The organism is Nocardia rhizosphaerae (assembly GCF_042650365.1).
In the GTDB taxonomy this organism is placed as follows: domain Bacteria; phylum Actinomycetota; class Actinomycetes; order Mycobacteriales; family Mycobacteriaceae; genus Nocardia; species Nocardia rhizosphaerae.
Map to the genome: position 1 here is coordinate 874,925 of NZ_JBHSBA010000015.1, position 113,661 is coordinate 988,585.

The 113,661-nt window shown below is 69.9% G+C and carries 108 protein-coding genes, 1 tRNA gene and 2 pseudogenes (1 of these 111 running past the window's edge); 58 read left to right on the forward strand and 53 right to left on the reverse strand.

The features are described from left to right. Positions 1-7 precede the first annotated feature (7 nt). Positions 8-910: a universal stress protein gene (locus ACFOW8_RS26260; RefSeq protein ID WP_378554199.1), complete on the reverse strand. Its 903-nt coding sequence runs from the start codon at positions 908-910 to the stop codon at positions 8-10. A 214-nt stretch (positions 911-1,124) separates the two neighbouring features. On the opposite strand from ACFOW8_RS26260, the gene ACFOW8_RS26265 reads away from it, so the two are divergent. The 4 genes from ACFOW8_RS26265 to ACFOW8_RS26280 all read left to right on the forward strand — a co-directional run bounded on the left by ACFOW8_RS26265 (position 1,125) and on the right by ACFOW8_RS26280 (position 4,574). Continuing rightward, entirely contained in the window at positions 1,125-1,538 is a 414-nt protein-coding gene (locus tag ACFOW8_RS26265) for a hypothetical protein (protein ID WP_378554200.1), read from the forward strand. Positions 1,539-1,550: 12 nt separating this feature from the next. Beyond that, a complete protein-coding gene (locus ACFOW8_RS26270; RefSeq protein ID WP_378554201.1) occupies positions 1,551-2,069 on the forward strand; it encodes a flavodoxin family protein in 519 nt (172 codons plus the stop codon). 83 nt (positions 2,070-2,152) lie between these two features. Continuing rightward, on the forward strand, positions 2,153-2,797 hold the full coding sequence (locus tag ACFOW8_RS26275; RefSeq protein ID WP_378554202.1) for a response regulator: 645 nt from the start codon (positions 2,153-2,155) through the stop codon (positions 2,795-2,797). 40 nt (positions 2,798-2,837) lie between these two features. Continuing rightward, complete coding sequence (locus tag ACFOW8_RS26280) at positions 2,838-4,574, forward strand: GAF domain-containing sensor histidine kinase (protein WP_378554203.1); 1,737 nt, start codon at positions 2,838-2,840, stop codon at positions 4,572-4,574. A 4-nt stretch (positions 4,575-4,578) separates the two neighbouring features. Here ACFOW8_RS26280 and ACFOW8_RS26285 read toward each other — a convergent pair whose 3' ends face one another. After that, entirely contained in the window at positions 4,579-5,520 is a 942-nt protein-coding gene (locus ACFOW8_RS26285; protein WP_378554205.1) for a CHAD domain-containing protein, read from the reverse strand. Positions 5,521-5,725: 205 nt separating this feature from the next. Between ACFOW8_RS26285 and ACFOW8_RS26290 the strand changes: the two genes are divergently transcribed. After that, positions 5,726-6,586, forward strand: coding sequence for a universal stress protein (locus tag ACFOW8_RS26290; RefSeq protein ID WP_378554206.1), 861 nt, complete (start codon positions 5,726-5,728; stop codon positions 6,584-6,586). A gap of 22 nt (positions 6,587-6,608) precedes the next feature. Here the strand turns inward: ACFOW8_RS26290 and ACFOW8_RS26295 are convergent, their stop codons facing one another. Further along, positions 6,609-6,908 carry a hypothetical protein gene (locus ACFOW8_RS26295; RefSeq protein WP_378554207.1) on the reverse strand — a complete coding sequence of 100 codons (300 nt, stop codon included), beginning with the start codon at positions 6,906-6,908 and terminating at the stop codon, positions 6,609-6,611. A gap of 68 nt (positions 6,909-6,976) precedes the next feature. Here ACFOW8_RS26295 and ACFOW8_RS26300 point away from each other — a divergent pair, with 68 nt between their 5' ends. From ACFOW8_RS26300 to ACFOW8_RS26315, 4 genes are all read left to right on the forward strand, one after another. Then, positions 6,977-7,834 carry a universal stress protein gene (locus ACFOW8_RS26300; RefSeq protein WP_378554208.1) on the forward strand — a complete coding sequence of 286 codons (858 nt, stop codon included), beginning with the start codon at positions 6,977-6,979 and terminating at the stop codon, positions 7,832-7,834. 148 nt (positions 7,835-7,982) lie between these two features. Then, positions 7,983-8,645 (forward strand): ArsR/SmtB family transcription factor, encoded by a 663-nt coding sequence (locus ACFOW8_RS26305; RefSeq protein WP_378554209.1) that lies wholly within the window; start codon positions 7,983-7,985, stop codon positions 8,643-8,645. After that, a complete protein-coding gene (locus tag ACFOW8_RS26310; protein WP_378554211.1) occupies positions 8,632-9,900 on the forward strand; it encodes an MFS transporter in 1,269 nt (422 codons plus the stop codon). The genes ACFOW8_RS26305 and ACFOW8_RS26310 overlap by 14 nt, the downstream gene beginning before the upstream one ends. Positions 9,901-10,010: 110 nt before the next feature. After that, the gene (locus ACFOW8_RS26315; RefSeq protein ID WP_378554212.1) at positions 10,011-10,787 is read left to right on the forward strand and encodes a response regulator; all 777 of its coding nucleotides are present in this window, start codon (positions 10,011-10,013) and stop codon (positions 10,785-10,787) included. A gap of 7 nt (positions 10,788-10,794) precedes the next feature. On the opposite strand, the gene ACFOW8_RS26320 is transcribed toward ACFOW8_RS26315, so the two are convergent. The 3 genes from ACFOW8_RS26320 to ACFOW8_RS26330 all read right to left on the reverse strand — a co-directional run bounded on the left by ACFOW8_RS26320 (position 10,795) and on the right by ACFOW8_RS26330 (position 14,401). Next, the gene (locus tag ACFOW8_RS26320) at positions 10,795-11,418 is read right to left on the reverse strand and encodes a hypothetical protein (RefSeq protein ID WP_378554213.1); all 624 of its coding nucleotides are present in this window, start codon (positions 11,416-11,418) and stop codon (positions 10,795-10,797) included. Then, complete coding sequence (locus tag ACFOW8_RS26325; protein ID WP_378554215.1) at positions 11,405-12,190, reverse strand: alpha/beta hydrolase; 786 nt, start codon at positions 12,188-12,190, stop codon at positions 11,405-11,407. The genes ACFOW8_RS26320 and ACFOW8_RS26325 overlap by 14 nt, the downstream gene beginning before the upstream one ends. 111 nt (positions 12,191-12,301) lie before the next feature. Beyond that, positions 12,302-14,401: an acyltransferase family protein gene (locus ACFOW8_RS26330; protein WP_378554217.1), complete on the reverse strand. Its 2,100-nt coding sequence runs from the start codon at positions 14,399-14,401 to the stop codon at positions 12,302-12,304. A gap of 174 nt (positions 14,402-14,575) precedes the next feature. Between ACFOW8_RS26330 and ACFOW8_RS26335 the strand changes: the two genes are divergently transcribed. After that, positions 14,576-15,232 carry a cyclase family protein gene (locus ACFOW8_RS26335; RefSeq protein ID WP_378554218.1) on the forward strand — a complete coding sequence of 219 codons (657 nt, stop codon included), beginning with the start codon at positions 14,576-14,578 and terminating at the stop codon, positions 15,230-15,232. A gap of 93 nt (positions 15,233-15,325) precedes the next feature. On the opposite strand, the gene ACFOW8_RS26340 is transcribed toward ACFOW8_RS26335, so the two are convergent. Beyond that, complete coding sequence (locus tag ACFOW8_RS26340; RefSeq protein ID WP_378554219.1) at positions 15,326-16,087, reverse strand: 3-hydroxyacyl-CoA dehydrogenase; 762 nt, start codon at positions 16,085-16,087, stop codon at positions 15,326-15,328. 73 nt (positions 16,088-16,160) lie between these two features. Here ACFOW8_RS26340 and ACFOW8_RS26345 point away from each other — a divergent pair, with 73 nt between their 5' ends. Both ACFOW8_RS26345 and ACFOW8_RS26350 read left to right on the forward strand, forming a co-directional pair. Next, positions 16,161-16,751 carry a TetR/AcrR family transcriptional regulator gene (locus tag ACFOW8_RS26345; protein WP_378554220.1) on the forward strand — a complete coding sequence of 197 codons (591 nt, stop codon included), beginning with the start codon at positions 16,161-16,163 and terminating at the stop codon, positions 16,749-16,751. 113 nt (positions 16,752-16,864) lie between these two features. After that, entirely contained in the window at positions 16,865-18,349 is a 1,485-nt protein-coding gene (locus ACFOW8_RS26350) for a hypothetical protein (protein ID WP_378554221.1), read from the forward strand. 56 nt (positions 18,350-18,405) lie between these two features. On the opposite strand, the gene ACFOW8_RS26355 is transcribed toward ACFOW8_RS26350, so the two are convergent. Then, positions 18,406-19,737 carry a DoxX family protein gene (locus ACFOW8_RS26355; protein WP_378554222.1) on the reverse strand — a complete coding sequence of 444 codons (1,332 nt, stop codon included), beginning with the start codon at positions 19,735-19,737 and terminating at the stop codon, positions 18,406-18,408. Then, positions 19,734-20,321, reverse strand: coding sequence for a M15 family metallopeptidase (locus ACFOW8_RS26360; RefSeq protein WP_378554223.1), 588 nt, complete (start codon positions 20,319-20,321; stop codon positions 19,734-19,736). Before ACFOW8_RS26360 ends, ACFOW8_RS26355 begins: the two co-directional genes overlap by 4 nt. Before the next feature lie 90 nt (positions 20,322-20,411). Here ACFOW8_RS26360 and ACFOW8_RS26365 point away from each other — a divergent pair, with 90 nt between their 5' ends. Together ACFOW8_RS26365 and ACFOW8_RS26370 are read left to right on the forward strand one after the other, a co-directional pair. Further along, positions 20,412-21,092: a response regulator transcription factor gene (locus ACFOW8_RS26365; RefSeq protein ID WP_378554224.1), complete on the forward strand. Its 681-nt coding sequence runs from the start codon at positions 20,412-20,414 to the stop codon at positions 21,090-21,092. Then, complete coding sequence (locus ACFOW8_RS26370; protein ID WP_378554225.1) at positions 21,085-22,176, forward strand: sensor histidine kinase; 1,092 nt, start codon at positions 21,085-21,087, stop codon at positions 22,174-22,176. Before ACFOW8_RS26365 ends, ACFOW8_RS26370 begins: the two co-directional genes overlap by 8 nt. A 4-nt stretch (positions 22,177-22,180) precedes the next feature. Here the strand turns inward: ACFOW8_RS26370 and ACFOW8_RS26375 are convergent, their stop codons facing one another. From ACFOW8_RS26375 to ACFOW8_RS26390, 4 genes are all read right to left on the reverse strand, one after another. Further along, positions 22,181-22,600 (reverse strand): helix-turn-helix domain-containing protein, encoded by a 420-nt coding sequence (locus ACFOW8_RS26375; RefSeq protein ID WP_378554226.1) that lies wholly within the window; start codon positions 22,598-22,600, stop codon positions 22,181-22,183. Between the two features lie 144 nt (positions 22,601-22,744). Beyond that, positions 22,745-23,830 (reverse strand): mechanosensitive ion channel family protein, encoded by a 1,086-nt coding sequence (locus tag ACFOW8_RS26380; protein ID WP_378554228.1) that lies wholly within the window; start codon positions 23,828-23,830, stop codon positions 22,745-22,747. 188 nt (positions 23,831-24,018) lie between these two features. Then, complete coding sequence (locus ACFOW8_RS26385) at positions 24,019-24,729, reverse strand: AI-2E family transporter (RefSeq protein ID WP_378554229.1); 711 nt, start codon at positions 24,727-24,729, stop codon at positions 24,019-24,021. 66 nt (positions 24,730-24,795) lie between these two features. Further along, positions 24,796-25,677, reverse strand: coding sequence for an alpha/beta fold hydrolase (locus ACFOW8_RS26390; RefSeq protein ID WP_378554230.1), 882 nt, complete (start codon positions 25,675-25,677; stop codon positions 24,796-24,798). A gap of 79 nt (positions 25,678-25,756) precedes the next feature. On the opposite strand from ACFOW8_RS26390, the gene ACFOW8_RS26395 reads away from it, so the two are divergent. Then, positions 25,757-26,386, forward strand: a complete 630-nt coding sequence (locus ACFOW8_RS26395; protein WP_378554678.1) for a winged helix-turn-helix transcriptional regulator — start codon at positions 25,757-25,759, stop codon at positions 26,384-26,386. A 255-nt stretch (positions 26,387-26,641) separates the two neighbouring features. Then, the gene (locus ACFOW8_RS26400) at positions 26,642-26,917 is read left to right on the forward strand and encodes a hypothetical protein (RefSeq protein ID WP_378554232.1); all 276 of its coding nucleotides are present in this window, start codon (positions 26,642-26,644) and stop codon (positions 26,915-26,917) included. A 40-nt stretch (positions 26,918-26,957) separates the two neighbouring features. Here the strand turns inward: ACFOW8_RS26400 and ACFOW8_RS26405 are convergent, their stop codons facing one another. After that, a complete protein-coding gene (locus ACFOW8_RS26405) occupies positions 26,958-27,317 on the reverse strand; it encodes a hypothetical protein (RefSeq protein ID WP_378554233.1) in 360 nt (119 codons plus the stop codon). 192 nt (positions 27,318-27,509) lie between these two features. Beyond that, positions 27,510-27,938 (reverse strand): hypothetical protein, encoded by a 429-nt coding sequence (locus ACFOW8_RS26410; protein ID WP_378554234.1) that lies wholly within the window; start codon positions 27,936-27,938, stop codon positions 27,510-27,512. Between the two features lie 203 nt (positions 27,939-28,141). Between ACFOW8_RS26410 and ACFOW8_RS26415 the strand changes: the two genes are divergently transcribed. Beyond that, complete coding sequence (locus ACFOW8_RS26415) at positions 28,142-29,047, forward strand: sulfite exporter TauE/SafE family protein (RefSeq protein ID WP_378554235.1); 906 nt, start codon at positions 28,142-28,144, stop codon at positions 29,045-29,047. Between the two features lie 77 nt (positions 29,048-29,124). Here ACFOW8_RS26415 and gndA read toward each other — a convergent pair whose 3' ends face one another. From gndA to ACFOW8_RS26435, 4 genes are all read right to left on the reverse strand, one after another. Further along, positions 29,125-30,567: an NADP-dependent phosphogluconate dehydrogenase gene (gene gndA / locus ACFOW8_RS26420; protein WP_378554237.1), complete on the reverse strand. Its 1,443-nt coding sequence runs from the start codon at positions 30,565-30,567 to the stop codon at positions 29,125-29,127. Beyond that, complete coding sequence (locus ACFOW8_RS26425) at positions 30,452-30,760, reverse strand: hypothetical protein (protein ID WP_378554679.1); 309 nt, start codon at positions 30,758-30,760, stop codon at positions 30,452-30,454. Before ACFOW8_RS26425 ends, gndA begins: the two co-directional genes overlap by 116 nt. 76 nt (positions 30,761-30,836) lie before the next feature. Further along, positions 30,837-32,030 (reverse strand): NADH:flavin oxidoreductase, encoded by a 1,194-nt coding sequence (locus tag ACFOW8_RS26430; protein ID WP_378554238.1) that lies wholly within the window; start codon positions 32,028-32,030, stop codon positions 30,837-30,839. Beyond that, on the reverse strand, positions 32,030-32,614 hold the full coding sequence (locus ACFOW8_RS26435; RefSeq protein WP_378554240.1) for a TetR/AcrR family transcriptional regulator: 585 nt from the start codon (positions 32,612-32,614) through the stop codon (positions 32,030-32,032). Before ACFOW8_RS26435 ends, ACFOW8_RS26430 begins: the two co-directional genes overlap by 1 nt. Positions 32,615-32,868: 254 nt before the next feature. Here ACFOW8_RS26435 and ACFOW8_RS26440 point away from each other — a divergent pair, with 254 nt between their 5' ends. Together ACFOW8_RS26440 and ACFOW8_RS26445 are read left to right on the forward strand one after the other, a co-directional pair. Further along, positions 32,869-33,816 (forward strand): esterase/lipase family protein, encoded by a 948-nt coding sequence (locus ACFOW8_RS26440; protein ID WP_378554242.1) that lies wholly within the window; start codon positions 32,869-32,871, stop codon positions 33,814-33,816. Positions 33,817-34,149: 333 nt separating this feature from the next. Continuing rightward, positions 34,150-35,331: a PucR family transcriptional regulator gene (locus ACFOW8_RS26445; protein WP_378554243.1), complete on the forward strand. Its 1,182-nt coding sequence runs from the start codon at positions 34,150-34,152 to the stop codon at positions 35,329-35,331. Positions 35,332-35,466: 135 nt separating this feature from the next. On the opposite strand, the gene ACFOW8_RS26450 is transcribed toward ACFOW8_RS26445, so the two are convergent. Further along, entirely contained in the window at positions 35,467-38,202 is a 2,736-nt protein-coding gene (locus ACFOW8_RS26450; protein ID WP_378554680.1) for an HAD-IC family P-type ATPase, read from the reverse strand. 330 nt (positions 38,203-38,532) lie between these two features. Further along, positions 38,533-41,664, reverse strand: coding sequence for a BTAD domain-containing putative transcriptional regulator (locus tag ACFOW8_RS26455; protein ID WP_378554244.1), 3,132 nt, complete (start codon positions 41,662-41,664; stop codon positions 38,533-38,535). Between the two features lie 123 nt (positions 41,665-41,787). Here ACFOW8_RS26455 and ACFOW8_RS26460 point away from each other — a divergent pair, with 123 nt between their 5' ends. From ACFOW8_RS26460 to ACFOW8_RS26485, 6 genes are all read left to right on the forward strand, one after another. Then, entirely contained in the window at positions 41,788-42,366 is a 579-nt protein-coding gene (locus ACFOW8_RS26460) for an NADPH-dependent FMN reductase (protein ID WP_378554245.1), read from the forward strand. 19 nt (positions 42,367-42,385) lie between these two features. Further along, a complete protein-coding gene (locus tag ACFOW8_RS26465) occupies positions 42,386-43,822 on the forward strand; it encodes an MFS transporter (protein WP_378554246.1) in 1,437 nt (478 codons plus the stop codon). 114 nt (positions 43,823-43,936) lie between these two features. After that, positions 43,937-44,299, forward strand: a complete 363-nt coding sequence (locus ACFOW8_RS26470) for a hypothetical protein (protein WP_378554247.1) — start codon at positions 43,937-43,939, stop codon at positions 44,297-44,299. 187 nt (positions 44,300-44,486) lie between these two features. Beyond that, positions 44,487-45,722: an NAD(P)/FAD-dependent oxidoreductase gene (locus ACFOW8_RS26475; RefSeq protein ID WP_378554248.1), complete on the forward strand. Its 1,236-nt coding sequence runs from the start codon at positions 44,487-44,489 to the stop codon at positions 45,720-45,722. Positions 45,723-45,759: 37 nt separating this feature from the next. Beyond that, a complete protein-coding gene (gene sigJ, locus ACFOW8_RS26480; protein WP_378554249.1) occupies positions 45,760-46,668 on the forward strand; it encodes an RNA polymerase sigma factor SigJ in 909 nt (302 codons plus the stop codon). After that, the gene (locus ACFOW8_RS26485) at positions 46,665-47,429 is read left to right on the forward strand and encodes an alpha/beta fold hydrolase (protein WP_378554251.1); all 765 of its coding nucleotides are present in this window, start codon (positions 46,665-46,667) and stop codon (positions 47,427-47,429) included. Before sigJ ends, ACFOW8_RS26485 begins: the two co-directional genes overlap by 4 nt. 235 nt (positions 47,430-47,664) lie before the next feature. Here the strand turns inward: ACFOW8_RS26485 and ACFOW8_RS26490 are convergent, their stop codons facing one another. Continuing rightward, positions 47,665-48,012 (reverse strand): ArsR/SmtB family transcription factor, encoded by a 348-nt coding sequence (locus ACFOW8_RS26490; RefSeq protein ID WP_378554252.1) that lies wholly within the window; start codon positions 48,010-48,012, stop codon positions 47,665-47,667. Positions 48,013-48,034: 22 nt separating this feature from the next. Between ACFOW8_RS26490 and ACFOW8_RS26495 the strand changes: the two genes are divergently transcribed. Further along, positions 48,035-48,811, forward strand: a complete 777-nt coding sequence (locus ACFOW8_RS26495; protein WP_378554253.1) for an SDR family NAD(P)-dependent oxidoreductase — start codon at positions 48,035-48,037, stop codon at positions 48,809-48,811. Positions 48,812-48,949: 138 nt separating this feature from the next. Here ACFOW8_RS26495 and ACFOW8_RS26500 read toward each other — a convergent pair whose 3' ends face one another. From ACFOW8_RS26500 to ACFOW8_RS26515, 4 genes are all read right to left on the reverse strand, one after another. Then, positions 48,950-49,891, reverse strand: coding sequence for an alpha/beta fold hydrolase (locus tag ACFOW8_RS26500; protein WP_378554255.1), 942 nt, complete (start codon positions 49,889-49,891; stop codon positions 48,950-48,952). A gap of 9 nt (positions 49,892-49,900) precedes the next feature. Next, entirely contained in the window at positions 49,901-50,533 is a 633-nt protein-coding gene (locus tag ACFOW8_RS26505; protein ID WP_378554256.1) for a TetR/AcrR family transcriptional regulator, read from the reverse strand. Next, positions 50,530-52,302: an N-acyl-D-amino-acid deacylase family protein gene (locus tag ACFOW8_RS26510; RefSeq protein ID WP_378554258.1), complete on the reverse strand. Its 1,773-nt coding sequence runs from the start codon at positions 52,300-52,302 to the stop codon at positions 50,530-50,532. Before ACFOW8_RS26510 ends, ACFOW8_RS26505 begins: the two co-directional genes overlap by 4 nt. Before the next feature lie 504 nt (positions 52,303-52,806). Then, entirely contained in the window at positions 52,807-54,147 is a 1,341-nt protein-coding gene (locus ACFOW8_RS26515; protein ID WP_378554259.1) for a PucR family transcriptional regulator, read from the reverse strand. Between ACFOW8_RS26515 and ACFOW8_RS26520 the strand changes: the two genes are divergently transcribed. The 7 genes and pseudogenes from ACFOW8_RS26520 to ACFOW8_RS26550 all read left to right on the forward strand — a co-directional run. After that, positions 54,106-55,647 carry an acyl-CoA synthetase gene (locus ACFOW8_RS26520; protein ID WP_378554260.1) on the forward strand — a complete coding sequence of 514 codons (1,542 nt, stop codon included), beginning with the start codon at positions 54,106-54,108 and terminating at the stop codon, positions 55,645-55,647. The genes ACFOW8_RS26515 and ACFOW8_RS26520 overlap by 42 nt on opposite strands. 2 nt (positions 55,648-55,649) lie before the next feature. Next, positions 55,650-56,414, forward strand: coding sequence for an enoyl-CoA hydratase-related protein (locus ACFOW8_RS26525; RefSeq protein ID WP_378554681.1), 765 nt, complete (start codon positions 55,650-55,652; stop codon positions 56,412-56,414). 5 nt (positions 56,415-56,419) lie between these two features. After that, on the forward strand, positions 56,420-57,214 hold the full coding sequence (locus ACFOW8_RS26530) for an alpha/beta fold hydrolase (protein WP_378554682.1): 795 nt from the start codon (positions 56,420-56,422) through the stop codon (positions 57,212-57,214). Positions 57,215-57,229: 15 nt separating this feature from the next. Further along, positions 57,230-58,579, forward strand: coding sequence for a lipase family protein (locus ACFOW8_RS26535; RefSeq protein WP_378554261.1), 1,350 nt, complete (start codon positions 57,230-57,232; stop codon positions 58,577-58,579). Between the two features lie 22 nt (positions 58,580-58,601). Next, positions 58,602-59,066: a pyridoxamine 5'-phosphate oxidase family protein gene (locus tag ACFOW8_RS26540; protein WP_378554262.1), complete on the forward strand. Its 465-nt coding sequence runs from the start codon at positions 58,602-58,604 to the stop codon at positions 59,064-59,066. Positions 59,067-59,423: 357 nt separating this feature from the next. Further along, positions 59,424-59,942 (forward strand): hypothetical protein, encoded by a 519-nt coding sequence (locus ACFOW8_RS26545; RefSeq protein WP_378554263.1) that lies wholly within the window; start codon positions 59,424-59,426, stop codon positions 59,940-59,942. Further along, positions 59,845-60,153: pseudogene (locus ACFOW8_RS26550) on the forward strand (recombinase family protein); the annotation flags it as partial. The gene ACFOW8_RS26545 and the pseudogene ACFOW8_RS26550, both read left to right, overlap by 98 nt. Before the next feature lie 733 nt (positions 60,154-60,886). Here the strand turns inward: ACFOW8_RS26550 and ACFOW8_RS26555 are convergent. Both ACFOW8_RS26555 and ACFOW8_RS26560 read right to left on the reverse strand, forming a co-directional pair. Beyond that, positions 60,887-60,971: transfer RNA gene (locus ACFOW8_RS26555), tRNA-Leu, on the reverse strand. A gap of 302 nt (positions 60,972-61,273) precedes the next feature. Further along, positions 61,274-62,542, reverse strand: a complete 1,269-nt coding sequence (locus ACFOW8_RS26560; RefSeq protein ID WP_378554264.1) for a glycosyltransferase 87 family protein — start codon at positions 62,540-62,542, stop codon at positions 61,274-61,276. Positions 62,543-63,306: 764 nt separating this feature from the next. On the opposite strand from ACFOW8_RS26560, the gene ACFOW8_RS26565 reads away from it, so the two are divergent. Continuing rightward, on the forward strand, positions 63,307-64,470 hold the full coding sequence (locus tag ACFOW8_RS26565) for a hypothetical protein (protein WP_378554265.1): 1,164 nt from the start codon (positions 63,307-63,309) through the stop codon (positions 64,468-64,470). On the opposite strand, the gene thpD is transcribed toward ACFOW8_RS26565, so the two are convergent. The 5 genes from thpD to ACFOW8_RS26590 form a co-directional block, all read right to left on the reverse strand. Then, positions 64,458-65,405, reverse strand: coding sequence for an ectoine hydroxylase (gene thpD, locus ACFOW8_RS26570; RefSeq protein WP_378554267.1), 948 nt, complete (start codon positions 65,403-65,405; stop codon positions 64,458-64,460). The two genes, ACFOW8_RS26565 and thpD, sit on opposite strands and share 13 nt — an antisense overlap. Further along, the gene (locus tag ACFOW8_RS26575; RefSeq protein WP_378554268.1) at positions 65,350-65,757 is read right to left on the reverse strand and encodes an ectoine synthase; all 408 of its coding nucleotides are present in this window, start codon (positions 65,755-65,757) and stop codon (positions 65,350-65,352) included. The genes thpD and ACFOW8_RS26575 overlap by 56 nt, the downstream gene beginning before the upstream one ends. Next, a complete protein-coding gene (gene ectB, locus ACFOW8_RS26580) occupies positions 65,754-67,022 on the reverse strand; it encodes a diaminobutyrate--2-oxoglutarate transaminase (protein WP_378554683.1) in 1,269 nt (422 codons plus the stop codon). Before ectB ends, ACFOW8_RS26575 begins: the two co-directional genes overlap by 4 nt. Next, entirely contained in the window at positions 67,022-67,573 is a 552-nt protein-coding gene (ectA, locus tag ACFOW8_RS26585; RefSeq protein WP_378554269.1) for a diaminobutyrate acetyltransferase, read from the reverse strand. Before ectA ends, ectB begins: the two co-directional genes overlap by 1 nt. A gap of 68 nt (positions 67,574-67,641) precedes the next feature. Then, complete coding sequence (locus ACFOW8_RS26590; RefSeq protein ID WP_378554270.1) at positions 67,642-68,355, reverse strand: response regulator transcription factor; 714 nt, start codon at positions 68,353-68,355, stop codon at positions 67,642-67,644. Positions 68,356-68,626: 271 nt separating this feature from the next. Here ACFOW8_RS26590 and ACFOW8_RS26595 point away from each other — a divergent pair, with 271 nt between their 5' ends. Further along, positions 68,627-69,574, forward strand: coding sequence for a threonine/serine dehydratase (locus ACFOW8_RS26595; RefSeq protein WP_378554271.1), 948 nt, complete (start codon positions 68,627-68,629; stop codon positions 69,572-69,574). Positions 69,575-69,618: 44 nt separating this feature from the next. Here the strand turns inward: ACFOW8_RS26595 and ACFOW8_RS26600 are convergent, their stop codons facing one another. The 6 genes from ACFOW8_RS26600 to ACFOW8_RS26625 form a co-directional block, all read right to left on the reverse strand. After that, on the reverse strand, positions 69,619-70,473 hold the full coding sequence (locus ACFOW8_RS26600) for an SDR family oxidoreductase (protein ID WP_378554272.1): 855 nt from the start codon (positions 70,471-70,473) through the stop codon (positions 69,619-69,621). A gap of 34 nt (positions 70,474-70,507) precedes the next feature. Continuing rightward, positions 70,508-71,119 carry an FHA domain-containing protein gene (locus ACFOW8_RS26605; protein WP_378554273.1) on the reverse strand — a complete coding sequence of 204 codons (612 nt, stop codon included), beginning with the start codon at positions 71,117-71,119 and terminating at the stop codon, positions 70,508-70,510. Between the two features lies 1 nt (position 71,120). After that, on the reverse strand, positions 71,121-71,480 hold the full coding sequence (locus tag ACFOW8_RS26610; protein ID WP_378554274.1) for a hypothetical protein: 360 nt from the start codon (positions 71,478-71,480) through the stop codon (positions 71,121-71,123). Further along, positions 71,477-72,475 carry a protein phosphatase 2C domain-containing protein gene (locus ACFOW8_RS26615; RefSeq protein ID WP_378554276.1) on the reverse strand — a complete coding sequence of 333 codons (999 nt, stop codon included), beginning with the start codon at positions 72,473-72,475 and terminating at the stop codon, positions 71,477-71,479. The genes ACFOW8_RS26610 and ACFOW8_RS26615 overlap by 4 nt, the downstream gene beginning before the upstream one ends. Continuing rightward, entirely contained in the window at positions 72,472-72,852 is a 381-nt protein-coding gene (locus ACFOW8_RS26620; protein WP_378554277.1) for a tetratricopeptide repeat protein, read from the reverse strand. The genes ACFOW8_RS26615 and ACFOW8_RS26620 overlap by 4 nt, the downstream gene beginning before the upstream one ends. 182 nt (positions 72,853-73,034) lie before the next feature. Next, positions 73,035-74,534 (reverse strand): flavin-containing monooxygenase, encoded by a 1,500-nt coding sequence (locus ACFOW8_RS26625; protein WP_378554278.1) that lies wholly within the window; start codon positions 74,532-74,534, stop codon positions 73,035-73,037. 368 nt (positions 74,535-74,902) lie between these two features. Here ACFOW8_RS26625 and ACFOW8_RS26630 point away from each other — a divergent pair, with 368 nt between their 5' ends. After that, positions 74,903-75,514: an HAD family hydrolase gene (locus tag ACFOW8_RS26630; protein WP_378554279.1), complete on the forward strand. Its 612-nt coding sequence runs from the start codon at positions 74,903-74,905 to the stop codon at positions 75,512-75,514. Between the two features lie 68 nt (positions 75,515-75,582). Next, the gene (locus ACFOW8_RS26635) at positions 75,583-76,173 is read left to right on the forward strand and encodes a class I SAM-dependent methyltransferase (RefSeq protein ID WP_378554280.1); all 591 of its coding nucleotides are present in this window, start codon (positions 75,583-75,585) and stop codon (positions 76,171-76,173) included. Here ACFOW8_RS26635 and ACFOW8_RS26640 read toward each other — a convergent pair. Beyond that, positions 76,161-76,904 (reverse strand): SDR family NAD(P)-dependent oxidoreductase, encoded by a 744-nt coding sequence (locus tag ACFOW8_RS26640; protein WP_378554282.1) that lies wholly within the window; start codon positions 76,902-76,904, stop codon positions 76,161-76,163. The genes ACFOW8_RS26635 and ACFOW8_RS26640 overlap by 13 nt on opposite strands. Continuing rightward, positions 76,901-77,869, reverse strand: coding sequence for an alpha/beta hydrolase (locus ACFOW8_RS26645; RefSeq protein ID WP_378554283.1), 969 nt, complete (start codon positions 77,867-77,869; stop codon positions 76,901-76,903). The genes ACFOW8_RS26640 and ACFOW8_RS26645 overlap by 4 nt, the downstream gene beginning before the upstream one ends. Positions 77,870-78,248: 379 nt before the next feature. Between ACFOW8_RS26645 and ACFOW8_RS26650 the strand changes: the two genes are divergently transcribed. Beyond that, positions 78,249-79,256: a LysR family transcriptional regulator gene (locus ACFOW8_RS26650; protein ID WP_378554284.1), complete on the forward strand. Its 1,008-nt coding sequence runs from the start codon at positions 78,249-78,251 to the stop codon at positions 79,254-79,256. Between the two features lie 6 nt (positions 79,257-79,262). Here ACFOW8_RS26650 and ACFOW8_RS26655 read toward each other — a convergent pair whose 3' ends face one another. Then, positions 79,263-79,487, reverse strand: a complete 225-nt coding sequence (locus ACFOW8_RS26655; RefSeq protein ID WP_378554285.1) for a hypothetical protein — start codon at positions 79,485-79,487, stop codon at positions 79,263-79,265. Between the two features lie 17 nt (positions 79,488-79,504). Continuing rightward, entirely contained in the window at positions 79,505-80,569 is a 1,065-nt protein-coding gene (locus ACFOW8_RS26660) for an NAD-dependent epimerase/dehydratase family protein (RefSeq protein ID WP_378554286.1), read from the reverse strand. 118 nt (positions 80,570-80,687) lie between these two features. On the opposite strand from ACFOW8_RS26660, the gene ACFOW8_RS26665 reads away from it, so the two are divergent. From ACFOW8_RS26665 to ACFOW8_RS26715, 11 genes are all read left to right on the forward strand, one after another. Continuing rightward, the gene (locus tag ACFOW8_RS26665; RefSeq protein ID WP_378554287.1) at positions 80,688-81,311 is read left to right on the forward strand and encodes a TetR/AcrR family transcriptional regulator; all 624 of its coding nucleotides are present in this window, start codon (positions 80,688-80,690) and stop codon (positions 81,309-81,311) included. Positions 81,312-81,390: 79 nt separating this feature from the next. Next, positions 81,391-81,696, forward strand: coding sequence for a nuclear transport factor 2 family protein (locus ACFOW8_RS26670; protein WP_378554288.1), 306 nt, complete (start codon positions 81,391-81,393; stop codon positions 81,694-81,696). Further along, positions 81,693-82,844: an alkaline phosphatase family protein gene (locus tag ACFOW8_RS26675; protein ID WP_378554289.1), complete on the forward strand. Its 1,152-nt coding sequence runs from the start codon at positions 81,693-81,695 to the stop codon at positions 82,842-82,844. The genes ACFOW8_RS26670 and ACFOW8_RS26675 overlap by 4 nt, the downstream gene beginning before the upstream one ends. Positions 82,845-82,913: 69 nt before the next feature. Continuing rightward, complete coding sequence (locus ACFOW8_RS26680; protein ID WP_378554291.1) at positions 82,914-83,234, forward strand: hypothetical protein; 321 nt, start codon at positions 82,914-82,916, stop codon at positions 83,232-83,234. A gap of 120 nt (positions 83,235-83,354) precedes the next feature. Next, complete coding sequence (locus ACFOW8_RS26685) at positions 83,355-84,641, forward strand: transcriptional regulator (RefSeq protein WP_378554292.1); 1,287 nt, start codon at positions 83,355-83,357, stop codon at positions 84,639-84,641. Positions 84,642-84,729: 88 nt separating this feature from the next. Further along, positions 84,730-86,148 (forward strand): aldehyde dehydrogenase family protein, encoded by a 1,419-nt coding sequence (locus tag ACFOW8_RS26690; RefSeq protein ID WP_378554294.1) that lies wholly within the window; start codon positions 84,730-84,732, stop codon positions 86,146-86,148. Beyond that, the gene (locus tag ACFOW8_RS26695; RefSeq protein WP_378554295.1) at positions 86,148-86,558 is read left to right on the forward strand and encodes a DUF779 domain-containing protein; all 411 of its coding nucleotides are present in this window, start codon (positions 86,148-86,150) and stop codon (positions 86,556-86,558) included. Before ACFOW8_RS26690 ends, ACFOW8_RS26695 begins: the two co-directional genes overlap by 1 nt. Before the next feature lie 215 nt (positions 86,559-86,773). Beyond that, a complete protein-coding gene (locus ACFOW8_RS26700) occupies positions 86,774-89,164 on the forward strand; it encodes a sensor histidine kinase (protein WP_378554296.1) in 2,391 nt (796 codons plus the stop codon). Further along, a complete protein-coding gene (locus ACFOW8_RS26705) occupies positions 89,148-89,573 on the forward strand; it encodes a roadblock/LC7 domain-containing protein (protein ID WP_378554297.1) in 426 nt (141 codons plus the stop codon). The genes ACFOW8_RS26700 and ACFOW8_RS26705 overlap by 17 nt, the downstream gene beginning before the upstream one ends. Positions 89,574-89,584: 11 nt before the next feature. Further along, complete coding sequence (locus ACFOW8_RS26710; RefSeq protein WP_378554299.1) at positions 89,585-89,959, forward strand: DUF742 domain-containing protein; 375 nt, start codon at positions 89,585-89,587, stop codon at positions 89,957-89,959. Beyond that, positions 89,940-90,545 carry a GTP-binding protein gene (locus ACFOW8_RS26715; protein WP_378554300.1) on the forward strand — a complete coding sequence of 202 codons (606 nt, stop codon included), beginning with the start codon at positions 89,940-89,942 and terminating at the stop codon, positions 90,543-90,545. Before ACFOW8_RS26710 ends, ACFOW8_RS26715 begins: the two co-directional genes overlap by 20 nt. Positions 90,546-90,612: 67 nt before the next feature. On the opposite strand, the gene ACFOW8_RS26720 is transcribed toward ACFOW8_RS26715, so the two are convergent. Together ACFOW8_RS26720 and ACFOW8_RS26725 are read right to left on the reverse strand one after the other, a co-directional pair. Further along, positions 90,613-91,062 (reverse strand): SRPBCC family protein, encoded by a 450-nt coding sequence (locus tag ACFOW8_RS26720; RefSeq protein ID WP_378554684.1) that lies wholly within the window; start codon positions 91,060-91,062, stop codon positions 90,613-90,615. Positions 91,063-91,074: 12 nt separating this feature from the next. Next, a pseudogene (locus tag ACFOW8_RS26725) lies at positions 91,075-91,590 on the reverse strand (nitroreductase/quinone reductase family protein); the annotation flags it as partial. On the opposite strand from ACFOW8_RS26725, the gene ACFOW8_RS26730 reads away from it, so the two are divergent. From ACFOW8_RS26730 to ACFOW8_RS26740, 3 genes are all read left to right on the forward strand, one after another. After that, on the forward strand, positions 91,579-92,289 hold the full coding sequence (locus ACFOW8_RS26730) for a metal-dependent hydrolase (RefSeq protein ID WP_378554301.1): 711 nt from the start codon (positions 91,579-91,581) through the stop codon (positions 92,287-92,289). The pseudogene ACFOW8_RS26725 and the gene ACFOW8_RS26730 overlap by 12 nt on opposite strands. Positions 92,290-92,499: 210 nt before the next feature. Then, positions 92,500-93,756, forward strand: coding sequence for a lipase family alpha/beta hydrolase (locus ACFOW8_RS26735; protein WP_378554302.1), 1,257 nt, complete (start codon positions 92,500-92,502; stop codon positions 93,754-93,756). Next, positions 93,753-94,553 (forward strand): HugZ family pyridoxamine 5'-phosphate oxidase, encoded by an 801-nt coding sequence (locus ACFOW8_RS26740; protein WP_378554304.1) that lies wholly within the window; start codon positions 93,753-93,755, stop codon positions 94,551-94,553. The genes ACFOW8_RS26735 and ACFOW8_RS26740 overlap by 4 nt, the downstream gene beginning before the upstream one ends. 18 nt (positions 94,554-94,571) lie before the next feature. On the opposite strand, the gene ACFOW8_RS26745 is transcribed toward ACFOW8_RS26740, so the two are convergent. After that, a complete protein-coding gene (locus ACFOW8_RS26745; RefSeq protein WP_378554305.1) occupies positions 94,572-94,922 on the reverse strand; it encodes a hypothetical protein in 351 nt (116 codons plus the stop codon). A gap of 82 nt (positions 94,923-95,004) precedes the next feature. Then, complete coding sequence (locus ACFOW8_RS26750) at positions 95,005-95,589, reverse strand: HdeD family acid-resistance protein (RefSeq protein ID WP_378554306.1); 585 nt, start codon at positions 95,587-95,589, stop codon at positions 95,005-95,007. A 172-nt stretch (positions 95,590-95,761) separates the two neighbouring features. Here ACFOW8_RS26750 and ACFOW8_RS26755 point away from each other — a divergent pair, with 172 nt between their 5' ends. Then, on the forward strand, positions 95,762-96,736 hold the full coding sequence (locus tag ACFOW8_RS26755) for a glycosyltransferase family 9 protein (RefSeq protein ID WP_378554307.1): 975 nt from the start codon (positions 95,762-95,764) through the stop codon (positions 96,734-96,736). On the opposite strand, the gene ACFOW8_RS26760 is transcribed toward ACFOW8_RS26755, so the two are convergent. Further along, entirely contained in the window at positions 96,718-97,056 is a 339-nt protein-coding gene (locus tag ACFOW8_RS26760) for an ArsR/SmtB family transcription factor (protein ID WP_378554308.1), read from the reverse strand. The two genes, ACFOW8_RS26755 and ACFOW8_RS26760, sit on opposite strands and share 19 nt — an antisense overlap. A 184-nt stretch (positions 97,057-97,240) precedes the next feature. On the opposite strand from ACFOW8_RS26760, the gene ACFOW8_RS26765 reads away from it, so the two are divergent. Next, positions 97,241-97,978 carry a M23 family metallopeptidase gene (locus ACFOW8_RS26765; protein ID WP_378554309.1) on the forward strand — a complete coding sequence of 246 codons (738 nt, stop codon included), beginning with the start codon at positions 97,241-97,243 and terminating at the stop codon, positions 97,976-97,978. Between the two features lie 2 nt (positions 97,979-97,980). Here the strand turns inward: ACFOW8_RS26765 and ACFOW8_RS26770 are convergent, their stop codons facing one another. After that, positions 97,981-98,886 carry a LysR family transcriptional regulator gene (locus ACFOW8_RS26770; RefSeq protein WP_378554310.1) on the reverse strand — a complete coding sequence of 302 codons (906 nt, stop codon included), beginning with the start codon at positions 98,884-98,886 and terminating at the stop codon, positions 97,981-97,983. Positions 98,887-98,976: 90 nt separating this feature from the next. On the opposite strand from ACFOW8_RS26770, the gene mqo reads away from it, so the two are divergent. From mqo to ACFOW8_RS26785, 3 genes are all read left to right on the forward strand, one after another. Next, positions 98,977-100,410: a malate dehydrogenase (quinone) gene (gene mqo / locus ACFOW8_RS26775; protein ID WP_378554311.1), complete on the forward strand. Its 1,434-nt coding sequence runs from the start codon at positions 98,977-98,979 to the stop codon at positions 100,408-100,410. A gap of 92 nt (positions 100,411-100,502) precedes the next feature. Next, positions 100,503-101,330, forward strand: coding sequence for an SDR family NAD(P)-dependent oxidoreductase (locus tag ACFOW8_RS26780; protein WP_378554686.1), 828 nt, complete (start codon positions 100,503-100,505; stop codon positions 101,328-101,330). Between the two features lie 103 nt (positions 101,331-101,433). Further along, positions 101,434-102,480 carry a hypothetical protein gene (locus tag ACFOW8_RS26785; protein ID WP_378554312.1) on the forward strand — a complete coding sequence of 349 codons (1,047 nt, stop codon included), beginning with the start codon at positions 101,434-101,436 and terminating at the stop codon, positions 102,478-102,480. A gap of 22 nt (positions 102,481-102,502) precedes the next feature. Here the strand turns inward: ACFOW8_RS26785 and ACFOW8_RS26790 are convergent, their stop codons facing one another. Continuing rightward, positions 102,503-102,829: a hypothetical protein gene (locus ACFOW8_RS26790; protein ID WP_378554313.1), complete on the reverse strand. Its 327-nt coding sequence runs from the start codon at positions 102,827-102,829 to the stop codon at positions 102,503-102,505. Positions 102,830-103,043: 214 nt separating this feature from the next. Here ACFOW8_RS26790 and ACFOW8_RS26795 point away from each other — a divergent pair, with 214 nt between their 5' ends. Next, the gene (locus ACFOW8_RS26795) at positions 103,044-103,379 is read left to right on the forward strand and encodes an RNA polymerase-binding protein RbpA (protein ID WP_378554314.1); all 336 of its coding nucleotides are present in this window, start codon (positions 103,044-103,046) and stop codon (positions 103,377-103,379) included. Between the two features lie 67 nt (positions 103,380-103,446). Here ACFOW8_RS26795 and ACFOW8_RS26800 read toward each other — a convergent pair whose 3' ends face one another. The 3 genes in view from ACFOW8_RS26800 to ACFOW8_RS26810 are tightly spaced (at most 41 nt apart) and all read right to left on the reverse strand, a layout consistent with a single transcriptional unit that may run on beyond the window. After that, positions 103,447-104,292 (reverse strand): ABC transporter permease, encoded by an 846-nt coding sequence (locus ACFOW8_RS26800; RefSeq protein ID WP_378554687.1) that lies wholly within the window; start codon positions 104,290-104,292, stop codon positions 103,447-103,449. A 41-nt stretch (positions 104,293-104,333) separates the two neighbouring features. Then, positions 104,334-105,323 carry an ATP-binding cassette domain-containing protein gene (locus tag ACFOW8_RS26805; protein WP_378554316.1) on the reverse strand — a complete coding sequence of 330 codons (990 nt, stop codon included), beginning with the start codon at positions 105,321-105,323 and terminating at the stop codon, positions 104,334-104,336. Then, positions 105,320-113,661: the 3' portion of an amino acid adenylation domain-containing protein gene (locus ACFOW8_RS26810; RefSeq protein ID WP_378554317.1), read on the reverse strand. It continues 5,323 nt past the right edge of the window; the window shows 8,342 of its 13,665 coding nt (coding positions 5,324-13,665); its start codon lies beyond the right edge, outside the window — the gene reads right to left on this strand; it ends in the stop codon at positions 105,320-105,322. The genes ACFOW8_RS26805 and ACFOW8_RS26810 overlap by 4 nt, the downstream gene beginning before the upstream one ends.

Below are 113,661 nucleotides of genomic sequence, written 5' to 3' on the forward strand. Positions count from 1 at the left end.
GTACCGATCAGTGCCTGGACCTGACCACGATCGTCGGGATCTCCACCGCATGCAGCAGCGCGTTGCTCGTGGAACCGAGCAGCATGCCGGTGAATCCGCCGCGGCCGTGACTGCCGACAACGACCAGCTGCGCCGAGGCCGCTGCGTCGACGATCGAGCGCACCGGACGGTCGGCCACGATGATCCGCCGCACCGGCACGTCCGGGTAGCGTTCGGCGAATCCGGCGATGGCTTCGGCGAGTTCGGTTTCGGCGGTCTGGTTGCCGACTTCCCACGCGAACGCGGGCAGATCGGCGCTGGCGTCGCTGAACGCGTGCAGGGCGACCAGTTCGACCTTGCGGCGGGACGCCTCGTCGAAGGCCAGCTCCACCGCGGGCGCGCTGTTGCCGGTGCCGTCGACGCCGACGAGGACGGGCAGCGTGGCCGAGACCGGATCGAGCGCGGCGTTGCCGTGGATCACCGCGACGGGGCAGTGCGCGTGCTGGGCCACGGCACGGCTGACCGAGCCGAGCAGCCCGCGCTGGAAGGCGCCGAGGCCGCGGCTGCCGACCACCAGCATCTCCGCGCCGGTCGAGCGGGTGATCAGCAGCGGCGCCGCCTGCTCGAACGCGACCTCGGTCGTGACCACCAGATCTTCGTCCGGTACGGCGGCACGGGCCACGCGCTCGGCTTCGCCGACGACCCGCTCGGCGTCGGCGCGCAGCCATTCCAGATCCGCTTCACCAAGGGACATGCCGGGGCCGAAGCCGGTCTGCAGGGCTCCCGAGGTGAGGATGTGCAGTGGCAGGTGACGCAGGGCCGCCTCCGCGGCCGCCCACGCGGCGGCCTGGTAGGAGACGGCGGATCCGTCGACCGCGGCCAGCACCGGCCGCGGGTGGTGTTCGGTGGCTCGGGGCTCGTGCTCGGTCATCGTCGTTCCTTTCCTCGACGCGATTCCCGGCGCTCGCCGGGGTTCTCGCTCGAGTCTCGCCGGACCAGGGCCGCCCGGCGCAGGGGCGAAGGTCACGGCGCCGAGGGCCGACCGGCCCCGGTTGCCCCTGCCGAGCCGGACGGGGACCGGGGTCCCCTCCATCCGGGACCTTCGGCCCTGCCCGGCCGTGGCGGCGCCGGGCGACCCTGTGGACATGATGTCCTCCCTGCACCGGCTCTCCCCGCGACGAGCCGCGCTGTGCCTGCTCTCCGGCATGCTGGCGACGTGGGCGTTCGCCGGTGCACTCGGCCTGATCGCCGGCGTAGTCACCCTCGGCCCTGCGGCCGAGAGCAGGCTGCCGTGGCAGAGCCCGATCCTGGCGGGATTCCTGCTCGCCGTGGTGGTCGGCCTGCCGATGACGGTCGTCGCGCTCACCGCGGCCGACGACGACCCGGCCACCGCGCGGACCACGCTCACCGCCGCCGTCGCACTGATCGGCTGGATCCTGGTTCAGCTCGTTGTCCTGCGCGAGTTCAGCTGGCTACAGCCGGTCTGCGTGATCCTCGCTGTGATCGTCGCCGCGCTCGGCGCACCGCCACTGCCGTCCCGCACCCCCGTTCGACACTGAATCGAGACCACCATGCGCGCACTCGTCGTCTACGAATCCATGTTCGGCAACACCGAGGCGGTGGCCCGCGCCGTCGCCGCGGGCCTGCGGACCCGCTACGAGGTGGAGTTGTCCCCGGTGACCGAGGCGGCGGGCAGGCCTGCCCCCGAGGTCGACCTGCTGGTCGTCGGTGGGCCGACGCACGCCTTCGGGCTCAGCCGCCCGGCCACCCGCAAAGACGCCGCGAGCCGGGTCCCCGGCCCGGTCCCGGCCGAACTCGGGGTCAGGGATTGGCTCGACGCGGCGTTCCCGGTGTCACCACCACGAGCCGCCGCCGCCTTCGGCACGAAGATGACCGAACCGCGCTGGCTCCCCGGCTCGGCCGCGAAGGGCATCGCCAAGCGGTTGCGGCGTCTGGGGTATCGGCTCGCCGGCGCGCCCGCCGACTTCCACGTGGACGGCATGACCGGACCGGTGACCGCGGGCGAACTGGACCGGGCGAGTGCCTGGGGCGCCGAACTGGCCGCCGCCGCCCATCCGGCGGCCCGGTGACCGGCTCGGTTCTCGCAACGGTTCCCTGCGCGCCGGGTTCGGCTGACAATGGTGATCAGATCCCGCGCGAGAGGAAGCCTTCGATGACCACCGTGTTCCTGGTCGACGACCATGAGATCGTGCGCCGCGGGGTGGGTGATCTCATCGCGCTCGAGCCCGACCTCGATGTGATCGGGGAGGCGGGCTCGGTGGCCCAAGCCATGGCCCGCATTCCCGCGCTGCGCCCCGACGTCGTTGTGCTCGATGTGCGTCTGCCCGACGGCAACGGCGTCGAACTGTGCCGCGAACTGCTCTCGGCCGATCTCGGGGTGCGCTGCCTGATCCTCACCTCGTTCACCGACGAGCAGGCCATGCTCGACGCGATCCTCGCCGGGGCGAGCGGCTATGTCGTCAAGGACATCAGGAGTCTGGAGCTCATCAACGCCGTGCGCGACGTCGGCAACGGCAAGTCCCAGCTGGACAACCGGGCCGCCGCGGCGCTGATGGCCAAGCTGCGCGCGGAAACCGCCGAGGACACCGGGCCGCTGGCGACCCTGACCAAGCAGGAGCGCACACTGCTGTCGTTGCTCGGCGAGGGACTGACCAACCGCCAGATCGCGGCGCGGATGTTCCTGGCCGAGAAGACCGTCAAGAACTATGTGTCCCGGCTGCTGACCAAGCTCGGGGTCGAACGCCGCACCCAGGCCGCCGTGATGGCCGCCGATCTGGACCGATCGCCGCACAAGTGACGGCCCTCGCGCCTGTCCCGCCCGTGGAAGAATACGGTTCATGGACGACGTGTCGATGGGTGGCGGTCGGCCGCCGGTGACCGAGACCCTGTCCCAGCTGCGGCTGCGCGAACTGCTGGCCGAGGTACAGGACCGGATCGCGCAGATCGTCGATGTGCGCGACCGGATGGATCGGTTGATGGAGGCCATGCTCGTCGTCACGGCGGGGCTGGATCTGGACAACACCCTGCGCACCATCGTGCACACCGCCATCGAACTCGTCGACTCGCGCTACGGGGCCCTCGGCGTGCGCGAGACCGACAAGACCAGCAACCAGCTCGCCGAATTCGTCTACGAGGGCATCGACGACCGCACACGGGTGCTGATCGGTGATCTGCCCCGCGGGCACGGTGTGCTCGGCCTGCTCATCGCCGAACCGAAACCGATTCGGCTGTCCAATCTTTCCGACCATCCGTCCTCGGTCGGGTTCCCGGCCAACCACCCGCCGATGCGGACCTTCCTCGGGGTGCCGGTGCAGGTGCGCGGCGAGGTGTTCGGCAATCTGTACCTCACCGAGAAGGCCGGTGGGCTGGAGTTCACCGAGGACGACGAGGTGGTCGTGCAGGCGCTGGCCGCCGCCGCGGGGATCGCGATCGAGAACGCCCGCCTCTACGAGCAGTCGAGAGTGCGTCAGCAGTGGCTCGAAGCCATCCGTGATGTGTCCACCGAACTGCTGGCGGGCAGTTCGGCCGAGGACGTCCTGGCGCTGATCGCCGAGCGGGGACGCTCGCTCACCGGCGCGGCGTGCACATTCCTGGCGCTACCGGAGGACCCGGAGGTACCGCGTGAGGACGTGACCGAGCTGGTCGTGGTCGCGGCGGCAGGCGTCGACGCCGACGTGCTGGTCGGCCGGTTCATGCCGCTGACCGATTCGCATTCGGCCGAAGCGTTCCGGTCGGGCGAAGCCGTCGCCGCGGACTCCCCCGCGCACAATCCGATTTTCGACTCGGTCGCGGAGTTCGGGCCGGTGCTCACCCTGCCGCTGCGCGTGAACGGAATGGTCACCGGAGTGCTCACCACCGTGTTCGCGGCCGGTGTCCGGCAGCTCGGTGACACCGAGCAGTCCCTGATGGCCACCTTCGCCGATCAGGCGGCGGTCGCGCTGAGCTTCGCCGATTCGCAGCGCCGGATGCGCGAACTCGACGTCTTTTCCGATCGGGACCGGATCGCCCGCGGTCTGCACGACCATGTCATCCAGCGCCTGTTCGCGGTCGGCTTGTCGCTGCAGAGCACGATGCAGCGGACCAGGACCCCGGAGGTGCGCGCCAGGCTGGACGAGACCATCGACGATGTGCAGGCGATCATCCAGGACATCCGGCACTCGATCTTCGATCTGCAATCCAACACCGCGACCGACTCCTCGACGTATCGCAAACGCCTGCACGCCATCATCGCCGAGATGACCGCCGACAGCGGCCTGCGCACCACCGTCCGGCTCGCGGGCCCGGTGACGGTCCTCGAGCCGCCGTTGTCCGAGCACGTCGAAGCGGTGCTGCGGGAGGCGCTGAGCAATATCGTGCGCCATGCGAAGGCGACCACCGCCTCGGTGGAGCTGGTCGTCAAGGACGAGGTGGTTGTCGAGATCGCCGACGACGGCGCCGGCATCGATCCCGAGGTGAGCCGGCGCAGCGGACTGGCCAATCTCGCCGCCAGAGCGGCCGAGGTAGGCGGCACCTGCACGGTCGAACCGCGCACGCGGGGCGGCACCGTGCTGCGCTGGTCGGCGCCGCTGGCCTGATCGCTCAGACGGTGTTGTGCACGTCGGCCATCACCCGGACGGTCCGCAGCGAGCGCCAGTACGCGGCGGGCAGGGCCGCGGCGCACGCGGTGGTGCGGTCGATCTCGCGCTGCATCAGCAGCCCGTACGTGAAGGTCGACTCCCCCGCGTTCTCGGCCTCCCTGGTGAGCTGGATCAGGTGATGCTTGGCCACCGCCGCGTCCTGGTTGTCGCCGAGCAGGTCCTGCACCGCGACCAGGCCGTCGGCGGCCTGATCGCTGCGGGCCGGATCCAGGTCGCGGACCGATTCCAGGTAGTAGCGCAGCCGCCGTAATGCCTTGCGCAGTTCGTGCGTCGCGGCGTCGGCATGGTCCTCGTCCCGTGCTGATTCGACCGCACGCATCCGGACTCGCACCCGGTCGAGCAGCGCGCCGATCACCGCCGCGTTGTCGGGGTCGTCGATACCGGGGACCAGGCCTGCGCGCAGCAGCCGTTCCTCGCTGATCATGTCCTCGATCATGGCGGGGAACCGGGGCGAGGCGAGCAGATCGCGCGCCGCCGTCCAGGCCGGGCGGGTGCGGGCCGTGAAGTAGGTGCTCATCCTGGCGCGGACCGGCCCGCGCACATAACGGGGCCGCAGCGCGTCGACCGCGGCGTGCAGCCGCGCCGACTGGACCCCCAGATCGTGCGCGGCGCCGACGATGATGCCGAACCACCGCAGCTCTTCGATCAGCCGGTGCACCTCGGGTTCGCGGTGGGCGGTCGGCCGGTGCGCGCTGAGCGCGCTGCGGGCTCGCCGCGCCGCGATCACCATCGTGGTGACGGCGTCGGGATCGTCGTGCCCGGCCGCGGCGATCTGGCCGTCCATGATCGTCTCGCGCTGGGTGTGCAGATACCGCGCCAGCTGCAGGCTCACCGGTGCCGGTGCGGTGCTGATCGTGCCATCGCTCGCCTGGATGTCGCTCATCGGGGAACCTGCCTCGGACGTAGGAATACTCGCCCTCTCACCCTGCTCGGTCCGGCCGCCGCGCACCCAGGGCCGTTGGCAACGCGAAGTCCCGGCGCCGGGCACCACCGGCGACGACCAACGGCCCCCTACGCACGGGCCGTGCGGCCCTGCCGCCGCCCCGCCGCCGCGGTGCACTGTGACAGGGAACAGAAAGGCACACACCATGAGCACTCCTGCGAATCCGAAGCATCCGGTCGTCGTCGGCGTCGACGAATCCGAACAGTCACGGCACGCGCTGCGCTGGGCAGGCCACTATGCCGCCGCCCACCGGGTCCCGGTACGGCTCGTCTACGCGGTGGAGGTCCCCGTGGAGTACGGGCCAGGCCTGGTCGGCGCCCTCTACGATCTGGAACGGCCTCGCGAGCACGGCGCGGCGCTGGTCGCGGCGGCCGCCGAGGAGATCGCCGCGATCGGTGACCTCACCGTGTCCACCGAGGTGGTCGTCGGTTCCCCCGCCGCGGTGCTGCGTCAGCACAGCCGGTCCGCCCGGCTGGTCGTCGTCGGCAGCCGCGGGCTCGGCGCGCTGCGCCGCACCCTGCTCGGCTCGGTCAGCACCTCGATCGCCCGGCACGCCGAATGTCCGGTGGCGATCATCCCGGAAACAGCCCCACCGGCCGACGGTGCGGTCGTGGTCGGCGTCGACGGGTCACCGTGCAGCGTCGACGCGGTCGGGATCGCCTTCGAGGAGGCGGCCCGGCGCGGTGTCCGGCTGATCGCCGTCCACGCCTGGACGGAGTTCTTCCGGTACGAGGCGCGCTCGACGATGCAGGCCGAGGGCGAGGTCGTGCTGTCGGAGAGCCTGGCCGGATACGCCGAGAAGTACCCTGAGGTACGGGTGGAGCGGGTCGTTGTCGAGGAGCGGCCCGCGAAAGCGCTGCTCGCGGTGTCCGAGGGCGCCCAGCTGGTCGTCGTCGGCAGTCACGGCCGCGGCGGATTCAGCGGAATGACCCTCGGCTCGGTGGCCCAGACCGTGTTGCACGGCACCGACCGACCGCTGATCATCGCCCGCCCGAGCACCCGCTGACCGCGCCCGATCGACGGTGCGGTCACGGCATCAGTACCGCCGCACCGTCGAACCTGCCCAGCGACAGATCGCGCAACGCGCGATCGGCGTGATCGAGGGAATACCGATGGGTCGACACGACCAGCCGATGCAGTCCGGCCAGCGCGAGGAACTCCCGCGCCTGCGCCCTGATGTTCGCGGTGACGCTGCGCAGCCGACGTTCCCGGAACAGGTGCTGTTCATCGTGCAGTGGCGGAATGTCGCTCAGGTGGATATCGGCGACGGCCGGCGTGCCGCCCGCGTCCAGCGCCGCCGGCGCGGGCGCGGGCGCGAGCGTACCCACCGGAGCGAAACCGACGCGGTCCCCGATCGCGGCGCCACCAGTCCGCCGCGGGTCAGGAAGGCGTCCCGATGATTGCTGCGCGCACCCGTCCGGTCGTGGTCGGGGTCGACGGCTCCGAGTACGCGCTCAACGCGGTCCGCTGGGCGGCGCGGGCCGCCGTGCTGCGGCACGCGCCGTTGCAGGTGGTGCACGCGATGAGCGCGGGCTGGGATCTCGGCCGGGCCGGGGTGCTCGCACTGCACGATCACCGGCTCCACGTCGCGGGCGCGGAGGCGGTGGCCGAGGCGGCGGAAATGGCCGCGGCGACGGTCGCGCCCGCTCCGCTCGCCGTGAAGACCGAGCTGGTGAGCCCGAGTCCGGTGGCGGCACTGCGGCGCAGGGCCAGGCATGCCCAGCTCGTCGTCGTCGGTACCCGCGGTCTCGACGCCTTCGAACGCACCGTGCTCGGCTCGGTCAGCAGCGCGCTCGCCCGGCAGCTGTCCGGCCCGCTGGCGGTGGTTCCGCATCCGTGCCGGTCCGATACCGAACGATTGCCTGTCCTTGTCGGTCTCGACGGCTCCCCCGACGGCGACCGCGCCCTCGCGACCGCGATCGAGGAGGCCGCGGTGCGCGGGGTCGGGCTGCTGGTGCTGCACGCGTGGGTCGAACCGGCGAAGGGCCTGGACCCGGCGCGGATGAGCGAGCACGGCCATCGGCTGCTGGCGCGGAGCCTGATCGGCTACGGCGACAAGTATCCGGACGTGCCGATCACCCGGATCGCCGTCGAGGGCGATCCGGCCCGCCTGCTGCTCCAGGAGGCCGCGGGTGCCCAGCTGATCGTGCTCGGCCGCCACCGGCGCGGCCACCGCCACCACGGCTTCGGCTCGGTCAGCCGCGCGATCCTGCACACCACCGAGGTTCCGCTGCTGCTCGCGGGCCACCGGTGAGCACGGCCGGGGTGCTCGTTTGTCCAGGACGAAGCTGCCCGGCGCGCATTCGAGTGGGCGGAAGTCGGGGTGGCCCTGGGGCCCGTCGGGGGCCGGGCGCGTCCTTCCGGGACTCGCGGACCGTACGTCTCCGCTATTCTCTTATTCCATGTTGTTGACGAATACCGCGCGTGACGCCGTCTCGGAGGCACTCGCCACGGTGCTCAAAGCGCTCGGCAATCCGACCAGGCTCGAATTGATCGAGCTACTGGCGCAGGGCGAGCGCAGTGTCGAGGCGATCGCCACGGCCAAGGGGCTCTCGCTGTCCACCGTGTCGGCGCATCTGCAGACCCTCAAACGGGTCGGGCTGGTCAGTACCCGGCGGGACCGGACCACGATCTTCTACCGGCTGGCAGGCGACGATGTGGCCGAGCTCTACGCCGTCGCCACCAGGGTCGGCCTGCGGCACTCCCCCGCGTTACGCGACACCGTCACTGCCTTTCTCGAGCCCGACGCGCCGGACCGGGAACCGACCATCGCCGCGGCCGCCGTCACCGCGGCGATGACGGTGCTCGACGTGCGGCCGCGCGCGGAGTTCGACGCCGGGCACTTCCCCGGCGCGATCTCGATTCCGATGGCCGAACTGCTCGCGCGGCGCGCCGAGTTGCCCGCCGGGTCACCGGTGGTCGTGTACTGCCGTGGCGAGCTGTGCCGCGACGCCCGCGATGCCGCACGACTGTTGCGCGACAACGGGTTCCAGGCCGTGGCCATGGACGACGGTGTGATCGAATGGCGCGCGAACAAGGTGGTCGACCTCGATGCGAGCGCCTGACCTGTCCCCCGGCCGCGCCGGGACCGATGCCACTCGCCGCCGACTGCACCAGCGGACGCTGGCCGTGGTGGTGGCCAGCCAGGTCCTCGGCGGCGCGGGCCTGGCGGCGGGCATCACCGTCGGTGCGCTGCTGGCCCAGCAGATGCTCGGCGACGACAGCCTCGCCGGATTGCCGACGGCCCTGTTCACCCTCGGATCGGCGCTGGCGGCGTATCTCGTGGGCCGGGTCAGCCAGCGGTTCGGCAGGCGCGTCGGCCTCGGCGGCGGATTCGTGCTCGGTGGTGTCGGCGCGCTCGGTGTGGTCGTGGCCGCGGTGACGGGCAGCGTTGTGCTGCTGTTCGTTTCGCTGTTCGTCTACGGGGCGGGCACCGCGACCAACCTGCAGGCCCGTTACGCGGGCACCGATCTGGCGCTGCCGGACGAACGCGGCACCGCGGTCAGTATCGCCATGGTCTCGACCACCCTCGGCGCGGTGGCAGGCCCGAACCTGGTCGAACCGCTCGGCGCGCTCGCCGAGCGCTGGGGCATCCCGGCGCTGGCAGGCCCGTTCCTGCTGGCCGCGGCCGCGTTCCTGGCGGCGGGCCTGGTGCTGTTCGTGTTGCTGCGCCCGGACCCGCTGCTGGTCGCGCGCGCACTGCTCCCGGCACCGCAGGCCACCGACGCGGGAACGGTCTCGCGTCGCGCCGCACGCGGGGTGACCGCGGGCGCGACAGTCATGGTGCTCACGCAGATCGCGATGGTCGCGGTGATGACCATGACGCCGGTGCACATGCGCGGCCACGGCCACGGCCTCGGTGCGGTCGGGCTGGTGATCGGCATCCATGTGGGCGCGATGTATCTGCCGTCACTGATCACCGGCAGACTGGTCGACCGGGTGGGCCGGGTGCCGATGGCGGTCGCGGCGGGTGTCACCCTGCTGCTGGCCGGACTCACCGGCGCACTGGTCCCGGCCGATTCGCTGCCGCTGCTCATCCTCGCGCTGGCCCTGCTCGGCCTCGGCTGGAACTTCGGTGTCATCGCGGGCACCGCGCTGGTGGTCGACGGGACCGACCCGGCCACCCGTGCCCGCACCCAGGGCAGCGTCGATGTCCTCGTCGCCCTCGGCGGCGCGGGTGGTGGCGCCGTATCCGGCATGGTGATGGCCGGAACCAGCTATGCGGGCCTGGCCATGACCGGCGGATTGCTGGCGCTGGTGCTGATTCCGGTGGTGCTGTGGTCGCGCGAGCGCCGAGCTTCCCACCGACCCGTGGGCTGATCTCGGAATCGACCCTGAGACAACGGGTTCGGACCGCACCGGTACGCTGACGACGACGGGTCGCTCCCGTGGTGGGGTGGCCAAACAGCGACAAGGGTGGGGAGCAGGACATGGGTATTCCCGTCAGGGAGTTCGGGCGTGCGGCAAAAGGATTGAGCGGGAATCCGCTCGGCATCATCGCCCTGTTCATCACGCTGGTCTACGGCCTCGCGGCCCTCGTCACCACCTTCTCGGGCAATCTCACCCAGCAGGAACGGCTGCCGCTGATCTGGTTCCTGGCGTCGTTCCCCATCCTGGTGCTCGGCGCGTTCGTGTGGCTGGTGAGCAAGCACAGCGGAAAGCTGTTCGCCCCCGGCGACTTCCGGGACGAGGACAATTACGTCGATGTCGTCACCTCGGCCGCGTCACTGGCGGCCGCGAAACACGGCGCCACCGCCGCGGAATGTGATCCAGGGGTGGATCTGGAACGGCTGGCCCGCATCGTCATTCGTGCGGTCGGCACCGGCACGGCACCGGCGGGTCGCATTCTCTGGGTCGACGACGAACCGGCCGACAACATCTTCGAGCGGCACGCCTTCACCGCGGTGGGCTACAACTTCGTGCTGGCCATGTCGACGGAGGCGGCCCTCGAACACCTCGACACGATGGACTTCGTAGCGATCATCTCCGACCTGCGCAGGCCCGGCGACGACCGCGCCGGGCTACAGCTGCTCACCGAGGTGCGGGCCAAGAACATCGAGACTCCCTACTTCCTCTACACCTCCATGAACGACCTGTCGTTCCGGGAACAGATCCTCACCGCGGGCGGCCAGGGGTTGACCTCGGATCCGGATTCACTGTTCGAGTCCGTCACCGCGCACACCCGGAACCGGGCCGGAACCCGGTAGCGCCGGTTCAGAACAGACCGACCGTGAATCCCTCATCGCACACGCCCCGATAGCGCGGACCGCCGTACCGGCGCAGTCCCTCGTCGAGTCGCTCGACCACCCGCCACGAATCCGGGATCTCCCCGAGCGGGATCCGGTAGCCCCTCCGAACACGGTGGAACTCCCACAGCCGTTCCAGCTCGGGATGCCGCTGCCGGAATCCCGGATCGGCGGGGAACAGATCGAGCCGGACCATGGCCGAGGGCACCACCCGGCGCGGACTTCGATTCACCGTGCGCGACACCGAGATCGCCGCGAGCTCCGACCAGTGAACCGCCCACGGGCCGCCGCGCGGATCGAGCCAGCGAACGCCGGTACCGTCGACGACCAGTGCCCGCGGACGGGTGAGCACGCGCCAGAGCGCCGCCGACCCCAGCGCGAGGGTGAGCAGCAGCACGCTCACCACCAGCGCCACGATCGTCGCGATCCGCGCGCCGCCGGCCACCCGCCCGGTCAGCGCGCACCAGATGCCGAGTAGTCCGATCCCGCCGGAGACGACGATCGCGACCACGATCCGGGTGCGTAGCCCGGCAGCAAGATCGATCATCACCGCCGCGCGCCCGTCCGGTCGATACCGTTCAGCCTCCGGCATCCGATGACCCTGGCAGCTCCAGCGTGTCGCGCAGCCACCGCAGCACCGGCGGGGCGACCTGCGGTAGCGCGGATTCGGCGATGATCCAATGCGGCAGCCCCGGGTGGATCTGATGCTCGGCCCGATAGCGAGCGGCGAGGCGGGCCGAGATCCACGGCGCGACATTGCGGTCGGCGCCCGCGCTGACACACAGCACCGGGCAGCGCACGGCGCCGGCATCGACCCGGACCGACGGGGCACCGAGGGACATGGCGCGAAAGATCCGCCCGGAGTCCGGGACCAGCCGTGGCACGATCAGGTCCTGCTCGGCGCGGGTGAGCGTGCTCAGCGGGACCTCACGCATGGTGCGCTCACCCGGCAGGAACGGGCGCCCGGCCAGCACCGCGGGCAGGATCGGCAGCAGATGCGGGAGCGGCCGCAGTTGCGGCCACAGCACGCCGGGCGGGATGGAGGCGAGCAGGACCAGTGCCCGGCACTGCCGAGCGGCCGCCACCTTCTGCGCGATCAGCCCGCCCATGCTGTGCCCGATGACGATCGCCTCCGTGCCGAGGGCGTCGTAGGCGGCGAGCGCGACCTCGAGACACTCGTCGATACCGGTCCGGCGCAGCACCTCGCGGTCGCTCGGATCGCGGCCGGGCAGTGCGGGCGCCACCCCCGCGAAACCGGCCTGGTCGAAGTACTCCAGCCACGGCCGCATCAGGCCCGGGCTCCCGAAGACTCCGTGCAGGAACAGGATCGGCGGGTTGTCCCCACCGTGCTGTGGATTCGTCACCGGCCATGCCTCCCTCGCGGCGCGCTACCGTGACGATACCCGGACCGCGGGCCAACGGCCACGGCTCACCACGCGGCCTGCGGCGTCGGTGGTGCTGTCGGTGAACGCTGGTCACCACCACCCGAGGATCGGGCCGAGCTTCCGCGACAGTGGACCGGCCAGGGACCGGGAATAGCTCGCGGTGAGGTGGTGCTCGTCGTGGTAGATCAGGATGTTGCCCTCCTCCACCGAGCACAGCGTCGGTTCGCAGACCGCGTCCGACAGGTCGATCGGAAAGACGTTCGGGAAGGCCGATGCCGGTGCCAGCGCGGGATTCACCGGGGCGAGGGCGTCCTCGCGGCGCATCCCGCAGCTGATCCGGTCGCCGCCACCGGCCAGGCAGTCCGCGGCCCGGTAGCGGACGGTGCCGCGGCGCAACCATGGCGTATCCCGCACCACCACGACGTTGAGGCCGCGATCCGACAGCGCCGACCACACGGCCAGGTAGTCGGCCGGTGTTTCGTCACCGCCGGAATCGAGCGGCCGGGTTCCGGTGGTGAACACCCAGTCCGGGCGGTCGCTGCCGAGGCGCTCGATCACCTCCGTCGACCAGTCCCGGCAGTCCGGGATCCGCTGCCCCTTGTAGGTGGCGTCCGCGGCGAGCGTCAGCGGACAGCCCATCTTCAGATACACCTGGATGCGGAACGGGTACTCGGCGGCGATGCCCTGCAGGGCGGGCAGCCAGTGCTCGGCGTGCGAGCTGCCGACGAGAGCGAGAGTGCGGTCGGCGTCGGGGTCACCGTAGGTGCACGTGACGACAGCCCTGGTGTCCCAGTCTGCGATGCACCCGTCCGGAGTCGGCGGCGGTACGTCGAGGTGCGCGTCGAAGACACTGGGCCGCATCGGTTCTCGCGGCGCCCGCACACCAGAGGCGAGCGCTTCGGCACCGGGATACCGCACCGGCTCGACCCAGTCGGCCACCACCCGTGGATCGGCACGGCCCGCCACCGCCTGCCAGCCCGCCGACACCGCGACGGTCGGAACCAACAGCGCCACCACCGTCACCGCCGCCACCCGGCGCGGCCACACTCCGCCGGCGTTCCCGGCGCCGAACGGACGGCGCAACGGCTGTTCGATCCACCGGTGTGTCAGCCACGCCAGCACGATCGAGACCGCGAGCACCGCGCTCCCGTCCACGACTTCCGCCCGCGGGCTGCCGCGTTCGGCGAGCACGAAGATCAGGATCGGCCAATGCCACAGATACAGCGGATAGGCGATGTCGCCCAGCCACCGCAGCACCGGGCGCGCCAGCAGCCGGTTCGGTAGCGGCACCGGACCGTCCTGGCCCGCGGCAACCGCGAGGACGACCGCCACGGCGGCACCGACGGGCAGCAGTGCCGCCGGTCCGGGGAACCGGTTGACCCCGTCGACGACGATCCAGCCGCACAGCACCACCCCGGCCAGCCCGAACACCGAAAGCACCAGACGCAGCCGGGACGGCAGTGCGAGCGCAGGCAGCAGCACCGCGATCATCGCCCCGGCAAGCAGCTCCCACCCGCGCGCGAGACTGTCGTAGTAGTTCCAGCCCTGCTGCGTGGAAACCCCGTGTGCCGCATATCCGAACGAGGCCAGTGCCAGCACGGCGACCACGGCACCGACGGTGCGGCGCACCAGATCCGGCCGCCCCGCCCTGGCGCACACCCAGGCGGCACCCGCGACCACGGCGAGGGCGAGCAGATAGAACTGCCCCTGCACCGACATCGACCACAGGTGCTGCAGCGGGCTCACCGACGGGTCGGCGGCCAGATAGTCCGACCAGGTCAGCGCCAATTCCCAGTTCTGGACGTACAGCAGCGATGCCAGGATCTGCGCCGCCACCGCCGCCCATCGGGTGTAGGGCAGCACCACGAAGGTCGCAACCGCCACGGCCGCGAGCACGACCACCATCGCCGGGAGCAGCCGGCGCAAGGTCCGGCGGAGTACCGCCGCGACCCATCCCGGTTCGCCCGACTCGGCCCGCCGTATCAGCAGCCCGGTGAAGAAGAAACCCGACAGCACCAGGAACACGTCGACACCGCCGGACACCCGGCCGAACCACACGTGGAACACCACGACCAGCGCGATGGCCAGCCCCCGCAGCCCGTCCAGATCGAACCGGTACGACACCCGCTTCGCGGCCGGCGCGTGCGCACCCAGCGCCAGGCCGGTGCCGGGCACCGAGGCCGAGTTCACACCGATCACCGCACCGCGCAGACACGGGAAACGGTGCGCGGGCGAACGATCGAAGACCTCAGCATGAAGATTTTCCTATCACGGTGACAACGTTGCGGCCCATTCGTCCAGCCACCGGGCCCGCGCCAGGACGACTTCGGGCCGTTCGGTCCACCAGGCTCGTAGGCTGCCCTGGTGCGCCTCATCGACCTCACCCAGCCGATCGAGACCGGGATGCCCGTCTTCCCCGGCGACCCGCAGGTCCGGCTCGAACCCGCGCTGCGGGTCGCGACCGACGGCGTGAACGTGCTGCGGATCCACCTGGGTTCGCAATCGGGCACGCATGTCGACGCGCCCGCCCATCTGGACGACAGCCTGCCGACGCTGGACGAGCTCCCGCTCGACCGGTTCTGCGGCCCCGCGGTGCTCGTCGACGCGCGCTCGGTGCCCGCCCGCGCCCCGATCGAGGCCGCACTGTTCGGTGCCGGACTGGTTCCCGGCTCGATCGTGCTGGTCGCCACCGGCTGGTCGGCACACTGGGGAACCGCCGACTATCTCGCCCATCCGTACCTGGATCCGGCCGCGGCGCGACTGCTCGTCGATGCCGGTATCCGCACGGTCGGCATCGACGCGCCCAGCGTCGACCCGTCCGACGCCGAGGGCGCCGACCTGCCCGCGCACCGGATCCTTTGTGGCGCAACAGCGGTGATCGCCGAGAACCTCACCGGTCTCGACCGGCTGCTCACCGTGGCGGCCGCGGGCGAGCCGATCGAGATCGCACTGTTCCCGCTGCGCCTGCTCGGCGCGGACGGCGCGCCCGTTCGCGCGGTGGCCAGAGCCGGAACGCGGTAGCGCGCACCGCTTTCCGCCCCGCGGTGGGACGCGGCCCGCCCGGTCGTCCCGGCGGGCCCGCCAAGGCGTGGCGACGGGTCCGCACTCGCCGGATCAGCGCGGCGCCATCCGGATGGCGCCGTCGAGCCGGATGGTCTCACCGTTGATCATCGGGTTCTCCACGATGTGGCGGGCTAGCGCGGCGAACTCCGCGGGCTGTCCGAGCCGGGACGGGTGCGGCACCTGCGCGCCGAGGGACTGCAGCGCCTCCTCCGGCAGGGTTTCGAACAGCGGCGTGCGGAACAGGCCGGGCGCGATGGTGACGACGCGGATTCGCAGGCTCGCCAGGTCACGCGCGATCGGCAGGGTCATCCCGACGATGCCGCCCTTGGACGCCGAGTAGGCCGCCTGCCCGATCTGGCCGTCGAAGGCCGCGACGGACGCGGTGTTCACGATGACGCCCCGCTCCTCCCCCACCGGTTCGGTGGCCGCCATGCGCTCCGCGGCGAGCCGGATCACGTTGAACGTGCCGAACAGGTTCACGTTCACCACTTTGGTGAAGTCGGCCAGCGGGAAGGCGCCCTTCTTGCCGACCGTCTTGATCGCGTTGCCGATCCCCGCGCAGTTCACCGCGATCCGCAGCGGCGCCAGCGATTCCGCGATGTCGAGCGCCGCCGACACCGCGGTCTCGTCGGTCACGTCAGCGGCCGCGAACGCGACACCCTCGCCGAGTTCCTTCGCGATCGCCGCCCCGTTCGACGAGGGCAGATCGACGATGACGACCTTCGCCCCCTGCGCGTGCAGCTCCCGCACGGTCGCCGAGCCGAGCCCCGATGCGCCGCCGGTGACCACCGCGGACACAGTGCCGAAATCCATACTTCTTCTCCTCTGGTGCGACTGAGCCGCCCGCAATATTGACACACTCCGCCAAAACTGGTTGTCTTTCGACGTGACCCGGCCCGTTTCCCGCCGTCCCGGCCGTCCCTCCGTGCTGGACTCGCGGGCGGTGGCGGCCGGCGCGCTACGCCTGTGGACCGAGCGTGGTTTCGCCACGACGAGCTGGCAGGACCTGGCCGACGCGACGGGGATCAGCACCCGAACCCTGTTGCGGCACTTCGCCACCCGCTCCGATATCGCCTGGATCGGGGTCGCCCCGGCGACCGGCCGGTTGCGCGAAGCCCTGGCCGGGGCCGCCGAGGACGCGCCGGTCGCGGGGGTGGTCCGCGCGGCCATCGTCGAATCGGTCTCCCGCGATCCGCGGATCCACGAACTCGCGCCGGACTGGCTACGGCTGATCTCCTCCGAGCCCGAGCTGGCCGCCACCGCGCCCGCGGTGTACCAGCCCTGGATCGAGACCCTCGCCGGCTATCTGTCGCGGCGCCGTCCCACCGCGCCCGCCGCCATCGGCCGTGCGATCGCCACCGCCTATCAGGCCGCCACCTTCGCCGCGCTGATCGAGTGGGCCGAGGCGGGCGCGGTGGGCGACTGCGCCGAATCGGTCGACCGGATGTTGTGCTGGCTGGAGACGCACACACCGTAAACCACCATTCCGCGACGCGGAAATTCGAATGCGCGCGGCTACCTGAGTATTCCGCGTGGCCCGGTTATGGTCTCTTCCGTGAGATGACACTTCATCGAGACGGGTTGCAATCCATGAGATCACGGCTCGGCACGTTGTATTCGTTTCTTCGCCAGGGAACTCTGGCGTTCGCACTGGCGGCGAGTGCCGTCACCGTCCTGGTGGCGACACCGCCCGCACACGCACAGCCGCACTCCTTTTCGTCCACCGATATCGGTTTCGCGGAGGGTTCCGGCACTGATATCGCCGCCCGGTTACCCGCTATCGCCTCGGCGGTATCGCCCACGGTGCCCATTCTGCGGCTGGATCTGGACTGGTGGTACGTCGAGCCGCACCGGGGCGCCGCGCTGCGCTGGGACCGGCTGGACCCGGTGGTCGACGACGCCGCGGCACGCGGCATGAAAGTCCTGCTGGTGCTGGCGTACGCGCCGCCGTGGGCCAATGGCGGGCACACCGACGACAAATGGTTTCCGCTCCACGACCAGGACTGGACCTCGATCGTCGACCGCACCGTGCAGCATTTCGGCGACAAGGTCCAGGCCTATGAGGTATGGAACGAACCCAATTACGTGTTCTTCGGGAACTACGCCTCCGATCGCGTCGCCAGATATTGGCGGCTGACCGAACTCGCCTACGCGGGAGTGAAAGCGCGATGCCCGGCGTGTGTGGTACTCGCCGGCGCCTCCGGCGCGGGAACCGCCGACGCGACGACCAATCCGAATGCCCCCTCCGTCTGGCTGGACTGGGCGTATACCCACGGATACGGCGACGATTTCGACGCGGTGGCCCATCATCCCTATCCGGCGTGGAACGCCGGGAAAGGACCCGCCGATCCCGAATGCGTGAACCGCTGGTGGAATATGTTCGGTCCGCCGGCCGAGAATCCGGCGTGCGGCGAACTGGCACTCGTGCATTCGGTGATGGCCGCGCACGGCGACGGCGACAAGCTGATCTGGGCCACCGAATTCGGCTATCCCACTGCGGGTTCCAGCGCACTGCCGAACTACGCCACGATCCGGGACTACCTGGTACAGGGTGTGCGGATGTGGCGGGCACTGCCCTATGCCGGACCGCTGTTCCTCTACTCCTACCGGGACCGCTGCACCTCCCCCGGCGATCCCGAGTGCCACTTCGGCCTGGTGACCACCACACTGGCCCCGAAGGAACCGATCACCAGCGACGTGCTCGCCGAGCTCGGTGCCGCCCCACTTCCCGACGGGGACCACCGTCTCACCTCGGGGTCGGTACTGAGTGCCGGTTCGGCGCTGCGGTCACGAAACGGGCGCTACGAGTTGTGGCTACAGAGCGACGGCAACCTGGTGCTGTACCGCACGGACGGGCGGGTGATATGGGCCACCGGGACCACCAACACCCGCACCCTGGTGAACCAGACAGACGGCAACCTCGTCCTCTACCGCCCCAACGGCCGGGCGGCGTGGTCTACCAGAACCTGGTACCGGGGTCCGTCGACACTGGTCCTGCAGGACGACGGCAACCTGGTTCTGCGCACCGACGCCGGCGACCGGATCACCTGGTCGACCGGCCTGCCCCCGCCGTAGCGGGTTCGGTGCCGGTGATGCTGCCGCCGGTCGTGGTGTTACTCCGTTCGACGGGGTCAGCGGAAGTACGGATAGTCCTGCACCCAGTGGAATCCGCGGCTGCGCAAGGTGAAGGTGTTCGGGTCGACGCGGTCGAGGGTGAGAACCACGGCATGGCCGGACAGCTCGCCACGCAGCAGCAGCCGGTCCGGCGACACCCGGTCCGGTGTCAACGTGGCGAACGGCGCCGCGGCACCCGCGGTCTCGGTGAGGCGCAGCCGGCCGTCCGCGCCGAACTCGGCCCGAGACGCCACGAGCTCACCGTCCATCCGCTGATAGGTCGCCGTTCCCGGATCGTCGAAAACGATTCGCCGCCACCGGATCTCGTCGGTGATCAGCGCGGGCACCGGTTGACCATCGAGGGTGAAGGTGGACACGTCCCAGATCCCGTACAGCGGCGAGGTCGCCCTGGCGGCGCCGTACTGGTCCTGCCACACCACCCAGCGATCGTAACCACAGCCGAAGGCGACCCAGAGCCCGAGCACGAGCTGAGCCAGTGCCGCGGCCCGGTTCTTGTGGTCGGCAGTGAACAGCGCGGGTGTGGTCAGCGGCGGACAGGCGCGACTGCGCAGGAACAGGCCGGTCAGCGGTCGCAGCGCCGGGGCGAGCAGGACCAGGCTCATCAGCAGCAGGTGCGCGGCGAGCAGCTTCTCCGGGATGTCGAAGGTCAGATTGAGCAGCAGGACCTGTGCCATGGCCGCGCACGTGGCCATCGCTCCCAGCACCGCGGTCCTCGGCACGAACAGCAACAACCCGGCCGCGACTTCCACCGCGCCCAAGGCGATCTCGTACGGCGCCGAACTCCCGACCTGCAGCCACAGCACCGATGCCGGGCTGAACTCGCCATACGGCTGGAGCAACTGCGCCAGGGACGGACCCGGCATCTGGGTGGGGAACACCTTGGCGAATCCGAATCCCAGCATGGTCGCGCCGAGGCACAGGCGCAGCGCCAGTGCGAACCAGGCCCACAGCCGGGGATAAGCGGTGCGGCGGTCCAGGATCGACCACACCGCGGTCGCGACCAGAGCCACGACCAGGACACAGCAGGTCAGCACCCACATCGCCGCCTGGTCACCGGCGCCGGAGTCGGTGCGCACCACCGCGTCGACCCCGAAGAACACCCGGCCCACCCACCCCGTGACCGGGTCGGTGAAGGGCGTGTTCCACGGCCCCGGATACTCCCGAACCCAGCGTCCGGCCACACCGAGCAACGCGAACGGGATATAGGTCCAGAGCAGGCAGTACAGGCCGAGCCACACCACGCAGAACCGGAACGCCAGCAGGGTGACCGGCGACCAGGCCTGCGCGGCGACCGCGCCGGTGGCGCCCGCCGCACGCAGGGCGGTCACCGCCGCATCCTCGGGTCCTCGGTGGGATCGGCGTACCGCGGCGGGCATCCGGTGGCGACGGCATCGGGCCGCAGCTCGAAGTGCCACGGTTCGTTGGCGTAGATCTGGCACAGGCCGTACGCGGCGCCGTGCGCGGACAGCCAGGCCGCGCCGGGCGGCGGCCCGATATCGACCGCGTCGCCGGTGACGTGTGCGGAGGTGGTCGGTCCGGCGACCCAGCGCGCTGCCTCGGCGCGGGAACCATAACGCTCGATCGCCGCACGGAGGAGTCGTTCCTGTTCCCGCGCGGATCGCCATCCGCTGTTGACCACGAGCTCGACACCGTCGTCGGCGGCGGCCCCCGTCGCCCGGCCAAGGGCCGCGCGCAGCGCGGCGTCCAGATTCGCCACCGACGGATCGGTGTCGTCGAGGATCGCCGCAGCGGGTGCCGCCGGGTCACCGGGTGGGGCGAGCCCGGCCGACGATGTCGAGGAGGTGCGCGCGTACTGGACGGCGATCACGGCAACGGCGAGGCCGGCCAGGGCGAGCAGCGCCGCAGGTCGCACCCCGGCGCGGACAGGTGATGCTGGTTGACTGGTAGACATGCCCGCAGTCAACCCATTCCGGTGTTGCCGGGGCGTATCCGATTCTCGATACGCCGGCGATATGCCCGGCCGGGAAGAATCGGGTCCGTCATGCGTGTACTGATCGTGGAGGACGAACCCTACCTGGCCGAAGCCGTTCGCGCCGGCCTGCGCCTGGCGGCGATCGCCGCCGACATCGCCACCGGCGGCGACGCCGCGCTCGCGCTGCTCGCGGTCAACTCCTACGACATCGCCGTCCTCGACCGCGATATCCCCGGTCCGTCCGGGGACGAGGTCGCCGCGCACATCGTCGCCGCCGGTGGCGACACCGCCATCCTCATGCTCACCGCCGCAGACCGGCTCGACGACAAAGCGAGCGGGTTCGCCCTCGGCGCCGACGACTATCTCACCAAACCCTTCGACCTGCGTGAACTCGTGCTGCGGCTGCGCGCACTCGATCGGCGGCGCGCCACCACCAAACCGCCGGTGCACGAGCTGGCGGGCCTGCGGGTCGACGTGTTCCGCCGCGAGGTCTACCGCGACGGGCGCTACGTGGCGCTGACCCGCAAGCAGTTCGCCGTGCTCGAGGTCCTGGTGGCGGCGGGTGGTGGCGTCGTCAGCGCCGAGGAACTGCTGGAACGGGCGTGGGACGAGAACGCCGACCCGTTCACCAACGCGGTCCGCATCACCGTCTCCGCGCTGCGCAAACGGCTCGGTGCACCGTGGATCATCGCGACCGTGCCCGGCGTCGGCTACCGGATCGACACGCCGGCCCGCGGCGCCCATGACTAGGCGCCCCGGCCTGAGCGTCCGGCTCAAGCTCACCCTCAGCTATGCCGCGGTCATCATGGCCGTCGGTATGGCGCTGATCGCGGCTGTCTTCGTGTTCTACGTGGTACTGCTCCCCCGCATCGGTGTGATCCACCCCAGTGACGGCCTCGAGATCGATCGCACCCGGCTGGTGCAGGCCTTCGTACCGTTCCTCGCGGTCGTCCTGGCCTGCCTGCTGGCGGTCGGGTTGGTCGGTGGCTGGTTCCTCGCGGGCTGGATGCTCACCCCGCTGCGCCGGATCACCGCCGCGACGCGCGCGGCGGCCACCGGCTCGCTCACGCACCGGATCCGGCTGCCCGGCCGCCAGGACGAATTCCGGGAACTGGCCGACGCCTTCGACGACATGCTCGCGCGGATCCAGGCGCACGTGGCGGGCCATCAGCGCTTCGCCGCCAACGCCTCGCACGAACTACGCACCCCGCTGGCGATCACGCGCACGCTGCTCGACGTCGCTCGCGACGACCCCGACCACGACTCGGCCGCCCTGCTCGACCGGCTGCGTACCGTCAACGCCCGCGCGATCGACCTGACCGAGGCGCTGCTCGTCCTCAGCCGCGCCGACCAGCGCTCGTTCGCCGTCGAACCGGTCGACCTGTCCTTGCTCGCCGAGGAAGCCACCGAAACGCTGCTCCCCCTCGCCGAACAGCACAGCGTGGGTATCGAGACCGAGGGCCGGTCCGTGCGCGCCCTCGGCTCGCCCGCACTGCTGCTGCAACTGACGACGAACCTCGTGCACAACGCCATCGTGCACAACCTGCCCGACCGGGGCAGCGTCCGGATCACCTGCGGCGCCGAGGCGACAGCGGCGGTGCTCAGTGTCGAGAACACCGGTGTCCCCCTGACCGCAGGGCAGGTGGAGACCCTGATCGAGCCGTTCCAGCGCGGCTCGGCCCGCGTGCACCGCGATCAGGCGGGCGCCGGACTCGGTCTGGCGATCGCCGACAGCATCGTCCGGGCCCACGACGGCTCGCTCACCCTCACCCCGCGGCCCACCGGCGGGCTCCGCGTCACGGTGCGGCTGCCCGCCGTTGCGGGTCGCCGGTGACCGGTCAGGTCAGGCTGTCGCGGGGAATGACGGGCAGTCCTTCGCACGCGCGCAACCGCTCGGCCATGATCGTCAGCAGATCCATCGAGTCCCGCGACAGACCGTCGGCCCGCACGAGGAGCGTCCGGGGCTGGCGGAAGTGCAGTCGTTCGATGATCAGCTGATCCGCGGCGACGCCATCGACCTCCACGTCGACGAAGAAGTAGTCGGGTTCGACATGGAAGTACGCGGCGAGTGCCGCGACCGTCCGCGGCGACGGATTCGCCCGGTGCCCTGACCGCAGCTGCGACAGATACGGGCTGGAAATGCTGTGCCCCGCGGCACGCAGGGTCCGGGCAACGTGCCGGTTGGTGTGCGGATGCGCGCCGCCTTCTGGCGCGGCCTCGAACAGCTCGTTGAGGCGAGAAGCGAAGTGGGTCACCATGATCCCCCGGTCTCCTATATGACTGAGACCAGATTCCGGCATCACAGCGAGCCACACAACAGTCGTGGCTAACTTGTGGCTTACCTCACGATTTCGGGCCGCCCACCCCCGTAGAAGACACTACGACCGGATGCCCCGGATCGCTCACCGGGCGGCGACCTCGCCGTTCACCGCGGCACGGTCACCGCCCACGGCACGCCATTCGGTGATCGCCGTGGGGACCTTGGGCAGTGCGTACGGATGCTGCCTGGCCAGCCAGGTGAGCAGCTCCTCCCGGACCGCGCAGCGCAGATCCCAGACGTCGTCGGCGTTGGCGGCCGACATCGTCGCGCGGACCACGAGAGTGGTGGGGGTGCTGTCGGTGACGACCAGGTTGCCGTTGCGTCCGTCCCATTCCGGGCGCTGTCGCAGGTAGGCGAGCAGGTGCTCGCGCAGCTCCTGCACCGGCGTGCTGTGGTCCAGATGCAGCAGCACCGTGCCGGTGACCTGCGATCCACCGCGCGACCAGTTCTCGTAGGGCTTGCTGTTGAAATAGGAGACCGGCATCGTCAGCCTGCGATCGTCCCAGATCCGCACGGTCAGGAAGGTCAGAGTGATCTCCTCGACCGTGCCCCATTCACCCTCCACCACCACGGTGTCGCCGATCTTCACCGAGTCACCGAACGCGATCTGCAGGCCCGCGATGAGATTGCTCAGGGTCGACTGCGCGGCGATGCCGGCGATGATGCCGATCACGCCCGCCGACGCCAGCAGGGAGGTGCCGAGGGTGCGCAGGCTCGGGAACAGGACCATGATCGCCACCGCCGCCGTCGTCACCACCAGGACCGACGTGACGATCCGGCGGACCAGGCCCAGCTGGGTGCGCAGCTGCCGCACCCGCGCCACTTCCCTGGTCCGCTGCGCGTACCGGTGCAGCAGGTTCTCGGCGACCGCGTCGACCGCCCGGATCACCAGCCAGACCGCGGCGATGACGGCCGCCGAGGCGAGAACGTTGCGCACTGCCGCGTCCTGGCGCAGCTCGAGCCGTGCCAGCGGGTAGGTCGCGTGCAAGGCCACCGCGCCGAGCAGCACCTGTAGCGGCAGCTGTACCCGCCGCAGCAACAGTGGCAGCCTGCTGCCGGGACTCCGCCTGCCCAGATACCGCAGCAGCCGGTCCACCAGCAGTCCCACCGACACGGTGACCGCGACGGTGGCCAGCACGACGATGACCGGCCGCAGAAGATCCTCCACGAGATCGAACTCCTCTCGTTGTCGTTCCGGTTCCCGCGACGGCCGTCGGCACGGGAATCTCCCCCTCGGGTACCCCACGTGCGGCACCGCGGACATGACAGTCCTGTGATGAAGCCCGTCGGCGGTCGGATCGTCGCGGCGCGCGTGAGCACCGTCCGCGGATCCGAACTCGCTTGCCGGGCAACCGGTTACGCGCGCCCCAGTGCCCCCTCCGAGATCGGGGCGAAGATCATGGCGAAGTAACGGAGGAGGTCGTCGGTGGCGGATGTCGGTGCCACGCACCCGAGGTAGCCGTCCGGCCTGACGACGAACGCCGCCCTGTGCTGCCGGGCGGGCGGCAGCAGCGAGCAGACCGTCCGCCGCACGCGCTGGCCACCCGCGGTGAGGTAGATGCTGAACAGCGCGATGGTCAGTAGCTGGACCAGCCCGCCGAGCACGGTCGTCGACACGCCCCACGCCTTGTCGGCGGCGGTGCGCGCGTAGCCCTCGATCAGATCGGATTCCCGCAGCAGGCGCTGACTCAGCTCGTGCGTCGTGAACTGCTGACCGAAGGTGCGGTTGAGCCAGGCGATCCCGTCGTCGAGCAGTCGAGGTGACTCGTGGGCCAGGTTCGTCGTCGTCTCGACCAGCAGTGTCACCACGGCGGCGAGGAACGCCGGCACGCAGGCGAAGGTGCCGAGGAACACCAGCGCGGTGGCGAGCCCGCGCGCCATACCCCGCCGGGCCAGCGCGCCGACCGCCGGTTCCATGGCCAGGGCGATGAAGAACGCGACGAGGAGCACGATCAGCAGACCGAGCAGCCGGTGGAAGGCCCTCGGCGAGCAGGAACAGCCCGAGCACCATCGCCCTCGGCAGCCACTCGGGCATCCTGGCCCGCGCGCACGGCTGGCCGGCATCATCCGGGGAGTCGGTGTCCACGATTCCCAGTGTCGCCCCGACCGGCCCGCACCAGCGCATCGACGCGGCTACGTCACCATCCACGCCCGGACGGCGGCGACGAATTCCTCGGGTGCGTCCGATTCCACGTAGGTGCCCGCTCCCGCGACGATCACGGTCGTGTGGTCGGGGAAGGTCGCTTCCAGCCGCTTCCGTTCCGTGGCGCGGAAGGCGATGTCGGCGTCACCCCAGATGATGAGCGTCGGCAGCTGCGCCAGCCCCGGCAGACCTGCCTCGAGTTCGGCGAAGAACCTGCGGCTGCCGAGCACCCGGCCGGGCAGGACGGCACTGGCCTGGCGCCGCTCGGGGGTATCGAGAGCGCGGCGATAGTGGGTCATCTCGGCGGCGGTCGGCTTACGCCTGCGGTGCCCGGTGGGCAGGAACGCGTTGACGAGCAGGTTGACGTGCCGGACCAGGAAGCGGGCCGGGAGTCCGCCGATGATCCGGGAGAACGCCTCGAAGTGCAGGTCCCCGTTCACCGGCCACGCCCAGGTGTTGGCGAGCACCAGCCGATCGAAGGTGCCGGGGCGCCGCTGCGCGACGGCGAGGCCGATCGTGCCGCCCCAGTCCTGCCCGACCAGCGTGGCACCGGAGAGCCCGAGGGCCGCCACGAACGCCGTGACCACCTCGGCGTGTTCCTCGGGCAGGAAGCGATATCCGGGCTTCGCTGTCGACAACCCGAATCCGGGGAGGTCGAGGGCGATGCACCGGAAGTCGGCGCGCAGCGCGCCGATCACCTCACGCCACAGGAACGACCAGGTCGGATTGCCGTGCAGCAGGAGCAGGGTGGGGCCGGACCCCTCGTCGACGTAATGCACGGTGTGCCCGTCGATCTCGACGAACCGGCTCTCGAAGGGGAACAGCTCGTCGTCGACCCAGCCGGGTCGCGCGTTCTCGGTGATCTCGGCCATGCGTGGGCCCTCTCGACTCGATACTGCGGTATGCTTGAGATTCTCATGTTCACTTTAATTTATCAAGCAGTAGGTGGCGATGCGTAGCTATGGCCAGTTCTGCGGGCTCGCCCGATCGCTCGAGGTCGTCGGCGATCGCTGGAACCTGCTCATCGTCCGCCAGCTGCTCCTCGGCCCGGCTCGGTACCGCGACCTCATCGACGGCCTGCCCGGGATCGCGACCAATCTGCTCGCCGACCGGCTCCGCGATCTGGAGTCCGCCGGCGTGCTCGAACGGCGCCTCGCGCCACAGGGCAGCGTTGTCGAGTACGCCCTCACCGCGTGGGGTGCCGAGCTCCGCGAGCCGATCGAGGGCCTGATCCGCTGGTCCACCCCACTGATGGTGCGCGGCCCCGGCGCCGACGCCTTCCGCCCCGAGTGGCTCGCACTCGCCGTCCCCGCCCTGCTCGCGCCCCGCGTGGCGCACCGCCCCACCGCGACGGTCGGCCTGGAGTTCGGCGGCCCGGTGTACCAGCTCCGCGCCACCCCCGCCGGCGTCGAGGTCGCCCCGCACGACGGCCGGGCCCTCGACGCCACCGTCCGTGCCACCGAGGCCGCCTACCTCATCGGCCTCGCGGCAGGCGCCATCACCCTCACCGACGCCCGCGCCCTCGGCGCGGTCGAGATCGACGGCGACGAAGCCGTCGTCCGTGCCGTCTTCGCCGCATGAGCCCAGAGCCCACCCACTCGGCGCATGGGTGGACGGGCCGTCGACCCCACCGATGAGCGGAAATCGCCATGCGATGTGGTCCGAGGTGTCGATGTGGCGACGTTCCGTGCCGCATCGCCCAGCACAGCCGCGTGCGGGACGGGCTCGTGGCACCATGGATGGACAGACCGCGCACCGGTCAGCAGTATCCACGGAGTTGCCGCAGTTCACACGAGTTATCGGCGTGACGATCGCACACGGGAAGGATGCGAGACGATGCGCGACCGACGGAACCGGCGTTCTCGCGAGATCCGCGAAGTGGTTCATGCCAGGCCACCGCATCAGACCGCGAAACGGGTGTTCTCCGCGCTACTGCTGATCTGGCTCGGCGCCGGTCTCGTCGCGGCGCATCAGCGGAGTTATTTCACGAATCCGCCGGTCGACTGCGGAGCATGGGGCACGATCGCGCTGACGGTCGCCGCGGGCCCGCTCAACTATCTTGGTGCCAATCCGAAGGTCACCGACTGCCGGCTGCCGGAGCCGAGCCAGTGACCACAGGGTCCGCCGCCGCGATCGGCCACTTCGGTGTGCCCTACGTCCGCTCGCCGGGACCGATCCTGCGCGGCGTCATCTTCGGTCGCACCGCCCTGGCCGGAACGTCGCCCTTCGCGCGGTTACGGCGCGACTCGTCGAGGTCGATGACGTTTCCCTCGTGCCCGGCCGCACGACCGGTCGGCGGTGGGGCGTCGGCGGGCCACGACTCCGTTGCGGCCTGCAACTCGGCCCGCGTCACCGGGCGGGTGGGTGCCGGGTCGTAGACCGGGTCCGGCGACCAGGGCTTGCGCTCGGCGTCGCCCGCGTCCTCGCGGCCGCGCCTTGGCCGCCGCGGCAGGCGCACGACATTGGACGCCGCACCGTCGGGCGTACCGGAACCACCCTCGGAGGCGTTCATCTTCTTTCCCACTTTCGACGCAGCCGCTCCATCGCCGCGGATCGGTATCGCCGGACGGGCACCGACCAGTCCCCGGGCTCTCGATCCACCCCCATATTCTGCCTCGAGACCCCGGTTACCCGCCGTCGGCCCAGCCCGAGGGCCTCGCGTCGGCTGTCCACCGACCTCGGCACCTCGACCTCGGCGGATCGGTCATCGGACCCTTTGCGGGTCGAACCGCGGGTAGGTGACGAGCGGGTCGACCACGACGATCGCGCAGATACCGCGCAGCAGGTCCGGCACGACAGCACCGAGGTGGGCCGCCGATGGGCTCAACACCGCATCCACCCCGAGCTCCGCCGCGATCGCGGCCAGGCGGCCGATCGGGTCGAAGACGGTGGGGCCGAACGCGATGGTCTTACGCAGGTCGTAGCCCTGTTCCTCGGCCGCGAAACGCATCCGTTCCTCGTCCCAGACCTGGCCGACACCGCTGATATCGGTCCGCAGATAGCCGAGCGCGGTCTCGACCCGTCGCTCGCCACTGCGGCGCGTGTTCCCGCACGGGGTCTGCACACCCGACACCACGATGCCGCGCCCATGCGCGAGCGTGGCACGGGTGCGGCGGCTGTCGCTGCTCTTCATCAGGTGTCCTACTGTCACATCGTGGCGACCCGTTCGACGCCGTGGTCACCATCTCAGCACCGCTAATCCGAGGCAAATAGAGGAAAAAGGCCCTTCTAATCCGAGGAGCTCCGAGCGGACCAGGGAGCCGGCGACTCCCCGTCCTGGAATCGCGGTGATCCGAACCCTCTGCCCGCGCACAGCCGCCGCCTACATTCCCGGACATGCGAACCGTTATCCTCCTGGCTCTCGCCGGGCTCGCCGCCCAGCTCGTCGACGGCAGCCTCGGCATGGCCTACGGCGTCACCTCGACGACCCTGCTGCTCGCCATCGGCACGAACCCCGCTGCCGCGTCGGCGACCGTGCACCTCGCCGAGATCGGCACCACCCTCGCCTCGGGCGCCGCGCACTGGAAGTTCGGCAATGTGGACTGGCGCGTGGTCGCCAAGATCGGCGTCCCCGGAGCGGTCGGCGCGTTTCTCGGCGCCACCGTCCTGTCGAGTCTGTCCACCGACCTCGCCAAGCCCGTCATGGCACTGGCACTGCTCGGCCTCGGGATCTACCTGCTCGGCCGGTTCACCCTGCTCGACCTCCCCCGCCACCACCTCGGCAGGCCGCTCGGGAAGCGATTCCTGACACCCCTCGGCCTGGTGGCCGGATTCCTCGACGCCACCGGCGGCGGCGGTTGGGGTCCGGTCGGCACCCCGGCCGTTCTCGCCAGCGGCCGGATGGAACCGCGCAAGGTGATCGGCTCCATCGACACCAGCGAATTCCTGGTGGCCGTCGCCGCGAGCATCGGCTTCCTCGTCGGCCTCGGCACCGCCGGAATCAACGCCACCTGGGCGCTCGCGCTGCTCGTCGGCGGCCTGATCGCCGCCCCGATCGCCGCCTGGGTGGTCCGCCACGTGCCGCCCCGAGTCCTCGGCTCCGCCGTAGGCGGCCTCATCGTTCTCACCAACACCCGCACCCTGCTCCGCGGCGAGTGGATCGACGCGGGAACCACGACCCGCTGGGCCACGTACCTTGCCATCACCGTGGTCTGGGTCGCGGCCGTCGCCTACTCGCTCAGCCGGATCCGTCGGCCATCCGCCGCCGCACCGACCGAACCCGCCACCTCCATCGCCGGCTGATCACCTCGATTCCGCGACGGTGGCGGGGCAGCCCCTGCCGCAACCGATGCCCCGTCACCGGCTCGTAGGACTCGCGGTCAGGCCTGGATCTCGCTGCGGTCGCCGCTCCACAAGGTGTGGAACTTGCCCTCGGCGTCGACCCGCTCATAGGTGTGCGCGCCGAAGAAGTCGCGCTGCCCCTGGGTGAGCGCGGCAGGCAGGCGTTCGGCGCGCAGCGCGTCGTAATAGGACAGCGAGGAGGCGAAGGCCGGGACCGGGATGCCGAGCAACGTGGCCGTCGACACCACGCGCCGCCAGGAATCGATCGCGGTCTCGATGGCCTCGCGGAAGTACGGGGCGAGCAGGAGCGAGGGCAGGTCCGGGTTCGCCTCGTAGGCTTCCTTGATCCGGTTGAGGAAGCGGGCACGGATGATGCAGCCGCCACGCCAGATGGTGGCCATGTCACCGGGATCGATATCCCAGCCGTACTCGGCGGATCCGGCCGCGATCTGGTCGAAGCCCTGGGCATAGGCCACGATCTTGGAGGCGTAGAGGGCCTGGCGGATGTCCTCGGTGAACTGCGCGATGTCGGTCGGCTTGCCGGCCAGCGTGCCCGATGCCAGCCCGACCGCGGCCGCGCGCTGGGCCCGCGACCCCGACAGTGCGCGCGCGAACACGGCCTCGGCGATGCCGGTGACCGGAACTCCCAGATCGAGCGCGGACTTGACCGTCCACCGGCCGGTGCCCTTCTGCTCGGCCGCATCGACGATCACGTCCACCAGGGGCTTGCCGGTCTTGGCGTCGACCTGGTTCAGCACCTCGGCGGTGATCTCGACCAGGTAGCTCTCCAGATCACCGGCGTTCCACCCGGTGAACACCTCGGCGATTTGCCGGGCGTCCAGGCCCAACGCGTCACGGAACAGGTGATACGCCTCGCCGATGAGCTGCATGTCGGCGTATTCGATCCCGTTGTGCACCATCTTCACGAAATGCCCTGAGCCGTCGGGGCCGATGTGGGTGCAGCACGGGGTGCCGTCGACCTGCGCGGCGATCGACTCCAGCATCGGTCCCAGCGACTCGTAGGACTCCTTCGGCCCGCCGGGCATGATGGCCGGACCGTTGAGCGCACCCTCCTCGCCGCCGGAGATGCCCGCTCCCACGAAGTTCAGCCCGCGCGCGGCCATCGCGGCCTCGCGCCGAATGGTGTCGGTGTAGAGCGCGTTGCCGCCGTCGATGATGATGTCGCCGGGCTCCATGGCGTCGGCGAGCTCCTCGATCACCGTGTCGGTCGCCGCGCCCGCCTTCACCATGATCAGCACCCGGCGCGGGCGTTCGAGCGCGGCGACGAACTCGGCGATGGTCTCGGTGCGCACGAAATCGCCCTCGTCGCCGTGCGCCGCGAGCAGCGCGTCGGTCTTGGCGGCACTACGGTTGTGCAGCGCGACGGTGTAACCGTTGCGCGCGAAGTTGCGGGCAATATTGCTGCCCATGACCGCGAGGCCGGTCACGCCGATCTGGGCGGACGCCGTGGGTGATGCCATCGTCGAAGATCCCTTCGGTAGGTCTGGATGTCGGGCGCGCCTGCCGCCGAGCCTGTCGGTAGCGGGCGATGAGCGCATCGGTGGAGCTGTCGAATCCTGCCGGTTGATCAGAGCACATGGCGTCGTGGATGCTCGTGCCGAGCCGCTTTCCGAGCTCCACGACCCACTGGTCGAACGAGTTCGCACCCCAGATCCAGCCCTCGAAGGGCCTTGTGCTCGTACACCGCGATCAACTGGCAACGTGTACGGACTCGGCACCCTCGCCCCGCCTAGATGCGTTCCAATCCCTCGCCGTCCGGCTCGGCGATGCGGAACGGGCAGCGGGTCCCGGTGTAGATGGTCGGCATGCACTCGTTGCAGTGCACGCACGCGGATCGGGTGCTCGCATCGGATTGGATGCGCCGCAAGAGATTCGGTTCTCGGAGCAGAGCCCGGCCCATGGCGACGAACTCGAATCCCTCGGCCATCGCCCGCCGCATGGTGTCCATATTGGTGATGCCGCCCAACAGGATCAGCGGCATGGACAGTTCGCGGCGGAATTGACGCGCCCGCTCCAACAGGAACGCTTCCCGGTAGGGGTAGTCCTTGAGGAAGGAACGCCCGACGAGCTTGAACCCCCAGCGAGCCGGAATCGGCAGGACTTTCGCGAACGAGTCGCGGGGCGCGTCGCCGTGGAACAACAGCATGGGATTGAGCAGCGAACTGCCAGCCGTGAGTTCCAGGGCGTCGAGCGCACCGTCGGACTCCAGCCAACGCGCCACCTGCAAGGATTCCGGCACGGTCAAACCTCCGCGCACGCCGTCTTCCATGCTCAGTTTCGCCGTGATCGCGAGTCGATCACCCACCGCCGCACGCACGGCCTCGGCGATCTCCCTGGCGAAGCGGGCGCGGTTCTCCGCGGAACCGCCGTAGCGATCGGTGCGCCGGTTCAGCATCGGGCTCAGGAACGAGCTGGCGAGATAGTTGTGGCCGAAGTGGATCTCGATCGCGTCGAATCCGGCCTGCTCGGCCAGCAGCGCCGCGTTCGCGTGCGCGGCGACGAGTTCGCGAATCACACTCTCGGAGGGGACCTTCATCGGACGCATGGCCAGCGGACTGAACATCCGGCTCGGCGCCAACGCGGGCGCTCGGTTGGAGGACGCGTTCGCCACCGGGCCCGCATGCCCGATCTGCGCGCTCGCCGCGGCTCCCTCGGCATGCACGGCGTCGGTGAGCCTGCGCAGTCCCGGCACCGCCTCGGGGCGCATCCAGATCTCTTCCCGATGCGTTCGCCCGCCGGGTGCGACCGCGCAATAGGCCACTGTCGTCATCCCGACGCCACCGGCGGCCACCTCACGATGGAAGTCGATCAACGCATCGGTGGCCAGGGCCTGCGGCGTCCTGCCTTCGAAGGTCGCCGCTTTGATCACCCTGTTGCGCAGCGTGATCGGGCCGAGCCGAGCCGGCGCGAATACCTCTGTCATCATTCCTCGTTTCCCGACGGGGCACTCAACCCAGCGACCACGAAGTCGCGCAGCGTTGCCACCTCTCGTTCCGACATTTCCCGCCCGCGCGGCTCGGTTCCGCCGAAACGCATGATGATCAGCTGGAACGCCAACGTCCAGCGACGACGGCTCTCGGCCTCGGCGAGCTCTGGCAGCAACCCGACCCAGGACTCCAGCCGGAACCAGGGACGATGCCAGCTGACCTGGTGTCCGCCCAGCACGAACTGCGCCAGCAACCGCAGGTGCAGCCTGCCGAGCGGATCGGCGGACAGTTCGACGAACGGCTCGAGCACCGCGTCCACCACCTCGACCACTGTCGCGGATACGGCGGCAACCACGGACAACCGGTCGGCCCACAACGGCCCGAGCCGGTCCTCGATGAGCGCCGCGACCAGCGCGTCCTTCGACCCGAAGTGGTAGTGGACCGCGGCCGGGTTCGTCCCCGCCTCGACGCAGATCCCACGAACCGAGACCTCCTCGAAGCGCTCGGTCGACAACAGGCGCTCCGCGGCGGAGAGCAGCCGTTCCCTGGTATCCGACGACGCGGACGTCTTCTCAGCCATGCCGCCGAGTCTGACACAGTTCAAACATCGATTCAATCACTGATTGAACAGCTCGACTGGGTCAGCACCTGGGCCGGGACGCTCGCACACGTGATGACCGATCTCACCGACGCGGCGTCTTTGTGTCCGGTCACGACATCCACGAGGGCAGCCTGGGAACGATGGCCGTCGACGGGCGTGGTCGCGAGCCGGTACTCTATGACCGGGCGGTCGGTCATAGAGTACGGTCGCCGGACTACGCCGAGGAGGCACTGATGGCAAGCTGGTCGGCTCTGGTCGTGACGACCGCAGTGGCGCTGGCCGTTTCACCCCTGGGATCACCACCGGCGACTGCCGAGGGCGAGGTGTCCTACAGCTACCTCGACGGGGTAGCCGCACAGTTCCGCGCGCCCGACGCATCGCCGCCGGGAGCCAACGACTGGACGTGCCGACTCGACCACGCTCATCCAGAGCCGGTGGTCCTGCTGCACGGGCTGAGCAATCAGACAGTCACCTGGAACACCCTCGCGCCGGTGCTGGCCGCCGAGGGGCACTGCGTGTTCAGCACCACCTACGGCACCGGCGCCCTCGGTTCGCTCGGTGCCCTGGGACCGATCTCGGACAGCGCGGTCCAGATCGGGGCGTTCATCGACCGTGTGCTGTCGGCGACCGGAGCGGCGAAAGTCGATCTGGTCGGCCACTCGATGGGGGGTGCGATCCCGTTCCACTACATCAACCATCTCGGCGGAGGGCCCCGGATCGACGACTACGTCGCGATGGCAGCCCCGTTTCACGGGACGACGCTCAGCGGCATCCAATCCATGTTCGACACCGTGGCGACCACCGTGCCGGAACTCGACGACGCGATCACCCGGCAGTGTGGTCCGTGCCAGTTCTCCTACGGTTCGCCGTATCTCACGGACCTGCGACCCGACCCCGCGGTGGCGCCCGGCATCGATTTCACCACCATCGTCACCCGCTACGACGAGATCGCCACACCGTACGAGACCGGCCTACTCGCCGGTGCGAACGTCGACAACGTGGTGGTGCAGGACCTGTGCGCACAGGACTACACCGAGCACTACGAGCTCACCGCCGACCCGGTCGCGGTGTCGGTGGTCCTGGCCGCGCTATCCGGCGACGGGCACCCGTCGCCGGGGTGCTTTCCCGTCCTGCCGTTCATCGGCCCGCTGCCTGTGGGTTCGGCAACGCCCCCGGCCTAGACGCTGGAGCGGAGGGCAACCCCGCCGGGCTACGGCCGACTCGTCGGGCCCGTTCGCCGCGGACGGTGAGAGGTACCTGGCTCGCCAACGGCGTCGCGGTTCCCGCCCGTCACCCACCTCAGCAACGGAGCGCTGTGCCGTTTCACGGGTGGCGATCACCTCGGATGCTTCCCGGCCGATCGGCCGAGTTGGCGTATCCGCCGAAAACGCCGTCGCATGTTCGGCGCGCAGCCCAAGGTTCCGGCCTCCTGTGGCCGGTGCGGTGTCCGGCGCCTGCCGATACGACAGAATCAGGGGATGCTTGTCCAGGATTCAGTGTGTGCTGCACCCGCGTTGACTGCACGCCTGCTGAGTCGCTGGCCGCAGATCAGTGAGCGCATGCTGGCCGACGGCTTGGTCGTCACCGCGCCGGCAGATCTGCCCGCCGACCATTTCACCGCCGAGGTTCTGCCCACCATCTACGCGTGCGGGCGGGCAGTCCTGCAAGCGATCGCCGCCGATCGCGTATTCACCCACGCCGAGGTGGCGGCATTCGTGCGCCCGGTCGCCGAGCGACACGCCGAAGACCGGCTGCCGCTGCCGATGCTGATCAACGCGATCCATGGGTCGTCGCAAGCGGTCCTGGCGGAACTGGCAGCGGTGACCGGCCCGCGGGAACAAGCTGAGTTCGGCCGGGTCTTCGGCCGACTGCTGGAGATCTTGCAGCACATCAACGCTACTGTCGTCGCCACCTACACCGAGGTCGAGGAGGCCATCTACAACGACCGTCGCCGAGCGCACCGCGAACTGTACTCGGCACTGGCACGCGGGCTCCCCGCCGAGGAACTGGCCACCGATGCCGGCACGGCCCTGACCGACCACTACACCGTGCTGACGATCCGGCTCGACGATCCGAGTACCGCGAGCACCGCGGCCACCCTGGTGACCAGGCGCCGGATCCGGGTCCTCCAGCACGCCCTGGACGACCTCACCGGCACGATGACACCGGCGAGCTTCGACGGCACGCAGGGTATCGCGCTACTGAGCGACGATGTGGAGATCGGTGACGCACTCGACGACCTGGCAGTCCGCCTGAGCAAGCAGTTCGGAACGACCGTGCACCTGGCCGAGTTCACCAAGATCGCCCGCGAGCGGATTCCCGCGGCGATCGAGAACGCGAACGAGCTGACCGAGCTCGCCCACCTGCGCGGATTGGCCAGCGGCTGTTACCGCCTCGACGACCTGCTACTGGACTACCAACTCACCCGTCCCGGCCCAGCACGGGAACGACTGGCGCGGCAGATGATTCCGCTGCTCGACAATCCACATCTGGTCGCGGCACTCGAAGCGCACCTGCGACACGGCAGCAACCGGAAGCCGGCCGCACGCGAGATCCATGTCCACCCCAACACCTACACCTACCGGCTGCGCCGCATCCGCGAAATCACCGGCCTCGACCCCGCCGACCCCGCCGAATCGCGTGTGCTCGCCGCCGCCTTCGCGATCCACACGCTCAGAAGTCCGGGCATCTCCTAATCGCCCCTGGAGCGAGCCGGCGGTCGTCCGGGAGGCTGCGAAGCTGCTCGGCGCACGATGCCCTCCTGCGCCACGTCGGTCGATGACGCGCCGAGCCACCCGTGCAGCTACTGCCGCGATCCCGGCCGTTCCCGGTCATCGCGCGTGCCCTCGCCGCACGCGTTTGTCCACCGCGACCACAAGACTCGCCGCGGCGGCGATCAGCAGGATCCGCAGCCACGCGTCGCCGCCGATGGGGGCGGTGTCGAAGACGGTGTTCATGGCGGGCACATACGTGATCGCGAGTTGACCGGCCAGTTGACCGGCCACGCCGATGATGAGCCACCGGTTGGTGAAGAACCCGAGCCGCCATGCGGAGCGAGCCAGCGACCGGCAGCTGAACAGGTAGAAGACTTCGACCAGGACGAACAGATTCACGGCGGCGGTACGGGCTTCGGGAAGGCTTGCCCCATTGGCGAGTTCCCACTGGAACAGCCACCACGCGCCGGCGACCAGGAGCGAGGACACCAGCAGAATCCGCGCCATCAGCGCGCGAGTCAGCAGTGGTTGATCCGGTGCACGCGGCGGCCGGGCCATGATGCCCGCTTCCTTGGGTTCGAACGCGAGCATCAGTCCTAGAGCCACCGCAGTAGTCATGTTGATCCACAGGATCTGGGTCGGCATGATCGGCAGTGCCGCGCCGAAGACGATCGCGGCGAAGATCACCAGGCCCTCGCCGATGTTCGTCGGCAGTGTCCAGGCGATGAACTTGGTGAGGTTGTCGAACACGCCGCGGCCCTCTTCGACCGCGGCTTCGATGGTCGCGAAATCATCGTCGGTGAGCACCATGTCCGCGGCGTCCTTGGCGACCTCGGTGCCGCCGAGGCCCATGGCCACGCCGATCCCCGCCTGCCGCAGGGCCGGCGCGTCGTTGACCCCGTCGCCGGTCATGGCGACGACATGCTCGCGAGCCTGGAGCGCTTCGACCAGTCGCAGCTTCTGTTCCGGCGAGACCCTGGCGAAGACACTCGCCCGTTCCACCGCCGCCGTGAACTCCGCGCCCGACAGCGCGGCCAGCTCGGTGCCGGTGAGCACCCTGTCCTCGGCGGGCTCGTTCGGGTCGAGCAGACCGACCTGACCGGCGATCGCGGTGGCGGTCCCGGCATGGTCACCGGTGATCATCTTGACCGCGATCCCCGCCGCATGGCACGCGGCCACCGCACCGGCCGCCGCTGCCCGGGGCGGATCGGCCATGGCCTGCAAGCCGGTGAAGACCATGCGGTTCGAGAGCAGTTCCTCGTCGAAGTCCGCTGGGCCGAACTCGTTCGATCCGGCCACCGGCAGCATCGCCGTCGCCAGCACCCGCAGACCCTGCCCTGCCAGCTCCGCGGCGGCATCGAGCACCGCCACACTGTTCACGGGCGCGGCGACGCCTTCACCGTCCAGCTGGCAGGCACACAGGCAAAGGACCCGTTCGACGGAGCCCTTGACCAGCACCACGTGCCCCTTCGAGTCCACGCTCGTCGCATCTTCGTGCAGTGTCGCCATGTAGTTGCGCTGCGAACTGAACGGGATCGTCGCGCGCCGTGGTAGTGCCCGCGCTACCACGGCAGGGCCGAGCCCGGCCTTGGCGGCGGCAACCAGCATCGCCCCCTCGGTGGGGTCGCCCACCACCTGCCACTGTCCCGCATGCTCGGTCATGGCCGCGTCGTTGCACGCGGCACCGGCAAGCAGTGACCACCGCAACGCCGGGTGGGAACCGAGTGCGGCCACGTTGTCGTGTGCGTCGTGGATGACGCCTTCCGGCGCGTAGCCGAGCCCCGTGACCGTGAACCGGCCTCGAGGTGTCCACACAGTGGTCACCGTCATCTGATTCTGCGTGAGGGTGCCGGTCTTGTCCGTGCAGATCACCGTGGTGCCACCCAACGTCTCCACCGCGGGCAACCGACGAATCACCGCGCGCCGCCGCGCCATCCGGGCTACGCCGATGGCCAACGTGATCGTCACCGCGGCTGGAAGTCCTTCCGGGATGGCGCCGACCGCGAGCGCGATCGCGGCGGTGAAGGTCTCGACCGTGTCTTGCCCACGCAGCAGACCGACGCCGAAGGTCAGCGCGGCGAGAACGAGGATTCCCGCGGTCAGGATCTTGCTGAACTCGGCGAGCTTCGCCGTCAGTGGCGTATCCAGCGTCTCCGCCGCACCGACCAGCCGATGGATCTCGCCCAGCTCGGTCTCGCCGCCGGTGGCCACCACCAATCCCGCTCCGCTGCCCGTGGCCACCAGTGTCCCCGAGTAGGCCATGTTGCGCCGATCCCCGACCGCTGTCGACCCCGGCAACACCACATCGTCTTTGACCGTCGGCGCGGACTCCCCTGTCAGCGCCGACTCGTCGACCCGCAGTTCGGTCACCCGGACCAGCCGCAGATCGGCGGGCACCTTGTCGCCCGCCTCGAGCAGGACCAGGTCGCCAGGCACGAGTTCCTCGGACGGGACGGTCCGCTGGTGCCCGTCGCGGACCACCCTCGCCCGGGTACGCACCATCGACCGCAGACCCTCGAGCGCGGCCTCGGCCTTTGCCTCCTGGATGAATCCGACCACCGCGTTGATCAGCACGACACCGAAGATCACCGCCGAATCCACGTATTCGTCCAGCGCGGCGGTGATCGTTCCGGCCGCGATCAGGACATAGATCAACGGATGGTGGAACTGACGCGCGATCCGCGCGGCCGACCCCGTGCCCTCGGCCGCGGGCAAGCTGTTCGGTCCGAAACGCGCCAGGCGCTCGACCGCCTTCTGCTCGCTCAGACCACGATGCGGATCTGCCTCCAGCCGCAGCACAACCTCGTGCGAGGACAGTTCGTGATGCGCGGCTGTCGACGACGGCGTGATGATCGGCAAGTCGGCTCCTCTTCGACAGACGCGGATTTCGGCCGGTAGTGGTCACAGCGATTCGACCACCACGGCGAACCCGAACACAGGGGCCTTTGTCCTGCCGCCGGGTGCCGTTGGACATTCGATCCCGGCACCGGCAGCAACACCATCGATGCGACGTCACCGCAGCCGCCCGGCCGCTCGGGACTGGTTCGACCCGAGTGCACAACCGAGTCCCCTCCTGGGGTGGTGGGACGAGGTGATGAGCTCGTCCCGACGAGCTCCGCAGGTGCCGCGGTCACCCTGATCCGATGGCGGTACCAGCCCGCGGCATCGCGGAAACGACGGACATCAGGACCGCTCGCGGACGGTCGCGGCGATCGCCGCCGCGATACGGTCCACGTCGAAGCGCTCCTCGTCGGGCAGTGGCGCGCCCGTCTCGGCGCGGGCATCGGTCGCGGCGGCGAGGAGCAGGCGGGCTTCGTCGATGTGCCCGGCCAGCGCGGCGGCACCGGCGAGACCTTCCTGAGCGAGAGCCACCGCGCGGGGGTCCCCAGTGGACCTGGCCACGGTCAGCCCCTCGTCGTGCAGGGCGCGAGCCCGGTCGGGATCGCCGCGCAGTTCGGCGATGAAGCCGAGTTCGGCCAGGCTGTGGGCCACGCCCGGCGCGTAGCCGACCTGCCGGTTCCAGTCCAGGGACGCCCGTGTGTGTCGCTCGGCGTCGTCGAGCCTGCCCTCGCGGCGCGCACCGATACCGAGGCCGACCTCGGCGAAGACCCGGCCGAGTTCGTGCCCCTGGTGCACCGACAGGTCGAGCGCGCGCTCGTGGAGTCGCCGTGCTCGGGGCAGATCGCCCGCCAGCAGCGCGAGCCTGCCCAGCCCCGACAGCATGTCGGCCACCCGCGGCCACAGGCAGAGTTCCTCGGCCCGGCGCAGCCCGTCGCGGCGCAAGCGGACGGCCTCGTCGTAGTCTCCGACGATCTCGGCGCGGCGGCCGAGCAGTTCGGCGGCCCGCAGTTGCCCCCACCGGTCGCCGAGAACCGCGAAGAGGCGGGCGCTTTCGGCGGCATCGCGATGCATGGCCGTGAGCTCTCCGCGCAGCATGGCGTGGTGGGCGGCGCTGCTCAGCGCGGCGGCCAGCCCCCACTGATCCTGCGCCGCACGGAATCCCGCCAGCGCGCGCTGGGCCAGCGTGTCACTCACCACCTGATCACCGCCACCGAGCAGCGCCTCACCGAGCAGCCACTCGGTGAACGCCAGGCCCGCCGGATCGTCCACCCCGTCGAATCCCGCGGTCGCCGCCTCGACCAGTTCCGGCCGATCCGACGCGCGCACACTGAGCAGCGTGAGCGCCGAGCACCACCCGTTGACGCGGGCGCGCAGCGCGGGCGCGGCGCCCGGGTCAACGCCGAGCGCCGCGTCGAGCAGCCGGATGCCCTCCCTGATCCGCCCACGCAGAAACCAATACCAGGCCAAGGCGTCGACCAGGCGCAGCGCGACATCGGCGTCTCCGCGTCGCACCGAATCCTCCACGGCGGAGCGGAGATTCGCGTACTCGACGTCCAATTCCGCGAGCCACTTTCGCTGGTCGGCGCCGCGCAGTCGCGCCCGCGCCCGTTCGGCCAGCCCCGCGTAGTACTCGTTGCGCACCCCGTGCACCGGGTCGGTCTCGCCGGCGGCGGCGAGCCGCTCCGAGCAGTACAGGGCCACCGATTCCAGCAGCCGGTAGCGCGGTCCGGCATCGGTGTCGGTCATCGCGACGAGTGAACGGTCCACCAGCCGCGCGAGCAGGTCCGGCACGCGCGCGCCAGACAGATCAGCACTCGCGCAGACACTTTCGGCCGCTGCCAGCCCGAACCCGTCGCCGTGCACCGAAAGTCGGCGCAGCACCACCTGTTCCGGCTCGGTCAACTGCTCCCAGCTCCAGTCGATCACCGCGCGCAGTGTCTGCTGCCTGCCCGGCCCGCCCCGCCGTCCGGCGACCAGCAACTCGAACCTGTCGTCCATACGGGCGGCCAGTTCCCGCACGCCCAGCGCTCGCACGCGCGCCGCCGCGAGTTCCAGCGCCAGCGGAATCCCGTCGAGCCGGCGGCAGATGGTGGCGACGGCCGCCGCGTTGGCGGCGTCGATGGTGAAGCCGGGCGACGCGGCCGCCGCTCGCGCGGCGAACAGCCGGACCGCGCTGAATTTCGGCAACGTCTCGACGCCGATATCGGCCGGCGAGTGAGGCAATTCGAGCGCCGGGACCGGGTAGATCGCTTCACCATCCACGCCGAGTGGCTCGCGACTCGTGGCCAGGACCCGCACTCCCGCGGCCGAGCGCAGCAGTCGCTCGGTCACCTCGGCGGCCACGGTCACCAGGTGCTCGCAGTTGTCCAGGACCAGCAGCACCCGCTTGCCATCCAGCGCGGCGGTCAGCTGCTCGAACGGACCGGCGGCGGAGCCGATGTCGTGGCGGATGCCGAGGGCCGCGTGCACGGTGTCCACGACGGTCGACCGCGTGGCCGAGGTGGCGTCGATACCGGCCAGCTCCACGAACCACACGCCGTCGAGATGGTCCGGATCGAGCGAGCGCGCCACCTCGATCGAGAGCCGGGTCTTGCCGACGCCGCCCGGTCCGACGAGGGTGACCATCCGGTACTCGCCGAGCAGCGCGCGCACCTCGTGCGCCGCCTCGGCCCGGCCGATCAGTTCGGTCAGCTCGCCGGGCAGGTTCGTCGGCGCGGTCGCCGGGTTCGGTGCGAGCATCGGGTCCTGGGCCAGGATCGCGCGGTGCACGGCGGTCACCTCGGGCCCGGGGTCGATACCGAGATCGGTGCGCAGCCGCTCGCGCAGTTCGGTGAACCCGGCCAGCGCCTCGCTCTGCCGCCCGGACCGGTACAGCGCGCGCAGGTGCGCGGCGCGCAGCCGCTCGCGCAGGGGATGTTCGGCGACCAGCGGCGCCAGCTCCGCGACCAGGTCGTCGTCCTCAGCGAGTTCGAGCAGGGCTTCGGCCCGCGCCTCCACCGCCGACAGCCGCAGTTCCTCCAGCCGGGCGGCCTCGACCACCGCGAACTCCGCGTCGCCCAGATCGGCGAATGCCGTACCGCGCCAGAGCCGCAAGGCGGCGGTGAGCGCGTCGGCCCGCGATCGGGCGTCCGCTCCGGCGCGCGCGAGCGACTCCTCGAACCGGCCCGCGTCCACGGCCACGGCCGCCACCTCCAGGCGGTAGCTCGCGGAGCGCGACGTCACCAGGGCGCGCGCGCCGGGTTCGGCCGCGGCGAGGGCGGCGCGCAGTTGCGAGACCTTGACCTGCAGGGCGCTCGCCGCGTCACGGGGCGCCCGCCGCGGCCACAGGATGTCGATGAGCCGGTCGGTCGATACCGGCCGGTCGCGGTGGACGAGCAGAACGGCGAGCACCGTGCGCACCTGCCCGGCCGGGATCGCCACCCGCGCGCCCCGATCCGTCCACACCGCCAGGGGGCCGAGCACGCCGAACCTCATGCCCGTGACGATACGGCCCGGGTAAGGGCGGGTGATCGCCGTGTAGGGCCGTTGTAGGCGACGGGTAGGCCATGGCGGCGAAAGTCGTGGGGAACGAACGACTTCGGCTGGAAGGCAGACCCTATGCAAGCAACCGATGCCGTGCACGTGGCGATCATCATCGGCAGCACGCGAGGACAACGGTTCGGCCCGACGGTCGCCACCTGGTTCCATGAGCACGCGACCGCGCACGGCGGGCTCGACCTCGACCTGATCGATCTCGCCGACACCGCGCTGTCCGACGTCCTCGACGCACCCGGCTCCGACGCCGCGGTCGCGGCGCTCTCGCCGCGCCTGGCGCGCGCCGACGCGTTCGTGATCGTCTCGCCCGAATACAACCGGGGCTATCCCGCCCCGCTCAAAACCGCCATCGACTCCTACGTCGAGGAGTGGAGGGCGAAACCGGTCGCCATCGTCAGCTACGGCGGCGTCTCGGGCGGCCTGCGCGCCGCCGAGCAACTGCGCCAGGTTCTCGGCGAACTCCACGCCGTCACGATCCGCGACACCGTGAGTTTCCACTCGTGCTGGAACAAGTTCGACGACACCGGCAGGCCCCTCGATCTGGCCGGTGCGAGCGCCGCCGCGACCGCCCTGCTCAATCAGCTCACCTGGTGGGCCCGCGCGCTGCGCGAGGCGCGCGAAGCCCACCCCTACCCGCTCTGAGCACGCAGTAAGGATTCTCATGAGAAAACACCCGGCCGCGGCTCTGGCCCTGCTGGCCTTCTCCAGCCTCATCACTTCACTGGACTTCACGATCATCTACGTCGCGCTGCCCGATATCGCGCGCGACGTGGGCTTCTCCGGGCATTCGATGCAGTGGGTGGTCAGCGCCTACGCGATCTTCTTCGGCGGGCTGCTGCTCCTGGGCGGACGCTCGGCGGACCTGCTCGGCAGGCGCCGGATGTTCGCCCTCGGCATGGCGCTGTTCGGCGCCGCCTCGCTCCTCGGCGGACTGGCCACCACCACGACCGCGCTGATCGCCGCCCGCGCGATCCAGGGTGTCGGCGCGGCGCTGTTGTTCCCCGCCACCCTGTCGCTGGTGAACACGATGTTCGAGGAGGGCAGGGAACGGATCAGGGCGCTCGCGGTCTGGGCGATGGCCGGTGCAGGCGGGCTCAGCCTCGGCGCGCTGCTCGGCGGCGTGCTGACCAGCGCGTTCGGCTGGCAGGCCGTGTTCTTGATCAACATTCCCCTTGTCCTCGTCGGCGGCGGCGCGGCGTTCCTCGTCCTGCGCGCGGACGGTCCACGCGATCGCGGGCGCGGCTTCGACATACCCGGCGCGCTCACCGGAACCGTCGGCGTCACCCTGCTGGTGTTCACGGTGGCGCAAGCGCCCGAGTCGGGCTGGACATCGTCGCCGGTGCTGGCCGGAGGGGCGGCGGCGGTGGTGCTGCTCGGCGCGTTCCTGGTGATCGAGTCGCGCAGCGCCGGGCCACTCATGCCGCTGCGGCTGGGGCGGGCGCTCGGGCCCGCGCTGGCGGTCATCTTCGTCTTCGGCGCGAGCACCCAGAATGTCGTCTACTTCCTCACGCTGTTCCTCCAGAACGTGTGGCGCTACAGCGCGCTCGTCACCGGGCTGGTGTTCCTGAGCCTGTCGGTGATGATCGCCGTCGCGAACTTCGTCGCCGAACGGCTGATCGTCCGGATCGGCATCCGCGCCACGTTGCTCGCGGGCCTGCTGCTCGGCGCGGCGGGCGGTGGGCTGCTGGCAGCGGGGATGGTCCCCGACGGCTCCTACTGGACGATCCTCGCCGGGATCGTGGTGTACGGCGCCGGGATGGGCACCATCTTCCCGACGATGTTCGCCGCAGCGGGCGCCGGCGTCGCCGAACACGAGCAGGGCACCGCAGGCGGGATGGCCAACACCGCGATGCAGGTCGGCGTCGGCGCGGGCCTCGCGGTGCTCGTCGGCATCGCCAACGCGGGACTGGACGGACTCCACGGGGAGGCCCTGCGCCTCGCGACCGCCGAAGGGCTGCGCACCACGGTCGTGGTGGCCGCCGCGCTCACGCTGCTCGGCCTGCTCGCGGCGGCGGCGATGCGCCCTCGGCACGGGGTCGACGCGCCCGAGCGGCCCGCGGCCGTCACGATCGAGCCCGCCTCGGTCCGGGGTGGATGAGCGCGAGGTCCGATACCTGCCCGACCCACCGAACCCCAGGAGGTGCGACCGCCCCACCGTCACGACCGTCCAGCGTCGAACCATGAAAATCACTCGAATACAGGAGGAATGTCCATGAAGAAGACGATCGTCACCGCGGCGCGCGTCGCCGCCGCAGGTATCGCGGGCCTGTCGTGCACCGCGCTCATCGGCACCGGAGCCGCCGAGGCCGCGCCACAGGATTGCGTCGTCGACCGTGATCTGTTCGGCGCCTCGGCGATCTGTTTCCCCGACGGCGGCAGCGATTACGTGCTGCGCGTCGAGTGCGTCGGCCTCTACGCCAGCGGCCCGTTCCCGCTCTACGCCATCGGCCCCTACTACACGCTGAGCTACCCCTTCACTCCCTCCGGCGACCGGATCACCACGGGCTGCACCGGAGCGGGCCCCGGCATCTTCGCTGTCACCACCGGCGCCCATGTAGAGGTCTTCCGCGGTTAGGCAGGGTTTGACAGGAGCGCGACGCTGGGGTGTCGCCCACGTGAGCCGCCTCACACCGGGCGCGCCGGCGGCACCCCGGCTCGCCCCGGTGCGGGCGCGATCACGTCGGTCCCTGACACCGAGGCCCGGTACATCGTCAGATCGGCAGGGCCCGGCATCCGCAGGCCCCGAACACCGGGAGGCAATCATGGCAATAACCACCGGCAATCGATCCGGTACCCCGCACCGGATCGTCGTCCTCGGAGCCGGGTACGCGGGCGTGCTGGCCGCGAATCGGACGCTGTCCACCCTGGCGAAGGCGGGGCCGCACGCCCCGGCGTGCACGATCACCGTGGTCAACCCGAGGCCGGATTTCGTGGAACGCATCCGCCTGCACGAGGTCGCGGCCGGTACCAGGGCGACAGCGGCCACGCCCTTGACCCGGGTGCTGCATCCCGACGTCCGGCTGCTGGTGGGCTCGGCCGCGCTCATCGATCCGGCCGCCAAACTGGTCGACGTGGCGGTCGGCGGCGACACCACTCCCGTCCCCTATGACACGCTCGTCTACGCGGTGGGCAGCGGCGCGGATCGCGGGGTCGCCGGAATCGCGGAGCACACCTTCCGGATACCCACGCCGGAGAGCGCCGCCCGTATGTCCCCGTCGCTGCGGAATCTCCCGGAGGGCGCGCGGGTCGTGATCGTCGGCGGCGGGCCGACCGGGGTGGAGACCGCCGCGGAAATCGCCGCGGCGCATCCTCGACTGCGCACCGAACTCGTATCCGCCGGTGCGGTACTGGATTTCATGCGCCCGGCAGCACGGCGCAAAGTCACCGCCCAGCTGGAGCGCCAGGGGGTGACGCTACGCCCGGACACGTCGATCGACCAGGTGGTCGACGGCGCGCTGATCACCACCACCGGTGCGCGGATCGGATTCGACGCCTGCGCCTGGGCGGCCGCGTTCGGTGTGCCCGACCTCGCGGTCCGCAGCGGGCTGACCACGGATCCGGCTGGGCGGCTGCGGGTGGACGAAACCCTCACCAGCATCGACCATCCCGACATCATCGGAGCCGGCGACGCGGTCACGGCTCCCCCGTCGGTGGCCGATCATCTGCGTATGGGGTGCGCGACCGCGCTGCCGCTCGGCGGACACGCCGCGGCGGTGGTGCTGGCGCGACTCCACGGCGACTCCCCGCAGCCGCTGTCGATCGGATTCGTGGCGCAATGTCTGAGCCTCGGCCGCAAATCCGGTTACATTCAGTTCGTGCGCGCGGACGACAGCCCGCGTGCCCTGTCGCTGGGCGGGCGGAGCGCAGCCAAGTTCAAGGAGTGGATCTGCGCCATGACGCTGGACAGCCTGATCGAAGAGCGGCGCAAGCCCGGCGCCTACAAGGCTCCGAAGGGTCCGTCGCCGACCGCCGCTCGGCCCGCTGGAGTCGGATCGTGATCGCCCGCGCCGACGTCGGCCGAACCGAGGCCGCACTATGAGACCGGCCACCGATTCACCGCAGTACCGTCACCTTTTCGGCGTCGCGTACCGGATACTGGGCTCGGTCCACGACGCCGAGGACGCGATCGGGGAGGCATTGGCCCGCTGGCAGTCCCTCGACACCGCGGATCGGGACCTGATCCGGGAACCGCTGGCGTGGCTGACTCGCGTCGTGAGCCGCATTTGCCTCGACCAGCTCGGTTCGGCTCGGGCTCGCAGGGAGTCCTATGCCGGGATCTGGCTGCCCGAGCCGGTCCCCGGCACGATCGGGCCCGCCGGGCCGACGAACCGGCCCACCGATCCCGCCGACGCGGTCACCCTGGACGAATCGGTCTCCCTGGCGCTGCTGCGGGCCATGGAATCCCTCGCGCCCGCCGAGCGGGTCGCGCTGATCCTGCACGATGTCTTCGGCCTCGACTACACCGAGATCGGCTCGATCGTGGGCCGCACACCGCAGGCCTGCAGGCAGCTCGCCTCGGTGGCCCGGCGGCGCGTCCGGGATCGACCGCGCTTCCAGCCCGACGACGAGGAACGCGCCCGAGCGGTGCTCGCCTTCACTGCCGCGTGCACCACCGGTGATCTGGGCGCACTGGTCGAGGTCCTGGCCCCGGACATCGTCGTGCGCTCCGACGGCGGCGGCGCGACCGGTATCGCGCGGGTACCGGTGACCGGCCTCGATCGGGTAGCCCGATTCCTGCTCGGCATCGCCTCCGCACGCAGCTCCGAGGGCCGTCTCACCGCCGTCCCCGCGATGGTCAACAATCGCACGGGGCTCGTGATCGGCCTGGACGGCGCGACCATCGCCGTCATGGACTTCGCGGTGGCCGGAGGACTCATCGCCGAAATCGCCATCGTTCTGAATCCGGACAAACTCCGGGCCTGGCATCGGGAGGATCCGCCGTGACCAAACCGCCGCTGCTGCTGCTGCACGGAGTCACCATGTCCACCCGGGCCTGGGGCGAGCTGCTGCCGGCCCTGCGCCTACGCCACGAGGTCCTCGCGCCGACGCTGCGCGGCCACCGCGGTGGGCCACCGGCAGGCCGCGGACCGGCCCGGGTGCGCGAGCTGGTGGACGACACCGAACGACTGCTCGACGAAAAGGGCTGGGAGACCGCGCATCTGGTGGGAAACTCGCTGGGCGGCTGGATCGCGGTCGAGCTCGCCCGGCGCGGTCGCGCCCGCAGCGTCTGCGCGCTCTCACCCGCCGGGTTCTGGGAGCCGGGCACCGCCACGCAGACCCACGGCACCACCATCCTCGGTCGCGCCGCCCGGCTCGCCGCGGTCACCCGACCGCTGGCCGCGGTGGGGCTCGCCGTGCCCGTGGTGCGCAGAGCGGCCCTGCATCCGATCGCCGATCGGGGCGAGCGGTTGTCCCGAACCGCCGCCACCGAGATCGTGAACGATCTGGTCGGCTGTACCGTGACCGCGGACATCCTCGCCTCCACCGAGCAGATCGCCCCACTGGATCCGCTCCCGTGCCCGATGACGCTCGCCTGGTCCGAACACGACCGCATTCTCCCGCTAGGGGTCAATGGCGCGATTGCCCGGCAACGGATTCCGGGCGCACGGTTCGAGGTGCTGACCGGAGTCGGTCATGTGCCGATGATCGACGATCCGCTACGCGTGCGCCGTGCCATCGAAGCGGTCACCGGGCTCCCCGGCTGATCCGGGTGGCGGTGGATCTCCGGTGCCCGCACGGCACGTCACCGATCGGCGTCATGGGCGATTGCGCACGGGCACGACAGTCCACAGACACAGTGGTGGCGCCGATCGACGTCGGACCGGTCACGCCTGTGCTCGGGTAACTCGAGCGCCTTTCGCCCGGTGCGTCCGGGGCCCGGTCTCCGGGGCATACCAACCAGCGAATCAATCCGACCCGGACAATCCCCAAGTCTCAGGACTACGTGGCGCGGTCCGCCAAACCCACTTGATTCCCGACATCATCGGCGATCGCCGCGGCCAGTAGCGCCTGCAGCAGTCCGGGGAACCTGCTGTCGAGGTCTTCGCGACGAAGTGTGACATAGCAGCGGGTGCCCTCCTGGCGCGTACGAGTCACCCCCGCGTCCCGCAGCACCCGCAGATGGTGGCTCAGCGTGGACTTCGCGACCGGTACGCGCAGCTCGCCCCAGCCACGCTCCCGCCCGTCCGCCAGCACTCGCACCACACCGACCCGGATCGGATCACCGAGCGCCGCGACGACATCGGTCAACACCATCTCGCCCGGTTCCGGGTGCCGCGCTTGCCTCATACCAGCCAGCCTACTATGTTCGATGTTCTACGTACATCGAACAAGGAGAGCGCATGGACTCACCGGCAAAACCGTCATCGTCACCGGTGCCGGTTCGGGCATCGGGCGTGCCACCGCACGAGCATTCGCCTCCGCCGGAGCCGATGTTCTCGGTGTCGGTCGCAGGCAGGACACTCTGAACGCCACCGCGGCGACACACCCCACGATCGTCACGCACTCCGCAGACCTGCTCGATCCGCACACACCACAGGCGGTGATCGACGCAGCGCTCACCCGGTGGGGGCGCGTGGACGTGCTGATCAACAACGCGGGCGCCACTCGGCTGATGCCCTTGGCCGAGACCACCGCCGAAGGCATCACGAACCTGCTGACACTGAACGTCACCGCACCGAGCCTGCTCGGCAGCGCCGCCCTACCCCACCTGAGGCAGACCGCCGGATCGATCGTCAACATCTCCAGCACATACGGCCACCGCCCACTACCCGGCGCCGCCCACTACGCCGCCTCCAAAGCCGCCCTCGAACAACTCACCCGCAGCTGGGCACTCGAACTCGCTCCCGACCGCGTCCGTGTCAACGCCCTCGCCCCCGGCCCCACCGAAAGCGAAGCACTGACCGCCGCCGGACTTCCCACTACCGTGGTCGAACAGATCAAACGACAAGAAGCCGAGAACATTCCGCTCGGCCGTCGTGGTGAGCCCGAAGAAGTCGCCACCTGGGTCCTGCGCCTGGCCGACTCTGCCGCCACCTGGCTCACCGGCCAGATCCTCACCCTCGACGGCGGACTCGAACTCACCTGACCCGAAACGCAGGCCGGTGCCGAGAACCATTGATTTCGGCCGAACTGTGGGGGCATCGATCCATCAGGAAGACCACGACGCACGTCTGACTCTGGACGGCGACCGGACACTCGGTCCCGGAGACGAGGCGATCGCGGCTCAGGATGAGGTTTCGGCAGCCTTGTCGCCGGCGGAAAGGAACTCGCGAATCAGATCAGCGACGTGATCGGGTGCCTCGATCATCGGCGTGTGGCCTACCTGCTCGAGGACCGCGGTCGTGATCGTGGGCACTGCCCGGTAGCGCGTCAGTGCGGCCTCCACGTTGTAGAAGCGATCCTCTCGGCCGAAGACGACCAGCGCCGGCAATGCGAGTTCGTCCAGCCGTGCGTCCAACCCGAGCCGTCCGGTCCAGGCCTTGCGCCGCTTGATGGATTGGGTGAAAGCGGGGTGGTTCAGGCTGCGGGCATCGTCGAGGCCCCGACGGGGGTCGGTGAATGCCGTGCCCATGTCGAAGCCTGGCGCGAATGCTCGCCGCACCACGCGGTTGGTCACGAACGCAGGACCATGGTGTTGCAGGATCGGGCCGATCCACGGGAGGTGAATCATCCACTCTCCCGGTGGCAGTGTTCCCGTGCTCGTATCGGGCCCTTCGCCGATCAGCACGAGCCGTGTGATGCGGGTGCTGTACTCGGCGGTGGCCACGCCGAAGAGGCTGCCCATCGAGTGGCCGACAACCGTGACCTCGTTCAGGTTCAACTCGCCGAGTAGCCTCGCATAGAGCCGACCTTGGCTGTCGGGGTCGTAGCCGGTCATGGGTCGTGCCGATCCGCCGTGCCCGAGCAGGTCGACCCGGATGGTCCGGCATTCCGGCAGGCGGACAACGAGCTGGTCGAACCATGCCGTGGAGGCACCGAAGCCGTGCAGCATCAGCAGCGCGGGTCCGTCGACCGGGCCGTCCGCGCGGACGTGCAGGTCGATGCCATCGACGCACACGACCGTTCCCACGCCGCCTGTTGCCGGCTCGGCGCTGGTGCGCCCGGTCAGATCGCGAATCGACCTGAGCGGCCACCTCCCACGCGATGATGTGTTCTTGGTGGTCACGTGCTCTCCTCACCCGGTAGTGGCGGATTCGAGGCCCAGCAGGCGGACCAGGACGGTCCCGATCGTGTCGGCCGGAACGCTGCCCGGATCGGCGAGCTCTTCGATGGCGAGGCCGTTGTTCAGCGCCAACATGGTGAACATGAGAGTGCGGGAAGAGACGGCTGTGCCCGCGCCCCATCCGGTGAGTGCTTCCTCGGCCAGCTCGGTCAGTTGCCGGCGGTAGTCGCGGCGTTTCTCGACCCATCGCTCGCGTAGCTGGTCGTCGCGGGCGGCGCGAAGCCAGAACTCGGTGAACAGCAGCTGCCATTCGCGGCTGTGCTGCATTGCGGCGGTCATGTGCCGACCGGCTGCCAGCGCGGTCGCCTCGTTGGTGACGGTCAGGTCGTCCTGGCCGAGAATGGCGCGAACGGCTGTGATACGGCCTGTGACCTCTTGGTCGAAAAGCTCGAAGAAGAGGTCGTCCTTGTTCGCGAAATTGGAGTAGAGCGCACCGGTGGTGAACCCGGCAGCGGCCGCGACCTGTTGCATGGTGGCTCCGGCGAAGCCGCGTTCGGCAAACACCGTGGAGGCAGCTCGCAGCAGCCGGGCACGGACCTCGGGCCGCGGCGTGCGGCGAGTGACGGGGACTGGGGCTGCGTTCATGAGGACCATCCAGCGTTGGAGTGTGTCTTTCCTGCCCGCAGGAAAGATCCGAAGCGTCGCTTCGTGCCGAACCCGTCGGCGAATGTGCCGTAGCGGTAGACGAGGTGACCGCCCACGATGGTCGCGGCCACTGCGTCGTCGTTGCGGTTGACCATCCGGGAGACGGGCCCGAGCCCGTCGAGGATGGCTTCGGCGTAGTCGGCCGATGCCTGCGAGAGCCCCGCGGGGTCGATGACGGCGATATCGGCGCGGGCCCCCGGACGGAGGGTGCCGGCGTCCAGGCCGTACCAGTCACCGAGTTCGCCGGTGAGCCGGTGCACAGCCCGTTCGAGGCCAAGGAACCTTTTGCCCTGCTCTGCGGACTCCTGGACTCGCCTCAGTAGCCGAAGTCCGGCGTTGTAGAACGCCATGTTGCGCAGGTGGGCGCCGGAGTCGGCGAAACCCATCTGGATCTGAGGGTTGTCCGCGATCTTGTCGAGCACGTCGGGACGGTGGTTGGCGATCGTGGTACGCCAGCGCAGGGCGGGGCCGTGGGCGGCCACCAGGTCGAGGAAGGCGTCAGCGGGGTGAATGCCCCGCTCCTGGGCGACGCGGCCGAACGACTTGCCGATGACTTCGGCGTCTGGGCAGCCGACGATGTCGGAGTCGAACAGGTCGCGGTGCCATAGCTTCGGGCCGAACCGTCGCTCCAAATCCTTGCGGAACCGGCGGCGGTAAGGCTCGGTGTCCACGAGCTTGCCGCGCTCGATCGCATCACGCACGTTGAGAGCCGCGGCGCCGGAGCCGAACTCCTCGAAGACGACCAGGTCGATGCCGTCGGCGTATACCTCGAACGGCACCGGCAGGTGCTGCCAGCACAGGTCCGAGCCGATAGCCCGGTTCAGCACCGCCGTCGCCCTGGTCATCATCCAGATCAGCTTCGGGTCCGCCTTGAGATCTGCCGCGGTGAGCATCGTGGTCTTCAAGGGCGCCCTGCCTCGACCAGCGCTTTGGGCGAAGAACTTGACGATCTCGCTCTTGCGTGCAGCGTTCGGCGTGCACTGGTGCACGCGCCCGTAGTCGCGGAGCACGCGGTTCAAAGCCCGGTACTCACTCCAGGTCGCGTAGGTGGAGGGAAGTTGGCGCGAGGGGTAGCGCACGCCGTCCAGCTTCGAGAACGAACTCCTGATGGTCGACAATCCCAGGAAGCCGGCTTCGAGCGCATCGGCCAGCATCGCACGCATCCGGTCCAACTCCGTGGGAGTCGGTCGTTCGCCCGGATCAGTGGCCCGATCCAGACCCATGACGGCCGCGCGGATATCGGAGTGGCCGATGAGCGCGGCGATGTTGGGTCCCAGCGGGCCGGACTCGAGTGCCTCTACGTAGCTGTGTGGATCTGTCCAGGTCCGGCGTTGTTCGACCGCCGAATGGACAGCGTCCCACGGCAGGGCCTCGACGCGTGAGAACAGGTCCGCGCAGTCCTCGGGGGAGGTGTAGACGGTGGACAGTGAGCAGTTCCCGAAAACCACGGTGGTGACGCCGTGGCGCACCGACTCCGACAGCCCGGGGGCAACCAATACCTCGGCGTCGTAGTGGGTGTGGATGTCGATGAGGCCCGGCATCACCCATAGGCCCTCAGCGTCGACGACCTCCGCCCCGTGTGTCGCCAAAGGCACAGTGCTTATCGCAGCCACTCGTCCCGCGCGCACCCCTACGTCGCGAAACGCGGGTTGTGCACCGGTTCCGTCGAAGAAGTATCCGCCCCGGATCACCAGATCGAAGTCATCCATGACGGTGCCCCTCAATCTCGATAACGTTCATTATTCAGTAACGAACGTTATCGGCGGATGCTCGGGTCGTCAAGACGACCATCCGGCTGTGTGCCCGCCTGGTCGTACTCGCGCAGTTGCCTGCACCAAGGCCCGAGCGCCCGGCACGTAAGAGTTCCGGCGTGGACCAGGCAGTGTTTGCCGACGGTCCGTGCGACAGCAAGCGATGTCGCACGGCATCCTTACAGGCGCTGCACAGTCCAGGGCGAGAACATGATTCGCTGTTCGTCTGCGTTCTCACCACCGGAATGCCCACACATCCCGCAGGTGCGCGGCGTAGTCGCCGGCTTGGTCGGGACTGTCGAAGCCGAGTAGGCATGAGCCGAGCGACATGACCGCGGACGGCGTCGTCGGTGAAGAACATCCGATTCGCGATCTGGGTAGTCACACCCGCGCGGAGCCGCCGTTCGGGTCGCGCCGGTCGGCGGTGCGGTCGTCACTTCGTTGGCTGCGGTCGGGCCCGAATCATTTGCCCCGTCGGGTGATTTCCCGGTATCGGATGGCCCACCAGACTCGCAGGGTGGCATGGGGTTTGCGGAGGTCGGTGCCGGTGAGGTCTTCGAATCTGGCGATGCGGTAGCGGACGGTATTGGGGTGTACGACGAGCTGTGCTGCTGTGAGGTCGGCGCGCATACCGGTGTCGATGTAGCGGTCGACAGTGTCGATGAGGAGCTGCGCCTGTGCGTCGGTGCCGAGGGGAAGCAGGAGCTGGCGGAAGAGTTCGGCACCGAGATCGTGGTCGGCGATGACGGCCGGAAGTACACCCAAGGATTCCAGGGTGTTCGGCCCCGGTCGGCCGAACGTTTCGGCGGTGGCCAGCGCTCGGCCCGCCAGGCCGAAGGACCGTGGCAGGTCGGCGAGCACGGCGGGCGGGCCGATGCCGATGGTGGATGTGGCGTCGAGGGTTCTGGCCGATTCGAGCACACCGGCGAGGTCGCCATCGATGACGGTCGTCAACCCGTACGAGGCCGCGGCACGCATCGACCAGGGCGATGCGTCGGTGGTATCGGGGTCGGTGAGCCGGGTTCGGAATGCACGGTATTCGACGTCTGGATCGAGGCCGTACCGATCGGCTTGTTGCCGTATGGCGGCGGCGCCGAGCGTACCGAGCAGCAGCGCACGGGTGAAATCGGCTCGCATATGCAGGTCGCGTCGGGACAGTTCCAGCTCGACTTCGCGGTGGGCTGTCGCGTAGGCAGTGGTTGCCTGGTCCACCAGTGCGAGCATCTGATGGGTGGTGTCGAGGAGCAGTGCGTCGGGAATCGCGAGGTCGCGACCCGCTTTTGTTATCGCGAACAATACGTCCTGAATGGCCACCCGCCAGCTGTGCTGGATGTCTGGCAGCGAAACCCCCTGCTGGGCACGTATTTTCCCGTATTCGCGGAAGACCTGCAGATCGTCCTTGCTCAACGGACCCTGTCGGCCCAGGGCGTCGATCATGCGATCGAACAACACCGGCGACGTGCGGGCGACGGTCGCTGCCGAGATCGCGGAGTAGCCCGCCGCGGCGGCCTGCGATCGATGTGTCATGGCATCGATGAGCTGCTCTTTTTGTTCCATGAGCTGAGCCAGGAGGCGTCGTAGCTGCGCGGCCTGTGATGGTTCGGCGGTGGCTCCCATGGTGTCGTCGAGAGTATGACGACCCATTGGAATGAGCAACAAAATCGTCGTGATCGCGTTGGCATCGGATCCATGGTGTGACCCACGCCGCTGCCCGAATACTCGACACCGGCGGACTGCCGTACTCGACGACGAGGGCAAGGTATGTATCTGACACAGGGGTTGCATCGCGCGGTGCAACAGCACCCCGAGCGGGTGATGACGATCTATCGGGACCGTCGGCGGAGGTATGCCGAAGCGGCCCAGCGCATTGCCGCGTTGGCGGGAGCGCTGCGTGGGTTGGGCGTCGGCGACGACGAGCCGGTGGCGATCCTGTCGCTGAATTCGGATCGCTACAGCGAGTTCCTGCTGGCGGTGCCGTGGGCGAACGCGGTGATCAATCCGGTCAATATCCGGTGGAGTCCCGCCGAAATCGTCTACTCGCTCACCGATTCCGACAGTCGGGTGCTGTTCGTCGACGAGGCTTTCGCGCCGATGGTGGCGGCCATCCGGGAGCAGAGCGAGTGTGTACGCACCGTGGTGTACTGCGGCGAGGGCCCAGCGCCGGAGGGCATGCTCGACTACGAGGAACTTGTCGCGGCCTCCGCCCCGATTCCCGACGCCCGCCGCGGCGGTCACGCGGTCGCAGGCGTGTTCTACACCGGCGGCACCACGGGATTCCCGAAGGGAGTACTGCTCAGCCACGCGAATCTGCAGACATCTACGCTGGGCGGGCTGGCCACCGGGCTCTTCGACGAAGATTCCCGAATCCTGCACGCCGCCCCTATGTTTCACCTCGCTGATCTTTTCCTGTGGGCGTGCGGGGTGAGCCTGGGCGGTACGCACGTGATCGTCCCGGCCTTCGATCCGGCGGCGGTGCTGGCGGCGATTCAGGAGCATCGGGCCACCGAAACCGTCCTTATTCCCATCATGATTCAGTTGCTGGCCGATCATCCGGCGGCGGCCGAGCACGATCTCTCGTCGATTCGGCACCTGTTCTATGGCGGCGCGCCGATCTCGCGGGCCGTGCTGGACCGGGCGGTCGCGGCCTTCCCGCACGCGCGGTTCGTGCAGGCGTACGGGATGACCGAGGTCGCCGCCGTCGCCACCATGCTCACCCCCGACGATCACAACGACACCCGGCCGGGTTCGGCCGGGCGTGCGTTGCCGCACAGCGAGGTGCGCATCGTCGATGCCGAGGACCTCGAGGTCCCACGCGGTACGGTCGGCGAGATCGTGGTGGGCGGCGGCCACGTCATGCTCGGCTACCTGAACAGGCCGGAGGAGACCGCGGCGGTCCTGCGGGACGGCTGGATGCACACCGGCGACGGCGGATTCATGGACGACGCCGGTTACGTCCATGTGGTCGACCGGCTCAAGGACATGATCATCACCGGCGGGGAGAACGTGTACTCGGCCGAAGTGGAGAACGCGATCTCTGCGCATCCGGCGGTCGCCGTGTGCGCGGTCATCGGTATACCCGATCCGACGTGGGGTGAACGGGTACACGCGGTCATCGTCTGCCATGCCGGTAGAACGGTCACCTTCGAGGAGATCTGCGAGCACACCAAGGTGCTCATCGCCGGGTACAAGGTGCCGCGCAGCATCGAGATCACCGAGTCCCTGCCGCTGTCGGGAGCGGGAAAGATCCTCAAACACGAACTGCGCAAACCGTTTTGGAACGAATCGGAAAGGCAGGTGTCGTAGTGGTGACCGCCACCGCAGATATTCTGGAATGCACTCGCGTCGACGACATCCTGGTGCTCACCATGCGGCGCGAGCGCCGGCGCAATGCGATCGACGCCGAGCTGACCGCGGCTCTGGACGCGGCGCTGAACGAGCTGGACGATAATCCCGACCTGCGCGCCGGTGTGTTGACCGGCGCGGGTGCGGTATTCAGCGCGGGCACCGATCTCGAGCGCGGCTCGGGCGCGCCGACCACACGCGGAGGGGAATACGGCCTGGTGCGCCGCCACCGAGTCAAACCGCTCATCGCGGCGGTCGACGGCCCCGCCTTGGGCGGCGGGTTCGAACTGGTGCTGGCGTGTGATCTGGTGGTGGCCTCCACGGCCGCGTCGTTCAGCCTGCCCGAAGTGCGGCGCGGGGTGGTCGCGGCGTGCGGGGCGCTGTTCCGTACCGCCCGGGCGTTGCCGCGCAATATCGCCACCGAACTGCTGCTCACCGGTGAGCCCCTTGCTGCTGAACGCGCGCACGCACTCGGGCTGGTCAATGTGTTGACCGAGCCGGGCAAAGCTGTGGAGGCGGCGCTCGAGCTGGCCGGTCGGCTGCGTGTCAGTGGGCCGGTGTCCATCCGGGAAACCCTGCGCGCGCTCGACAGCTACCACGCTGCCTCCGACGAAACCGGTTGGACAGTCACCCAAAAGGCGATCGAGACCGTGCTCGCCTCCGAAGACTGCCGCGAGGGGATCCTCGCGTTCGCGGACAAGCGCGCACCGCGCTGGACAGGACGGTGACCCAGATGTTCTTCCGCGAAGACGGCAAGCCGCAGGGCAAACCGATCGTGCTCGTGCACGGGTTCGCCTGCTCATTGCACTGGTACGACCGCGTCGTGCCGCGACTGGCCGACGACTACCGGGTCATTCGAGTTGATCTCAACGGCCACGGGCGTACCGGTGGCGATCAGGGCCTGAATCCGCATGACCAGACCCGTTCCCTGGCAGCGGTTCTCGAAGTGCTCGACCTCACCGACGCGATGGTGGTCGGGCATTCCTATGGCACCGATGTGGCCCTGGGCGTCGGAGCGATCTCGGATCGTGTCAGTGAGATCGTGATCATGAGCCAATCGCCGGATTACAGCCTCGCCACGTTGCCTCGCGGCCATTCGCTGGTCGGTGTGCCGCTGGTGCCGCAACTGGTGCACCATCTGACACCGGATTGGGTGGTGTGGCGGGTGTTACGCGGCGGATTCCGGCCCGGCTTCGACATCGGATCCGGTTTCGATGATCCGCGCCAGCCGCTGCACGACCGCGCGGTGATGTCGCTCGGTATGTACCGCGCCGTGGTGCGAACTCGCGATCTCGAGTTGCGGGCGGAACCGCTCGATGCCCGGATCCGCGCCATCGAGAAACCCGTGCTCGCTATCCACGGCCGTCACGACCAGTTCTTCGACTGCGAGGGAAGCATCACGCGCTACCGCGCCTCGGGTGCGACCGTGCGGGTCATCGAAAACGCCGGCCACACCCCCAATGTGGAGACGCCCGACGAGGTCGCCGCGCTGCTGCGCGAATTCCTCCTCGTGCCTCGCCCGCCATAGGAACTGAGGACACTCATGAAATTCGCGGACACAATGCGGTGTCTGACCGTCGTCACGGTGATGGCGCTCGCGCTCGGCGGGGTCGCCGAAGCCGCACCGTCCACGGGCTCGACCGATGCCGCCGGCGATGCCTTCTATGTTCCTCCCGACCCGCTCCCCGGATCGGCTGCCGGTGACGTCATTCGCACCCAACCGTTCCCACTCCCGTTGTCGCTCCGGTTGAACGAGGTCACGATCCCGGCGGCGGCGCAACGGATCATGTACCGCAGCAACGGCGCCCATGACGAGCCGATCGCGGTGACAGGCACCTACTTCGAGCCCAGCCAACCCTGGACCGGGCCCGGCGATCGACCGCTGGTCACCATGGCGGCGGGCACCCAGGGCCAAGGCGACGACTGCGCACCGTCGAAGCTGTTCGGAAAACTGCTCAACTACCACTTTCCGTTCGACGTCATGACCGAGTACGAGGTCCTGCCCGTCTACCTGCTGCTGGCGCGTGGTGTCGCGGTCGTCGTGACCGACTACGCAGGACTCGGCACCCCCGCTGTGCACGACTGGATGAACCGTCAGTCCCAAGGTCACGCCGTGCTCGACGCTGCCAGGGCGGCTCGGAAACTTCCCGGTACCTCCCTGGGCGCGGCCTCACCGCTCGCTATCGCGGGCTACTCCCAGGGCGGTGGTGCGGCAGCCTCGGCCGCGGAGATGCAGCCCGGCTACGCACCCGAACTCGACCTGCGCGGCAGCTTTGTGGGCGCGGTTCCTGCGGACCTGATCGCCGTCCTGCCCGCACCGGCCTCCGACGCCGGCATGTTCGGCAACGGCGCAATCAGCGGTCCCGCAGTCGGCTTGTTCGGTTACATCGTCAACAGTCTGGCGGCCGTCTATCCCGAGGCGAGACCGGAAATCGACCGCATCACCAACGACAGCGGAAAACGACTGATAGCCGAGGCCGCCACCTCATGCGTTCTAGATCTGTGGCTGCGCAACATGTTCCGCAGCTCGAGCGAGTTCACCACAAGTGGGCGACTGCTCTCGGAAGAGATTCTCGATTCCCCGATCCTGCGCGAGCTGCTCGATCGGCAGCGAATCGGCCGACTAACACCCGGTGCACCCGTCTACATCTCCTCGTCAGTCGTCGACGATCTGGTCGGCCACCCCCAGAGCAGGCAGCTAGCACAGGACTGGTGCGACAGCGGCGCGACCGTGGAACTGAACAAGTTCGATCGAATTCCCCCGTGGTTCAACGGCCTCGGAGTCGGACATGTGATCAGCATGCTCCCGTATCTGTCGGCGATGACCGACTGGCTGCTGGCTCGGTTCGCCGACATTCCCACGACCGGCAACTGCTCAGCCCTGCCGAACTGACCACAGACCGAAAGAAGCATTGATGAAACAGCAACGACGGGGCCGCAAGATCGCCATGACCCCCGATGAAATCGACGCCTTCCTCGCCGAGGAGCGCACCTGCCGCGTCGCCACCCTCACCGCATCCGGACACCCTCACGTCGCGCCACTCTGGTTCGTGTGGGACGGCAAAAGCGTGTGGTTGTACTCGATCGTGAAAAGTCAGCGGTGGACCGACCTCACCCGCAACCCGGACATCGCGATCGTCATTGACGCCGGCACAGACTACTTCGAACTGCGCGGCGTCGAAATCCTCGGTCGAGCAGTTGTCATCGGTGAGGTACCGCGCACCGACACCCCCGACCCGATCCTGCGCGAGCCCGAATCATTGTTCGCGCGCAAGTACTTCGACACCGACCGGATCGCCGCCGACCACAAGCACGCCTGGCTGCAGATCGCCCCGGACAAGCTCACCAGCTGGAACTTCGCCAAACTCATCGAACGATGACCTAAGGGGTCTGTCAAGTTGACGACTGCGACGACCCGGCCCAGACACAGCTGGAGCCTCCACTCGTCGCGAAAACCTGGCGACATTCTGGGAGTGGCCATGCCAGAACGACCACTCCGTACTGAGGTTCCGACGTACATAGCTGGCAGCGGTTCGTGGTCGAACCAAGACATCATACTAAGGGATGTCCCGTAAGCCGTTGAGCAGCAACGGGTATCGTGTCGCGGGTGGTGATCTCGGCGTCTGACCCGGTGATGGTGGAGTTGGGGCCCTCAACTCTGCTGCTGCGGCTGCGCTACTCCGCCTGCTCCAACGCGTTGCCCACTCACTCCCAGTTCACGACACCACGGAGCAGCCATGACCCTCAGGAACTTCGGTTTCGCGGGCCGCGTCTCCACCGAAGATCAACAAGACCCCGAAACATCGAGGAACTGGCAGCTGGCGCGCGCCAATGCCCTGATCGAGGGCCACGGCAGGATCGTCGCCGAGTTCTTCGACATCGGCCAATCAAGATCCATCCCATGGAAACGCCGCCCCCAAGCCAGCCGCCTGCTCGAACTGCTCCGCGACCCGAACCGAGGATTCGACGCCATCGTCATCGGCGAACCCCAGCGAGCCTTCTACGGCAACCAGTTCGGGCTCACCTTCCCCGTGTTCGTTCACTACGGCATCGAATGGATACACCCTCGAAGACGCTGGACCACATCCCAATCCCAGCAAAGCCGCCGACGGAAAGCGACTACACCGTCTGGTCATCGATCCTCCCGCAGCAGCCACCGTGAGCCAGATCTTCCAGCAGTACCTGGCGGGCGTAGGGATCTTCTCCATCGCTCAGCAACTCACCGCTGCAGGAATCCTGTGCCCATCGGCCTATGACCCGTCCCGCAACCGTCACCGCTCGGGAATCGCCTGGTCCAAAAGCGCAGTCCGAGCCATCCTCACCAACCCCCGCTACACCGGCTACGCGGTCTGGAACCGACAGCGCAAGCAAGAAACACTCATCGATGTCGACGACGTCGCCCTCGGCCACCACACACGGCTGGCCTGGAACCCGAAAACCGACTGGGTCCTGTCCGACCAGCCCGCCCACGAAGCCATCATCGACCGCACAACGTTCGAACAAGCCCAGGCACGACTGGCCTCCCGCGGCCCCAAATCCACAGGGCGCGTTCTACAACGACGAAAGCACCCGTACGCGTTCAAAGGTTTGTTGACACACCACGCCTGCGGTCGCCGGATGCAAGGATCGTGGAACCACGACCACGCCCACTATCGATGCCGCTACCCCGCCGAGTACGCGCTGGCCAACACCATTGATCACCGCCCCTCGGTATATCTTCGCGAAGACCAGCTGATCGGCCCGCTGGACGCGTGGCTCGCACTAACCTTCCACCCCGACCACATCGACGACACACTCGCAGCACTGCAAGCCGCGCAGCCGGACCACTCCCCCGAAACCGACTCCATCGAACAGCTCATCAAGACATTCGACCGAAAGCTCGATCGCTACCGCGAAGCCCTCGATGCCGGCGCGGACCCCGCGACCATGGCCGCATGGACTCAGGAGACTCGAGCTCAGAGGAGGGAAGCTGTCGCGAGGCTGTCGGTCTTGAACAACTCAGCAGGGCTGAAGCCTGATCTGAGCCGAGAAAACATCCGCACCCTCGTTGACAGCCTCGGTGGCATGTTGCAGGTACTCCGTCACGCTGACGCAGATGACAAGAATGCGGTCTACCGCCAACTCGGGTTGAAGCTGACCTACAGAGACGAAACACGGGTGGTGATCGCCGAAGCGACACCACCCGTGGGCGTACTGTTTGTGTCCGGAGGGGGACTTGAACCCCCACGCCCTAATACGGGCACTAGCACCTCAAGCTAGCGCGTCTGCCATTCCGCCACCCGGACTTGCTGGTGTGCCAAAAGATTATCCGACGCGGTGTTGGAAACCAAATCGCCTAGATGAGCTGGGGTTTTGCCGGTCTTGGGCGGGGGCGATCCGTGGGATGGATGGGACGAGCGAGGTTGCTGTGCCCGAATCGGTGCGGAAGCAGCGCGGATTGTCCGGGTGAGATCTTGGCCACAGCAGCGGTCGCAGGCGGTGGCATGCCGGTGGGTGTGGGACTGCGGGAGATCCGGGGCAAGCGCGCGGACGACCCGAACGTGGATGTCAGGGGGACACGCGCCCCAGCGGGCGAAGTCGACCGGGCTCAGGCCGCGCCGACGGGCTCCCCGGTCACGGGGGCTGCGTCGCGGGGCTTCGCGGTGTGTCTGCGCCCGGTGAGCAGGAACAGAGCGGCCAGGGCTACCGCAAGCCAGACATAGGTGTCGCCGATGACGTGTTGCCACCATGCCCAGGAGGTCTCCTGGTGTTCTGGGAGGTAGTTGTGGGGGGCGATGACGAAGACGGCGGCGATGACGATCGCGGTGGTGTACCAGCCACGGGCCGCGGCGGCGGGCAGGGTGCGGGCGTGGCAGGCGACGGCGAGCAGGGCGGGGGCGATCCAGACCCAGTGGTGGGACCACGAGATGGGTGAGAGCAGCAGGGTGAAGACCGCGTTGAGGGCGAGGGCGATCGCGGGGGCGTCGGTGGCCTTGCGCATGGCGACGACGATCAGCGCGAGCAGCAGGGCACCGAAGACGAGCCACAGCAGGTCGAACGCGAGGCCGGTGATGTGCAAGCGGGCCAGCACGGCTTGGATGGACTGGTTGGTGTGGAACGCGGAGCCGCTCAGGCCGGAGACGTTGCCGAGGCCGCCGAACCAGTAGCGGGCGGATTCGGTCGGGAGCAGAGCGAAGGCGGCGACGGTGGCGACCGCGCCGGTGACGGCGGCGGTGGCGGCGGCCTTGTAGTCCTTGCGGACCAGGAAGTAGAGAACGAACGCGGCGGGGGTCAGTTTGATGGCCGCGGCGAGGCCGATGAGCATGCCGCGTGGATAGCGGGTCTTGACGAGCAGGCAGTCGGTGGCGACCAGCGCCATCAGCAGCAGGTTGACCTGGCCGAAGTCGATGGTGGCGCGCACCGGTTCCAGCAGCATGGCCAGCGGCAGCGCGCACGCGGCCACGAACAGGGCGGCGCGGCGGTTGTCGCGGTGATAGCGACGGGCGACCAGGTACAGGGTCCAGCCGAGGGCCGCGACCGAGGCGACGACGTACAGGATCTTCGCCAGGCTCCACGGCAGCAGCGCGAACGGGGCGAGCGCGATGGTGGCGAACGGTGGGTAGATGAACGGCAGGGCGATACCGGCGGAGGTCTTGGGCAGTTCGCCGTAGAGATCGGCGCCGTCACGCATGGCCTCGATGCCGAGCCGGTAGACCTGCAGGTCGATGAAGCCGCCGGAGTACTGTTCGAACGGCCAGAGCGGGATCCGCACACACACGACCGACACCACGGTGAGCAGCACCGGCACCAGCCACCATGCTCGACGGATCGGGCGCGGGGATCGCTGCTGCACGGGGTGGGTGGTGTCACTACTCATCCGCGGCGACTATACCGACTTCGCGCCCCCGCCGCCCCATCGCCCATCGGCGGTGGCGATTGCCGTGCGGATGCGGATCAGGCGTGGTGACGGGGTCGGTCGCCGTGGTTTGTCGCGGGTGAGATGGCCGGCCGTCGCCCCGGCATCGGCATCGGTCCAGTCGGTGAACCTGTCCGCGCGGGTGCCGCGGCGAGGCGCAAGCGGCGTGGCGACATGCGGGCGACACCGCGACGTACGACAGCACTGCGACGTACGAGCAGCACTGCGGGCGACGAGCGCACCGCGGCGTACAAGCGGCGACGTGGGGGCCCGTAGTGGGTCGCCCCGCCAGCCGTAGTGGGCCGCAGCAGATGGTTGCGGCGGTCGTGGGCCGAACCTCGCGCGCATGAACGCCGAGGCGCGCGAGGACACTCAGCTGTCGACGCGGTCTCGACCGGTCGGGCAGGAAACGCTCGGCCGAGTCGACAACCTGCCACGCTCGCGGCCCCGGTGCGCGTGCTGGTAGGCGGCCGGGCCTACACCGAAGCCGCCGGGCCAGGCCACGGTCGAGGAGGGGACCGCAGAGTCGGCCACCCTGGGAGCAGGGTATACCGGTACCGCGAATCTCCTTGCGGAGCACTTCCATCCGGCCGCGGAGGTTCGCCGGAAAGTTGCGCCCAACCCCTCGCGGGATCGCGTAGACGCGAGTACGGTGTAGCGCGCGACCGCGACCATCTCAGGCGCGGCACCGGGGGGATCGACGCGCGAAAGGGTGGGCTGCACCGATGACTGATCCCGGCACGCGGCATCCCGGCGACTCGGTGCCGCTGGACCAGCGTTACACCGGGGCCGACCCGATCGAATGGTGTGGCGCGGCGGTGTATCCGATGTACACCGAGTCGCTCGCCGCGGGCACCACGGCGGTGCGGCTGCGCGCGGTATCGGTGATGCCGCCCGCCGGGGTGGCCGGGCTCGGGCTCGGGCTCACCGTGCAGGACGGGCATGTGAATCTCGACGGCCGCTCGCTGGCAGGCGTCGACATCTGGTCCGACGCGCTCGCCGGCGGTGTCGACATCGCGGTGACCGCCGACGCGCCCGAGGCGCTGTTCACCCTCACCCCGGTGTGGGTGGCGGGCTCGGGCGCCCAGCAGTCCTGGACCGGGAACTACGGCATGGTGGTGGACCTGCTGCCGAACGGCGCGTCCACGCTGTGGTGCAGTACCGGGCCGGGGACACCGGATTTCAACGAACTCGTCGTGGAGCTCACGACCGTGCAGGTATCGGACGCCGCGACGGCGGAGGTGCCGCCCGCGCTGGCCACCATGCCACTCACCATCCTGTCCCCGGCCGCCGTGCCGCGGCCGGAGCAGATCGCGCCACCGAGTACGCCGGTCGGACCGCCTGCGGAGGTGATCGCTGGTCCGCGCACCGCGGCGGTATCACCGCCCGAAGCGGCCGAACTCGCCGCAGCACCGCCGCAACCGACTCCCGCATCGCGCACACCGATCGCCCCACCACCGCAACCGGTCGCGTCGCCGGGCATGCCGGTCGCTACAGCGCCGCAACCGACCGCGCCACCGCGCGCTGGATCGGCCGGACCGACCGTGTCTGCGCCGACACCCACAACAGCACCGGCGGTCGCGGTGCAGGCACCGCCGATCACTCCCACCATCGAGCCCGACCCCGCTCCCACGGACAGCGCGGGGAGCGGCATCGGCCGCGCGCTCTACGAGCTCGGCACCGCCATGCACGAACGGGGCGACCACGATTCCGCGCGCGCCCTGCTCACGCAGGCGGCCGAGGCCGGACACGGCGCCGCCGCCTACGAACTCGGCGCGCTGCTGCTGCGCGCAGGCGACCGGGCCGGGGCCGAATACTGGTGGAAGGCCGCGGCCGACGACGATGCGCGGGCCGCGGCCTCCCTGTCCGAACTGACTCAGCGCGCCTGATCGGCCAGCGCCGACTCGCGCACCGGGGTGAATTCCCGCGACGCGATGTGTGTCGGCCGTTGCTGCGGTGCCGCGAAAGGCTCCTCCAGGACGTTCTCCACGCTGTTGAACACCAGGAAGATGTTCGACCGCGGGAACGGCGTGATGTTATTCGCCGAACCGTGCATCAGGTTCGAATCGAACAGCAGCGCCGAGCCCGCCTTCCCGGTGAACTGGTCGATGCCGTACCGGGCGGCCATGAAGGTGATGTCGTCGTTGGACGGCACCCCGAAGCGCTGCTCACGCAACGATTCCCGGTAGTGCGCGTCCGGTGTCTCGCCCAGACACGGGACGAAGGTCCGGTGCGAACCCGGCATCACCATGAGGCTGCCGTTGAACGGGTAGTTGTCGGTGAGCGCGATCGACAGGCTCACCGCCCGCGGGGCGGGCATGCCGTCCTCGGCGTGCCAGGTCTCGAAGTCGGAGTGCCAGGTGAAGCCGGTGCCACCGAACCCGGGCATGTAGTTCACCCGGGTCTGGTGCAGGTACACCGCCGAGCCGAGGATCTGCTCGGCCAGCCCGACGATCCGGGACTCGGCGACCAGATCCGCGATCGGCTTGCTCAGCTTGTGCACCTGGAAAACCGAACGGACCTGTCCCGCGACCGGTTCCACGATGACTCGCTCGTCGCCGTAGAGCACCGGGTCGGCGGCGAGGTGACCGATCTCCGCGCCGAAGGCCGCCACCTCCTCCGGCGAGAGCAGCTCCGGGATCACGGCGTACCCGTTGGCGTCGAACCCGGACAACTCGGGCGATACCACCTCGCCCCACACGGTGGGGTCGGTGCGCTCGAGATGCGGCGCGGGCTCGGTGAGCCGGGTCGGGTAGCGGTCGAGCCGATCAGACACTGGCAGTTTCCTCCTCCTCGACGACGAGCGGATACACCCCGTTCTCATCGTGTACTTCACGTCCGGTCACCGGCGGATTGAATACACACAGCATCCGCAAGCGGGTGCGCGCGTGCACCTGATGACGTTCGTGCCCGTTCAGCAGGTACATCGAACCGGGTCCGAGCTGGTAGACGGTCTCGTTGTCGAGGTCGAGCAGGCTGCCCTCACCCTCGACCAGCCAGACCGCTTCGACATGGTTCTGGTAATGGAATTCGTGGACGGTGCCTTCCTCGATCGTAGTCTCATGGAAGGAGAAACCGACCTTGTCGCCCGCCAGGATGATGCGCTTGCTGCGCCAGCCGGGCCCGGCCACATCCCGATCGGTGCCGGTGATCTCGGCGGTGGTGCGCACGATCATGCGGCACCCCCGCACACGGCGTCGATCGAGGAGGTGAGCACGGTCAGTCCACGCTCGAGCTCGTCGCTACCCAGGGTGAGCGGCGGCAGCAGCTTCACCACCTCGTCCATCGAGCCCGAGGTCTCCACCAGCAGACCCTGCTCGAACGCGGTGCGGCACACCTTGCCGGCCTGCGACGGATCGTCGAAGACGATGCCCTGCACCATGCCGCGGCCACGGGTGGTGACCCCGGTGTGGCGGGCGGCGACGGCGGCCAGCGAGCGGGCCACGTACTCACCGTTCGCTGCGGTGCGCTGGGCGAGCTTGTCGTCGGACCAGTACTCGCGCAGCGCGGTGGTCGCGGTCACGAAGGCGGGGTTGTTGCCACGGAAGGTGCCGTTGTGCTCGCCCGGCGACCACTGGTCGTGCTCGGGCTTGAGCAGGACCAGCGCCATCGGCAGGCCGTAGCCGCTGATCGACTTGGACAGGGTGACGATGTCGGGGGTGATGCCTGCGATCTCGAAGGAGAAGAACGGCCCGGTGCGGCCACAGCCCATCTGGACATCGTCGACGATCAGCAGGATGTCGCGGGCGGCGCACAGACCGGCCAGGTGGCGCAGCCACTCGGCGCGGGCCACGTTGACCCCGCCCTCACCCTGCACGGTCTCCACGATCACCGCGGCGGGGCGGTCGAAGCCCGAGGAGCTGTCGTCGAGGACACGCTGCATCCAGCCGAAGTCCTCGACGCTGTTGTCGAAGTAGCCGTCGTAGGGCATGGGAGTGGCGTGCTGCAACGGCACACCGGCACCGGCTCGCTTGGCGGCGTTGCCGGTGACCGACAGCGCACCCAGGGTCATGCCGTGGAAAGCGTTGGTGAAGCTGAGCACGGTCTTGCGGCCGGTCACCTTACGGGCCAGCTTGAGCGCGGCTTCGACGGCGTTGGCGCCGGTCGGGCCAGGGAACTGCACCTTGTACTCGAGACCGCGCGGCGCCAGCAGGGTGTCGCGGATGGTCTCGAGCAGTTCGCGTTTGGCCACGGTCGACATGTCGAGGCCGTGGGTGATGCCGTTGCCCGAGATGTAGTCGATGAGGGCGCGCTTGAGCACGGGGTTGTTGTGGCCGTAGTTCAGCGAACCGGCGCCGGCGAAGAAGTCGAGGTATTCGCGGCCCTGTTCGTCGCGCAGCCAGGCGCCCTCGGCGGTCGCGAAGACGGTCGGCCAGTCACGGCAGTATCCACGCACATTCGATTCCATGGTCTCGAAAATGCTGGTGTCGGTGGTCGTGATCATCGTCGTTCCTCCTGGCGCTGAACAGGTGCGATGACATACAGCTGCTCGGCCTCGTGTGAATCGGGGAAATCGTTCTCTTCGAACAGGGAAACAGTGCGCAAATCCGCACCGCGTTCCCGGGCCACCGCGGCGAACAACGCCTGGGAGGCGGTGTTACCGGGTGAAATCGTGGTTTCCAAAGTGGTGATGCCCGCGGGCGTCACGGTATCGAGTAGGGCGTGCAAAATCTTCGCGGCGAGCCCGCGACCACGGCATTCCGCGTCGACGGCGATCTGCCAGACGAACACGGTGTCCGGGGAGTCGGGTCGGATATAGCCGATGACGAAGCCGACCACCCGACCGTCGACTTCGGCGACGATCGAGCTTGCGGCGAAATCCCGGCACCACAACAAGTAGGCGTAGCTGGAATTGACATCGAGCACCTGCGAATCGCGGGCAATCCGCCACAACTGCGCGCCGTCGCCGAGGCGAGGTGGACGCAGAATCGGTTCGGAACCGAGAACCGCTGGTGCGGTGGCAGATTCGGTGGGCATGGTGGACGAAGGCATATCTCTACAGTGTCCAACCGACTTTGCGGTCTCCGTGTCGAGCTCTTTGCAGTTGTATGACGAGTATTTTACCGAGCTTGCGGATCGAGCCGATATCCCAGTCCACGCACGGTGACGACGATGCGCGGATCGGACGGATCCCGCTCGATCTTGGTGCGCAACCGCCGGACATGGACGTCGACGATGCGCTCGTCGCCGAAGAAGCCCTGATCCCAGACCCGCTCGAGCAGCACTGACCGGCTGAGTACCCGGCCCGGCGTCTCGGCGAGCTCGCACAGCAACCGGAACTCGGTGACCGTGAGATGGATCTCCTCGGTGCCGCGGCGCACCGCGCCCGCCTCGGCGGTCAGGATCAGCGGCGCCACCGGATCGGCGTCGAGCACCGCTTCCTGCGCGGTGTCGCGCTCGGCGGCGATCCTGGCCCTGCGGCGCAGCGCGCGCATCCGCGCGGTGATCTCCTTGATCTCGAACGGTTTGCTCACGAAGTCGTCGGCGCCCGCTTCCAGGGCGGCCACCACGTCGTGGGTGTCGTAACGGGTGCTGATCACGATGATCGGCACGTCGTGATCGCGGCGGATCTCCCTGATGCAGTCGAAACCGTCGGTCTCGCCGCGCATCAGATCCACGATCATCAGGTCGGGTGGGCCATCGTTGCGCAGCCGGTCGAGGGCGTCTTCGGGGACACCCGCCTCGGCCACCGCGTAGCCCTCGTCTTCCATCGCGCGGCGCAGATCGCCGCGCATCTGGACATCGTCGTCCACAATCATCAGATTCGCGGTCATACCAGTACCCCGTTCTCCCGGGTTTCCGGTACGACCGCCCAGGCAGCGGTGGCTCGCTGCCTGTCTCCTCGCTCGCTCATGTGCACATCCTTTGCTGACACGTCGGAACGTGCGCCGGATGACCTGGGGATTTCGCGTCCCCAATCCGACACGACATCCCGTCCTCGAGCTTGTTACCGCTCAGTTATGTACCCGGCTTCCTGGCGGCGTAAACCCGCCGTAACAATTCGAGGCCCCTCGGAGGGGGTACTCCCGGTGGCATAGTCGAGGCGTGACACCGACCTACGACGACATCGAGGCGGCCGCGGCGCGCATCGCCGGGCTGGTCCGCCCGGTGACCGTCGCACCCGCGACGACCGGCGCGAATCCACTGTGGTTCGCACTGGAGTTCCTGCAATTCACCGGCTCGTTCAAGGCGCGAGGAGCGCAGAATTTCGTGCGCGCGCACGCTGCCGCGGGGACCCTACCCGAGGCCGGTGTGACGATCGCCTCAGGGGGAAACGCGGGCCTGGCGTGCGCGTGGGCGGCGCGGGCCGCGGGGGTGCCGGCAACCGTGTTCCTGCCCGATACCGCTCCCCCGGTCAAGATCCGTCGACTGCGGGACTACGGCGCCGATGTGCGACTGATCGGTCCGGAGTACAAGCAGGCGCTGGCCGCGTGCCAGGAGTTCGCGGCGACCAGCGGGGCACTCGCCGCGCATGCCTACGATCATCCTCTCGTCGCCGCGGGAGCCGGCACGCTGATGCGGGAGATCCATGCGCGCGTACCCGATCTCGACACCGTGCTCGTCGCGGTCGGTGGCGGCGGGCTGTTCACCGGAACTGCCATCACCGCACAGCATTTCGGGGTGAACACGATCGCGGTGGAGCCGCGCACCTGCTGTTCGCTCGATGCCGCGCTGACGGCGGGGCGGCCGGTGCAGGTCACCGTCGATTCGATCGCGGCCGACTCCCTCGGCGCGCCGAACGTGTCGGAGATGGCGCTGGCCGCAGCACAGCAGCCGGGTGTGCGGTCGGTGCTGGTCGACGACGACACGATCCGCCACGCGCGCAAGCAGCTGTGGGACGAGCACCGGATCGCGGTCGAGTACGGCGCGGCCACCGCCATGGCGGCGCTGCTCGACACCGGGTCCGGCGCGGCCTACCGGCCCGCCGACGGCGAGCGGGTCTGCGTCATCCTGTGCGGCGCCAACACCGACCCGGCCGACCTGGCGAGCTGAGGCTCAGCGGCGCCGCCGCGTGTTCACCGCCCCCGAACCGGCGGTCAGCGGACCAGGGCGTTCTTGGTGGCGTAATCGGTCATCACCTTGTTGAGGCCGCGCATCGCCAGCGTGTAGCCGTAGGGGACGTAGCGCATGCCCCAGTGGGCGAGCTGGATGTCGCGGGAGGTGTAGACCCAGTAGCGGTTGCGTTCCACACCCTTCAGTACGGCGGCCGCGGCCTGCTCCGGGGTGACGGCGTGGCGCAGGAACATGCCCATGGCTTTGTGCAGGGCGGCGTTGTCGCGGTCGACGCCCGCGATGTCGACACTGTCGACCATGGGAGTGGCCATCGCACCGGGACAGACCAGGCTCACGCCGATCTTGTGCCTGCGCAGGTCGAAGCGCAGGACCTCGGAGACGCCGCGCAGGCCGAACTTGGTGGCGCTGTAGGGGGCGTGCCACGGCAGACCGAACAACCCGGCCGCCGAGGAGACATTGACCAGGTGACCGCCGCGCCCCGCCGCGATCATCGGCGGCAGGAATTCCTCGATGACGTGGATGGGGCCCATCAGATTGATGTCGACGGTCCGGCGCCACTGCTGGTGGGTGAGCTTGTCGACGGTGCCCCAGGTGGCGATGCCCGCCACGTTCATGACGATGTCGACATGGCGCACCGCCTCGAAGGTGTGCGCGGCCAGGCCGACGACGGCGCTGTGCTCGCTGACGTCGGCGGCGTGCGCGAGATGCACCGTCGCCCCGGCGGAGCGCAGTTCGGTGGCGGTGTCGTCGAGCGCCTCGGCGGTGATGTCGGTGAGTACGAGCGATGCACCCTTGGCTGCGGCCGCGAAGGCGGTGGCGCGGCCGAGGCCGCTGGCCGCGCCGGTGATCAGGCAGGTCTTACCGTCGAACTTCGTCATGCTGGCGACCCTACGGTTCGGTGAACACCTACGTCTATGGCCCGGCGCAGATCTCGATGGTGGTCCAGCCGCCGACGTGGATGCGGCTGCCTTCGGCCAGCGGGACCGGCGTCTGCGGGGTGATCGGGTACGCGGCGCCGTCGAGGCTGGTGCCGTTGGTCGAGCCCAGATCGGTGACGGTGAGCGCACCGGTCGGATCGAGCCGGATCATGGCGTGCGCGCGGGAGACCCCGATATCGGCGGGCGCGATACCGAGGTCGATCTCGGGCACGATCCCCTGCGAGGCGGAACGTTTTCCGATGAGGAACTGGCTGCCGCGCAACGGGATCCGGCGCAGCGGGCAGACGTCGGGGAACTCGATCCGGTCGGCGTCGGGCCCCTTGTCGGCCTGGACCCTGGCGTAGAACGCGCGGTCGGCGAAGACCCGCGCCACCCAGCCCGCCGGCGGCACGCTCGCAGGCGGCGGGGCAGGCAGTGCCGAATCGTGGCCGCACACCTCGCAGAACCGGCCGCTGGTCGGCGTCGCGCAGGACGGACACAGGCGCAGTTCGGTCTGCTCGGTGGCAGGCTCCTCGCCGAGTGGTGATCCGCAGACATCGCAGTAGTCGAACGCCTGGGACTGGTGCCCGTCCGCGCACAACGGCATGTCAGTCGCCCTCCTTGCGGACCCTGGCGGTCTTGGTCGAGCGGATGTCGAGGGCGAGCTCGTCGGCGGCCGCGACCTGGCCGCGCGGCTCCACCTGTTCGGTGCCCTCCACGATGGCGAAGGCGGTGCCGTCGGGGATCTCGTCGAGTGCGGTGCGGGTGGCGTTGCGCGCGTTCTCGAACTTGCGCTTGTTCCCCATCGAGCCCGAGCAGTCGATGATCAGGATCTCGAGTCGCGGCGCCGGGGTGGCGGCGACGGCCAGTTCGGGACCGGTGGTCACGGTGAGGACGGCGTCCACCACGCGCGCGCCGTCGGCGAGGAATTCGTTCTGGTCGACGGCGATCGATATGCCTGCGGTCATGACACTCCTGGGTCGTGCGCAACGGGGGCGAGCGCGACCGTGATGTTGTCGCTGCCGCCGCTGCGCACCGCGAAGTCGGCGAGCGCGCGGGCGGCGGACTGCGGTGAGGTCTCCACCGTGAAGCCGGCGAGCGCGACGGGGTCGGGGAGGTAGTTCCACAGTCCGTCGCTGCACAGCAGCAGCGTGCCCGGTTCGGTGGCGACCATGCGCTGCAGGCAGTGCGCCGACCAGGGTGCCTCGCCGCCGTCGGCGCCGAGCCAGCGCAGCAGCGTGTGTGCGCGGGGGTCGTGCATGGCGGCGTCGGCGTCCATGGCGCCCGCGTCGACGAGGGCCTGGGCCCAGGAGTCGTCGACGCTGAGCCTGCGCGAGGCGGTCGGGTCGCCTGCGGCGAGCCAGAACGCCCGGCTGTCACCGACATTGGCCACGGTGATCTCGGTCCCCTCAGCGGTCTCGCGCACGATCGCCGACACATAGGTGCACGACGGGGCGTATTCGGGCGAGCGGGACATGCCGCGCACCGCGGCGGTGGCGGTGGCCAGCGCGGCCATGGCGGCATCCTTGGCGGACAGGCCGTCGGCCAGCGCGGCCAGCGCCGCGTCGACGCCGGTGCGGGCCGCCGTGCCGGACGCGGCCTGGGGGTCCGGGGAGGTGGACACGCCGTCGCTGACCACGATCACCCTTGTCCCGTCACCCTCGCGCACCGCGGCGGCGACGGAGTCCTCGTTGCGGGTGTGGCTGATGCCGCGGTCGGTGAGCACATACACCGAGCCGAGGTCGTGCTCGACGCGGTCCGGCACGGATCTCGGCGTGCCGCACTGCGCGCAGAAGCCGCCGTCGTAGCGGCGCTCACCACAGGTCGGGCAGGGCGGCGCCGCGGCTGGATCATGCACCGGCAGTGCGGCTTTGCGCACCCCGAGTTCCCGGCCGCACCCCTCGCAGTAGTGGTGCCCGGCCCGGCCCGACCGCCCGCAGTCGGGGCAGCCCGGCGCCGTCACAGCGTGGTCCTCGGGCGCACCGTGTTCGCCTGATCGACCAGTGCGAACCGGCTCCACATGTCCTCGGCTTCGCGCGCCGATATCCGCAAGCATCGTTCCAACCCCGTCCGTATCCCCTGCTCGGTGAATTCCACATCCAACAGCTTGCCCGGTGTGCCGGGCCACTGTCCCGACCGGATCCAGCCGAGCGCGGCTTCGAGCACGTGCCTCCGCACCTCGGCGGCGCGGAGGCGGGAGTCCAGGGTCACCCCGTCGACCCGATCGTCCGCGGCCCGAAGCAACTGCTCGTCCAGCTCGGCCGGATCACGGCCCGCCAGTTCGGGGGCGGGCTCGCCGGACAGCAGCGCGGCCTGGGCGCGGTAGGTGAGATCCCACACCGTCCTCCTTCATCTCCCCGGGCGGTGTCTTCGATCGCGATCGTACGGCAGACGCTGTGAATTCGCCCACGGACCGAAATCGGCTCCGCGCCAGCGGATCGCGGGCGGACCGCGACGACAAACGTCTGGCCCGGCACACCGTGGTGTACCGGGCCAGGTCGGCGCCGCGCGGAGGCTTCCGGTCAGGCGCTGGCGGCCCGTTCCCGCGGCTGGGCAGCGGTGTCGGTCTTGCCGAATCGCAGGATGCCGTCCTCGATCGGCGCCTTGTGCATCATGGTGCGGTCGCGGTAGTAGTTGTTGACCAGCTTCCAGGGACCGCGAGCGCCTTGGCGTGGCATTTCACCGTTGCCGCGCTGGATGTAGCCCGAGGTGAGCGCACCGCCCATCAGCGATTCCTCGGCGATGTCGTCCGGCTTGGCGTTCACCTCGACGGTCGTGTAGCCGCGGTCGCGCATGATGTTGAGGACGCGGCACAGGTAGGCGGCGGCGAGATCGGCCTTCAATGTCCAGGACGCGTTGGTGTAGCCGATGATCATCAGGAAGTTCGGGATGCCCGAGTACAGCACGCTCTTGTAGGCGACCGTTTCGTTCATCTTCACCGGCTCGCCGTCGATGCTCATCGTCGCACCGCCCATGATCTGCACATTGAGCCCGGTGGCGGTGACGATGATGTCTGCCTCGAGCTCCTGGCCCGACTCCGTCAAGATGCCGTTCTCGGTGAACTTCGCGATCCGATCGGTGACGATATCGGCCTTGCCGGACTTGAGCACCTTGAACAGGTCGCCGTTGGGCACCACGCACAGCCGCTGGTCCCACGGGTTGTAGGAGGGGGTGAAGTGGCGCAGGTCCACCTTGTTGCCGAGCTGCAGGCGCACCTGCGCCAGCATCAGCTTCTTGGCCAGTTCGGGGTTGGTGCGCGAGAGCTGGAAGCTGGCGCGCTGCAGCGCGATATTGCGGGCGCGCCCGATCCGGTAGGCGATCCGGTCCGGCACGCGGGTCTTCTTGAAGCCGACCGCGACAGGATCGTCGGAAGGCAGCGCCTGGATCCAGGTGGGCGAGCGCTGCAGCATCGTGACGTGCGCGGCCTTGTCGGCCATGGACGGGATCAGCGTGATCGCGGTGGCGCCGGAGCCGATCACGACGACCTTCTTGCCGGTGTAGTCCAGGTCCTCCGGCCAGTGCTGCGGGTGCACGATCTGCCCACCGAAGTCGGCTTCGCCGGGGAACTCGGGGCGGTATCCCTTGTCGTAGTTGTAGTACCCGCTGGCGCCGACGACGAAGTTCGCGGTCCAGGTCTCGGTCTCGCCGGTGGCCTCGATCAGCGCCTCGACGGTCCACAGTGCGCGCGCCCGGTCGAAGTTGAGGTGCACGACCTTGCGGCCGAAGGTGATGTGGTCGGTGACGCCGTACTCCGCTGCGGTGTCCTCGACGTACTGGCGGATGCTGGCGCCGTCGGCGAGCACCTTGGTCCCGATCCAGGGCCGGAACCCGAAGCCGAAGGTGAGCATGTCCGAGTCCGAGCGGATGCCGGGGTACTTGAACAGGTCCCAGGTACCGCCGATGCTCTCCCGGCGCTCCAGGATCGCGTAGCTGCGTCCGGTCTGCTCGCGAGTCAGGTGACAGGCCGTGCCGATTCCGGACAGGCCAGCGCCGATGATCAGTACGTCGACATGCCGCGTCATTGAGGTAGCTCGTTTCGTAGGGTCGCCGCCCAGGCATCGTCGCCGGAGCCTCACCCCGAGGTTACGTGTTTCGCATAGTTACGTCTAGTTCGGCGCGCGAATCGGCCACTACGGTTGCAGTCGATGCAATGTCGCGCGTGCTGCACGTTATCGACGATTCCACGATCGAACACCGGCGATCGGCACACGGACCTGCCAGATCACCCGATCGCGTGAACCGCCGATATCATTGCTCGCCCTGCCTAAACGCGCAGAGTGTCGTGCGCACGCCAACTCCCCCAAGCGATTTCGGCATCGAGTGCACCCGGCGTTCCACGTGAATCAGCCGATGACCGGGCCGTCGACGGCGCTGCCGATACGCTCGGACGGTGACCATCACCGTCGGCTTCGACCTCGATATGACACTCATCGACTCGCGGCCAGGGGTGAGCCTGGCCATCGACACCCTCGCCCGCGAGTTCGATCTGCCGATGGACGGCACCCGCTTCGCCGCGCGCCTCGGCCCACCGCTGGCCACCCTGCTGGCCGACGCGGGCGCACCCGACGAACTCATTCCCCACCTTGTCACCCGATACCGTGAGCTCTACCCGACCGTGGTGCCCCGCATCCCCTCGCTGCCCGGCGCGGACGCGGCACTGGCCGCGGTTCGCGCCCGCGGCGGGCGGACACTGGTGGTCACCGGCAAGTACGAGCCGCATGCGCGACTGCACGTCGATCATCTGGGCTGGCGGGTCGACCGGTTGGCCGGCGATCGGTGGTCCATCGGCAAGTCCGAGGTGCTGCGCACCGAATCCGCGCGGGTGTTCGTCGGCGATCACGCCGGCGACATGCGAGGCGCCAAGGCTGCGGGTGCGATCGCGGTCGGCGTGATCACCGGACCCAACGACGCCGACGAATTGCGCGCGGCCGGCGCCGATGTCGTCCTCGACGACCTGACCGGGTTCCCCGGCCTGCTGGCCGCTCTCGTCGTCACCCGCTGATCCGAACCACTTGCGCGCGGCCGCTTTCCGGCCAGGAACCGATCCGGCGCTCCGCCCGTTGTCCGGGCATGCCGACAGATCCCTACTGGAATCACAACACCCGGTATCACCCCTGGATCCTCGAGCAGGTCCCCGCGCACGCCAGGACCGCCCTCGACATCGGTTGCGGCGACGGCCTGCTCGCCCGCAAGCTCGCCACCCACTGCGACGCGGTCCTCGGGGTCGACGTCGACGACGCGGTGCTCGCCACCGCCCCCGCCGCCGCCAACGTGCACCTGGAACTGGCCGACTTCCGCGATCTCGACGACACCTTCGACATGGTCACCGCGGTCGCCACCCTGCATCACGTCCCGCTGCACGAGGGGTTGGCCGCGCTGCGGCATCTCGTCGCGCCCGGCGGCACACTCGCGATCGTCGGGCTCTGGAAGATGCACCCGCTCACCGATTTCCACTATCTTCCGCTGCTGCCCGCCATCCACGGCATGGACTGGTGGCATCGCCGCAGCCGCGGCGGTCCAGCCGCGGTGGTGCGCGACGCGCAGGAGTCCCTTGCCCAGATCCGCGCGGCGACCACGGAGCTGCTGCCCGGCGCGCGGGTCCGGCGCAGATTGATGTGGCGGTACACGTTGGTGTGGCGGCGTCCCCGTCAGCTCGGATAGGCGGCGACGAGCCCGCCGTCGACGACGATGTCCTGGCCGGTGACATACGAGGCCTCCGCGGACCCGAGAAAGGCCACCAGCGCGGCGACTTCCTCGACGGTCCCGAACCGGCCGGTGATCACCCGGTTCGCCGCCAGCGTGGCGAACTCCGCGCTCATCGCGCCCGCCGACATCGGGGTGTCGATGTAGCCGGGGCTGATCGAGTTCACCCGGATCCCCCGCGGCCCCAGTTCGGTGGCGAGTGTGCGGGCGAGATTGTGCACGGCGGCCTTGGTCGCGGCGTAGAGGGTGAGCGCACTGTCGGCGCGGTGCAGGGTCCACGACGCGTTCAGGACCACGGCCGCGCCGGGCCGCAACAGCGGCAACGTCTGCTGGACGGTGAAGAACACGCCCTTGAAGTTCACGTCCACGGTGTGGTCGAAATCGGCCTCGGTGAGATCGGGGAACGCCGCGAAGGTACCGACACCCGCGTTGGCGAAGACCAGGTCGAGGTGGCCGAACCTGGCGCCGACGGTGTCGGTGAGCGCGGCGAGCGCGGCCAGGTCGGCGGTATCGGCGACAATCCCGGTCGCCTGTGGGCCGAGCGCGTGCGCGGCGGCGCGTACCCGGTCCGCGGTGCGGCCGGTGAGCACGACCTGGGCGCCCTCGTCGACGAGGCGGCGCGCGGTGGCCAGGCCCATGCCGCTGGTGCCGCCGGTGACCAGGGCGATCCTGTCGGTGTAGCGATTCATGCGAGTCCTTCGGTGAGATGGTCGGCCAGGGCGGGCAGCCAGGCCGAGCGGTGGGTGCCGACGAGATGGTCCCCGCCGGGAATGCGCAGGTAGCGGCCGTTCGGGGCGATACTTGCCAGGGCAGCGCCATCGGTGACGCCGGGAATGCGGTCCGCGTCGCCGTCCACCACGAGCAGCGGCACACGCACCGCGGGCGCCAGGTCGGTGAGATCGACGGTGGCCGCGAACGCGGCCGCCGCCTCGGCGTCCCCGGCCCGTCGGGTCATGAGCTCACGCACGGCAGGCGGCATCGCGGGCCAGTCCAGGCGGAACGGCCCGCTCACCGTGGCGGCCACGGTGATGCGATGGTCCAGCGCGGTCGCGGCCGCCGCGTAGTACCCGCCGAGGCTGAGGCCGACGACACCGACGGTGGCGGCGCCGACGGCATCGATCGCCCTGCTGAGCACGGCCGGGTAGCCGGTGCTCAGTGTCGAGTCGGCCGCCAGTACGCCCTGGCCTGGCCCGTCCATGGCGTAGACCGCGACACCACGCCGCAGCAGGGCGTCGGCGAGTGGATGGAATTCGTCCTTGCTCGAGTCGAGACCGGGGATCACGATCACCGTGCCGACGGGGTCGGCCGGGGTGCGCAGGATGCCGGTGAAGCCCGCACCGGTGATCCGCCGCGAATTCGGTTCGAGCAGCGAATAGCCGGCTGCCGCAGCGGCGTCGGCGGCGGCCGCCGCGCGGTGTGCGCCCCGGTCCGGCACCAGGGTGGCCAGGTGTAACCAGCGCGCCGCCATGAGCAGGTGCTCGCCGCGGGTGATGGCCGAGCCGACCGTGCCCAGGTACCGTGCGGCGGCCCGCTCGCAGGCAGGCGCCCACTCGTCCGGCGCGGTGACGGTCGCGCAGCTGTGCCGATAGTCGTGCGGATCGATGCCGGCGCCGGTGGCACGGCTGAACAGGGCATCGACCAGATCTGTGCTCATCGGGCACCGATTCGGGACCGCGAGCTGGACCGGTATCCCTCCGGCGGCGTGTCCTCCGACGTGCCTGCCGGGCACGGCGATATCCGCCGCGTGCGGCGCGGCCGGGCTGTCGGACCGGCGCCCAGCGGTGACCGGTGCTTGGGTCGCGGTCCGGTGACCGGGCGGACAGTGTCGGTTCCGGGTGGCAGGGTCCTGTCCTTTGGGCCTGCACCGTGCGGGCGGCAGTGTGCCGCAGCGGTCGAGGTCGGTGTCGGTGTCGGTCGTCGCACCAGGTGATGGAACCGGCGGCGCGGGCCGGTCGGCCAACAACCGGGCGACCACGGCGACAACGATCCGTTGTCGCCGCAGCGCAGGGCCGGTCCCAGGCTAGGGTGACCTGGTGGATCTGGAGCTGACGGCGACGCGGGCGTTCGTCGCCGTCGCGGACGAACGCCACTTCGGGCACGCCGCAACGACGCTGGGGCTGAGCCAGCAGACGCTGTCCAAGCGCGTCGCCCGGCTGGAGTCCATGCTCGGTGTCCGACTGCTCGACCGCGATCACCGCGGCGTCCGGCTCACCGACGACGGCGCGCGCTTCCTGCCCGGCGCGCGCGAGGTCGTCGCCGCGGCCGACCGCGCCGTCGCCGCCCTGCGCCATCAGCGGGGCCCACTGCGGCTCGAGGTATGGGGCCACCTGTACGCACCGCTGCGGATCCTCGCCGACCTGGCGGCCGCGCCCACGGCTCCGCCGCTGCAACCCGGCCATGGCCGGGACCTGCCATCGGTGGCCGCCGCCCTGCTCCGTGGCGATATCGACGCCGGAATCGGCCGGGTCCACCCGCCACTGCCCACGGGGCTGGCGCACCGGCCCGTCCGGTTCGAACCCGTCGACGTCTTCCTCGGCGAGCGCCACCCGCTGGCCGAGGTCACCGCCCTGCGGCCGGACCAGCTCGCCGGCAGTGCGCTGTGGTCACCCGCACCGCTGGACCGGCTAGACTTCCTCGCCGCGTTCGCCGACCGGTTCGGCATCCGCGCGCATCGCGCCGTGCCCAATCTCGGTGCCGTTCCCCTGCTCTCCCGCCTCGCGACGGACCGGGACGGGTTCCTGCTGCTGCCCGCCGACCTCGGGCTGCCCGTCGTGGCGGGAGTGCGCGCGATACCCCTGGTCGAGCCGACACCGCTCTACGCGTGGTCGCTGCTGTGGCGCACCGGACCCGAGCCCGACCAGCTGCCCGCCCTGCTCGCCGCGCTGGAACACACCGCGGCGCAGCGGCGCTGGCTCGAGGTCGATCCGGCGCGAGATTGGTTGCCCGGCATGGATGACCGCGGCGGTTCCGGCGACACGGGGCAGGCCGACGCAGTCATGCCACCGGGATCGGCGGATCCGCGACAGCCGGACCGGCGGTAGCGGGCCCTACCCCGCACCCGCACAGACCAGGTGGGTTCCCGCGAGCGCGACGCCGAACAGCGCGAGCGCACTCGACAGCGCGGGCACCGGTGCGCGGACCAGCCGGACCGCGCCCTGCCGCGTCGCGGCGACCGCCGAGGCCAGGCGTTCCCGCCGATCCGATGTGGTTCGGCGACCCAGACCGCGCCGCAGGACACCGGCTACCGCGAGAACGAGGGCGGTGATCAGCATCGTGGTCCCCCTCCGGCTCAGCGCGTTCCGGCCACGGCGGGCGCGGTCCGGCGGGAACCGGGCGAGGTGACGACCCCGAAGGCGATCAGGCTGTCGGCGGTGTCGCGCACGGTGTCCGCGATCGGACGCATCGTCCAGCCGAGTTCCCGGCGCGCCTTCTCCGCGCTGACCCGTTCGGTGCGGTCGAGCACCGGTATCGTCAGCCGGACCCCCTTGTCGAAGACCGCGACGATCCGCACCAGCCAGTTCGGTATCACCCTGGTCGGCACCCGGAAGCCACGGGGGTTGTACTCCCCGGCGAGCATCGTCGCCAGCTCGGGCATCCACAGCGGATCGGCGGCACACAGATACCGATTGCCCGCGGCCGCAGGCACTTCCAGGGCCAGCCGGTGCGCGACCGCGAGATCACGCACATCGACCGGGCACCAGCCGGTCCGCACCGAGCCGGGGACCGAGCGGTCGAGCAGACGGCGCACCGGCTCGTGCGAGGTACTGGTCGACGCGGTGAGCAGCGGGCCGAGGATCATGCCCGGATTGAGTACCACCAGTTCGAGTTCGGCGGTGTCGCCGAGTGATTCGACGAAGTCCCAGGCGGCGCGCTCGGCGAGAGTCTTGCTCTTCTGGTAGGCGGGCACCCGGTCCACCACCGACCAGTCGGCCTCGGTGCGCACGGCGTCGACATCGTGACCGTAGGCGACCGCGGCCACCGACGAGGTGAGCACGACCCGGCGAACCCCGGCCGCCGCCGCGGCCCGCAGCACCCGCACGGTGCCGTCCACAGCGGGGCGGATGAGGTCCTGTTCGTCGGCGGGCGGTGCGGCCGGGAACGGCGAGGCGACGTGCAGGACGGCGTCGCATCCTGTCATCGCCTCGGTCCAGCCCGCGTCGTCGTCGAGAGTGGCCGCGGCGAAGTCGAGGTCGCCGCCGGTACGGCGGGCAAGTTCGGTCAGGTGCGCGCGTTTCCCCCGCGCGTCCAGGTCGCGCACGGTGCCGCGGACGGCGTACCCGTGCTCGAGCAGTTCGGCGATGCAGTGTCCGGCGACGAAGCCCGTCGCTCCGGTGACGAGTACCCGTGTGGTCATGGAGTTCACCGTTCTGTGCTGCGACCACCCGATTTGAGCGGTGCTCAGATAATCTAAGCACCGCATAGATTTGCTGTCCAGTGGCAATCCGGCCGCGCCGGTCGCATACGCTCGGAGGGTGAAGCGCACCAGATATCACCACGGCGACCTACGGGCCACGCTGATGGACGCCTGTCTGCGCCTGATCGAGTCCGAGGGGCTGGCGGCGGTGAGCCTGCGCCGGGTCGCCCGCGAGGCGGGAGTCAGCAGCGGGGCGCCCTATCACCACTTCGCCGACCGCGCCGCCCTGCTGTCGGCCCTGTCGGTCGACGGATTCCAGCAGCTGGCCGCCGAACTCACCGCCACCAGAGCGCGGGCGGCGACGCCACTCGACGCGCTCGCGGCGCTGGGCGAAACCTACGTGCGGTTCTCCCGCGACCACCCGGCGCAGTTCCGGCTCATGTTCCGGCCCGAGCTGTCCCATTCCGAGAAACACCCGGACGCGCACGTCGCCGGAGATGCCGCCTTCGCGGTGCTCGCCGAGACCGTCGCCGACTGCGTGTCCGCCGGCGTCTTCCCCGCCGACCGCGCCGACGTCATCACCATCGCGTGGTGGGGTCTGGGCCACGGGCTCGCCTCGTTGTGGCTGGACGGCAAGCTCGACGATCGCAGCGCCCAGCTCGGCACGAGAACCACCGACCTCGTCGACACGATCATGCGCTCGTTCACCGAACTGTTCGCCCCGCACCGCACCGGCGGCTGATGGCGCCGGTTTCGCCCGGTTCCACCGCCGCTCGCCTAGAGTGGCAACGACCACGTGCGCCGAGCCGAGCAGGAGAACCATGTCCGCCACCCTCGACCCGGTGATCGAGGTGTTCGTCGACGCGCTCAACGCGCAGGACACCGACCGCTTCCGGGGCGTGCTCACCGAGGACGCCACCGTGACCGTCGACGGAACCGAACACGAGCTCGCGCGGTGGACCGAGATCTTCGACAGCAACGGCCGTCTCGACATCGCCTCGATCGAGGACGACGGCACCGCACTGACCGCCGACTACACCACCAGCCTGCGCGGCCCGCTGCGCACCACCTGGCGGTTCGAGCTGCGCGACGGACTGATCAGTCGCGTCGAGACCGAGCGGGAGTGACCGGGACAACCGTGCTGACACCGCGTTACGGCGAGTCCTCGCTCGCCGACCTGCTACCTTCGGCGCTGGCCTGCCTCGGCGTCGACGGTGAACCGAACCGGCTCGGCCTCGATCTCGACGTCGATCGGGTGTGCGTACTGCTGGTGGACGGGCTCGGCGCACTCGCCCTTGCCGACAATGCCGCGACCGCGCCGTTCCTGACCGGCCTGCCGCCCGCGACCCTGACCGCGGGGTTCCCGAGCACCACCGCCACCAGTCTCACCACCCTCGGCACCGGGCTGGCGCCGGGCGAACACGGCATCCTCAGCTACCTGCTGCGCCTGCCCGGTGAGGACCGCCTGTTCAACACCCTGCGCTGGCGCCTCGACGGTGTGGGTCCCGAGGTCGACGCGCTCACCGCCTTCGCGCCGGAACGAATCCAGCCACGCCCCAGTGCCTTCCAGCGGGCCATCGCCGCCGGGATCCCGGCGATCCAGGTGGCGCCCGGCTATCAGCACGGCTCCGGGCTCACCAGGGCGGGCTGGCGCGGCGGCGACTTCCGGCCCAATTTCTCCGTCGGCGATCTCATCGACGGCGTCCTGACCGCCCTGGCCTCGGCACCGAGAACCCTGGTCTACACCTATCATTCGGAGCTCGACACCACCGGTCACGCCCGTGGCCCCGGCTCGCGCGCCTGGCGATTCGAGCTGTGCCACGTCGACCGGATAGTCGCCGAGCTCGCCGAGCGACTGCCGCCGCGCACCGCCCTGATCGTCACCGCCGACCACGGCATGGTCGAACTCACCGACCGCATCGACTTCGACACCGATCCGGCGCTGGCCGACGGGGTGGCCCAGCTCGGCGGTGAACCACGGGCCAGGCACGTCTACACCCGCGACGGCGCCACCGCCGATGTGGCCGCGACCTGGCAGGGTGTGCTCGGCGCCGACTTTATCGTCCGTACCCGTGCCGAGGCGGTCGAGGCTGGCTGGTTCGGTCCGGTGGCCGGGGAGTTCGGCACCAGGATCGGCGATCTGGTGGTCGCCGCGCTCGGCACCGGTGGGGTGGTGCGCACGGTGGCCGAACCGCTGCAGACCATGATGGTGGGCCATCACGGGTCGCTCACCGCCGCCGAACAGCTCGTGCCCCTGCGGATCCATCGCAGCTGACCCCGACCGCCTAGGCTGGGACCCATTCGATCGCGCGCAGCGCGCTCAGCGAAACCTTCAGGAGGAACCATGCAGTCCACCACCGGGACCGGTGTGCTCGCCGCGGGCATCGCGGCACTGGCGGTGCTGGCGAGCGGCTGCGCCGAGGTCGAGCGGGCGCTCAACCAGGGTGGCGACACCACCTGCCGGGACTACGTCAACCAGGAGCCCGACACCAAGCGGATCACCATCACCAAGGCGATCAAGGAACGCGCGGGCACCGACAACGAACCGTCGGGCACCCTGGTCGATTCGATGATCGTGCAGGTCGATCTGCTGTGCGCGGGCCAGCGCAATATCGACACCCCGATCAAGAACGCCGATATCGCCGGGTTGTTCCTGAACAAGTAGCGGGCCTTACGTCAAGCCGCCACGACAGGGCAGATACCGGTGACCCGGTAGTCCGCCGGAAAACAGCGCACGCACCACCGACGCAGCTGGTAGACAGGACAGGCCGGGCGAGGAGTGGGAGTGAACGTGGGCGCACACGACGGTCCAAGGACCGGGCGGGCGGCTGGACCCGCTGACCCGATCGCCGGTCCGCCACGGCCCGACCGGCTCGCCGACTATCGTGGCGCGCTGGAGAAGCAGTGGAATCGGCTGGCCGCGCCGTCCCGCCCGATGCGGTTGCCCCGCGACACCGGACCGGTCCGCACCGAGGTCGCCAAATCCTGGCAGCGTTCCCTGCACACTGTCGACCCGGCCCAGTCCGTGGCGCCGGGCCACGACGACATCAGTGATCGCTGGTCGGAGTCACCGCTGCGCAGGCCGGTCACCGAGCTCGCGGGCCAGCTGCGCGGAATCGCCGAGGATTCCGGCTATCTCGCCGTCGTCAGTGACGAATCGGGCACCATCCTGTGGACCGCCGGCGACCGCGCGCTGCGCCGCCAGGGTGAACAGGTGAACTTCGCCCCCGGCGGGGTCTGGGACGAAAGCCACATGGGCACCAACGGGCTCTCGCTCGCGCTGCACGACGACAAGGCGTGCACGGTGTTCTCCGCCGAACATCTGGTCGCGGCGCTGCACGGCTGGGTCTGCTACTCCGCCCCGATCCACGGTCCCGACGGGCGCCAGGTCGGCGTGCTGGACCTGTCCTCGAGCTGGGAACGGTCGCACCCGATGGTGATGACCTCGGTACGCGCCCTGGTAACCGCGGTCGAGACCATGCTGCGCGCCGAAGCGCCGACGCCCGTTCCCGGTGTGCGCCTCGAATGCCTCGGGGCCGCACGGCTGTTGCGCGACGGCAGGCCGGTGCCGCTGCCACCGCGACAACTCGAGATCCTGGCGCTGCTCGCCCTGGAACCGGAGGGCTACACCCCCGAGCAACTGCACGCGGCGGTGTACGGCGACCGCGGCGTCTCGCTGAACACCCTCAAGGCCGATGTGTCGCATCTGCGCCGGGCCACCCGCGGTGAGATCGCCAACCGGCGCTACATGCTCACCGGGCCGGTGTCGTGTGACGCGGTCGACCTGCTCGCCGCCATCGAGGGCGGTGACCTCACCTCGGCGCTGTGGCTCTATCGCGGCCCGCTGCTGCCCGGATCCGTGCTGCCGGGGGTGGAACAGTGGCGCGACCATCTCGATGTCGGTATCCGCAACGCGGTGCTGGCCAGCGACCGCGCCGAGCACGCCGTCGCGTTCGGGCAGCGCTGTCCCACCGACATCGCCGTGCACGAGCACGCGCTGCGCCTGCTGCCCCGCGACGATGTGCGCCGCGCCGTCGTCACCGCCCGGCTCTATACCGCGCGCCAGTCCTGACCTGGGCGAACGCGCTCACCAACCTCGTACCAACCTTCGCCGACCATAGTGTGTTCCACCACGCACAGGCCGCGAGGGAGCGAGGCGCATGATCTACGGCAAGCCCGGATCGGACACCGGCATAGTCAGCTATGCCGCCCGATACGACAACTTCATCGATGGCGAGTGGACCGCCCCGATCGAAGGCCGTTACCTCGACAACACCTCCCCCGTCGACGGCGAGATCTTCTGCGCGGTGGCCAGATCCACCGCCGCCGACATCGACCTCGCCGTCGAGGCCGCCGTGCGCGCCACCGATCGCTGGGCCGCGACCCCGGTGTCCGAGCGGGCCACCATCCTCACCGGTATCGCCGACCGGATCGAGAACAGCATCGAACCGCTCGCCGTCGCCGAGACCTGGGACAACGGCAAACCGGTCCGTGAGACCCTCACCGCCGACCTGCCGCTGACCGTGGAGACCTTCCGCGCCTTCGCCGCCGCCCTGCGCGCCCAGGAGGGGGCGCTGACCCCGCTCGACGCCGACACCGTCGCCTACCACTACCACCGGCCGCACGGTGTCATCGGCCAGCTGGTGCCGTGGAACTACCCCATCCTGGCCGCGGCCCGGCTGCTGGCCCCCGCGCTGGCCGCGGGCAACTGTGTGGTGCTCGTCCCGGCCGCGCAGACGCCTGCCTCGCTGCTGCTGGTGGTGGAACTGGTCGCGGATCTACTCCCGCCCGGCGTGCTCAACGTGGTGACCGGCTTCCGCACCGAGGCGGGAATCCCGCTGACCAGGGACCGCAGGCTCACCGTGTTCGAGGTCGAGGAGCCGGGCGGTAAGAGCCCCAACGTCTTTCTCCCCGACGTCCGGTCCGACGACGGCCTCCTCGCGCGAGCCGTCGAGGGATTCGTCCTGTTCGCCCTGAACCAGGGCGAGGTCCGCGCGTGCCCCTCGCGCGCGCTGATCCACTCCGCGATCTACGAGGAGTTCCTCGCCCACTGCATCGCCCGCACCGAGGCCATCGTGTCCGGTCATCCGCTCGACACCGAGACGATGATCGGCGCGCAGGCCGGGAACGACCAGTACGAGAAGATCCTGACCTACCTCGATATCGGCAGAGCCGAAGGCGCCCGCGTGCTGACTGGAGGGGAAGCACGCAAGGTCGACGGACTGCCGGGTGGGTATTTCATCGAACCCACGGTGTTCGAAAGTGGGCACACGATGCGGATCTTCCAGGAGGAGATCCTCGGACCCGTCGTCGCGGTCGCCCGCTTCGACACCGCCGAGGAGGCGATCCGGATCGCCAACGACACCCGCCACGGTCTCGGTGCGGGCGTGTGGACCCGCGATCTCACCACCGCCCACCGGTTCGCCCGCGAACTCGACGCGGACCGGATCTTCACCAACTGCTACGACCCCTACCCCGCGTACGCCGCCAGGGAGAACCACGCTATGCAGCTCCGGTGCTATCAGCGAACCAAGCAGGTGCTCGTCAGCTATGCGATGACGATACCGGAGACGCGCTGATGCAGAACCGGATCCAACGCGTGGAGATCACCGAACGCGCCCAGACCCTGTTGCGGCGGATCATCGAGGACAACGGTCCGGTACTGTTCCGGCAGTCCGCCCACGACGGCGACACCGAGATGACCCCGGTGTGCCTGGCCGTCAAGGAGTTCCCGATCGAGAAGGCCGACGTGCTGCTCGGGCGGCTGACCTGGCACACCGAGTTCTGGATCAGCCGTACACAATTCGAACGCTGCTGGAAAGACACCCACCTCACTGTCGACGCGGTGCGGGGGCAGGCCGATCCGGATTCGCTCGAAGCCGACCACGGCATGCGGTTCGTCGTGCGCGCACGGCAATTGACCGCGGCGGAGAATGCGGCGCTGGCCGCCGCCCCGCCCCTACGGACCGGCGCCGACCGCACGTTGTAGCGGCGCCACCCTCCTGACCTGGCCGGACCTTTCCCGGCGCGGCCAGGGCACGGCGAGCCCCCGCCGACTGGGCCATCGCGGCTGAGCCGGCGGGGCGAGCTCGTCCCTCCCCTCTCCCCCCCGCATTAGCAAATGCGTTCGGGGACAAACCAAATCACGTCTCGCTCAGCGAGACAGGCACGACAAGAGTGCAACGATTCCGTTACGTTATGGCGATGTTCTTAGCGAGACTCGGTGTTCGAACCCGGATTCTGGCGATCGCTCTCATTCCCAGTGTGGCGCTGGTGGTGGTCGGGGTCGGCACGGCGGGATACCTGGTCAACGAGAGCAATACGGCCAAGGAGTGGGCCTCCTCGCTCCAGGGCGCGGTCGAGCCGACCCAGGAAATGATCGAGGCGATCCAGTCCGAACGTCACCTCACCCTGTCGCTCGTCGCAGGCGACACCTCCACGGTCCCCGCGCTCGCCGCCGCCAGAGCACGCACCGACGCCGCCACCGAAGTCCTCAACGTGATCAACCAGCAGCTGCGCGAGGTCGACAATACCGATCTCGGCGACAGCCAGGCCGAGTACGAGCAGTTCCGCACCAACCTCAGCGGCGTGCGGGCAGGCGCGGACGCGGGCATGCTCCCCGCCGATCAGGCCTACATGTTCTTCAATCTCGTGCTCGACGGGTTCGTCTCGGGGACCAAGCTCGTCGTCAAGGAGGCACCCAACGCCGTGGTCTCCGCCGGTGTCGGCGAGGGGATGCGGCTGCTCAACGGGATCGAATCGATGTCGCGCAGCGCCGCCCTCGGTGCCGCGCTGGTGGCCGCGGACGGCGAATTCGCGGTACCGCTCGACGAGTTCATCCGCCAGACCGGCTTCTACCGCACCGAGCTCACCCAGCTCGCCCCGGAACTCACCGACAGCGAGCGCGAGGTCATGCAGTCGCTGATCGCCTCGCCGCAATGGCAGCAGCTCGCGGCCGTGGAGAGCGCGATCATCGGCCGCTACGCCGCGCCGGAGAACACCCAGAGCACGAGCAGCGGCTCCCGGCAGAGCACACCGGAACCACTGCCGATATCGGCCGCCGAATGGCAGAGCGCGGTGGCCACCGTCGCCAGAGCCCTGCTCGATCTGTACTCGGCCCACAACCGCTACGTCCAGGGCCTGGCAGCCGACACCTCGCGCCAGTCCGAGAGTTTCGCCTGGGCCGCCGGTGGCGGTGTCCTCGCCCTCACCGGCCTGGTGCTCGCGGTCGCGGTCCTGCTGGCCAACCGGATCATCCGCAGGCTGCGCCGCCTGCGCACCGAAACCTTGGCCCTCGCCGACGACCAGCTGCCCGCCACCATGCGGACGCTGCGCGAGGGTGGCGAGGTCGATCCCGACAAGATCGCCCCGACCCTCGACTTCGGGCGCGACGAGATCGGCCAGGTCGCCAAGGCGTTCGAGCATGCCGCCGCGGCCGCGCTGCGCGCCGCCGTCGACGAGGCCCGCACCAGGGAGGGCGTGCGCGCGGTGTTCCTCAACATCGCCCACCGCAGCCAGATCGTGGTGCACCGCCAGCTGGAGATCCTCGACGAAGCCGAACGCAAGCAGGAGGACCCGGCGCTGCTGGAGACCCTCTTCCGGCTCGACCACCTGGCCACCCGCGAACGCCGCAACGCCGAGAACCTGATCATCCTCGGCGGCGGCAGACCGGGCCGCCAGTGGCGCAAACCGGTACCGGTGATGGACGTGGTACGCAGCGCCATCGGCGAGACCCTCGACTACGCCAGGGTGCGGGTCACCAAGCTGCCGGAGGTGAGCGTCGTCGGTACCGTCGTCGCCGACCTGGTGCACCTGCTGGCCGAACTCGTCGACAACGCCACCGCCTTCTCGCCGCCGCAGTCGCGGGTGGAGGCAGGCGGCAATGTGGTCGGCAAGGGGGTGGTCATCGAGATCACCGATCAGGGCATGGGCATGAAGCCCGAGGATCTCGAGCGTTACAACGCGATGCTGGCCGCCCCGCCGGACTTCGGTGTCGGCACCCTGTCCGCCGATTCCCGGCTCGGCCTGTTCGTCGTCGCCCGCCTCGCCACCGCGCACGGAGTCTCGGTGCGGCTCAGCGAATCCGACTACGGCGGGATCCGTGCCATCGTGCTGATTCCCACCACCCTGCTCGCCGACGAGCACGATCTGCCGAGCACGCCGCCCGCACTGTCGTCCGCGCAGCGTCGTGGGCTGCCCGCGGCCGTGGTGACCGGCCCGCCGGCCGCGGTCGAATCGACCCCGGCGCCGGTCGCCACCCTGCTCGCCGACCCGCCCGCGCCGATCGCCACGGCGCCGGAGCCGCGAACAGCGCCGGATTACCCGGCCGCACCGGAATTCGCGGCCGCCCCGGCCGACAACGCGGAACGGCCCGCGCTGCCCCGCCGCCAGCGGCAGACGAACCTGGCGCCCGAACTCAGCGAGGAACCCACCGCCGACGCGGCGGGCGGGACACAGCGGCCCCGGTCGCCGGAACAGGCGCGCGACATCATGTCCGCGATCGAGAACGGCACCAGGCAGGGCCGCAAACCACTGACCGCGGCCGAGGCCACCGGCCACGACCCACGCTCGACAACAGATGAACAGGAAGGCTGAGGTGAACACTTCTCACCCAGGTGATCTCAACTGGCTGCTCGACGATCTCGTCGACCGGCTGGCCGGGGTCCGCTACGCGGTCGTGCTGTCCACCGACGGGCTGCTGCTCGGCCGCTCCGCACAGATCACGCGGGAGGACGCCGAGCACTTCGCGGCCATGTCCTCGACCCTGCACGGGCTGGCGCGCAGCGCGGGCAGCCGCTTCGACGGCGGTGGCGTGCGGCAGGCGGTGATCGAACTCGACCGGGCGGTCCTGTTCGTCACCTCGGCGGGCGACAACGCCTGCCTGGCCCTGCAGGCGAACGAGTCGGCCAACCTCGGCATGGTCGCCTACGAAATGAATCTCACCGTGCAGCGGGTCGGCAGCTATCTGTCGACCGAACCGCGGCACGGCCTGGCGGAGCTATAGGAAGCATCGGCATGACTCGACTCGGTGATCCGTGGTTCGACGACGCGGCCGGACCGCTGGTCCGCCCGTACGCGGTGACCCGCGGCCGCACCATGGGTGCGGCGCACGACCTGGACATGCTCACGGTGGTGGTGGCCGTGCATCCCGCCCCCACCCTGCGCAGGCCCGAACCCGAGTACGCGACGATCGCCCGGCTGTGCAAACAGCCGCAGTCGGTCGCCGAGGTCTCGGCCGTGCTGAAACTTCCTCTGGCGGTGACCAAGATCCTCGTCGGTGATCTCATCGGCGAGGGCCACCTCATCTTCCGGGCTCCGGTGGCGGCCGAGGCCGGCGCCGGGGACCTCAACGTATTGCGAGCGGTTCTGGATGGCATCCGAAAACTTTGACCCCACAGCACCGGGCGGCCCGCACCTGGCCGCCTCGGTGAAGATCCTCATCGCCGGTGGTTTCGGCGTCGGCAAGACCACCATGGTCTCCTCGATCAGCGAGATCGCGCCGCTGCGCACCGAGGAGATGATCACGGAGGTCTCCAGCGGCGTCGACGATCTGTCGGGGGTGGAGCAGAAGTCGACGACCACGGTCGCGCTGGACTTCGGCCGCATCACCATCGACCGCGACCTGGTGCTGTACCTGTTCGGCACACCCGGCCAGGACCGCTTCTGGTTCCTGTGGGACGAACTGTGCCGCGGCGCGCTCGGCGCGATCGTGCTGGCCGATACCCGGCGCCTGAGCAACTCCTTCGCCGCCGTCGACTTCTTCGAGCGGCGTGGGCTGCCGTTCCTGATCGCGGTGAACTGCTTCGAGGGCGCGCCGCGCTACACGGTCGAGGAGGTGCGCGACGCGCTCGATCTCGATCCGAGCACCCCCGTCGTGCTGTGCGACGCGCGCGATCGCCCGTCGGCCAAGGCGGTACTGACCCACCTGGTCGAGTACCTCATCGAGCGGGCCACCCGCACCCCGGTGACCACGTAGCGGCCCCCGCGACGACCGCACCCCGCGAGACCCGAAGGCTCGCGGGGTGTTTCGCGTCCCGACGGGGTCAGCTCGCGGCGACCGCGGCCAGGCGATCGACCGAGGCCAGCAGATTGTCCGCGGTGGTGGCCCTGGCCCGTGCCTCGCGCTTGGGGTCGGTCAGCGTCGTCCAGTCGTAGGTGTGGGTCACCCGCGTGGTGCGGTCGTCGACCGGCTCGAGCTCCCAGCGCCACAGGTGTCCCGGCGGGGTTCTGCCCGGCTCCGACGGAGTCCACGCGATCCGGCGGCCCTCCTCGAACTCCACCACATGATTGTCGCGGTCGGCTCCGTTGGTGAGGGTGGTGGTGAACACCGCGCCGACCGCGTGTACCCGCTGCCCCGGTTTCGCCTGCGCGAGATTGTCGTTGCCGTCCCAGCGCGGCTGTTCGGCGGGATCGGCGATCAGCGCGAAGAGTGTGGCGGCGTCGGCGGCGATGTCCCTGGTGGCGCGGACGACGCGCGACGGCGACCGGTACACCGCGAAGACCGGGATGGTCCGGCTCGTCTTGTCCCGGTACTCGGCGAAGCCTGGCATCTGCTCGACCATCCGGTCGAACAGTGCGGTGCGTTCGGGCTCGGCGACGAGTTCGGCCCGGCCGGTGTAAGTCTCGGACGGCAGCTCCACCGTCAGCTCGGGGTCGGCGACCAGGTTGTGATACCAGGCCGGGTGGCGGTCGGCGCCCCCGCTGGAGGCGATCAGCACGATGCGCTCGCCGTCGGGCAGATACACCAGCGGATTGGTGACCGAGCGACCGGATTTCGCGCCGGCGGTCGTGATGAGCACCATGCGCTCGTTACCTTCGAACACGCCACCGACCCGGCCACCGTTGGCCCGGAACTCCGCGATCACCTGCTCGTTGAATGCGTTCATCCTCGTCCTCTCGCTGCGGTCGTCCTCTGCGCCAACCATCCGGTTCCGCGCCGCATTCCCCGCCGGGCCCGCGCGCTGCCTCGGCAGATGCGACCGAGTCGTGAGGTCGTCTAACGTCGTCGGGTGCTTGGACATTCACATGCGACGAGTGGGGCGCTGGCCTGGGCGGCGACCGCCGCGGCGCTGCCACTCACGGTAGCCACCTTTCCCCTGTTCGACAGCGAGACAACCCGATTCGGGATCGCCGAACTCATCATGGGAACCTTCCTCACCGCGGGGGCCGCGCTGCTGCCGGACGCCGACCACCCCAGTGGCACCATCTCGCATGTGCTCGGACCGGTATCGCATCACCTGTGCCGGTTCATCTCCTTCGTCTCCGGCGGGCACCGGCACGGCACCCATTCGCTGCTGTTCGTCGTCGCCGCGGTCGCGGCCACCTGGGCCGGGGAGCGTTTTCTCGGTAGGCCGTTCACCCTCGCGGTGGTCTTCTTCCTGCTCGCGCTGGCCGTTCGGGCACTGCACCTGTGTCCGCCCGGCAAGAACGTGCGCAGCTACGGGACGGTCATCGTGCTGGCGACCGCGGGGACCTTCGCCGTCGACCACTGGATCGTCGACCGGCCCGCGTGGCTGCCGATCTGCGTCGGGCTCGGCTGCCTCGCGCATCTGCTCGGCGACTGCCTCACCGACCGCGGCTGCCGGCTGCTGTGGCCGTTCCCGCTGCGCACGCGGGTACCGCTGATCGAGCGGACCGGCAACCGGGTCGAAACCTGGGTCCTCTCCCCACTTTTCGTGCTCGGCACGCTCGGCGCGCTCTGGTACGCCCTCACGCAGTAGCCCTGATCTCGCCGCAGGGACAGCGGGCAACTCCCCCCGCCGTCCTTGCGGTTCTTCTTCTTGTCAGCGTCAGCCGATTCGCATGCGTTGGTGTTTATATCTACGTATCGGAATGTGGCTCTTGTGACGGCACACCGGTCGGCAGGGCGCTCGATCATGACTCCACCCCGAAAATCCCACATTTCAGTGAACAGTTGTACTCTCAAACTCGTGACCGAGCAGCTCCCCCAGTCCCAGGCCGAGATACAGGCACTCACCCGCCTGGCGGGCGACGAGTTCGTCGGCGCGGTCGACGGAATCGCGGCCATCCACCGCGCCATCTCCGACCGGGTGTTCGCGGCGGTCCGCGCCGGCGTCGGCCCCGCCGCCACTCCCGTGCAGCGCGTGCACGACGCGATCACCGACGGGGTGTACGCGGTGATCGGCGGCACCGGATTCGTGGTAGGCGAAGTGGCGAGCGCGGTGCAGGTATCCGGCGTACCCGCTCCCTCGCGCACCGTCTGGGGCGCGGGCGCGCTCGCCGCCCTGCAGGGCCTGATCGGCGACGAACTCGAGGACGAGGCGCCCATCTTGGCCTCCCCCATGACCTTTCGGGTCGATGGCGCCCCGGTGCCGCCGGAACAGCTGGCCGCCCACTACGCCGTCCCGACCACCCGGCTGGTGGTGCACGTCCACGGGCTCGTGGAGACCGAGCACGCCTGGCGCCTCGGCGGACGCCCCGCCTACGGTGAACGCCTCGACGTCGACCTCGGCTACACCCCGATCTTCGTGCGGTACAACACCGGCCTGCACATCTCCGAGAACGCCGCCCTGCTCAGCGTGCTGCTGGCCCGCCTCGTCGCGGCATGGCCGCTGCCGGTGCACGAGATCTGCCTGCTCGGCCACTCCATGGGTGGGCTGGTCGCGCGCGGTGCCTGTCAGCTGGCCGACACCGCCGGCGAGTCGTGGGTACGCGCGGTCCGCCAGGTGGTGTGCCTCGGTTCGCCGCATCTGGGCGCACCGCTGGAGCAGGCCGTCCACTACGCCGCCGCCGCGCTGCACCGGCTCCCCGAGACCCGGCCGCTGGCCACCCTGCTGCGCAGGCGCAGCGCGGGCATCCGCGACCTGCGGCACGGCTCGCTGGTCGACGAGGACTGGCGCGATCTCGATGCCGAAACGCTGCGCAGGCGCGCGGTGCGTGAGGTGCCGTTGCTCGCCGGTGCCGACCACTACTTCGTCACCGCCACCGTCACCCGCAGCCCGCGGCATCCGCTCGGCCGGATCATCGGCGACGGCCTCGTGCTCATCGGCAGCGGCTCGGGTCGCGGCCGGACCCGCCGGATCGGCCTCGGCGGCGTGGACGGTCTGCACGTTCCCGGCGCGCACCATTTCAGCCTGCTCAATCACGAGGCGGTGTATCTGGCGCTGCACACCTGGCTGTCGAGCCGCCCCCATCCGAGCGCCGAGGTGGATACGCTGTCGCCATGACTCTCGACCACGGCGATCCCGGCGACGCACCCGCCATCCCGCTGCCGCTGACTCCGCCCGCCAGCGAGGCAAGGCCGTCCGCGGCCGAGGAGGCCAGAACGATTGCGGCCGCGACCAATACGGGCACCCTGGCCAGCCTCACCGGGGACGGGGCGCCGTGGGCCTCGTTCGTCACCTACGGCCTGCTCGACGGCGCGCCGGTGCTCTGCGTCTCGCACCTGGCCGAACACGGCCGTAACCTGGCCGCCGATCCGCGGGCCAGCATCGCGATCGTCACCCCGGATATGCCCGCCGATCCTCTGTCCGGCACCCGAATCACCCTGGCCGGGGTGGTCGAGAAGCCGGTCGGCGCCGAGGCCGAGGCGGCGCGCGCCGCGCACCTCGCCGCCGTGCCCGCGGCGAAGTACTACATCGACTACAACGACTTCACCCTGTGGGTGCTGCGGGTCCAGCGGGTGCGCTGGGTCGGCGGATACGGCCGGATGGACTCGGCCACCGCCGAGGAATACCTCGCCGCGCACCCCGACCCGATCGTCCCGGTGGCCGGGCCGGGCATCGCGCACCTCAACGCCGATCACGCCGATGCCCTGCTCGCGATGGCCAGCCAGCTCGGCGGCTTCCCCGACGCGACCGCGGCCAGCTGCGAGCGCGCCGACCGCTACGGCCTCGAACTCCGGGTCGAGACACCGCGCGGGGTCGCCAGGACCAGAGTCGGCTACGCGCAACCGCTCACCGAGATCGGCGAGCTGCGGGCGGCCACGGTGGAACTGGCCCGCCGGGCGCGCGCGGCGAGCTGATTCACGCGGGGTGCTGGTTCAGTTCCAGAGCGCGGCGACGGCGACGTTCAGGATCGCGAGCCCGCCCGCGACGTCGGTCATCCAGTTGATCTGCTTGCCGCGCTTGGCGTCGGCCCGACCCATCTCGGCGAGTGCGGTGACGACGACCGCGAGCCCGAGCTTGACGGCCAGCTTGGTCGTATCCGGCTCCTTGTCGAGCGAATCGACAGCCGAGGCGAGACCGGCCAGGATCACGCCGGTGATCAGCTGGGCGCGGGCGCCCCACACCATGAGTTCGGAGACCACGGGCCGCGCGGCGGCGAAGCCACCGACGAGGGCGGCCATGCCGAGCAGATGGGTGACGACCACCAGGTTGTAAACGAATTCCATGATCGGCCAGCGTAGTTCACCCGAAAACGGCCGGTGCCCGCAGACACCGGCCGATTCCCGACGAACAGTTCCCGTGTGGCGGCTACACCGCCTGCTCTTCCAGCACCTGTGCGTCCTTGCGCACACCGAAGGCCGTGATGACCTCCATGATGCCGATGACGATCAGGAAGATGCCGACCACCAGGACCAGCGTCGTGATCGAGCTGATCGGCCACACGATGACGATGACACCGGCGATCGCGCTGATCACACCGTAGAAGATCTGCCAGCCGCGGCCGGGGACGCCGGAATCGGCGATGGCGGCGAACAACACGGCGATCCCGCGGAACAGCCAGCTGATGCCGATCCACAAGGCCAGCAGCACGATCGAGGTGAGCTCGTCGCGGAAGCAGAAGATGCCGATGATCAGCGACAACACACCGCTGATGAACGAGAGCACGCGGAAGCTGGTGCTCGGGAGGTGGGTGAAGGCGGCGATCAGCTGGAAAATGCCGCTCAGCACCATGTAGACGCCGAACAGGATGCCTGCGACCAGCACGGACGGACCGGGCCAGACGAGCATGATGATGCCGAGAATCACCGCGAGGATGCCGGTGACCAGAATTGTTTGCCAGGTTTTCTTGGCCAGAGCCGCGAGCGGACTCCCCATCACGGTATTTGTCGTCATGACGAGATGTTATGCCGGTCCGCTCTGGTATTCCCGATATTAGCTGGCGGCGTTGCCGTGTCGCGATCGACCGTGGGCCGCGGCCATGACTCGCGACGGCGGGCCGTGAGCACCGCCACGCCGCCGAATGTAAGAACGTTTGACGCCTCGGGGTCTCGGGTAGGTCAAGGAAGTGTCGGTTGTACTCGTGCTGCAAGCCCGGGGCCTCGGTGATCTGCTCGCCGCGGTTCCGGCTCTGCGTGCCCTGCGCCGGGCCGAGCCGCGCAGCAAGATCGTGCTGGCGGCGCCGCATCGACTCGAGCAGATCGTCGACCTGATCTCCTCGGTCGACGAACTGGTCCCCACCGCCGATCCGGCGGCGCTGATCTGGGACGGGCCGGCGCCCGAACTGGCGGTGAACCTGCACGGCGCCGACAGCGCCAGCGCCCGCGCGCTCGCCGACACCGGCGCGTACCGGATCATCGGGCACCGCGCCCCCGCGCTGCCCAAGCTGGCGGGCCCGCGCTGGGATCCCGAGGCGCACGCGGTGGATCGGTGGTGCCGGCTGCTCGAGTCGGAAGGGATCGCGGCCGACCGGCGCAATCTCGGCCTGGTCCCGCCGGTGGCCTCGCTCGCCAGGCGCGACTGCGTCGTCGTGCACATCGGCGCAGGCGCGCCAGCGCGCCGCTGGCCGCCGGAGCGCTTCGCGGCCGTGGTGCGGCACCTGCTCGTCCTCGGCCGTGACGTCGTTCTCACCGGCGATCCGTTCGAACGGGACATCGCCGTACAGGTGGCCGCGCAGGCCGGGTTACCCGACGACCGGGTGCTCGCGGGCAGGCAGAACCTCACCGACCTGGCCGCCACTGTCGCCGAGGCAGCACTGCTGATCTGCGGCGATACTGGTGTCGCGCACCTGGCGACCGCGTTCGGCACCCGCACCGTGCTGCTGTTCGGCCCCACACCGCCGCGCCGGGGCGGGCCGCCCGCGCACCTGCTCGGTAGGCACGCGGTGCTGTGGGCGGGCCAGGTCGGCGACCCCGACGCCCGTACCCCCGACCCCGGACTGCTGCGTATCGGGGTTCCCGAGGTGGTGACGGCGGTAGACGCCCAGCTGGACAAGCAGGACTGGGCCGAATCGAGCCGGTCGCGTTACCGCCGGGTGGGCTGAGCCGGTTCGGGCGCCGCGGCCTCGCGCAGCCGCGCGGCGTGTGCCGCGAGCGCGCTCGGCCAGAACTGCTCGAGATAGTCGCGGGCGTCGGTGAGGCCGCGCGGATCGAGCGAGTACAGATGTTTGTTGCCGTCGCGACGCATGCTCACCAGGTGGGCTTCGCGCAGCACGCGCAGATGCTGGGAGGCGGCCGAGCTGGTGATGCCGGCGACCGCGGCGAGGTCGGCCACCGAGCGCGGACCCTGCGGTAGGGCCTCGAAGATCACGCGCCGGGTGGGGTCGGACAGGGCGGTGATCGCCCGGACTCCGTTAGCGTCCACTGAATCAGTGTCCCCCGGAAGGGCCGATCCGGCAATGATCTTGCGTCCTGGACATTCCCCCCGGTCGGTCCCGGGAATTTCCCCATCCGTTATCGCAATGTTATAGATCAACTGGGGTTATAGCCGGTCGTGATCACGACCACAGGATTCGCCGCCCAGATCACGGGTTCGCTACGTTCGAGACATGTTCGTGACCAACCCGTTATCTGCTCGAGTCTCCGACGCCCTCGCCGGCCGTTGGGGAGGCGTTGTCGCGGGTGCGGTGGCGCTGTCCGCACTCGTCGGCACCTCCGTCGCCACCTTCGGCGAACCCGGCGCCCCGACCGCCGAGACCGGCATCGTCGCGGGCTCGACCGGCCACACGGGAGAGTCGCCTTATCGTCTCACCGCCTTCACCCCGGCCGTGGCCCAGGGCCCGCAGGGCATCGCACCCGTGGAGGCGTTCCTCGAGGAGCACCGCGAGGCCATCCAGCAGGCGCTGCCGCCACTGCCGGTTCTCGCCCCGCCACCGCCGCCGCGCCCGCAGACCGTTCGCCCGGTCAACGGCAGGCTCACCTCGTACTTCGGCGCCCGCTGGGGCACCGCGCACAACGGCCTCGACTTCGGCGACCCGATCGGCGCGCCGATCTTCGCGGTGACCGACGGCACCATCATCGAGACCGGTCCGGCGTCCGGCTTCGGGCTGTGGGTGCGGATGCAGCAGGACGACGGCACCATCGGTGTCTTCGGCCATGTCAACGAGATCCTGGTGCAGCCTGGCCAGCAGGTCAAAGCCGGCGACGTGATCGCCACCGTCGGTAACCGCGGCCAGTCCACCGGCCCGCATCTGCATTACGAGGTGCATCATCCGGCACTGGGCCCGATCGACCCGCATGCGTGGCTCGCCGCCCGCGGTGTCGACGCAGGCGTCGCCCAGGACTGATCTCACACCGTGCTGATCCGCGCCGCGCGCGTGATCAGGAACTCCCGTAGCCGCGCGACCGCGAGGGTCGGCCGATGGTCTCCCGAGACCAGGCCGATCTCGCGGTCGCGTTCGCCATCGATGGGCACGATCACCAGATCGGGGTGCGGCTGCTCGGCCGCGGGCAGCAGCGCGACCCCGAGCCCGAGCGCGACCAGCTCGCGCAACGTGTCGAACTCGGTGATCTCGAACAGTACCCGTGGCATGAATCCAGCTGCGGCACACCAGGAATCGAGCAGTGCCCGCAGCTGATAGCTGGGTGGATTGGCGATGAAGGGCGTCTCGGCCAGCTCGGCGAGGGCGACCCGGCCCGCTCGGGCCAGCGGATGGGTGCGGGCCACGTGCAGGTCGATGCGCTGGCGACCGAGCGGCACGCTCGGCAGGTCCGGCGGCGGCGGGATCATCACGGCCAGGTCGAGGGTGCCCGCGCGTACCTGCTCGGCGAGCGCCTCGCCGTGCGCCTGCACCAGCCGCAGCCGGATCCGCGGCGCGCCTGCGTGGAACTGGGCCAGCAGCGACGGGATGCTCACCGGCCCTAGGGTGAGCGGGAAACCGAAGTGGACCAGGCCGCTGTCGGGGTCGGCGTCCGCGCGCACGGCCCGCACCGCGTCGTCGAGCGCCCCGACCAGGCCCCGGGTGCGCTCGTGCAGCGCGTGCCCCTGCGCGGTGAGGGTGACCCCACGCCCGGACTGCTGGAACAGCGCCACCCCCAGCGCCTGCTCGATCGCCTTGATCCGGCGGCTCAGCGAGGACTGCGGTACCCCTAGCCGCTGTGCCGCCCTGGTGAAGTTGCCGGTCTCGGCCGCCGCGTCGAAGGCGGCAAGCAGCGGTGCGACCGCCAGTGCTCCCGCCACGCCGTATTCATCCATATTCGGATGATATCGGCGTCAATTCCGCGATGGACGGATTACTCCGGGCAGCGCGACGATGGCGGAACACAGCTCACGGGAGGTTCGACGATGACCGAGACGACACCCATCCGCCCCGCGTCCCCCGACGACGACGTCCTCGACGCCGTGCTGATCGGCGGCGGCATCATGTCCGCCACGCTCGGCGCCCTGCTCAGCACACTGGCCCCGGACTGGTCTATCGCGCTGTTCGAGCGCCTCGGCGAGCCTGCCGCGGAAAGCAGTCACCCGTGGCACAACGCGGGGACCGGGCACGCGGGTCTGTGCGAACTCAACTACATGCCCGACCCCGCCGACGGCAGTACCGCGGCCGCGATTGCCGTGCAGTTCCAGCTGTCGCGGCGATTCTGGTCGGCGCTGGCGGCACGCGACGGGCTCGCCGACCCGGCGGGCTTCGTCCGGCCGACCCCGCACGTGACGGTGGTCTTCGGTGACCGCGACGTCGCCTACCTGCGACGGCGCTGCGCGACCTTGCGCGAGCTACCCGGCTTCGACGAGCTCGAGTACACCGAGGATCGCACGGTGATCGGCAGCTGGGCGCCGCTGCTGGTGCGCGGCCGCGCGGACGGCGAGCCGATGGCGGCCACCAGGCACTCCGCGGGCACCGATGTCGACTTCGGCGCGCTCACCAGGTCGCTGCTGACGACGACACGCGCGGCGGGCAACGCGGTCCGGCTGCATCGCGAGATCACCGGACTCACCCGCGAGCGCGACGGGCTGTGGACAGTACGCGGGCGTGATCGCGACAGCGGCGCCCGGTTCCTGGTGCGCTCCCGGTTCGTCTTCGTCGGCGCGGGTGGGTATGCCCTGCGGCTGTTGCAGCGCGCCGGCATCCCGGAGGTGCGCGGCTACGGCGTGTTCCCACTCGGCGCGCAGTTCCTGCGGACCACCGAGCCGGAGGTGGTGGCCGAGCACACCGTGAAGGCCTACAGCCAGGCCGCGATCGGCGCCCCGCCGATGTCGGTGCCGCATCTGGATCGGCGCGAGGTCGACGGTACCGCCGCGCTGCTGTTCGGCCCGTACGCCACATTCAGCACCAGGCTGCTGCGCCACGGCAGGCTCACCGACTTCTTCACCACGCTGCGGCCGCACAATATCGTGCCGCTGGTGGCGGCGGGCCTGCGCGAGCTCGGGCTGGTGCGATACCTGATCGGTGAACTGCTCGCATCCCCGCGCCACAAGTTCGCCCAGCTGCGGCGCTTCTACCCGACCGCGGATCCGGCGGATTGGGAGCTGATCCGGGCGGGGCAGCGCGCGCAGCTGGTGCGGCCCGACGGCCGCCGCGGCGGGGCGCTCACGTTCGGGACCGAGCTGGTCACCGGTGCGGACGGTACGATCGCCGGCTTGCTCGGGGCCTCGCCCGGCGCCTCGATCGCGCCGTCGATCATGCGCGAGCTGGTCGACCGATGTTTTCCGGAGCGCCGCTACGAGTGGGCGCCGCTGCTGGCCGAAATCCTGCCCGAGGCAGCACCGAGCGCGAATTGACCAAGTTGTAACTTACGATGAGGTAGGTCTACGGTCGAGAGACCGTACCCGATCATCCAGGAGTCCCGGTGCTCGAACGCCTCGCCCAGTCGATGCTGCTCAATCCGCCCGTCCTGCCGCGCACGATGGCGCGGCTGATCCTCGGCGACCGCCACGACATCGCGGGCAAGACCGTCCTGCTGACCGGGGCGTCGTCGGGCGTCGGCCGCGCCACCGCGCACGCACTCGGCCGCGACGGCGCCCGGTTGATCCTCGTCGCGCGCACCGCCGAACCGCTGCTCGGGGTCCGCGACGCGGTGCGCGCCGAGGGCGGCCTGGCCGAGAGCATCACCTGCGACCTGTCCGACCCCGACGACACCGACCGTCTCGCCGCCACCGTGCTCGACCGGTACGGCACCGTCGAGGTGCTGGTGAACAACGCGGGCCGATCCATCCGCAGGCGCGCAACCGAGGCCACCGACCGGTTCCACGACTACGAGCGGACCATGGCGCTGAACTACTTCGGCGCGGCCCGGCTGACCATGGGACTGCTGCCCGCCATGCTCGACGCGGGCGACGGGCACATCGTCAATGTCGCCACCTGGGGCGTCGCGGCGGGTTCCATGCCGAAGTTCACCGCCTACCACGCCTCCAAGGCCGCGCTCGCCGCGTTCGGCCGCAGCCTCGGCGCCGAGACCCGCGCGCGCGGCGTGCACGTGACCACGGTGGGATTTCCGCTGGTGCGGACCGAGATGATCGCCCCCACCGGCGCCTACGACGAGGCGGCGGCCCTGTCGGCCGAGCGGGCCGCCGAGTGGATCGGGATCGCCCTCAGGACCAGACCGGTCGAGCTGTACCCCCGCTACACCCGGATCCTGCAGATCCTCGCGACGGTCTCGCCACGGGCGGTCGACGCGGCCGTCTGGCGCCTCGGCATCTGACCCGGCCGCACCCAGGGTAGGACTCGCCCCCTACCCGGGTAGGGGGCGACGACGGTTCCGCAGCGGGAGTTGTTGCGGTGCACCGCATTTCTACCGTCTGGACATGGCGACGATCGAGTTCCCCCACCCGCTGTTCCGCGTCCGGTTCCGCACCGCCCCGGCAGGCACCGGCACCGCCCGCGCGCCCTGGCACCGACCGCTGCTGGTGAACTCCGCGCTGATGGCCGTGCTGGTCGCGGTGTCGCTCGTCGGCATGCTCGTCGACGAGCGGATGCTGCTCGGCGAATCGGTGTGGCTCAAACCGGCCAAGTTCGGGTTCGCCTTCGCGCTCTACGGCGTGACGCTGGCCTGGATTCTGCGGCTGCCGCACCGCGGGCGCCGGGTCACCTGGTGGCTCGGCACCGTCTTCGCCGTCACCGGCGTCGCCGATGTCGGCTTCATCGCCGTGCAGGCCGCGCGGGGCACCTTCAGCCATTTCAACACGGCCACCGACCCGGTCAATCAGATCGGCCAGCAGGTGTTCGCGTTCGGGGTGCCCGGTCTGTTCGTCGCCAATCTCGTTCTCGCGGCCATCATCTCGTGGCAGAAACTCGCCGACCGGCCGACCAGGATCGCTTTGAAGGCGGGCCTGTGGCTGGCGGTCGCCGGGATGGCGCTCGGCTATCTGATGGGCTTCACCGGCCCGCAACTGGTGCGCCAGGCCGACGGCACCGTGGTCGGCCTCATGGCGGGACACACGGTCGTCGCGGGCGGCGCCACCGGCGACGCGGCGCGGGACGGACTCGGCGCCATGCCGATCACGCACTGGAGCACCACCGGCGGCGATCTGCGCATCCCGCATTTCGTCGGTCTGCACGGCATCCAGGTGTTGCTGGTACTCGTGGTGGTCCTGACGGCGCTGGCATCGCGGTATCGCTGGCTGCGCACCGAAACGGTGCGGGCCGCCCTGCTCGGGGTCGGGGTGCTCGGCTACACCGGGCTGCTCACCCTCGTTCTCTGGCAGGCGCTGCGCGGTCAGCCACTGACCAGCCCCGATCCGGCGACCGGCGCCGCCGCCGCGGCCCTGGCGGTGCTGGTGGGCGGCGGCGTGACGGCGGTGTACCTGCGCGGCCGCGAGCCGGCCGCGGGCACCGAGCTCACCCAGCGCTGACCCCCGATGTGCCGCAGCGGGTTCAGCGCAGCCGCTCGGCTTCCCTCGCCAGCTGCACCAGGGTGGCGCTCAGCTCGGCCAGCTCGGCGTGCTCGGCGCCCTCGGACACCGCGGTGGCCACGTCCTCCGCGGCGCACCGCGCGGCGAACCAGCGGTCGGCCAGATCGCTGGCCTCCTGTGCCGAGAGCACCACCGCGTCCTCCGCGATCCCGGTCCCCTTGAGACTGGTGCGGTGCTCGTAGGCCCGTTGGCGGCACGACTGGCGGCAATAGCGGCGACGGCGACCCGACTCGGAATCCACGATCTCCCGCCCGCACCACAGGCAGGACAGCAGGCGACTGCGCGACATGCTGCGAAACCCTAGCCGCCCGGTGCCCGTTTCCGCGGCTCAGGTCTCGCTCAGCGGGCACGGCTCCCGGCGCGACCGGCGCACTTCCTGGTTCCACTACAATGGAACAGTTCAGACGTCCCGCACGTTGTTGGTAGAACCGCGGCACCCGCCGCCGAAGCACAGCACCATCCGCCGAAGATACGGCGCCAGCCACCGAAGACAGGGAGCACACATGGCAGATCGCGTACTCCGGGGCAGTCGGCTCGGAGCGGTGAGCTACGAGACCGATCGCGACCACGACCTGGCCCCACGCCGGATCGCCCGCTACCGCACCGACAACGGTGAGGAATTCGACGTCCCGTTCGCCGACGACGCGGAGATCCCGCCCACCTGGCTGTGCCGCAACGGCCAGGAGGGGCAGCTGATGGAGGGCACGTCGGTGGAGACCAAGAAGGTCAAGCCGCCGCGTACCCACTGGGACATGCTGCTGGAACGGCGCAGCAAGGAGGAGCTCGAGGAGCTGCTCAAGGAGCGCCTCGAACTGCTCAAGACCCGCCGCCGCGGCTAGGAAGCGGACACGATACGGCGAAGGCCGCCCCCGGTCCGGGAGGCGGCCTTCGCCGTATCGGCCGGTGCTAGTGGCTGGCGACCTTCCGGTACTGCAGCAGTGCCGCGGGCATCGCGATCGCCAGGATCACCAGCGAGCAGATCACCGCGTACAGCACGCAGTTGTCGGCCGCCCATCCGGTGGCGGGAGCGAACGACGGCGGGGCGTCGTTGTCGAACAGCTTGCGTCCCGCCGCCGAGACCGCCGTGATCGGATTCCATTCGGCGATGGTGCGCAACGGACCCGGCAGGGTCTGCGCGGAGATGAACGCCGAGGAGATGAACGACAGCGGGAACATCCAGATCAGGCCCGCGCTTTGCGCCACCTCGACAGTCGGCGAGATCAGGCCGGTCAGTGCGCCGACCCAGGACATCGCGAACGCGAAGAGCAGGATGATGGCGAAGGCCAGCGCCGCGTCGGCGAGGCTGCCGTGGATGCGCCAGCCCACGATATAGCCGCAGATCACCATCACCCCCAGGCTCAGCACATTCACCACCAGGTCCGACAGGGTGCGGCCCATGAGCACCGCCAGCCGCGACATCGGCAGCGTCCGCATCCGGTCGATGATGCCCTTCTGCAGGTCACCGGCGAGCCCGACGGTGGTGAAGGCGGCATTGAACGCCACCGTCTGGGTGAAGATGCCCGCCAGCAGGAATTCGCGGTACTGATCGCCGCCGAGTGAGGCGCCGAAGATGTAGGCGAACAGGAACACGAACATCAGCGGCTGGATGGTCGCGGTCACCAGCAGGGTCGGCACCCGCAGGATGGTCAGCAGATTCCGGTGCGCCACGATCGCGCTGTCCCGCAGGAACCGGGCCCGCGGCGGCGCTTCCCCCGGCGCGGCCGGGCGGGCGGGCGTGGCCGGAATCGGCATGTCCTGAGTGTCGTACCCCTCGTCGACGTCGGTGGCCGTACTCACGACAGGATCTCCTCTTGCGCATCGTCGGATTCGGTATCGACGGCCGGTTCGGCCGGGGTACCGGTCAGGGAAAGGAAGACGTCGTCGAGGGTGGGCCGGACGACGACGGCGTCGACGACGCACACGCCCGCGTCGTCGAGACGGCGCAGCGCCTCGACCATCGTGCGGGAGCCGTTGCCGACCACCACCGACACTTCGTCGCTGCCGGGTTCGTGGATCGGTTCGCCCACTCCCACCTGCCGCAGGACAGCCTCGGCGGGCCGCGGGTCCTGCCCGGCGGCGAGGGTGACGGTGAGCCGGTCGCCACCGATGGAGGTCTTGAGCTCGTCGGCGGAACCGCGCGCGATAACGGTGCCCTTGTCGATCACCGTGATCCGGTCGGCGAGCAGGTCGGCTTCCTCGAGGTACTGGGTGGTGAGCAGCACGGTGGTGCCGTCGTCGACGAGTTCGCCGATCACCTGCCACATGTCCAGCCTGCCGCGCGGGTCGAGGCCGGTCGTCGGCTCGTCGAGCACCACCACCGGCGGACGCGCCACCAGCGCGCCCGCCAGGTCGAGGCGCCGGGCCATACCGCCGGAGTAGGTACCGGCCCTACGGCTCGCGGCGTGGTCGAGGCCGAGCGCGGACAGCAGCTGTTCGGCCCGCGCGCTCGCCTGCGTGCGGGACATGCCGTACAGCCGCGCCACCATCCGCAGGTTCTCGTAGCCGGTGAGGTTCGCGTCGACCGCGGCGTACTGACCGGACAGCCCGATCCGGGTGCGCGCGGTGGCCGGGTCGGCCAGCACGTCGATCCCGGCGACCCGGATGGAGCCGGCGTCGGGGCGTAAGAGCGTGGTCACGACCCTGACGGTGGTCGTCTTGCCCGCGCCGTTGGGTCCGAGCAGGCCGAGCACTGTGCCCGCCGGGATCTCCAGGTCGATCTCCTTCAGCACGCGCACCTTGCCATAACTCTTGGCGAGGCCGCGTACCTCTACCGCCAAACTCACGGACGCATCTCCTTCTGGCCGCCGCCGCACACGGTGATCTCCGGGACGGCGTCGAGGTGGCGATGCAGCACGGGGCCGATCACCGCCAGCGATTCCGGCGTCGTCATCGCCGCGTGCCTGCAGGGCAGGTCGTGGTTGTGGATGTTGCCGGTGACGAACGGCTGCCACGCTTCCGCGCGCCTGCCCGGGTCCGCGGCGTTGATCTCGTCCGCCGCAGCCGTGAAGAACAGCAGGTCACCGTCGAAGGTGCGGGGCCGGAACCGATTCGCCATCACCGTGCCGTCGGCGTACCCGGTGTAGAGCCGTTCGAGATTCTCGACCGAGAGCGCGGCGAACGGGCCCGGCTGTGCCCGCAGCAGATCCGCCGCTTCGTGCAGGTCGAGATCGGCGGGCAGAGGTGCCCCGCCGAGAATGTCGGCGCCGAACTCGCCGAGGATATCGGCCACGCTCGGCATCGCGGTGTCGAGCCAGCGGTCGCCGAGCTGGTAGCTGTCGAGCATGGCCAGCAGCGCCACGTCCTCCCCCGCGTCCTGTAGCTGCACCGCCACCTCCTGCGCGATCAGGCCACCGAGCGACCAGCCGAGCAGGTGGTACGGGCCGTGCGGCTGGATCGACTTGATATGGGCCACATAGTGTCCGGCGGCCTCGGGGATCGAGGCGAACCGTTCGTCGCCGGAGACGTGCGGCGCCTGCAGGCCGTACACCGGGCGCTGCGGCGCCAGGTGCGCGAGCAGCCCCGCGTAGCACCAGGACAGACCGATCGCCGGGTGCACACAGAACAGCGGGGTGTCGTGCGGGCCGGTGGACGGGCGGAGGGGCAGGACCGGTCCGGTGGCCGCCGCGATCACCGCGCTCGCGTCGGCACCGTCGAGCCTGGCGGCGATGCCCGCCGGGCTCGCGTCGCCGAACATCAGTTGCACCGGCATGTCGTAGCCCCGCTCCCGCAGTGCCGCGACGACCTTGGTGGCCAGCAGCGAGTTGCCGCCGAGTTCGAAGAACCCGTCGTCGGCGCCGACCCGCTCCACCCCGAGCACCTCGGCGAAGACGGTGCACAGCGCCACCTCGGCGGGGGTCACCGGGGCGCGGTAGCCCTCGGCCGCGGTGAACACCGGTTCGGGCAGGCGGGCCCGGTCCAGCTTCCCGACCGGGGTCAGCGGCACCTCGTCGAGCACCATGACCGCCTGCGGGACCATGTAGTTCGGCACGTGCGCGCCGACATGGTCGAGCAGTGCGCGCACCGTCGGGGCGGCTCCCGTCCGCGCCTTCACGTACGAGACCAGCGCCGTCGTGCCCGCCGCGGTCGGGTGACCGATGGTGAGCGCGAACTCCACCTCGGGGTGACGCCCGAACGCGGCGTCGATCTCACCCAGTTCGATCCGGAAGCCGCGCACCTTCACCTGATGGTCGGTGCGGCCGACGTACTCCACGTCCAGCCCCGACTTCGCGCCGTCGCGCCAGCGCACCAGGTCACCGGTGCGGTACATCCGTTCGCCCGGCGCGCCGTACGGATCGGCGACGAAGCGCTGCGCGGTCAGGCCGGGCCGGTTGTGATACCCGCGGGCCAGCGCCGCGCCCGCGAGCTGCAGTTCGCCGGTGACGCCGATCGGGGCCGGGTGCAGCCGCCGGTCGAGCACGGTCGCCGAGACACCCCGGATCGGGCCGCCGATGGTGATCGGCCCGTGTGGGTTCATCGCCTGCGGCATCAGCGTGACGATGGTGGTCTCGGTGGGCCCGTAGACGTTGTAGAAGTTGCGTCCCGGCGCCCATCGGGCCAGCAGCTCCGGTGGCAGCGCCTCACCACCGACGAGCACGTGCGCCAGCGAGCTCACCCCGGCCGGGTCCACCGTGCCGAGCGCCGCGGTGGTGATGAACGAGTGCGTGACCCGCTCCCTGATGTAGAGCTGACGCAGCTCTTCCCCGCCGACGATGCCGGTCGGCGCGATCACCAGCGTGCCTGCGCCACCGAGCGCGAACAGGATGTCGAGCATGGCGCCGTCGAAGCTCGGGGTGGCGAAGTGCAGGATCCGACTGCCCGGCCGCACGTCGTAGCGCTCGGCGCATTCGGCGGCGAAGTTGGAGATGCCACCGTGGGTGACGACCACGCCCTTGGGGGTGCCGGTGGAGCCCGAGGTGTAGACGATGTAGGCCGGGTTGCCCACCCGCAGCGGCCGGAGCCGGTCGGCATCGGTGATCGGCGCGTCGTCGGTGCCGAGCACGGTGGCCCTGGTCTGCGGATCGTCGAGTACCAGCCAGCGGCAGTCGCCGGGCAGCCGGTCGCGGTGTGCGAGCAGGGTGAGACCGATCGCGGCGCCGGAATCGGTGAGCATGTGACTGATCCGCTGCGCCGGGTAGTTCGGGTCGACCGGCACGAACGCCGCCCCGGCCTTGGCCACGGCGAGCATGGTCGCCACCGACTCCACCGATCGCGGAATACCGAGGGCGACCAGGCTTTCCGGGCCGATGCCATGGCCGATGAGGACGCGGGCCAGCCGGTTGGTCCACCGATCGAGCGCGTCGTAGGTGACCACGGTGTCGCCGGAACTCAGTGCCACCCCGTCCCGTGCCCTGGCCACCGCGGCGCCGAACACCGCGGGGAAGGTCACCGGAAGGTCGGCGCGGGCACCGTGGACCGGAGCGAGCGCGGTCCACTCTACGGCGTCGAGCAGCGCCAGATCGCCCACCGCCGTGTTGGGATCGGCCGCCACGGCGGTGAGCAGCCGGACCAGCCGGTCACCGAGTCTGCGGGCGGTGCCCTCGTCGAACAGGTCGGCCGCGTAGTTCACCGCGAGGCCGATGCCGTCGCCGACGCGATCGGCGGTCTGGGTCTCGGTGAAGGTGAACTGCAGATCGAACTTGGCGATGCCCGCGTCGGTGTCGACGGCTTCGATTCGCAGCCCTGGCAGCTCCAGCATCCGCACCGGGGCGTTGCGCACCGACAGCATCACCTGGAACAGCGGATGATGCGCCTGTGAGCGAGCCGGGTTGAGCACTTCGACGAGCCGTTCGAACGGCATGTCGGCGTTGGCGAAAGCGTCCAGGTCGCGGTCGCGGACGGTGCGCAGCAGGTCGACGAAGGCGCGCTCGTCGGCGACCTCGGTGCGCAGCACCAGGGTGTTGACGAACATGCCGATCAGACCGTCCAGCGCCGGATGGCCGCGGCCTGCCGTCGCGGTGCCGACGGCGATGTCGTCGTCGCCGGTGACCCGGTGCAGCAGTACCGCCAGCGCGGCGTGCAGCACCATGAACATGCTGACGTTGTTGGCCGTCGCGATCCCGCGCAGCGCCCGATGGGTGGCCGCGTCGACCACGCAGTCGACCGTGCCGCCGCGATAGGACGGCACCGGGGGCCGCGGCCGGTCGGCCGGGACGGTCAGCAGTTCGGGCAGGCCGTCGAGCACACCGCGCCAGTGCGCCAGCTGCTTGCTGATCAGCGAGTCCGGGTCGTCCTCGGTGCCGAGCAGTTCCTGCTGCCACAGCGTGTAGTCGGTGTACTGGATCTCGGGGACCAGCTCACCGAACTCCTCGCCCGCCCTGATCCCCCGGTAGGCGGCGGCCACCTCGGCGGCGAGGGGCTCCAGCGACCAGCCGTCCATCGCGATGTGATGGACGACCAGCACCAGCACGTGTTCCTGCGAGCCTGCCACCGCGAGCTTGGCCTGGCTCGGCGCAGGCATGCCGGTGTGGTCGACGGTGATCAGCGCTGCGCGCATCGGCACCGAGGCCGACAGGTCGAACCCGGGGGTGACGAAGCGGGTCACCGCGCTGTCGACCTCTGCCGGTGCGGCGGTCGCGTGGAACAGGGTCACCGCTCCGAGCTCCGGCTCGAGCACCCGCTGCTCGGGCTCGCCCGCGGTCTCCGGGAACACCGTGCGCAGCGTCTCGTGCCGACGTTGCACCGTATGCAAAGCCGCGATCAGTGCATCGAGATCGATCCGGCCGTGCAGGCGCAGCACCACCGGGATGTTGTAGGCGCCCGCCGACTGGCTCTCACCGCCCGCACCCGCGTTGAACCGGTTGAGGAACCACAGCCGGTGCTGTGCCGCCGACAGCGGGATCCGGGCCGGGCGATCCCGTCGCACGAGGTCGGGCCTGCCCTCGTCGCCTGCCGTGCCGGACTCGATGAGCGCGGCCAGCTCCTCGACGGTGGGCGCGGCGAACACGGTGCGAACCTCGAGCCGCACCGTGCTGGCCGCGGCCAGCCGGGCGACCAGCTGGGTGGCGAGCAGCGAGTTGCCGCCGACGTCGAAGAAGCTGTCGGTGGCCGAGATCTCGCTCGCGCCGACCAGGTCGGCGAACACCTGGGCGACGAGCCGTTCGGACGCGGTCTGCGGTGCCCGGCCCGCGGTGGCGGTGAACTCCGGCTCCGGCAGCGCGGCCCGGTCGAGCTTGCCGACCGGGGTGAGCGGGACCTGGTCGATCAGGTTCAGCGAGGCGGGCACCATGTGCCCGGCCAGCCGTTCGACGGCGTGCGCGCGCACCGCGGCGAGCGCGGCGGGCTCGATACCCTCGGCCAGCTGTACCCAGGTGACGATGCGGTCGTCGCCTGCGATCCGCCGGACCTCGGTGTGGGCGAACCGCACATCGGGATGCGCGCCGAATACGGCGCTGATCTCCCCGAGCTCGATCCGGAAGCCACGCACCTTGACCTGGTGGTCACTGCGGCCCAGGTATTCGATCTCGCCGTCGGCGGTCCAGCGCACCACGTCACCGGTCCGGTACATCCGGCTGCCCGCGGGCCCGCACGGATCGGCGACGAACCGGCCCGCGGTGAGGCCGAACCGCTCGTGGTAGCCCCGCGCGATCCCGGCGCCGCCGAGGTACAGCTCGCCCGGCACCCCGGTGACGACGGGTTTCAGCCGCTCGTCCAGCACCAGCACCCTGGCCCCGCGCACCGGCGTGCCGATGGTGACGCCGACACCGACCCGCAGCTGCGACATCGCCGCGATCACGGTGAACTCGGTGGGCCCGTAGGCGTTGACGAACCGTCTGCCGGGGGCCCAGTTGGCCACCAGGTCCGGCGGGACCGCCTCGCCGCCGGCCATCAGCCCGCGCAGATGGGGCAGCCGCCAGCGGGTGGCGTCGATGGAGGCCAACACCGCCGGGGTGAGGAAGGTGTGGGTGATGTCCTCGCGCTCGAGCAGCTCACCGAGTTCGTCGCCGCCGTAGACATCGATCGGGCCGATCACCATCTCGGCGCCGGACCACACGGCGAGCAGCAGGTCGAGCACCGACACGTCGAAGCTCGGCGTGGAGAAGAAGAACGTGCGGGCGAACCGGTCCAGCCCCATCCGCTCCTGCAGGTCGACCGCCAGGCTGACCAGACCGCTGTGGGTGACGGTGACGCCCTTGGGCAGACCGGTGGAGCCGGAGGTGTAGATCTGGTAGGCCAGATCGGCAGAGCGCACCGGGCGCACCCGCTCGGCGTCGGTGATCGGCGCACCGTCGTAGCCCGCCAGCTCCGCGTGCAGCTCGGTGTCGTCCACCAGCAACCAGCGGGTATCGAGCTCGCCTGCCGCCGCGCGCAGCCCCTCGGCATCGGCCGTGGTGGTGAGGACGGCCTTCGCGCCGGAGTCGGTGAGCATATGCCGTACCCGGTCGGCCGGGTAGCGCGGGTCGACGGGCACGAAGGCAGCGCCGCTCGCGGCGACACCGAAGATCGCGAGCGCGCAGTCGAGCCCGCGGGTGAGCCCGACAGCGACCCGGTCGCCGGTGCCGATCCCGCGCGCGATGAGCGCGCGACCGAGCCGGTGCGCCCGGACGCCGACCTCGTCGTAGTCGAGTTCGCCTACCGCTCCGGCCACGCTGCCACCGGCGAACCAGCGCAGCGCGGGCCGGTGCGCGAAGACGGTGACGGCGCGTTCGATGATGTCGGCCAGTACGACCGGGGTCACCACCGCGGGCCCCTGGGCGGGCACCAGCGCGCGGTGCTCGGCCACGGTCAGCGCCTCGATGTCGGACACCAGCTGCCGCGGATCGGCGGTCGCCTGGAGCAGGATCTGGTGGAATCGCACCGCCATGGTCTCGATCGTGGCGGTGTCGAACAGCTCGGCGGCGTAGACGAAGTCGAAGCGGTGGCCGTCGCCGTCGGGCGACACCCGCAGCTCGAGATCGAACTTGGCGCGGGCGATGTCGAGTTCCTCGGCGGCAAGGCGCAGGCCAGGCAGTTCCAGCGCGGGGGTGCCGTCGTCCTGCATGCTCAGCGCCACCTGGAACAGCGGGTGCCGGTTGCTCGCCCTGCTGTCGCGGCCGAGCGCGTCGACGACCCGCTCGAACGGCAGGTCGGCGTTGGCGATCGCGGCGAGCTCGTCGTCGCGGTCGGCGTGCAGCAGCTCGGTGAAGCTGCGGCCCGGATCGACATCCGAACGCAGCACCAACGTGTTGACGAACATGCCGACCAGGTCGTCGAGCTGGATGTCGGTGCGCCCGGCGACCGGGGTACCGATCGGGATATCGCGGCCACCGGTGACGGCGCGCAGCAGCACGGCCAGCGCCGAGCGCACCACCATGAACAGGCTGACTCCCGCGTCGGCTGCCAGCTCGTGCATGGCCTGCTGCAACGGCGCGGGCACCTCGCAGCGCACGGTGCCCGCCGCGCCCGTCGGGTCGAGCGGCCGCGGCCGGTCGAACGGCAGCGGCAGTTCGTCGGGCAGCTCGGCGAGTGCGTTGCGCCAGTGCGCGAGCTGGGTGGCGGCGATGCTGTCCGGATCGTCGTCGGCGCCGAGCACCTCGCGCTGCCACAGGCTGAAGTCGGCGTATTGCACCGGCAGCGGCGCGCGGTCGGGTACGGCTCCGTTGGCACGGGCGGCGTAGGAGACGGCCAGGTCCCTGGTCAGCGGACCGAGCGACCAGCCGTCGGCGGCGATGTGGTGCAGCACGACACCGAGCAGGTACTCCCCCGGCGCCACCCGCAACAGCCGGGCCCGCAGCGGTGTCTCGGTGGTGAGGTCGAAGCCGTGTCCGGCCAGCTCGGTCAGCTCGGCGTCGGCCCGCTCCCGGTCGGTGTCGAGCACGTCGATCGCAGGGACGGCCCGGTCGGTGGGCAGCACCACCTGCTGCGGCCCGGACAGGTCCTCGGGGAACACCGTCCGCAGCACCTCGTGCCGGTCCAGCAGATCGATGAGGGCGCCACGCAGGGCGTCGATGTGCAGATCTCCGCCGATTCGCAAGACGAATGCGATGTTGTACGCGCTCGACTCGGGGGACAATCGGTTGAGGAACCACAGCCGCTGCTGCGGCAGCGACAGTGGTATGCGTCCCGGGCGCGGGGTGTGTACCGCCAGCGCCACCCGCTGCGTCCGGGGCGCTTCCGTGATCAGCTGGGCGATCCCGGCGACGGTCGGTGCCTCGAAGATCTGCCGGACCGGCAGGTCGACGCTGAAGTCCGCGTGCAGGGCGGCCGCGAGGCGGGTCGCCAGCAGCGAGTTGCCGCCGATCTCGAAGAAGCTGTCCTCGGCGCCGGGGACCGGCCTGCCGAGGATCTCGGTGAACACCGCGGCCACCCGCATCTCGAGATGGGTACGCGGGGCCCTGGTTCCGGTGCCGGCGGTGAATTCCGGTGCGGGCAGTGCCTTGCGGTCCAGTTTGCCCGCCGGGGTCACCGGCATGGTGTCGAGAACGGCGAGGGCCGCGGGCACCATGTAGCCCGGCAGCCTGCCGCGCGCGGAGTCGAGGACGGCGGCCGGTTCGAGCGGGCCGTCGGCGGTGACATACGCGGCGAGCCGCTGCTGGCCCTGCTCGTCGACGTGCACGATCGTCAGCGCCGAACGCACCCCCGGGTGCTCGCGCAGTACATGGTCGATCTCGCGCAGCTCGATCCGGAAACCACGGATCTTGATCTGGTCGTCGGCGCGCCCGAGGAAGCGCAGCCGCCCGGTGGCGTCGGCGACGACCAGATCACCCGTGCGGTACATCCGCTCGCCGACCCTGCCGTGCGGATTGGCGACGAACCGCTGCCCGGTCAGCGCCGGTTTGCCGAGGTAGCCGCGGGCCAGGCCGGGCCCGGACACATACAGCTCGCCCGGCGTGCCGGGCGGCACCGGCCGCAGCCGCCCGTCCAGCACGAACATCCGCATACCGCGTACCGGCGCGCCGAGCGGCACCGGCTCACCCGCCACCATGGCCGCGCTGGCGGTGACCGCGACGGTCGCCTCGGACGGCCCGTACATGTTGTGCATCCGGTATCGCGGCGCCCACGCGGTGACCAGCTCGTCGGAGCAGGCCTCGCCGCCGACGATCACCGTACCCAGCTCGGGGAATTCGCCCGCGGGGACGGTGGCCAGCGCGGCCGGGGTGATGAACGCGTGGGTGATCCGCTCCGACCGCAGGAACACGGCCAGCT

Coding starts and splice junctions, on each gene's coding strand:
- ACFOW8_RS26540 (WP_378554262.1), top strand. CDS start 58,602: ATGAAACAGCAACGACGGGGCCGCAAGATCGCCATGACCCCCGATGAA.
- ACFOW8_RS26290 (WP_378554206.1), top strand. CDS start 5,726: ATGAGCACTCCTGCGAATCCGAAGCATCCGGTCGTCGTCGGCGTCGAC.
- ACFOW8_RS26600 (WP_378554272.1), bottom strand. CDS start 70,473: ATGACGAAGTTCGACGGTAAGACCTGCCTGATCACCGGCGCGGCCAGC.
- sigJ (WP_378554249.1), top strand. CDS start 45,760: ATGAGACCGGCCACCGATTCACCGCAGTACCGTCACCTTTTCGGCGTC.
- ACFOW8_RS26260 (WP_378554199.1), bottom strand. CDS start 910: ATGACCGAGCACGAGCCCCGAGCCACCGAACACCACCCGCGGCCGGTG.
- ACFOW8_RS26770 (WP_378554310.1), bottom strand. CDS start 98,886: ATGGATGAATACGGCGTGGCGGGAGCACTGGCGGTCGCACCGCTGCTT.
- ACFOW8_RS26765 (WP_378554309.1), top strand. CDS start 97,241: ATGTTCGTGACCAACCCGTTATCTGCTCGAGTCTCCGACGCCCTCGCC.
- ACFOW8_RS26460 (WP_378554245.1), top strand. CDS start 41,788: ATGCAAGCAACCGATGCCGTGCACGTGGCGATCATCATCGGCAGCACG.
- ACFOW8_RS26800 (WP_378554687.1), bottom strand. CDS start 104,292: ATGCCGATTCCGGCCACGCCCGCCCGCCCGGCCGCGCCGGGGGAAGCG.
- ACFOW8_RS26470 (WP_378554247.1), top strand. CDS start 43,937: ATGAAGAAGACGATCGTCACCGCGGCGCGCGTCGCCGCCGCAGGTATC.
- ACFOW8_RS26530 (WP_378554682.1), top strand. CDS start 56,420: ATGTTCTTCCGCGAAGACGGCAAGCCGCAGGGCAAACCGATCGTGCTC.
- ACFOW8_RS26590 (WP_378554270.1), bottom strand. CDS start 68,355: ATGACCGCGAATCTGATGATTGTGGACGACGATGTCCAGATGCGCGGC.
- ACFOW8_RS26320 (WP_378554213.1), bottom strand. CDS start 11,418: ATGCCGGAGGCTGAACGGTATCGACCGGACGGGCGCGCGGCGGTGATG.
- ACFOW8_RS26365 (WP_378554224.1), top strand. CDS start 20,412: ATGCGTGTACTGATCGTGGAGGACGAACCCTACCTGGCCGAAGCCGTT.
- ACFOW8_RS26605 (WP_378554273.1), bottom strand. CDS start 71,119: ATGCCGTTGTGCGCGGACGGGCACCAGTCCCAGGCGTTCGACTACTGC.
- ACFOW8_RS26690 (WP_378554294.1), top strand. CDS start 84,730: ATGATCTACGGCAAGCCCGGATCGGACACCGGCATAGTCAGCTATGCC.
- ACFOW8_RS26710 (WP_378554299.1), top strand. CDS start 89,585: ATGACTCGACTCGGTGATCCGTGGTTCGACGACGCGGCCGGACCGCTG.
- ACFOW8_RS26565 (WP_378554265.1), top strand. CDS start 63,307: ATGACTGATCCCGGCACGCGGCATCCCGGCGACTCGGTGCCGCTGGAC.
- ACFOW8_RS26520 (WP_378554260.1), top strand. CDS start 54,106: ATGTATCTGACACAGGGGTTGCATCGCGCGGTGCAACAGCACCCCGAG.
- ACFOW8_RS26705 (WP_378554297.1), top strand. CDS start 89,148: ATGAACAGGAAGGCTGAGGTGAACACTTCTCACCCAGGTGATCTCAAC.
- ACFOW8_RS26740 (WP_378554304.1), top strand. CDS start 93,753: ATGACTCTCGACCACGGCGATCCCGGCGACGCACCCGCCATCCCGCTG.
- ACFOW8_RS26575 (WP_378554268.1), bottom strand. CDS start 65,757: ATGATCGTGCGCACCACCGCCGAGATCACCGGCACCGATCGGGATGTG.
- ACFOW8_RS26305 (WP_378554209.1), top strand. CDS start 7,983: ATGTTGTTGACGAATACCGCGCGTGACGCCGTCTCGGAGGCACTCGCC.
- ACFOW8_RS26640 (WP_378554282.1), bottom strand. CDS start 76,904: ATGAATCGCTACACCGACAGGATCGCCCTGGTCACCGGCGGCACCAGC.
- ACFOW8_RS26610 (WP_378554274.1), bottom strand. CDS start 71,480: ATGACCGCAGGCATATCGATCGCCGTCGACCAGAACGAATTCCTCGCC.
- ACFOW8_RS26510 (WP_378554258.1), bottom strand. CDS start 52,302: ATGGATGACTTCGATCTGGTGATCCGGGGCGGATACTTCTTCGACGGA.
- ACFOW8_RS26415 (WP_378554235.1), top strand. CDS start 28,142: ATGCGAACCGTTATCCTCCTGGCTCTCGCCGGGCTCGCCGCCCAGCTC.
- ACFOW8_RS26745 (WP_378554305.1), bottom strand. CDS start 94,922: ATGGAATTCGTTTACAACCTGGTGGTCGTCACCCATCTGCTCGGCATG.
- ACFOW8_RS26715 (WP_378554300.1), top strand. CDS start 89,940: ATGGCATCCGAAAACTTTGACCCCACAGCACCGGGCGGCCCGCACCTG.
- ACFOW8_RS26505 (WP_378554256.1), bottom strand. CDS start 50,533: ATGAACGCAGCCCCAGTCCCCGTCACTCGCCGCACGCCGCGGCCCGAG.
- ACFOW8_RS26395 (WP_378554678.1), top strand. CDS start 25,757: ATGCGTAGCTATGGCCAGTTCTGCGGGCTCGCCCGATCGCTCGAGGTC.
- ACFOW8_RS26310 (WP_378554211.1), top strand. CDS start 8,632: ATGCGAGCGCCTGACCTGTCCCCCGGCCGCGCCGGGACCGATGCCACT.
- ACFOW8_RS26385 (WP_378554229.1), bottom strand. CDS start 24,729: ATGATGCCGGCCAGCCGTGCGCGCGGGCCAGGATGCCCGAGTGGCTGC.
- ACFOW8_RS26375 (WP_378554226.1), bottom strand. CDS start 22,600: ATGGTGACCCACTTCGCTTCTCGCCTCAACGAGCTGTTCGAGGCCGCG.
- ACFOW8_RS26695 (WP_378554295.1), top strand. CDS start 86,148: ATGCAGAACCGGATCCAACGCGTGGAGATCACCGAACGCGCCCAGACC.
- ACFOW8_RS26625 (WP_378554278.1), bottom strand. CDS start 74,534: ATGACGCGGCATGTCGACGTACTGATCATCGGCGCTGGCCTGTCCGGA.
- thpD (WP_378554267.1), bottom strand. CDS start 65,405: ATGAGAACGGGGTGTATCCGCTCGTCGTCGAGGAGGAGGAAACTGCCA.
- ACFOW8_RS26350 (WP_378554221.1), top strand. CDS start 16,865: ATGAGATCACGGCTCGGCACGTTGTATTCGTTTCTTCGCCAGGGAACT.
- ACFOW8_RS26635 (WP_378554280.1), top strand. CDS start 75,583: ATGCCGACAGATCCCTACTGGAATCACAACACCCGGTATCACCCCTGG.
- ACFOW8_RS26280 (WP_378554203.1), top strand. CDS start 2,838: ATGGACGACGTGTCGATGGGTGGCGGTCGGCCGCCGGTGACCGAGACC.
- ACFOW8_RS26700 (WP_378554296.1), top strand. CDS start 86,774: ATGTTCTTAGCGAGACTCGGTGTTCGAACCCGGATTCTGGCGATCGCT.
- ACFOW8_RS26535 (WP_378554261.1), top strand. CDS start 57,230: ATGAAATTCGCGGACACAATGCGGTGTCTGACCGTCGTCACGGTGATG.
- ACFOW8_RS26360 (WP_378554223.1), bottom strand. CDS start 20,321: ATGTCTACCAGTCAACCAGCATCACCTGTCCGCGCCGGGGTGCGACCT.
- mqo (WP_378554311.1), top strand. CDS start 98,977: ATGACCGAGACGACACCCATCCGCCCCGCGTCCCCCGACGACGACGTC.
- ectA (WP_378554269.1), bottom strand. CDS start 67,573: ATGCCTTCGTCCACCATGCCCACCGAATCTGCCACCGCACCAGCGGTT.
- ACFOW8_RS26435 (WP_378554240.1), bottom strand. CDS start 32,614: ATGGCTGAGAAGACGTCCGCGTCGTCGGATACCAGGGAACGGCTGCTC.
- ACFOW8_RS26370 (WP_378554225.1), top strand. CDS start 21,085: ATGACTAGGCGCCCCGGCCTGAGCGTCCGGCTCAAGCTCACCCTCAGC.
- ACFOW8_RS26390 (WP_378554230.1), bottom strand. CDS start 25,677: ATGGCCGAGATCACCGAGAACGCGCGACCCGGCTGGGTCGACGACGAG.
- ACFOW8_RS26440 (WP_378554242.1), top strand. CDS start 32,869: ATGGCAAGCTGGTCGGCTCTGGTCGTGACGACCGCAGTGGCGCTGGCC.
- ACFOW8_RS26645 (WP_378554283.1), bottom strand. CDS start 77,869: ATGAGCACAGATCTGGTCGATGCCCTGTTCAGCCGTGCCACCGGCGCC.
- ACFOW8_RS26560 (WP_378554264.1), bottom strand. CDS start 62,542: ATGAGTAGTGACACCACCCACCCCGTGCAGCAGCGATCCCCGCGCCCG.
- ACFOW8_RS26660 (WP_378554286.1), bottom strand. CDS start 80,569: ATGACCACACGGGTACTCGTCACCGGAGCGACGGGCTTCGTCGCCGGA.
- ACFOW8_RS26270 (WP_378554201.1), top strand. CDS start 1,551: ATGCGCGCACTCGTCGTCTACGAATCCATGTTCGGCAACACCGAGGCG.
- ACFOW8_RS26400 (WP_378554232.1), top strand. CDS start 26,642: ATGCGCGACCGACGGAACCGGCGTTCTCGCGAGATCCGCGAAGTGGTT.
- ACFOW8_RS26495 (WP_378554253.1), top strand. CDS start 48,035: ATGTTCTACGTACATCGAACAAGGAGAGCGCATGGACTCACCGGCAAA.
- ACFOW8_RS26655 (WP_378554285.1), bottom strand. CDS start 79,487: ATGCTGATCACCGCCCTCGTTCTCGCGGTAGCCGGTGTCCTGCGGCGC.
- ACFOW8_RS26750 (WP_378554306.1), bottom strand. CDS start 95,589: ATGACGACAAATACCGTGATGGGGAGTCCGCTCGCGGCTCTGGCCAAG.
- ACFOW8_RS26275 (WP_378554202.1), top strand. CDS start 2,153: ATGACCACCGTGTTCCTGGTCGACGACCATGAGATCGTGCGCCGCGGG.
- ACFOW8_RS26795 (WP_378554314.1), top strand. CDS start 103,044: ATGGCAGATCGCGTACTCCGGGGCAGTCGGCTCGGAGCGGTGAGCTAC.
- ACFOW8_RS26670 (WP_378554288.1), top strand. CDS start 81,391: ATGTCCGCCACCCTCGACCCGGTGATCGAGGTGTTCGTCGACGCGCTC.
- ACFOW8_RS26410 (WP_378554234.1), bottom strand. CDS start 27,938: ATGAAGAGCAGCGACAGCCGCCGCACCCGTGCCACGCTCGCGCATGGG.
- ACFOW8_RS26340 (WP_378554219.1), bottom strand. CDS start 16,087: ATGGATTTCGGCACTGTGTCCGCGGTGGTCACCGGCGGCGCATCGGGG.
- ACFOW8_RS26265 (WP_378554200.1), top strand. CDS start 1,125: ATGATGTCCTCCCTGCACCGGCTCTCCCCGCGACGAGCCGCGCTGTGC.
- ACFOW8_RS26680 (WP_378554291.1), top strand. CDS start 82,914: ATGCAGTCCACCACCGGGACCGGTGTGCTCGCCGCGGGCATCGCGGCA.
- ACFOW8_RS26475 (WP_378554248.1), top strand. CDS start 44,487: ATGGCAATAACCACCGGCAATCGATCCGGTACCCCGCACCGGATCGTC.
- ACFOW8_RS26315 (WP_378554212.1), top strand. CDS start 10,011: ATGGGTATTCCCGTCAGGGAGTTCGGGCGTGCGGCAAAAGGATTGAGC.
- ACFOW8_RS26285 (WP_378554205.1), bottom strand. CDS start 5,520: ATGAGCGACATCCAGGCGAGCGATGGCACGATCAGCACCGCACCGGCA.
- gndA (WP_378554237.1), bottom strand. CDS start 30,567: ATGGCATCACCCACGGCGTCCGCCCAGATCGGCGTGACCGGCCTCGCG.
- ACFOW8_RS26785 (WP_378554312.1), top strand. CDS start 101,434: ATGGCGACGATCGAGTTCCCCCACCCGCTGTTCCGCGTCCGGTTCCGC.
- ACFOW8_RS26430 (WP_378554238.1), bottom strand. CDS start 32,030: ATGACAGAGGTATTCGCGCCGGCTCGGCTCGGCCCGATCACGCTGCGC.
- ACFOW8_RS26790 (WP_378554313.1), bottom strand. CDS start 102,829: ATGTCGCGCAGTCGCCTGCTGTCCTGCCTGTGGTGCGGGCGGGAGATC.
- ACFOW8_RS26545 (WP_378554263.1), top strand. CDS start 59,424: ATGACCCTCAGGAACTTCGGTTTCGCGGGCCGCGTCTCCACCGAAGAT.
- ACFOW8_RS26465 (WP_378554246.1), top strand. CDS start 42,386: ATGAGAAAACACCCGGCCGCGGCTCTGGCCCTGCTGGCCTTCTCCAGC.
- ACFOW8_RS26490 (WP_378554252.1), bottom strand. CDS start 48,012: ATGAGGCAAGCGCGGCACCCGGAACCGGGCGAGATGGTGTTGACCGAT.
- ACFOW8_RS26780 (WP_378554686.1), top strand. CDS start 100,503: ATGCTGCTCAATCCGCCCGTCCTGCCGCGCACGATGGCGCGGCTGATC.
- ACFOW8_RS26405 (WP_378554233.1), bottom strand. CDS start 27,317: ATGAACGCCTCCGAGGGTGGTTCCGGTACGCCCGACGGTGCGGCGTCC.
- ACFOW8_RS26300 (WP_378554208.1), top strand. CDS start 6,977: ATGATTGCTGCGCGCACCCGTCCGGTCGTGGTCGGGGTCGACGGCTCC.
- ACFOW8_RS26455 (WP_378554244.1), bottom strand. CDS start 41,664: ATGAGGTTCGGCGTGCTCGGCCCCCTGGCGGTGTGGACGGATCGGGGC.